Origin of the sequence: Kribbella sp. NPDC023972 (genome assembly GCF_040639075.1) — a bacterium.
Lineage (GTDB): Bacteria > Actinomycetota > Actinomycetes > Propionibacteriales > Kribbellaceae > Kribbella.
The window spans coordinates 537,937-652,333 of sequence record NZ_JBEZZH010000003.1 but is presented as its reverse complement, the minus strand read 5'-3'; the positions used below and the strand labels follow the sequence as shown (position 1 = coordinate 652,333).

The 114,397-nt window shown below is 67.6% G+C and carries 105 protein-coding genes, 2 tRNA genes and 2 pseudogenes (1 of these 109 cut by a window edge); 61 read left to right on the top strand and 48 right to left on the bottom strand.

Features of this window, described 5'->3' with window-relative positions; all coding sequences use genetic code 11:
• Together AB0F43_RS16255 and AB0F43_RS16250 are read right to left on the bottom strand one after the other, a co-directional pair.
• Positions 1-757 carry the 5' portion of an extracellular solute-binding protein gene (locus AB0F43_RS16255; RefSeq protein WP_360476356.1) on the bottom strand. 641 nt of this gene lie to the left of the window's left edge, so the window shows 757 of its 1,398 coding nt (coding positions 1-757); it begins with the start codon at positions 755-757; its stop codon lies beyond the left edge, outside the window.
• A 182-nt stretch (positions 758-939) separates the two neighbouring features.
• Complete coding sequence (locus tag AB0F43_RS16250) at positions 940-1,971, bottom strand: ABC transporter permease (RefSeq protein WP_360476353.1); 1,032 nt, start codon at positions 1,969-1,971, stop codon at positions 940-942.
• Positions 1,972-2,080: 109 nt separating this feature from the next.
• Here AB0F43_RS16250 and AB0F43_RS16245 point away from each other — a divergent pair, with 109 nt between their 5' ends.
• The 3 genes from AB0F43_RS16245 to AB0F43_RS16235 all read left to right on the top strand — a co-directional run bounded on the left by AB0F43_RS16245 (position 2,081) and on the right by AB0F43_RS16235 (position 6,068).
• Entirely contained in the window at positions 2,081-2,677 is a 597-nt protein-coding gene (locus AB0F43_RS16245) for a TetR/AcrR family transcriptional regulator (RefSeq protein ID WP_360476350.1), read from the top strand.
• A 74-nt stretch (positions 2,678-2,751) separates the two neighbouring features.
• Entirely contained in the window at positions 2,752-3,606 is an 855-nt protein-coding gene (locus AB0F43_RS16240; RefSeq protein WP_360476347.1) for an ABC transporter ATP-binding protein, read from the top strand.
• Entirely contained in the window at positions 3,603-6,068 is a 2,466-nt protein-coding gene (locus AB0F43_RS16235; protein WP_360476344.1) for an ABC transporter permease, read from the top strand. Before AB0F43_RS16240 ends, AB0F43_RS16235 begins: the two co-directional genes overlap by 4 nt.
• A gap of 281 nt (positions 6,069-6,349) precedes the next feature.
• Here the strand turns inward: AB0F43_RS16235 and AB0F43_RS16230 are convergent, their stop codons facing one another.
• Both AB0F43_RS16230 and AB0F43_RS16225 read right to left on the bottom strand, forming a co-directional pair.
• Entirely contained in the window at positions 6,350-6,964 is a 615-nt protein-coding gene (locus AB0F43_RS16230; protein ID WP_360476341.1) for an NAD(P)H-dependent oxidoreductase, read from the bottom strand.
• A gap of 57 nt (positions 6,965-7,021) precedes the next feature.
• Entirely contained in the window at positions 7,022-7,699 is a 678-nt protein-coding gene (locus tag AB0F43_RS16225) for a DedA family protein (protein ID WP_360476338.1), read from the bottom strand.
• Positions 7,700-7,832: 133 nt separating this feature from the next.
• On the opposite strand from AB0F43_RS16225, the gene AB0F43_RS16220 reads away from it, so the two are divergent.
• Positions 7,833-9,068 carry a histidine kinase gene (locus tag AB0F43_RS16220; protein WP_360476335.1) on the top strand — a complete coding sequence of 412 codons (1,236 nt, stop codon included), beginning with the start codon at positions 7,833-7,835 and terminating at the stop codon, positions 9,066-9,068.
• A gap of 289 nt (positions 9,069-9,357) precedes the next feature.
• Positions 9,358-10,017, top strand: coding sequence for a response regulator transcription factor (locus AB0F43_RS16215; RefSeq protein ID WP_360476332.1), 660 nt, complete (start codon positions 9,358-9,360; stop codon positions 10,015-10,017).
• 97 nt (positions 10,018-10,114) lie between these two features.
• Here AB0F43_RS16215 and AB0F43_RS16210 read toward each other — a convergent pair whose 3' ends face one another.
• Positions 10,115-10,864, bottom strand: coding sequence for an SDR family oxidoreductase (locus tag AB0F43_RS16210; RefSeq protein ID WP_360476329.1), 750 nt, complete (start codon positions 10,862-10,864; stop codon positions 10,115-10,117).
• A gap of 18 nt (positions 10,865-10,882) precedes the next feature.
• Between AB0F43_RS16210 and AB0F43_RS16205 the strand changes: the two genes are divergently transcribed.
• A complete protein-coding gene (locus AB0F43_RS16205) occupies positions 10,883-11,455 on the top strand; it encodes a TetR family transcriptional regulator (RefSeq protein ID WP_360476326.1) in 573 nt (190 codons plus the stop codon).
• 26 nt (positions 11,456-11,481) lie between these two features.
• Positions 11,482-11,787, top strand: a complete 306-nt coding sequence (locus AB0F43_RS16200; RefSeq protein ID WP_360476323.1) for a metalloregulator ArsR/SmtB family transcription factor — start codon at positions 11,482-11,484, stop codon at positions 11,785-11,787.
• Positions 11,788-12,090: 303 nt separating this feature from the next.
• Here AB0F43_RS16200 and AB0F43_RS16195 read toward each other — a convergent pair whose 3' ends face one another.
• From AB0F43_RS16195 to AB0F43_RS16185, 3 genes are all read right to left on the bottom strand, one after another.
• On the bottom strand, positions 12,091-12,714 hold the full coding sequence (locus tag AB0F43_RS16195) for an antibiotic biosynthesis monooxygenase (protein ID WP_360476320.1): 624 nt from the start codon (positions 12,712-12,714) through the stop codon (positions 12,091-12,093).
• 123 nt (positions 12,715-12,837) lie between these two features.
• Positions 12,838-13,356: a DUF3995 domain-containing protein gene (locus tag AB0F43_RS16190; protein WP_360476317.1), complete on the bottom strand. Its 519-nt coding sequence runs from the start codon at positions 13,354-13,356 to the stop codon at positions 12,838-12,840.
• Positions 13,343-13,753 carry a hypothetical protein gene (locus AB0F43_RS16185; protein WP_360476314.1) on the bottom strand — a complete coding sequence of 137 codons (411 nt, stop codon included), beginning with the start codon at positions 13,751-13,753 and terminating at the stop codon, positions 13,343-13,345. Before AB0F43_RS16185 ends, AB0F43_RS16190 begins: the two co-directional genes overlap by 14 nt.
• A 300-nt stretch (positions 13,754-14,053) precedes the next feature.
• Between AB0F43_RS16185 and AB0F43_RS16180 the strand changes: the two genes are divergently transcribed.
• Positions 14,054-14,803 (top strand): hypothetical protein, encoded by a 750-nt coding sequence (locus tag AB0F43_RS16180; RefSeq protein ID WP_360476311.1) that lies wholly within the window; start codon positions 14,054-14,056, stop codon positions 14,801-14,803.
• A 96-nt stretch (positions 14,804-14,899) separates the two neighbouring features.
• Here the strand turns inward: AB0F43_RS16180 and AB0F43_RS16175 are convergent, their stop codons facing one another.
• The 4 genes from AB0F43_RS16175 to AB0F43_RS16160 all read right to left on the bottom strand — a co-directional run bounded on the left by AB0F43_RS16175 (position 14,900) and on the right by AB0F43_RS16160 (position 19,495).
• Complete coding sequence (locus AB0F43_RS16175) at positions 14,900-15,253, bottom strand: VOC family protein (protein ID WP_360476308.1); 354 nt, start codon at positions 15,251-15,253, stop codon at positions 14,900-14,902.
• Position 15,254: 1 nt separating this feature from the next.
• Complete coding sequence (locus AB0F43_RS16170) at positions 15,255-16,076, bottom strand: MerR family transcriptional regulator (RefSeq protein ID WP_360476305.1); 822 nt, start codon at positions 16,074-16,076, stop codon at positions 15,255-15,257.
• Between the two features lie 162 nt (positions 16,077-16,238).
• Positions 16,239-17,600 carry a ricin-type beta-trefoil lectin domain protein gene (locus tag AB0F43_RS16165; protein WP_360476302.1) on the bottom strand — a complete coding sequence of 454 codons (1,362 nt, stop codon included), beginning with the start codon at positions 17,598-17,600 and terminating at the stop codon, positions 16,239-16,241.
• Positions 17,600-19,495 (bottom strand): ricin-type beta-trefoil lectin domain protein, encoded by a 1,896-nt coding sequence (locus AB0F43_RS16160; protein ID WP_360476299.1) that lies wholly within the window; start codon positions 19,493-19,495, stop codon positions 17,600-17,602. Before AB0F43_RS16160 ends, AB0F43_RS16165 begins: the two co-directional genes overlap by 1 nt.
• A 289-nt stretch (positions 19,496-19,784) precedes the next feature.
• Between AB0F43_RS16160 and AB0F43_RS16155 the strand changes: the two are divergent.
• Positions 19,785-20,093, top strand: a pseudogene (locus AB0F43_RS16155) (ricin-type beta-trefoil lectin domain protein); the annotation flags it as partial.
• Positions 20,094-20,151: 58 nt separating this feature from the next.
• Here the strand turns inward: AB0F43_RS16155 and AB0F43_RS16150 are convergent.
• A complete protein-coding gene (locus AB0F43_RS16150) occupies positions 20,152-21,342 on the bottom strand; it encodes an ROK family transcriptional regulator (protein WP_360476297.1) in 1,191 nt (396 codons plus the stop codon).
• 233 nt (positions 21,343-21,575) lie between these two features.
• Between AB0F43_RS16150 and AB0F43_RS16145 the strand changes: the two genes are divergently transcribed.
• The 7 genes from AB0F43_RS16145 to AB0F43_RS16115 all read left to right on the top strand — a co-directional run bounded on the left by AB0F43_RS16145 (position 21,576) and on the right by AB0F43_RS16115 (position 30,120).
• Positions 21,576-22,622 carry a LacI family DNA-binding transcriptional regulator gene (locus AB0F43_RS16145; protein ID WP_360476294.1) on the top strand — a complete coding sequence of 349 codons (1,047 nt, stop codon included), beginning with the start codon at positions 21,576-21,578 and terminating at the stop codon, positions 22,620-22,622.
• 164 nt (positions 22,623-22,786) lie between these two features.
• Complete coding sequence (locus AB0F43_RS16140; protein ID WP_360476292.1) at positions 22,787-24,469, top strand: ABC transporter substrate-binding protein; 1,683 nt, start codon at positions 22,787-22,789, stop codon at positions 24,467-24,469.
• A 93-nt stretch (positions 24,470-24,562) separates the two neighbouring features.
• On the top strand, positions 24,563-25,597 hold the full coding sequence (locus AB0F43_RS16135) for an ABC transporter ATP-binding protein (protein WP_360476289.1): 1,035 nt from the start codon (positions 24,563-24,565) through the stop codon (positions 25,595-25,597).
• A complete protein-coding gene (locus AB0F43_RS16130; protein WP_360476286.1) occupies positions 25,594-26,574 on the top strand; it encodes an ABC transporter permease in 981 nt (326 codons plus the stop codon). The genes AB0F43_RS16135 and AB0F43_RS16130 overlap by 4 nt, the downstream gene beginning before the upstream one ends.
• 1 nt (position 26,575) lies before the next feature.
• Positions 26,576-27,622 (top strand): ABC transporter permease, encoded by a 1,047-nt coding sequence (locus AB0F43_RS16125; protein WP_360476283.1) that lies wholly within the window; start codon positions 26,576-26,578, stop codon positions 27,620-27,622.
• On the top strand, positions 27,619-28,623 hold the full coding sequence (locus AB0F43_RS16120; protein ID WP_360476280.1) for an ABC transporter ATP-binding protein: 1,005 nt from the start codon (positions 27,619-27,621) through the stop codon (positions 28,621-28,623). The genes AB0F43_RS16125 and AB0F43_RS16120 overlap by 4 nt, the downstream gene beginning before the upstream one ends.
• Before the next feature lie 105 nt (positions 28,624-28,728).
• Positions 28,729-30,120, top strand: a complete 1,392-nt coding sequence (locus tag AB0F43_RS16115) for a GH1 family beta-glucosidase (RefSeq protein WP_360476277.1) — start codon at positions 28,729-28,731, stop codon at positions 30,118-30,120.
• Between the two features lie 104 nt (positions 30,121-30,224).
• On the opposite strand, the gene AB0F43_RS16110 is transcribed toward AB0F43_RS16115, so the two are convergent.
• Together AB0F43_RS16110 and AB0F43_RS16105 are read right to left on the bottom strand one after the other, a co-directional pair.
• Positions 30,225-30,542 carry an AzlD domain-containing protein gene (locus AB0F43_RS16110; RefSeq protein ID WP_360476274.1) on the bottom strand — a complete coding sequence of 106 codons (318 nt, stop codon included), beginning with the start codon at positions 30,540-30,542 and terminating at the stop codon, positions 30,225-30,227.
• Positions 30,539-31,222: an AzlC family ABC transporter permease gene (locus tag AB0F43_RS16105; protein WP_360476271.1), complete on the bottom strand. Its 684-nt coding sequence runs from the start codon at positions 31,220-31,222 to the stop codon at positions 30,539-30,541. Before AB0F43_RS16105 ends, AB0F43_RS16110 begins: the two co-directional genes overlap by 4 nt.
• A gap of 164 nt (positions 31,223-31,386) precedes the next feature.
• On the opposite strand from AB0F43_RS16105, the gene AB0F43_RS16100 reads away from it, so the two are divergent.
• Both AB0F43_RS16100 and AB0F43_RS16095 read left to right on the top strand, forming a co-directional pair.
• The gene (locus AB0F43_RS16100; protein ID WP_360476268.1) at positions 31,387-32,565 is read left to right on the top strand and encodes an NAD(P)/FAD-dependent oxidoreductase; all 1,179 of its coding nucleotides are present in this window, start codon (positions 31,387-31,389) and stop codon (positions 32,563-32,565) included.
• A 26-nt stretch (positions 32,566-32,591) separates the two neighbouring features.
• On the top strand, positions 32,592-33,161 hold the full coding sequence (locus AB0F43_RS16095; protein WP_360476265.1) for an OsmC family protein: 570 nt from the start codon (positions 32,592-32,594) through the stop codon (positions 33,159-33,161).
• Between the two features lie 44 nt (positions 33,162-33,205).
• Here AB0F43_RS16095 and AB0F43_RS16090 read toward each other — a convergent pair whose 3' ends face one another.
• The 7 genes from AB0F43_RS16090 to AB0F43_RS16060 form a co-directional block, all read right to left on the bottom strand.
• Positions 33,206-34,750, bottom strand: coding sequence for an alpha/beta fold hydrolase (locus AB0F43_RS16090; protein WP_360476262.1), 1,545 nt, complete (start codon positions 34,748-34,750; stop codon positions 33,206-33,208).
• A gap of 110 nt (positions 34,751-34,860) precedes the next feature.
• Positions 34,861-36,654, bottom strand: a complete 1,794-nt coding sequence (locus AB0F43_RS16085) for a bifunctional UDP-sugar hydrolase/5'-nucleotidase (RefSeq protein ID WP_360476259.1) — start codon at positions 36,652-36,654, stop codon at positions 34,861-34,863.
• Between the two features lie 278 nt (positions 36,655-36,932).
• On the bottom strand, positions 36,933-38,216 hold the full coding sequence (locus tag AB0F43_RS16080; protein WP_360476256.1) for a cellulase-like family protein: 1,284 nt from the start codon (positions 38,214-38,216) through the stop codon (positions 36,933-36,935).
• 26 nt (positions 38,217-38,242) lie between these two features.
• Entirely contained in the window at positions 38,243-40,681 is a 2,439-nt protein-coding gene (locus tag AB0F43_RS16075; protein ID WP_360476254.1) for a beta-galactosidase, read from the bottom strand.
• Position 40,682: 1 nt separating this feature from the next.
• A complete protein-coding gene (locus tag AB0F43_RS16070; RefSeq protein ID WP_360476251.1) occupies positions 40,683-41,555 on the bottom strand; it encodes a carbohydrate ABC transporter permease in 873 nt (290 codons plus the stop codon).
• Positions 41,555-42,508, bottom strand: coding sequence for a sugar ABC transporter permease (locus AB0F43_RS16065; protein WP_360476248.1), 954 nt, complete (start codon positions 42,506-42,508; stop codon positions 41,555-41,557). The genes AB0F43_RS16070 and AB0F43_RS16065 overlap by 1 nt, the downstream gene beginning before the upstream one ends.
• Positions 42,505-43,833: an ABC transporter substrate-binding protein gene (locus tag AB0F43_RS16060; protein ID WP_360476245.1), complete on the bottom strand. Its 1,329-nt coding sequence runs from the start codon at positions 43,831-43,833 to the stop codon at positions 42,505-42,507. The genes AB0F43_RS16065 and AB0F43_RS16060 overlap by 4 nt, the downstream gene beginning before the upstream one ends.
• Positions 43,834-44,205: 372 nt before the next feature.
• Here AB0F43_RS16060 and AB0F43_RS16055 point away from each other — a divergent pair, with 372 nt between their 5' ends.
• The 4 genes from AB0F43_RS16055 (at position 44,206) to AB0F43_RS16040 (ending at position 47,361) form a co-directional block, all read left to right on the top strand.
• On the top strand, positions 44,206-44,916 hold the full coding sequence (locus AB0F43_RS16055; RefSeq protein ID WP_360476242.1) for an SDR family NAD(P)-dependent oxidoreductase: 711 nt from the start codon (positions 44,206-44,208) through the stop codon (positions 44,914-44,916).
• Positions 44,913-45,662 (top strand): FadR/GntR family transcriptional regulator, encoded by a 750-nt coding sequence (locus AB0F43_RS16050; protein WP_360476239.1) that lies wholly within the window; start codon positions 44,913-44,915, stop codon positions 45,660-45,662. The genes AB0F43_RS16055 and AB0F43_RS16050 overlap by 4 nt, the downstream gene beginning before the upstream one ends.
• Positions 45,659-46,804: a galactonate dehydratase gene (gene dgoD, locus AB0F43_RS16045; protein ID WP_360476236.1), complete on the top strand. Its 1,146-nt coding sequence runs from the start codon at positions 45,659-45,661 to the stop codon at positions 46,802-46,804. The genes AB0F43_RS16050 and dgoD overlap by 4 nt, the downstream gene beginning before the upstream one ends.
• Positions 46,805-46,881: 77 nt before the next feature.
• Complete coding sequence (locus AB0F43_RS16040) at positions 46,882-47,361, top strand: hypothetical protein (RefSeq protein WP_360476233.1); 480 nt, start codon at positions 46,882-46,884, stop codon at positions 47,359-47,361.
• 5 nt (positions 47,362-47,366) lie between these two features.
• Here the strand turns inward: AB0F43_RS16040 and AB0F43_RS16035 are convergent, their stop codons facing one another.
• Positions 47,367-49,190 carry a sialidase family protein gene (locus AB0F43_RS16035; RefSeq protein ID WP_360476230.1) on the bottom strand — a complete coding sequence of 608 codons (1,824 nt, stop codon included), beginning with the start codon at positions 49,188-49,190 and terminating at the stop codon, positions 47,367-47,369.
• Positions 49,191-49,337: 147 nt separating this feature from the next.
• On the opposite strand from AB0F43_RS16035, the gene AB0F43_RS16030 reads away from it, so the two are divergent.
• The 4 genes from AB0F43_RS16030 to AB0F43_RS16015 all read left to right on the top strand — a co-directional run bounded on the left by AB0F43_RS16030 (position 49,338) and on the right by AB0F43_RS16015 (position 52,704).
• A complete protein-coding gene (locus AB0F43_RS16030; protein ID WP_360476227.1) occupies positions 49,338-49,967 on the top strand; it encodes a bifunctional 4-hydroxy-2-oxoglutarate aldolase/2-dehydro-3-deoxy-phosphogluconate aldolase in 630 nt (209 codons plus the stop codon).
• A complete protein-coding gene (locus AB0F43_RS16025) occupies positions 49,964-50,905 on the top strand; it encodes a sugar kinase (RefSeq protein WP_360476224.1) in 942 nt (313 codons plus the stop codon). Before AB0F43_RS16030 ends, AB0F43_RS16025 begins: the two co-directional genes overlap by 4 nt.
• Positions 50,906-51,077: 172 nt before the next feature.
• Positions 51,078-52,439, top strand: coding sequence for a S8 family serine peptidase (locus AB0F43_RS16020; protein ID WP_360476221.1), 1,362 nt, complete (start codon positions 51,078-51,080; stop codon positions 52,437-52,439).
• 58 nt (positions 52,440-52,497) lie between these two features.
• On the top strand, positions 52,498-52,704 hold the full coding sequence (locus AB0F43_RS16015; RefSeq protein WP_360476218.1) for a hypothetical protein: 207 nt from the start codon (positions 52,498-52,500) through the stop codon (positions 52,702-52,704).
• A 306-nt stretch (positions 52,705-53,010) separates the two neighbouring features.
• Here AB0F43_RS16015 and AB0F43_RS16010 read toward each other — a convergent pair whose 3' ends face one another.
• Both AB0F43_RS16010 and AB0F43_RS16005 read right to left on the bottom strand, forming a co-directional pair.
• A complete protein-coding gene (locus AB0F43_RS16010) occupies positions 53,011-54,468 on the bottom strand; it encodes an ATP-binding protein (protein ID WP_360476216.1) in 1,458 nt (485 codons plus the stop codon).
• Complete coding sequence (locus AB0F43_RS16005; RefSeq protein WP_360476213.1) at positions 54,468-56,129, bottom strand: FAD-dependent oxidoreductase; 1,662 nt, start codon at positions 56,127-56,129, stop codon at positions 54,468-54,470. The genes AB0F43_RS16010 and AB0F43_RS16005 overlap by 1 nt, the downstream gene beginning before the upstream one ends.
• 648 nt (positions 56,130-56,777) lie before the next feature.
• Between AB0F43_RS16005 and AB0F43_RS16000 the strand changes: the two genes are divergently transcribed.
• From AB0F43_RS16000 to ligD, 3 genes are read left to right on the top strand one after another with little or no spacing between them, the layout of a single operon-like run.
• On the top strand, positions 56,778-57,998 hold the full coding sequence (locus tag AB0F43_RS16000) for a helix-turn-helix transcriptional regulator (RefSeq protein WP_360476210.1): 1,221 nt from the start codon (positions 56,778-56,780) through the stop codon (positions 57,996-57,998).
• 25 nt (positions 57,999-58,023) lie between these two features.
• Complete coding sequence (locus AB0F43_RS15995) at positions 58,024-59,133, top strand: branched-chain amino acid aminotransferase (protein WP_360476207.1); 1,110 nt, start codon at positions 58,024-58,026, stop codon at positions 59,131-59,133.
• 39 nt (positions 59,134-59,172) lie between these two features.
• The gene (gene ligD, locus AB0F43_RS15990; RefSeq protein WP_360476205.1) at positions 59,173-60,150 is read left to right on the top strand and encodes a non-homologous end-joining DNA ligase; all 978 of its coding nucleotides are present in this window, start codon (positions 59,173-59,175) and stop codon (positions 60,148-60,150) included.
• Between the two features lie 66 nt (positions 60,151-60,216).
• Here the strand turns inward: ligD and AB0F43_RS15985 are convergent, their stop codons facing one another.
• Positions 60,217-60,852, bottom strand: coding sequence for a TetR/AcrR family transcriptional regulator (locus AB0F43_RS15985; RefSeq protein ID WP_360476202.1), 636 nt, complete (start codon positions 60,850-60,852; stop codon positions 60,217-60,219).
• An 84-nt stretch (positions 60,853-60,936) separates the two neighbouring features.
• Here AB0F43_RS15985 and AB0F43_RS15980 point away from each other — a divergent pair, with 84 nt between their 5' ends.
• Both AB0F43_RS15980 and AB0F43_RS15975 read left to right on the top strand, forming a co-directional pair.
• Positions 60,937-62,325 carry an FAD-dependent monooxygenase gene (locus AB0F43_RS15980; RefSeq protein WP_360476199.1) on the top strand — a complete coding sequence of 463 codons (1,389 nt, stop codon included), beginning with the start codon at positions 60,937-60,939 and terminating at the stop codon, positions 62,323-62,325.
• Between the two features lie 72 nt (positions 62,326-62,397).
• The gene (locus AB0F43_RS15975) at positions 62,398-63,030 is read left to right on the top strand and encodes a nucleoside/nucleotide kinase family protein (protein WP_360476196.1); all 633 of its coding nucleotides are present in this window, start codon (positions 62,398-62,400) and stop codon (positions 63,028-63,030) included.
• Here AB0F43_RS15975 and AB0F43_RS15970 read toward each other — a convergent pair.
• The gene (locus tag AB0F43_RS15970; RefSeq protein WP_360476193.1) at positions 63,018-63,758 is read right to left on the bottom strand and encodes a TetR/AcrR family transcriptional regulator; all 741 of its coding nucleotides are present in this window, start codon (positions 63,756-63,758) and stop codon (positions 63,018-63,020) included. The genes AB0F43_RS15975 and AB0F43_RS15970 overlap by 13 nt on opposite strands.
• A gap of 90 nt (positions 63,759-63,848) precedes the next feature.
• On the opposite strand from AB0F43_RS15970, the gene AB0F43_RS15965 reads away from it, so the two are divergent.
• The 5 genes from AB0F43_RS15965 to AB0F43_RS15945 all read left to right on the top strand — a co-directional run bounded on the left by AB0F43_RS15965 (position 63,849) and on the right by AB0F43_RS15945 (position 68,665).
• On the top strand, positions 63,849-64,850 hold the full coding sequence (locus tag AB0F43_RS15965) for an ATP-binding cassette domain-containing protein (protein WP_360476190.1): 1,002 nt from the start codon (positions 63,849-63,851) through the stop codon (positions 64,848-64,850).
• Positions 64,851-64,966: 116 nt separating this feature from the next.
• Complete coding sequence (locus AB0F43_RS15960; protein ID WP_360476187.1) at positions 64,967-65,644, top strand: ABC transporter permease; 678 nt, start codon at positions 64,967-64,969, stop codon at positions 65,642-65,644.
• A 982-nt stretch (positions 65,645-66,626) separates the two neighbouring features.
• Positions 66,627-66,845 carry a hypothetical protein gene (locus tag AB0F43_RS15955; protein ID WP_360476184.1) on the top strand — a complete coding sequence of 73 codons (219 nt, stop codon included), beginning with the start codon at positions 66,627-66,629 and terminating at the stop codon, positions 66,843-66,845.
• Positions 66,846-67,171: 326 nt separating this feature from the next.
• Positions 67,172-68,158: a proline racemase family protein gene (locus AB0F43_RS15950; RefSeq protein WP_360476181.1), complete on the top strand. Its 987-nt coding sequence runs from the start codon at positions 67,172-67,174 to the stop codon at positions 68,156-68,158.
• 183 nt (positions 68,159-68,341) lie between these two features.
• A complete protein-coding gene (locus AB0F43_RS15945) occupies positions 68,342-68,665 on the top strand; it encodes a putative quinol monooxygenase (RefSeq protein ID WP_360476178.1) in 324 nt (107 codons plus the stop codon).
• Here AB0F43_RS15945 and AB0F43_RS15940 read toward each other — a convergent pair whose 3' ends face one another.
• The 4 genes from AB0F43_RS15940 to AB0F43_RS15925 form a co-directional block, all read right to left on the bottom strand.
• The gene (locus AB0F43_RS15940; protein WP_360476175.1) at positions 68,666-69,091 is read right to left on the bottom strand and encodes an SgcJ/EcaC family oxidoreductase; all 426 of its coding nucleotides are present in this window, start codon (positions 69,089-69,091) and stop codon (positions 68,666-68,668) included. It lies immediately after the preceding gene.
• Between the two features lie 17 nt (positions 69,092-69,108).
• Complete coding sequence (locus AB0F43_RS15935) at positions 69,109-70,188, bottom strand: NAD(P)-binding domain-containing protein (protein WP_360476172.1); 1,080 nt, start codon at positions 70,186-70,188, stop codon at positions 69,109-69,111.
• A 92-nt stretch (positions 70,189-70,280) separates the two neighbouring features.
• Positions 70,281-71,846 (bottom strand): response regulator transcription factor, encoded by a 1,566-nt coding sequence (locus AB0F43_RS15930; protein ID WP_360476169.1) that lies wholly within the window; start codon positions 71,844-71,846, stop codon positions 70,281-70,283.
• A 10-nt stretch (positions 71,847-71,856) separates the two neighbouring features.
• Positions 71,857-72,162: a hypothetical protein gene (locus AB0F43_RS15925; RefSeq protein ID WP_360476167.1), complete on the bottom strand. Its 306-nt coding sequence runs from the start codon at positions 72,160-72,162 to the stop codon at positions 71,857-71,859.
• A gap of 84 nt (positions 72,163-72,246) precedes the next feature.
• Here AB0F43_RS15925 and AB0F43_RS15920 point away from each other — a divergent pair, with 84 nt between their 5' ends.
• Positions 72,247-72,975 carry an endonuclease/exonuclease/phosphatase family protein gene (locus AB0F43_RS15920; protein ID WP_360476164.1) on the top strand — a complete coding sequence of 243 codons (729 nt, stop codon included), beginning with the start codon at positions 72,247-72,249 and terminating at the stop codon, positions 72,973-72,975.
• A gap of 192 nt (positions 72,976-73,167) precedes the next feature.
• On the opposite strand, the gene AB0F43_RS15915 is transcribed toward AB0F43_RS15920, so the two are convergent.
• Both AB0F43_RS15915 and AB0F43_RS15910 read right to left on the bottom strand, forming a co-directional pair.
• Positions 73,168-73,241, bottom strand: a tRNA-Met gene (locus tag AB0F43_RS15915).
• Positions 73,242-73,418: 177 nt separating this feature from the next.
• A complete protein-coding gene (locus AB0F43_RS15910) occupies positions 73,419-73,997 on the bottom strand; it encodes a TetR family transcriptional regulator (protein ID WP_360476161.1) in 579 nt (192 codons plus the stop codon).
• A gap of 99 nt (positions 73,998-74,096) precedes the next feature.
• Here AB0F43_RS15910 and AB0F43_RS15905 point away from each other — a divergent pair, with 99 nt between their 5' ends.
• Positions 74,097-74,876 (top strand): hypothetical protein, encoded by a 780-nt coding sequence (locus AB0F43_RS15905; RefSeq protein WP_360476158.1) that lies wholly within the window; start codon positions 74,097-74,099, stop codon positions 74,874-74,876.
• A 472-nt stretch (positions 74,877-75,348) separates the two neighbouring features.
• Positions 75,349-75,558 (top strand): hypothetical protein, encoded by a 210-nt coding sequence (locus AB0F43_RS15900; protein WP_360476155.1) that lies wholly within the window; start codon positions 75,349-75,351, stop codon positions 75,556-75,558.
• A 7-nt stretch (positions 75,559-75,565) separates the two neighbouring features.
• Here AB0F43_RS15900 and AB0F43_RS15895 read toward each other — a convergent pair whose 3' ends face one another.
• Positions 75,566-76,159, bottom strand: coding sequence for a hypothetical protein (locus AB0F43_RS15895; protein WP_360476153.1), 594 nt, complete (start codon positions 76,157-76,159; stop codon positions 75,566-75,568).
• Positions 76,160-76,660: 501 nt separating this feature from the next.
• Positions 76,661-76,876, bottom strand: coding sequence for an MFS transporter (locus AB0F43_RS15890; RefSeq protein WP_360476810.1), 216 nt, complete (start codon positions 76,874-76,876; stop codon positions 76,661-76,663).
• A gap of 160 nt (positions 76,877-77,036) precedes the next feature.
• Here AB0F43_RS15890 and AB0F43_RS15885 point away from each other — a divergent pair, with 160 nt between their 5' ends.
• From AB0F43_RS15885 to AB0F43_RS15870, 4 genes are read left to right on the top strand one after another with little or no spacing between them, the layout of a single operon-like run.
• Positions 77,037-78,296, top strand: coding sequence for a helix-turn-helix transcriptional regulator (locus tag AB0F43_RS15885; RefSeq protein WP_360476150.1), 1,260 nt, complete (start codon positions 77,037-77,039; stop codon positions 78,294-78,296).
• 59 nt (positions 78,297-78,355) lie between these two features.
• Complete coding sequence (locus AB0F43_RS15880; RefSeq protein ID WP_360476807.1) at positions 78,356-79,600, top strand: hypothetical protein; 1,245 nt, start codon at positions 78,356-78,358, stop codon at positions 79,598-79,600.
• Complete coding sequence (locus AB0F43_RS15875) at positions 79,593-82,907, top strand: hypothetical protein (protein ID WP_360476147.1); 3,315 nt, start codon at positions 79,593-79,595, stop codon at positions 82,905-82,907. The genes AB0F43_RS15880 and AB0F43_RS15875 overlap by 8 nt, the downstream gene beginning before the upstream one ends.
• An 11-nt stretch (positions 82,908-82,918) precedes the next feature.
• Entirely contained in the window at positions 82,919-85,741 is a 2,823-nt protein-coding gene (locus AB0F43_RS15870; protein ID WP_360476144.1) for an RNaseH domain-containing protein, read from the top strand.
• A 412-nt stretch (positions 85,742-86,153) separates the two neighbouring features.
• Here the strand turns inward: AB0F43_RS15870 and AB0F43_RS15865 are convergent.
• Positions 86,154-86,230 (bottom strand) — tRNA-Met (locus AB0F43_RS15865).
• A gap of 113 nt (positions 86,231-86,343) precedes the next feature.
• On the opposite strand from AB0F43_RS15865, the gene AB0F43_RS15860 reads away from it, so the two are divergent.
• Both AB0F43_RS15860 and AB0F43_RS15855 read left to right on the top strand, forming a co-directional pair.
• Entirely contained in the window at positions 86,344-87,309 is a 966-nt protein-coding gene (locus tag AB0F43_RS15860) for a GNAT family N-acetyltransferase (RefSeq protein WP_360476141.1), read from the top strand.
• Between the two features lie 115 nt (positions 87,310-87,424).
• Positions 87,425-88,009: a hypothetical protein gene (locus AB0F43_RS15855; RefSeq protein ID WP_360476138.1), complete on the top strand. Its 585-nt coding sequence runs from the start codon at positions 87,425-87,427 to the stop codon at positions 88,007-88,009.
• Between the two features lie 121 nt (positions 88,010-88,130).
• Here the strand turns inward: AB0F43_RS15855 and AB0F43_RS15850 are convergent, their stop codons facing one another.
• Genes AB0F43_RS15850 through AB0F43_RS15830 form a run of 5 tightly spaced genes read right to left on the bottom strand, consistent with a single transcriptional unit; the run spans position 88,131 to position 93,697 of the window.
• Complete coding sequence (locus AB0F43_RS15850) at positions 88,131-91,139, bottom strand: UPF0182 family protein (RefSeq protein WP_360476135.1); 3,009 nt, start codon at positions 91,137-91,139, stop codon at positions 88,131-88,133.
• Positions 91,136-91,750 carry a PPA1309 family protein gene (locus AB0F43_RS15845; protein WP_360476133.1) on the bottom strand — a complete coding sequence of 205 codons (615 nt, stop codon included), beginning with the start codon at positions 91,748-91,750 and terminating at the stop codon, positions 91,136-91,138. Before AB0F43_RS15845 ends, AB0F43_RS15850 begins: the two co-directional genes overlap by 4 nt.
• A 43-nt stretch (positions 91,751-91,793) precedes the next feature.
• Positions 91,794-92,831 carry a PDZ domain-containing protein gene (locus tag AB0F43_RS15840; RefSeq protein WP_360476130.1) on the bottom strand — a complete coding sequence of 346 codons (1,038 nt, stop codon included), beginning with the start codon at positions 92,829-92,831 and terminating at the stop codon, positions 91,794-91,796.
• On the bottom strand, positions 92,828-93,241 hold the full coding sequence (locus AB0F43_RS15835; protein WP_360476127.1) for a hypothetical protein: 414 nt from the start codon (positions 93,239-93,241) through the stop codon (positions 92,828-92,830). The genes AB0F43_RS15840 and AB0F43_RS15835 overlap by 4 nt, the downstream gene beginning before the upstream one ends.
• 30 nt (positions 93,242-93,271) lie before the next feature.
• Positions 93,272-93,697, bottom strand: a complete 426-nt coding sequence (locus tag AB0F43_RS15830) for a molybdenum cofactor biosynthesis protein MoaE (RefSeq protein ID WP_360476124.1) — start codon at positions 93,695-93,697, stop codon at positions 93,272-93,274.
• A gap of 925 nt (positions 93,698-94,622) precedes the next feature.
• Between AB0F43_RS15830 and AB0F43_RS15825 the strand changes: the two genes are divergently transcribed.
• Together AB0F43_RS15825 and AB0F43_RS15820 are read left to right on the top strand one after the other, a co-directional pair.
• Positions 94,623-95,927 carry a zinc-dependent metalloprotease gene (locus AB0F43_RS15825; protein ID WP_360476121.1) on the top strand — a complete coding sequence of 435 codons (1,305 nt, stop codon included), beginning with the start codon at positions 94,623-94,625 and terminating at the stop codon, positions 95,925-95,927.
• A 287-nt stretch (positions 95,928-96,214) separates the two neighbouring features.
• Positions 96,215-96,796, top strand: a complete 582-nt coding sequence (locus AB0F43_RS15820) for an NUDIX domain-containing protein (RefSeq protein WP_360476118.1) — start codon at positions 96,215-96,217, stop codon at positions 96,794-96,796.
• 385 nt (positions 96,797-97,181) lie between these two features.
• Here AB0F43_RS15820 and AB0F43_RS15815 read toward each other — a convergent pair whose 3' ends face one another.
• On the bottom strand, positions 97,182-97,793 hold the full coding sequence (locus AB0F43_RS15815; RefSeq protein ID WP_360476115.1) for a DUF2064 domain-containing protein: 612 nt from the start codon (positions 97,791-97,793) through the stop codon (positions 97,182-97,184).
• Positions 97,790-98,194: a helix-turn-helix domain-containing protein gene (locus tag AB0F43_RS15810; protein ID WP_360476112.1), complete on the bottom strand. Its 405-nt coding sequence runs from the start codon at positions 98,192-98,194 to the stop codon at positions 97,790-97,792. The genes AB0F43_RS15815 and AB0F43_RS15810 overlap by 4 nt, the downstream gene beginning before the upstream one ends.
• Before the next feature lie 103 nt (positions 98,195-98,297).
• Between AB0F43_RS15810 and AB0F43_RS15805 the strand changes: the two genes are divergently transcribed.
• The gene (locus AB0F43_RS15805; RefSeq protein WP_360476110.1) at positions 98,298-99,230 is read left to right on the top strand and encodes an NADP-dependent oxidoreductase; all 933 of its coding nucleotides are present in this window, start codon (positions 98,298-98,300) and stop codon (positions 99,228-99,230) included.
• On the opposite strand, the gene AB0F43_RS15800 is transcribed toward AB0F43_RS15805, so the two are convergent.
• From AB0F43_RS15800 to AB0F43_RS15790, 3 genes are all read right to left on the bottom strand, one after another.
• A complete protein-coding gene (locus AB0F43_RS15800; RefSeq protein WP_360476107.1) occupies positions 99,227-99,904 on the bottom strand; it encodes a response regulator transcription factor in 678 nt (225 codons plus the stop codon). The genes AB0F43_RS15805 and AB0F43_RS15800 overlap by 4 nt on opposite strands.
• 85 nt (positions 99,905-99,989) lie before the next feature.
• Positions 99,990-100,703 carry a response regulator transcription factor gene (locus AB0F43_RS15795; RefSeq protein WP_360476104.1) on the bottom strand — a complete coding sequence of 238 codons (714 nt, stop codon included), beginning with the start codon at positions 100,701-100,703 and terminating at the stop codon, positions 99,990-99,992.
• Between the two features lie 102 nt (positions 100,704-100,805).
• Complete coding sequence (locus tag AB0F43_RS15790) at positions 100,806-101,510, bottom strand: A24 family peptidase (RefSeq protein ID WP_360476101.1); 705 nt, start codon at positions 101,508-101,510, stop codon at positions 100,806-100,808.
• Between the two features lie 270 nt (positions 101,511-101,780).
• Here AB0F43_RS15790 and AB0F43_RS15785 point away from each other — a divergent pair, with 270 nt between their 5' ends.
• The 12 genes and pseudogenes from AB0F43_RS15785 (at position 101,781) to AB0F43_RS15730 (ending at position 111,683) form a co-directional block, all read left to right on the top strand.
• Positions 101,781-101,969, top strand: a complete 189-nt coding sequence (locus AB0F43_RS15785; RefSeq protein ID WP_360476098.1) for a Flp family type IVb pilin — start codon at positions 101,781-101,783, stop codon at positions 101,967-101,969.
• Between the two features lie 100 nt (positions 101,970-102,069).
• A complete protein-coding gene (locus AB0F43_RS15780; RefSeq protein WP_360476096.1) occupies positions 102,070-102,252 on the top strand; it encodes a hypothetical protein in 183 nt (60 codons plus the stop codon).
• A 109-nt stretch (positions 102,253-102,361) separates the two neighbouring features.
• A complete protein-coding gene (locus AB0F43_RS15775) occupies positions 102,362-102,787 on the top strand; it encodes a TadE family protein (protein WP_360476094.1) in 426 nt (141 codons plus the stop codon).
• A complete protein-coding gene (locus tag AB0F43_RS15770) occupies positions 102,775-103,884 on the top strand; it encodes a Tad domain-containing protein (protein WP_360476091.1) in 1,110 nt (369 codons plus the stop codon). Before AB0F43_RS15775 ends, AB0F43_RS15770 begins: the two co-directional genes overlap by 13 nt.
• Before the next feature lie 25 nt (positions 103,885-103,909).
• Positions 103,910-104,728 carry a Flp pilus assembly protein CpaB gene (gene cpaB / locus AB0F43_RS15765; protein WP_360476088.1) on the top strand — a complete coding sequence of 273 codons (819 nt, stop codon included), beginning with the start codon at positions 103,910-103,912 and terminating at the stop codon, positions 104,726-104,728.
• Positions 104,729-104,739: 11 nt separating this feature from the next.
• Positions 104,740-105,885 carry a P-loop NTPase gene (locus tag AB0F43_RS15760; RefSeq protein ID WP_360476085.1) on the top strand — a complete coding sequence of 382 codons (1,146 nt, stop codon included), beginning with the start codon at positions 104,740-104,742 and terminating at the stop codon, positions 105,883-105,885.
• Positions 105,886-106,022: 137 nt separating this feature from the next.
• A complete protein-coding gene (locus tag AB0F43_RS15755) occupies positions 106,023-107,285 on the top strand; it encodes a CpaF family protein (RefSeq protein ID WP_360476082.1) in 1,263 nt (420 codons plus the stop codon).
• The gene (locus tag AB0F43_RS15750) at positions 107,282-109,231 is read left to right on the top strand and encodes a VWA domain-containing protein (protein WP_360476079.1); all 1,950 of its coding nucleotides are present in this window, start codon (positions 107,282-107,284) and stop codon (positions 109,229-109,231) included. Before AB0F43_RS15755 ends, AB0F43_RS15750 begins: the two co-directional genes overlap by 4 nt.
• Before the next feature lies 1 nt (position 109,232).
• On the top strand, positions 109,233-110,147 hold the full coding sequence (locus tag AB0F43_RS15745; protein WP_360476076.1) for a type II secretion system F family protein: 915 nt from the start codon (positions 109,233-109,235) through the stop codon (positions 110,145-110,147).
• 58 nt (positions 110,148-110,205) lie between these two features.
• A complete protein-coding gene (locus tag AB0F43_RS15740; RefSeq protein ID WP_360476073.1) occupies positions 110,206-110,793 on the top strand; it encodes a methyltransferase in 588 nt (195 codons plus the stop codon).
• 213 nt (positions 110,794-111,006) lie between these two features.
• Positions 111,007-111,051, top strand: a pseudogene (locus AB0F43_RS15735) (hypothetical protein); the annotation flags it as partial.
• A gap of 20 nt (positions 111,052-111,071) precedes the next feature.
• Positions 111,072-111,683 (top strand): membrane dipeptidase, encoded by a 612-nt coding sequence (locus tag AB0F43_RS15730; RefSeq protein WP_360476070.1) that lies wholly within the window; start codon positions 111,072-111,074, stop codon positions 111,681-111,683.
• Between the two features lie 535 nt (positions 111,684-112,218).
• Here AB0F43_RS15730 and AB0F43_RS15725 read toward each other — a convergent pair.
• A complete protein-coding gene (locus AB0F43_RS15725; protein WP_360476067.1) occupies positions 112,219-112,980 on the bottom strand; it encodes an AAA family ATPase in 762 nt (253 codons plus the stop codon).
• Between the two features lie 176 nt (positions 112,981-113,156).
• Complete coding sequence (locus AB0F43_RS15720; RefSeq protein ID WP_360476064.1) at positions 113,157-113,573, bottom strand: class F sortase; 417 nt, start codon at positions 113,571-113,573, stop codon at positions 113,157-113,159.
• 518 nt (positions 113,574-114,091) lie between these two features.
• Here AB0F43_RS15720 and AB0F43_RS15715 point away from each other — a divergent pair.
• Positions 114,092-114,397 (top strand): hypothetical protein (locus AB0F43_RS15715; RefSeq protein ID WP_360476061.1); only part of this gene is annotated, 306 nt, incomplete at its 3' end.

Sequence of the window (114,397 nt, the reverse complement as noted above, 5' to 3'; positions counted from 1 at the left end):
CCTTGAATCCCTGGCTGCCGACGACCCACTTCTGCTGGTCGTGGTTGTAGAGCGTGTCCTTGGTGCCGTAGAGCAGCATCTCGAAGCCCTGCATGGCCGAGGCCTCACCCATCGGCTTCCCGGAGTACACGTTCAGCGGGATGACGCCGGGGACCTTCTGCTTGATGGCGCGCGCGGCGGTGAGCACCTCGTCCCAGGCCTTGGGCTGCCAGTCGGCGGGCAACCCGGCCTTGGCGAACAACTGCTTGTTGTACCAGAGCGCCCGGGTGTCGGTCCCGTCCGGGATGCCGTACGTCTTGCCGTCCAGCGCCTTCGCCGCGCCCTTGGCGGTGTCCTCGAACTGGCTCCAGTCCGGCCAGTCCTTGATGTAGTCGTCGAGCGGCCGCAGGTAGCCCGCGGTGATGTCGGAGTTGATCAGGAACGTGTCCTCGTAGACCACGTCCGGCGCGGTGTTCGGCGAGCGCATCATCAGCTGGAGCTTGGTGTAGTAGTCGTTCTCACTGGCCACGATGGGCAGGATCTCGACCTTCGATCCGGGGTTGGCCGATTCGTACTCGGCCTTGACGCCGGTGAGGAAGTTCTTCATCACCGTGCCCGGGCCCCATTGCTGGTACGCGATCTTGATGTTCGCCGGACCGGCGCTCTGCGAGCCGCCCGCCGCCGGCTCCTTGGTCGTCGATCCCTGGCTGCAGGCCGAGACCGCGAGCAGCAGCGCACTCACTGCGGCTACCGCTTTGAAACGTTTCCTTGTCACCATCACGTCCACCTTCGGGCAATCGTTGTCATCCCGTATCCCGACCCAATGCCGCTGGGCTTTCTCGCGACCGTAGGAGGCCAGGACCACCGAAGTCAATGCTTGACAGACAACGTTGTCGCCGTCGGAACGTGCTGACGCGGTGACCGGAAGATAACGATCCGGTCACCGCGTTGTCATGACATTCAGACAGTGACGGGCTTCGCTTCGTGACGAGGCTGTACGACGCGCTGCGACCTGACGGCACCGAGACCACACAGCGTGAGGCCGGCGAGCAGCCAGCAACTCAGTACGACGAGGGGCCCCGCCGCTCCGGCTCCGTCGAAGAAGCTCACCGAACGAAGCGCCGTACCCGCGGCACCCGGCGGAAGCAGCTGCCCCAGCGCGCCCCACCCGCTCGGCAGCATCTCGGGTGCACTCGCCAGGCCCGACAGCGGATTGCCGAGCAGCATCATCACAGCCGAACCGACCGCGAGACCCACCCGCCCGAACAACCACTCCAGACCCAGCAGCGTGAGACTGACCGCCGCGATCGACAGCGCGATGACACCCGAGTTGGCGAGGTAGCTGCCCTCGAACGATCCGAGCCAGAACTGCAGTACGGCGGCCAAGGCGAGACCGCCCGTGATCGCGAATGTCACCGCGCCGGCCATCCGCTTCGCCCCACTCCGTACCAACTGGGTCAGCAACGCGGCCGCGATGATCCCGCCGAGGACCAACGGGAGGGCACCTGCGGCGAGCCCGGCACCCCGCGGATCGTCCGCCGGCAGCGGTACGACGTCCGTCACCTTGGCCGGAGCCTCGGGCGACAGCCGCGTCGACAACTGCGTCAGTATCTGCGCAACCGCCGGACCGCCGGCCGACGCGGTCAGCACCTCGGGCTGCTGCGGATCGATCACGATGGCGCCGTACGCGTCCCGATCCTCGATCTTCTGCACCGCGGCGGCCCGATCCGGTACGGCAGTGAGCTCGAACCCACCGGGCATCGCCCGCTCGAGCCCTTGTTCGACCTGGGCGACGGCCGGCTCGGGGCCGACGACGGCGAGCGGGACGTCGCGCGGTTCGGATCGCGCGGCCGGCCAGGCGAACGCGATCAGCAACACGGTGAGCAGGGCGGTCAGCAGCGTGATGACGGCGACCAGCGGCGGCCCCTGACGGGTGTCTGCGGCATGTTCGGGCGTGTGCTCGGGGTGCTGCCCGGCCGACTGAACGGACATGAGATGGACTCCTTGTTCCAGAAAACCGAATGATCGTTCTTTATGATTCCGAGCGTGACGCGAGAGGCGGCGACTTGTCAAGAACGGACATTCGTTTTATGTTCCGAACATGCCGAAGGTCACTGAGGAACATCGCCTGGCCCGCCGCGAGCAGATCGTCGCGGCCGCTCGCCTGTGCGTGATCGAGCAGGGCTTCCACAAGACGACGATGGCCGACGTGATCCGGGAGTCCGGCCTGTCCGCGGGTGCGGTGTACGGGTACTTCAAGAGCAAGGAGGAGATCGTCGCGGCCATCGCCGAGGAAGCACTGAGCACGATCGACGAACTCTTCGAGAAGATCCTCGCGACCGAGAAGCCGCTCACGCCTCTCGCCGCCCTGGAAGCCGCGCTGAACCACATCGTCGCGATCGCGGAGCGCCCCGGCGGCGACGTCACCCGGGTCGCGATCCAGGCCTGGGCCGAGGCGCTGCGCAATCCAGCGATCATGGCGACCGCGCAGAGCAAGTACAGCCTGGTTCGCGGTCACTTCGAGGCGGTGGCCAGGCGCGCCCAGGCCGACGGCACGGTGGACAGCTCGGTCGACCCTCGCTACATCGCCCAGGTGCTCTTCGGCTTCCTTCCCGGCTTCCTGCTCCAGCGCCTGCTGATCGGCGACGTCTCTCCCGACACGTACACCGCCGGCCTGCGGGCGCTGCTCGGGCCGTAGGTGGACTTTCGTCCACCATCGGCGGCGGTCCAGCACCATGGGAGCCACCGCCTGCGCTCCGTAGCGTCTTGCGCATGAAGAAGAAGACGCGACGGTGGCAGGAATCATTCGGCGGGACCGAGCACTCGGTCGTCCTGCACGACGTACGACGGGTCTACGGCCGTGGCGCGAACGCCGTCACCGCCCTCGACGGCATCTCCATCAACTTCTCCGCCGGAACGTTCACCGCGGTGATGGGTCCGTCCGGCTCGGGCAAGAGCACGTTCCTGCACTGTGCGGCCGGCCTGGATCGCCCCACGTCCGGCAGCGTGCTCATCGACGGTCAGCCGCTGGCCGAGCTGAACGAGCGCAAACTCACCGAACTGCGCCGCGACCGGATCGGTTTCGTCTTCCAGTCGTTCAACCTGCTGCCCACCTTGACCGTCTGGCAGAACGTCTGCCTCCCGCAGGAGCTCGACGGCCGCCGCGTCAATCGCGCCGCGGTCCGCGAGGTGCTCGACCGGGTCGGCCTCGACGGCCGCCACCAGCACCGGCCCGGCGAGCTCTCCGGCGGCCAGCAGCAGCGCGTCGCCATCGCCCGCGCTCTGGTCGCGCGGCCGGCGGTGATCTTCGCCGACGAGCCCACCGGCGCCCTCGACACCCAGACCGCCGCGGACGTCCTCGAACTCCTGCGTGAACCGGTCCGCACCCAGGGCCAGACAGTCGTCATGGTCACCCACGACCCGGTCGCCGCCTCGTACGCCGACCAGGTCGTCTTCCTCGCCGACGGCGTACTCGCGGGCAGCCTGACCGCCCCGACCGCCGAAGAGGTCGCGGACCGCATGACCCACCTGGGCGCTCGCGCCCGCCGGGACGCCGTCACCCGCGCGGCCCGCGTCGCCGACCTGGCCCGCGCCGGCCGCCAGTTCCCATCGGCGGTGGCCCGATGATGCGCCTGGCCGTCCGCACTCTAAGGTTCCGCAAGGGCGGTTTCGTCGCCACCTTCGTCGCGGTCGTCTTCGGCACCGCGATCGTGATGGCCTGCGGCGGGCTGATGGAAACCGGCATCCGCTCCAACGTCGCGCCGCAACGACTGGCCGCCGCCCCGATCGTTGTCACCGGCAATCAGTCGCATCTGCGGCCAGGCGCCGACGAGGCGACTCCGCTGCCCGAGCGCGTCGGCGTCCCGGCTTCGACAGTGGCCAGGATTCGTTCTGTGGAAGGAGTTTCGGCCGTTGTCGGCGACTACACCTTCGCAGCCTCTGGACCGGGCGTTACCGAAGGCCACAACTGGTCCAGTGCAGCGCTCGCGCCGTACCGCCTGACCTCGGGGCGCGCTCCTCGGGTCGGCGAGGTCGTCACCACCGGCGCGCGGGTCGGTGATCAGGTCACCTTCCTGATCAAGGGTGAGCCCGCGACCTTCACCGTCAGCGGTCTGGCGGACGGGCCGGCCGGTCACGCCCTCTTCTCCGATCGCGACGCGGCGCGGATCGTCGACCATCCGACGCGGTTCGCGGACGTCGGCGTACTGGTTGCCCCTGGCACCGATGTGGAGGCGGTGAAGGACCGCATCGCGGCGCTCGACGCGGGTCTCACCGTCCGCACCGGGATCGATCGCGGACTGGCCGAGCACCCAGGCGGTGAGTCGCAGCGCGTGGCGTTGATCTCGATCGCCGGCTCGTTCGGCGGAATCGCGACGATGACGATGATGTTCGTGGTCGCTTCCACGCTGGCCCTGGCGGCACAGCACCGCCAACGTGAGTTCGCTCTCCTCCGCGGCATCGGTACGACGCCGGGTCAGGTACGCCGGATGATCCTCGGCGAGGCCCTGCTCGTGTCACTCCCGGCCGTGCTGCTGGGCGCCGTACCCGCTGTCTTCCTCGGTCGCTTCCTCTTCGACCAGCTCGGCTCGCATGGTGTCGCTTCGCCGGTTGTCGAGTTCTCCCAGGGCTGGATCCCGTTCGCTGCCGGTGCGGGAGCCGCCGTACTAGCGGCCATCGGCGCCGCCCTGCTCGCGGCTCGCAAGTCGGCCAAGATCCGGCCGGTCGAGGCGCTGATGGAGGCGTCGCTGCAGCGGAAGTGGTTCAGCTGGGTGCGGCTGCTGTTCGGCCTGCTGTTCCTCGGCGGCGGTCTGGCTCTGCTGATCGTCACCGCGACGGTGATGACGGGCCCGCTCGCCGGTGCGACCGCCGGCCCGTCGATCCTCTGCTGGGCGATCGGTGTCGCCTTGCTCGGGCCCTTCTGGACGAAGCTTGTGCTGATGCTGTGGCGCTGGCCGATGCAGGCGCTGACCCGGATCAACGGACGGCTCGCGATCCGCAACGTCTCGGCGCGCTCGGTGGCGATGTCGGCCGCCGTGATGCCGGTGATGCTTGCCGTCGGCATCTCGACCGCCAACCTCTACATGCAGACCACGCAGGTGCACGCCGCCTCCGAAGCGTTCACCCGGGATCTGCGCGCGGACGCCGTACTGGTCTCGTCCGCCGGTCTGCCGTCGTCGCTGCTCGACCAGGTGCGAGCCATGCCCGGCGTGGCGAGTGCTTCGGCGTTCGTCCGCAGTGCGGGCGTCATCGACGAGCCGCGCAACGCGCCCTTCGACGAGGACGGCGCTCCTCTGCTCGGCGTGGACGCCCAGGACGCGAACGGTACGGCGCCGGTCCGGTCGACGAGTGGATCACTTCTCGGCCTGACCGGGTCGACGGTGGCGCTGCCGGAGTACGTCGCTCAGAAGCTCGACCGCGGAGTCGGGTCGGAGATCGGCATGACATTGGGTGACGGTACGCCGGCCAAGCTGCGGGTGGTCGCGACATTCGCGGCTGAACGTGGCTATGAATCGATCATCCTGCCCGCTTCGCTGGTCGCCGCTCACACGACTGACGGGCTGACCAAGCAGGTCCTGGTCCGCTCGGCGCCCGGTTCCGACGTACGTCCGGCCCTCGCAGCTCTTGCTGCCAAGCACCCCGGCGTACAGCTCGCCGACCGGGAGGCACTGGTCGCCGCGAACGCGGAAGACCTGCAGACACAGGCCTGGATCAACTACATGCTCGTCGGCATGCTGATCGCCTACACCGCCGTCTCGGTCGTCAACACCCTCGTCTCGACCACACTGCGCCGGCGGCGCGAGTTCGCCCTCCAACGCCTCACCGGCTCCACCCGGGCCCAGGTCCTCCGCATGCTCACCGCCGAAAGCACCCTGATCTGGCTGACCGGCATCACCCTAGGCACTCTGGTAGCCCTAGCCTGCCTGATCCCCTTCTCAGCCGCCGTCTCCACGAGCCCTCTACCCACCGGCCCCCTCTGGATCTTCCTACTGATCATCGGCGCCGCAGGCCTCCTGACCTTCACCTCAACCCTCCTTCCCGCCACCACCACCCTCCGCCGCTCCCCCACCCATCCCACCCCCACCGACTAACCGCTAGGTGGGTGCCCTCCACCAGGGCACCCACCTACCTCTTTCTCCAAGCACCGCAGCAAAGGAACCTCTCGCGGCCCCCCACACGCCCCACCCCTGCGCTACCGATCACCCTCAACTCCCTGACGCCTCGCCACACACGTCCCGCAGCACACGCCTCCCGCAGCGCACGTCTTGCGCAGACCCCCGCAGCACATGTCTCGTAGCAAACTCCCGCAGCTCTCGGCAGACATCCTGCAGCGGTACCGCGACGCACGCCGTGCAGGCAGGCCGGCGGATGGTCAGCGGGCCGGGATTGGTTCTGCGACAGGCTGGAGAGCGATCGTGGTGGCCTGGACGATGCCCGCGTTGGCGCGGATCCACCCGGCCAGGACCAACTGCAGATCCTCGAGATCCCGCTCCTCCAGGACCAGCCCCGGCACCGGCACACTCGCCCCCAACTCCGCCAGCACCGGCCGCAGATGCTGATCCGCCAGCAGCTTGTGGCTGGGCGCCGCGGACACCGTGACCGGCACAACCACCGCCCCCGACAACGCCTGCGGCGGCAACACATCCAGGAAGCTCTTCACCAGCCCGGTATAACTGCCCTTGTAAACAGGCGTTCCCACCACCAGCACAGACGCCGACGAGACCAGATCGATCGCACTCTCCAGCGCCGCCCGCTCAGCCTCCCCCGCGTGCTCCCCCTGAAAGATCGCCGGCGCGAACGTCACCAAGTCAACCAGCTCATCCATCCGGTACGGCGTACCGAGCTCGGACGCGAGCAGTTCGGCAACGGACGCGGCTGCCGCCGCCGTCCGCGAACCCGCCTTGGGGTTGCCCACCACGGTGACGACAGACTGCGGCCACACCGGCGGATCCGGCACAACCTGCGGTTCGAACGCGACTGAGGGCATCTGACCCATCTCCTGAGCTCGGCAGTGATGGATCGAGCGTAGCCAAAGTCGAGCGTCTTACTTGACTTTCTCAGATTCCGAACGGCTGGCCCGAACCTTGACAACGACGAACCACACCACAGCCGCCACCGCACCCGCGATCACGAGCCATTGGAAGACGCCCACCGATGACTCGACCACGTGCCACCGCTCCCCGAACTGGTACCCCGCGATGATCAACGCCGAGTTCCAGATCCCACTGCCGATGGCCGTCAGCATCAAGAACAGTGGCACGGACATGCGTTCCACCCCGGCCGGCACCGAGATCAGACTTCGCACCACCGGCACCAACCTGCCGATGAACACCGCCTTCGGCCCGTGCCGGTAGAACCAGTCCTCGGCCTTGTCGACGTCCTCCACCTTGACCAGCGGCAGCTTCCCCGCCAGCGCCCTGACCCGATCACGGCCCAGCCCAGCGCCCACGCCGTACAGGGCGAGCGCACCGACGATCGACCCGACGGTGGTCCACACAATCGCGCTGACGAGACCGAGATCACCGCGGCTGGCGGCGAATCCGGCCAGCGGCAGGATCACCTCACTGGGCAGAGGCGGGAACAGGTTCTCCAGCGCTACCGCGACCCCGGCGCCCGGTGCACCGAGCTTCTCCATCAGACCGATCGCCCATCCAGCCACCCCTCCAGTCGGTTCGTGCGTCGCCTGCAGCGCGGTCATCATCACCTGATTCGTCGTGAGCATGCCGACGACGGTAGGCCCGCGGAACCGGTCCGCACACTGAGGTCAACCGCCGTCTTTTCTGCGGATTTTCCACAGTACAGAACTGCGGAAAACCACAGTTTCTTCATGCCCTGTGCCCATTACTCTTGCGGGCATGCAGCAACGACACGGCCTCGTACGACGGAGCATCGCGACCCTGGCGGGTCTGATGTCCGGCGCGCTCACGGCTGTGATCGAGCTGCTGTTCGTGCTGTTGTCGGCGCTGATACTGGTTCCGGTCATCGCGACACCGCGGGCCCGGCGTTCGACTGAGGCCTTCGTCCATCGTTGCGCACGGCAACTTGCGGCGATGGAGCAGCGCCGCCTCGCCACCTTCCACACCGTCCAGGACCTCGGTCCCTACTCCGACCGTTCGGCGTACGTCTACATCCTCAGACGCTGGGCGATCGGCGGCCTGGGCGGCCTCGTGGTGCTGTTGCTGATGTTCGGGCTGGTCGTCGCGGGGACGATGGTCAGTGCCTGGGCTCTGAACGGCCCTTGGGGGTTCATCGAGAGCGCCGGCCGGGTCAGCACCGCGACACTGCTGGTGGCGTCGATTCCCGGCGCCCTGCTGCTCTATCTGAATGTGATGGGGCTCCTAGGCGTCGTCGACCTGGACGCCCGGCTGGCCCGTCGCTATCTGGTGCCGTCCGTCGAGGAGACGCTCACCCGTCGGATCTCCGAGCTGACCGTGAGCCGCGCCGAGGTGATCGAGGTGGTGAACGACGAGCGTCGCCGGATCGAGCGTGATCTACACGACGGCGTTCAGCAGCGCCTGGTCGCCCTCGGCCTGCTCCTCAGCCGCGCCCGCCGTACCCGCGACCCGGCGCAGGCCACCGAACTCGTCCGCCAAGCGCACGAGGAGTCCGAGTTGGCGCTCGCGGATCTCCGCGACGTCGCGTGGCGCGTCTACCCCACCGTGCTCGACCAACTCGGCCTCCGCGACGTCATCGCCGTACTCGCCGAACGCTCGAGCATCCCGGTGCGACTGTCCTACGACCTCCCCGACCGCCCGCCACCAGGTATCGAGACAGCGGCGTACTTCGTCATCTCCGAAGCCCTGACCAACGCCACCAAACACTCCAACGCCACCCACATCGACGTCACTCTCACCAGTACGCCGCCCGCCACCGCCCAGCCAGAGCTGACGACAAGCGGCGACGCCACGCAAGACCGCAAGGACGCATTCATCCTGGTCACCGTCACCGACGACGGCCAGGGCGGCGCCGACCCCCACGGCCGCGGCCTCACCGGGCTAGCCGGCCGAGTAGCCGCCAGCGACGGCCACCTAACCATCACCAGCCCACCCGGCGGCCCCACCACCATCCACGCGGAGCTCCCATGCCCCTGACCCCCGCCTTCCCACACCCCAAGGCGCCCCACGCCGCCGGAGCCCCCACGCGCCCGATCCAGGCACAGGACCCGAACCTCCCACCCGGACCATGCCCGCCCCGTCCTCCCCGGCAAACAGCCGCAAGTCCACCCATCAAATGCGATGGGGTCCGGGGGCGCCACTGCAGCGGAGCCCACATGCGCAGGCAGCTGGCCTGGGGCTCGACCTTCCTATCCGGAGTCCTCATGCACCTGAACCCACAGGCCTTCCCGGCCGGCCAACCGAGAAACAACCCTGCGGAGGTGCCATGCGGGTAATCCTGGCTGAGGACTCGACTCTGCTCCGGGAAGGGCTGGTGCGCCTGCTGGTTGAGGAAGGTCACGAGGTGCTGGCCGCGGTTGGGGACGGAGATGCATTGGTTGCGGCCGTGCGGGCGGGGGCCGACGAGGGCGTCCTGCCTGATGTCGTGTGCGTCGACGTACGCATGCCGCCAACTCACACCGACGAAGGACTACGTGCAGCTCTGACGATTCGGGAGACGTGGCCGTCGGTGGGTGTTCTCGTGTTGTCGCAGTACGTCGAGAGGTCGTATGCGAGTGAGCTGATCACCTCCGGGCAAGACCGGATCGGCTATCTGCTGAAGGACCGGGTGATGCGCGTCGAGGAGTTCCTGGAGGCGCTCGAGCGCGTCGGCTCCGGTGGTGTCGCCCTGGACCCGGAGGTGGTTCGCCAGCTCCTGTCCCGCACCACGCACACCGACCCGCTGCTGAAACTCACTGCCCGCGAACGCGAAGTCCTCGCGATCATGGCGGAGGGCCACAACAACACCGGCATCGCCGAACGCCTGTTCATCTCGTCCAGCGCCGTCGAGAAACACGCCAACGCCATCTTCGACAAACTAGGCCTCACCCACACCCCCGGTTACAACCGCAGAATCAAAGCCGTCGTCACCTACCTCACCAACTAAGACCTGCGCGTCGTCGGCTGGTGCCGCGGGACTTCGGGGGGATCAGGTCGGGGGCGCCGAGTGTCCCTGCGTCCGCACGTCGCGCGTGGGCGGAACATCACTGACTGCACGGATGCGATCCAGGCGTCGACGCCGCGAGCCGATCTCCAGCACCGCGGCAGGCCGAGTACGGGATCACCTGAACGGCGATGTCCTCGGCCCGGCCGAGACGGTCCTGGGCTGTTAGGGCTGTGATCGCGTTGGTCAGGCCGGGCGTGTCGAACAGCGGCGCGTTTGCGTCGGTTCTGGTTGCGCCGGGCGCGACTGCGTTGACGGTGATACCGCGGGCGCCCAGGGACTGGGCGAGGGTGAATGTCATCGATTCGAGGGCGGCTTTGGTCATGGCGAAGGACGTCTGGGTCGGGTTCGCCATCCGGGTGGCCACGGAGGAGATCGAGATGATCCGGCCACCGTCCCGCAGCAACGGCAGCACACGCTGGATCAGGAAGTACGGCGCCCGGACATTGACTGCGAACAGCCGATCGAACGCGTCCACGGTGTCGGTCTCGATCGGTCCGGCCGGCGCCGCAGCGGCGTTGTTGACCAGGATGTCCAGCGGCCGGCCGGCCAATCCGGCCTCGAGTTGCGAGACGAGGTTGTCGACGTCACCGGGTACGCCGAGCTCCGCGCCGATCAGGAATCCACGACCGATCCGTGCCAACGTCTCCTCGGCTCCGGCCTTGTCGCTGTTGTAGTGCACAGCCACCTCGACCCCGTCCGCGGCCAGCCCTTCCGCAATCGCACGCCCGATGCCCCGCGAAGCCCCGGTCACCAGTGCAACCCTGTCGTTGATGTTAGATACTCTCATGATGTTAGTATCTATCACATGAATCTGAGGGAGCGTCGTCGCGCCGAGACGCGGCTGACGATCCAGCGACAGGCGGTCCGGCTGTTCACGGAGCGCGGGTACGCCGCAACCACTGTGGACGAGGTGGCCACCGCGGCCGGAGTTGCCGCGATGACGGTGTACCGGCACTTCCCCACCAAGGAAGACCTTGTCCTGTACGACGATTTCGACCACCTGGCCGCCGCAGCCCTCCCAGAGATCCCGGCGGACGAGCCGCTCGTCGTCCGCATCGGCCGGACTCTCGCGGCCACGTACGAACAGGCCATTGCGGACAAGGAGTTCCACCTCGCCCGGCTGCGACTGATGATCTCGACGCCGGCGCTCCGCGCTCGCCACCTGGACAGCCAGTACTCCACCCAAGAGGCACTCGTCACCGCGGTCTGCGCCGGATCCGATGACGCCGCGCTGGAGTTTCAGGCTCGTGCCGCGGCGAGCGCATGCCTCGGGGTGGCCCACATCGCCTTGCTCCGCTGGGCCGCCGAGGACGGCAGCCCAGATCTGCGCAAGCTCTTCGAGGAAGCGTTCACGACAACGTTCGGACACATCCTCTGAGTCGGGCGGCGACGTATATTCCTGATATGGCAAGTGCGTTCGAGGTGCTGGCGGAGGGGCGGCGGCGGGAGATCCTGGATCTGCTGCGGGGCGGCGAGCGGCCGGTCGGCGAGCTGGTCGAGGAGCTGTCGTTGAGTCAGCCCGCGGTGTCGAAGCATCTGAAGGTCCTGCGGGATGCCGGGCTCGTGGAGGTTCGGACCGACGCCCAACGGCGGTGGTACCGGCTCCGCCCGGCGCCACTGGCCGAGATCGACGCCTGGCTGGAGCCGTACCGCGACCTCTGGCGTAGCCGCCTCGACGCGCTCGAAGCCCACCTCGACACGATGGACTAACCGCCGAGGTCGAGGCCTGCTGTGCGGCACTGCCACCACAAGCGCCAGGGCCCGACACCTCGACGCTCCCGACCTCGGCATCCCCACCACCCGAGCCCCCGGACCCGGCACCCCCACCACTCACCCCCCGGTCCCGTCGTCTGGGGCACTTGAGGTGCACAGCCAGCACAGAGCAGCACAAACGGCCCGGACCTTGCGATCCGGGCCGTACTGATCGTGCGGGCCGTACTGAACGTGAGGCCCATGCCTCAGCGACCGGCCCGTGCTGAACCTGCGGTGCCCGTGCTGAGCGAGCGGGAACGGTCAGGTGAGTTCGGGCACGCGGAGGTGGGCGATCGCCAGTTCGAACTCGCAGACGTCAAGCACCTCGGCGCCGGCTTCCTTGGTGGTGGAGGAACGCATCGAGGCGGCGGCGTCGCGGTTGCTGTCCATCGCCTCCTGGCTGTCGTACGTGACGGAGGAGACCGCGCGACCGGAGGCGCGGTCGACCAGCAGACTGGCGCTGCAGAAGCCGGCCAGATCCTCGAGTCTGGGCAGTGACGCCATCTTGTAGACGTCGATCGACCGGTCCAGGTTCGCCGGGTCGACCTTTACCCAGGTGGCGCGAACGCAGGCGCCCTCCCCTGAGCGGTGGTCACGGTGCAGTACTGCGATCTCCCACTCCTCGGTCTTCGGGCTGCCGCTACCCATCCTCTCGGCGATCCGCTCCCGGATCGGGCGGAGCTGTTCGTCGGTGGCCCGCATCGCCTCCTCCGACTGCCAGGCGCTGGTGGCGATGCACCGTCCCGTCTCCCGGTCGGCCAGCATGGACAGCCCGATACAGCCGTCCATCTCCAGGATCATGGGCATGACCTCGTCACGCACCTGCGCGATGCCGGCGTCGATCGACCCCGGCTTGGCATTGATCGTGGTGGAACGCGCGTACACGATCCACCCCCTTTGCCCTCAGGGCAGCGCCCCGGCGGCGCCACCGGTCGCAACCCACATTGCTCCGCAAGCACCGCCCTGGCAATCCCCCGGCGACCACACCCGAGCACCATGTCTCGCCGATCACAACCGCTCACGTTCGGTACTTCGCGCGAGCCGCCACCCGGCCGTCACCCAGGACGCACCCCAGAGCAGGAAGAACGGCGACCACAACAGCAGGTCCCACCACGCGAGGTCTCGAGCCAGTACGGCGTACTCCTCCGGCGGCGGCCGTAGTCCGGTCAGCAGCAACGCATCACCGACGAAGCCGAACCCCACGACTCCGACCGATCGGGCAATCATGACGATCCCCAAGGTCCACGCCAAAGCCACCAGGAGCCGGCGTGGAACCGCCGTACCCCACGAGCGGACCGAGGCCAGCGCGACAACGACGCCTGTTGCTGCGACACAAGCCAATACCCAGTGGCTGGCCACGAAGAGCGGGTCACGTGCGAGCAGTCGCTCGCGAAGCTCGGGAGGTAGCGGGTCCTTGTCGGCCAGTGCGTTGGCGCCCAAGGCCTGGGCGAGCTTCATCGACCCGTAGACCGCTGAAAGGACGGCGGCGCCGTAGCCGCCGACCCGCGCCCGATCAGTCCACGCCACGGCGTGTCGCCAGTACGTACGACCGGAACATCTCCACAGACAAGGCGACGGCGACGACCCCGACCACGCCGTGGTACCACTGCCAGCCCACACCGATCCCGACGAACCCGTCCACGGCCATGACTCCGCCGCCGCCCACGACAGCCAGTGTCATTACAGCGAGCACGACCAGCATCGCCATCCTGGGTACGCCGCGGCCCATCGCGGTGACTGTGGCGACAGCGATCCCTGCACCCAGCACTCCTGATGCGCATGCGAGCCACTGCGCCAGCGCCGGGTCGAGAAAGTAGCTCGCGTTCTCCGCCGCCGACACCGGCGGACCACCGGGGAACCCAAGCCGCGCCTGGACCGCGAACGCAGCCTTCCCGGCGGCGTACCCGAGCATCAGCACCGCCATCCCGTACGCCGGCCACCGGCGCGGACGACCGGGACTACCCAGAGCCCGACCGTCCCGCCCACCGGAATCACTCAGAGCGCGACCCGCCCGGCGACCGGAACCACCCACAGCTCGACCGTCCTCGGAATCACTCAGAGCTCGACCGGCCCGGCGAGCGGAAGCAACTAAGCCTTGACCGGCTTGGCGATCGGTTTGAACCATGGCTCGACGGTAGAACCGGCGGCCCCGAGAGCACTCCCGCCAGCGGGTGAATCACCTCCCCCGTACGGGTGAGAACGGGGCCGATGATTCACTGGCCCGATGACAGAGCTCGGACAGGCTCGCGCCGCCCGGTGGTGGGTTCGGGGGCGACGGATCGGATCGATCGAGCGGGCCGCGGCGTTCGTCGACGATGTCGGGTTCGCGGTGTTGTTCCCGGCACCGCGGGCCGTCGTACCGTCTTTGTGGGAGGCGGTGGCCGGCGAGGACGAGGAGCCGTTCGGTTCCGGCATGGGGACGAATGAGCAGCGGGTCTGGACCTGGAAGGACGAGCTGCCGCGCCGCGGTCTTGCCTGGTACGGCGCCTATCTCGGCGGCCGCGGGTCGTTCCTCGCGCCGGATCTCCTCCAAGCGCTCTACCCGGGCGCCGGCCACCCCAGTGACCACGAGTCGCTCGAGTTGTCGCCCGCAGCCCACGAGATCGCCAAGGCCATCGCGGCGGAGCCGTTGCCGAGTGCAACACTGCGTGCACTCATCGGCGATCGAAGCCGCTACCAGCGCGCGATCACCGAGCTCCAGCGGAACCTGCTGGTCACCACAGCCGGCGTCGAGGAGACCGGCCCCGGCTGGCCCGCCGCCTTGATCGCGCTCACCTGCGACCAGTTCGAGGTAGGCGGCGGGACCGACCACGTGCGCGCAACGCAAAGGTTCCTGGACACGATGCTGGTGACCACACCCGCCGAACTCGCCCGCACCTTCCGCTGGCCAACGGCCCAAGCCCGAGCCCGCCTGAACGAGCTGGTAGACCAGGGCCAAGCAACCCTCGACGGCACCCACTACCGACACACCTAGCCCAGCCGAGCACCTCGCCTTCCGGACTACCGAGCCCAGCTCCGCCGGGTCGAGGACGGCGCCTTCGGCCGGGCGGGATAGTACGTGCGGGTCGGATTAGCGGTGTTCGGCGAGGTCGAACACGTTGCCTTCGGGGTCGGCGAGGGTGACCCAGTGGATGCCGTACTCGTCGTACTCGTCCAGCCGCTTGGCCCCGAGGGAGACCAGCCGGTCGACTTCTGCGGCCCAGTCGGCGGTGGCGAGGTCGAGGTGCACACGGTTCTTGCCGTTGCGGGGCTCCGGCACCTGGAGGAACATCAGCACCGGCGAGGCGCCCTCGGTCTTCCCGACGGTCGCGAAGTACTCGTTGCCGTCAGCATCGACTTGACGGTTGAGGGCGGCCGCCCAGAATCCGGCGATCTCAGCGGCGTTGGTGCAGTCGAAGGAGATTGCTTCAACGGTGATGGACATGTCAGCCTTTCGGTGCAGGGATTCGCTGGATCGGCCAGCAGATTTCGGTACGCCAGGCGGTCGGGTCGTCCACGTCGCCTGGGCTGACGACGTACAGCTCGCGGATCGGTCCCGGCGCGACCTCGCAGTGCTCTGCGACGTGGCTGCCGAGCGCGCCGTAGCTGCGGTCGAAGTCGGTCAGTGGTCCGGTGTGTACTGCGATCGCGAAGAACCCACCGGGCAGGTCGATCAGCTCGACGCCGTCGGCAGGCTCCTGATCCGGCGCGACCGGCAGGAACGCGACCACCTCACCGGTGTCGTCGGTGAAGAACTCATCGCTGTACGTCGCTCCGGAGGTGGCGGCGATGCCATGCTCCGCGGCCACTGCGCCGAGCCGCCTGAAGACGCGTTCGCACCAGGGCCCGATCTGCTCTCGCTCGACCTGATCCCGTACGCCGTACGCCCGGAACGCCGGGATGAAGCGGTAGTCGACGTCCAGGGCCGGTTGCCCTGGGGTCAGCATCTCGCGCAGTGAGGTGACGACCTCGCGGGTGTGCGCGAGCTCCTGTTCCATCCGCTCGAGGTGCGCGCGGAGCGTCTGCTCCCGCTCGGGGCCGTCGGTCGTCTCGACGACCTGCCGGACTTCCGGGAGCGGCATCCGCAGCTCCCGGAGCCGGCGGATGAGCAGGGCCGTCTCGACCTGAGCGGTGCCGTACCGCCGGTAGCCCGACGCCGGGTCGACCGAGGCCGGAGCCAACAGGCCGATGTCGTGGTAGTGATGCAGGGTCTTCACGCTGAGATGCGTCAGGCGGGAGAACTCCCCCACCGTCACCAGTGCCGCCATGCCCCCAACCTTCCACCCTCCGGTAGCCGGAGGGTCAAATCCACGCCGTGGGGGAGAAAAGGAAGAGACAGAGCGACCCGATGAGCGCGCCTGGATGGGGAGAAGGAACGTCCGGCGGGGTAGATCGGTGGGGGTGGGCGGGTTGCCCACCCCCACGAGCGGTCAGCCGCGGTAGCGGGCTATCACCTTGGTGAAGTCCCAGGGTTGCTGCGGGACTCCTGAGCAGCTGTCGGCCGGGCCGCCGGTGCAGGGGCGGTCGCGGTTGACCGACCAGAAAGTGAAGCGGGCCAGGTGGTGCTGGGAGGCGTACGCCAGCATCGACTCGAAGTCGGACAGGTTGACGCGTTCGCCGGCGACATCGGTGATCCCGTTCATCGACGAGATGCCGATCTTCCGGTACGCCGCGTCGTCGCTCAGCCCGTAGGCGTCGCGCACCCGGTTCTTCAGCCCGTCGGCCGCCTGCCGGGTCAGTGTGCCCATGTTGTTCGTGCCACCGCCGAAGTTGAACGGCATGATCACCCAGCCGTCCAGGTTGAGCCCGGAGGCGGCCCCACGCCGGATCAGGTCCTGCCCGCTCCCGTCCGGCCCGGTCGTCGACGTACCGAAGGTCAGGTACGTCGCGATCCCCGGGTTGTTCTGCTCGACGATCTTCAGCGCGTCGATCACCCGCTGGCGTACCGTCGCGTTGCTGAACTCGGTCGCCTCGATGTCCACGTCGAACGCCTTCAGCGACAGCGCGTTGATCACCTTCTGGTACGCCGCCGCCAGCTCGCCGGCACTGCCACAGCTCTCACCGAGTTTGTTCCCGGACCAGCCGCCGACCGAGACGACGACGTCACCGCCGTTCGCCCGGATCGTGTTGATCGCCTGCTGGTCGACACCGCCGGTGAGCGGGCGCTGGCCGTCCCACATCGGGTTGCAGTACCCGTTGGACAGGATGAACGCCATCGTGAACCACTTCACCCCGGTCGCGTTCATCACGGTCGCCGGGTTCGGCGGGCTTCCCCAGCCCTGGTACAGGTACGGCGCCGCCGCCACCGGCGCACCGCCCGTCGGCGGCGGACCGTCCTGGGCCGGGACGTTCCACTTCTGGTTCGCCGCGCCGGTGCACGTCCACAACTGCAACGGGGTGGCGTTCGCCGAATTGTTGCCGGTGACATCCAGGCACTTGTTCGCCTGCGGGTTCACCAGGTCCCGCCCCGACGTATACGTCCATTGCTGCGCGCCGCTGCCATTGCACGTCCACAGCTGAACACGCGCACCATCAGCGGTCGAACCACCGCTCACGTCGAGACACTTACCCAGGGCACGGATCGTCCCATCGGTGGAACGAGTCCATGACTGAGCGGCCGTCCCATTGCAGTCATAGAGCTGTACGGCGGTGCCGTCCGCACTGTTGGCGCCGGCAACATCAGCGCACTTCCCGGCCAGGCCGGTGATGGTTCCCGTGGCTGCCTGAGCCGTCGACGTCATCATGTTCGCACCCAGTACGAGCGCCGCACCCGCGGCCAAGAGCCGGCGCATCAGACGGTCCACTTCTGATTCGCCGCGCCCGTGCAGGTCCAGATCTGCAGCGGTGTCGCGTTCGCGGAATTGTTGCCGGTCACATCAAGACACTTGTTCGCCTGGGGATTCACCAGATCTCTCTCGCTCGTATAGGTCCATTGCTGGGCCGCACTCCCGTTGCACGAATACAGCTGCACGCGCGCACCATCGGCCACCGATCCGCCGGCCACGTCGAGGCACTTGCCCAGGGCCCGGATCGTCCCGTCACCGGGCCGGCTCCACTGCTGCGCCGTCGTACCGTTGCAGTCATACAGTTGTACGGCGGTCCCGTCCGCACTGTTGGCCCCGGCAACATCGATGCACTTGCCGGCCAATCCGCTGATCGGCGTCCCCGTACCACCGCCACTCTGCGAACCCGTCCACGTGAACGTCGCCGACGTCTTGGTCGGCAGCGTGTAGACGAACGACTGCGAGCCCCAGTTCACCCGCACCGACTGCGAGCTGCCCGTCATGTTGAACGCGATCAGCGCCTTCGAGCCGTCCGGGTTCTTCCAGGCCACGTTCTTCACCGAGTTGTTCGCGGACGAATCGATCCGGACCGCGCCCGGCTTCACGAACTTGGTCAGGTGACCCATCGTGTAGTACTCGACCGTCTTGTCCACCTGACCGGCCCGGCTGCCACCACGCTGCACGGTCACCAGACCCGTGCACACGTTGCAGCCGGCACCGACGTACGGGAGGTGGTTCTGGTCGAGCGCGAGGCTCCACTTCACCCAGGACTTGCTCCAGTTGCGGGTGTAGTCGATCAGGTTGTTCATGTCCTCGACCTGCTGGTTCGCGATCCACGTGCCGCCGGAGTGCTCGGTCATGTAGTGGTTCACGGCCGGGTACTGGTTGTGCACCTGCGTCTGCAGGTTCACGTCACCGCCGTACCCGTGCCAGGCGATCCCACCGAACAGCGGGTCGTTGCGCAACGCGGCATCGGCCAGCGGCACCGAGCCGAGGTCGTTGTAGTTACCCCAGTTGTAGTCCAGGATCATCACCTTCGTGGTGATGCCGGCCGCACGGAACGCCGGGATCAGGTGGTTCTTGGTGAACTCGAGCAGGCCGGAGCCGTTCCAGTTCATCGACGCGTAGCCGGTGTTGTCGGTGCCGCAACAAGTCGGCTCGTTCTGCACCGAGACGTAGTCGATGTGATTGCCCTGGGCCTCGTTCTGCTGGACGTACTTGACGAAGTACTGGGCGTACATCGGGTAGTACTCCCACTTCAGCCACCCGCGGTTGGTGAACTTGTTGTTGTCCTTCATCCAGGCCGGCGAGCTCCACGGCGAGCCTTTCACCTTCAGCGTCGGATTGAGCTGGCGCGCCTTCTTGGTCAGTGGTACGACGTCGGTCAGGTCATGGCCGATGCTGAAGTCGTTGAGATCGCAGCACGTGTCGTCGTACGAGTAGTTGAACCGGGCCAGGTCCGACGCGCCCATCGGGTTGCGGACGAAGGCGAGGCCGATCCCGTCCACCGGGTCGAACAGGTCGCGCATCACCTGGTCGCGGGTGGCGGCCGTGATCGTGTTGCTGCTGTTCAGCAGCCAGGCGGCGCTGTCGGTGAACGATGCGCCGCCGCCTTCGAACGACTGGTACGTCGTGTTCTCGTTGACCGTGATGGTCTGGTTCGCGGTCCCTCCGGCCGGGCCGAAGGTGACCGGCGTCTGCGGCTGCAGACCGCGGGTCACGTTGCGGCCGGCGGCGTCGTTGGTGGTGGTCAGCCAGATGTTGACCTGCTCACCAGCAGCCTGGGCAGCTGGTGCGGTGCCGAATCCGAGTCCGGCAGCGGCCACACAGCTGGCGGCCAGGACTACCGGCAGGATGCGTCGTCGCCAGGTGAGGGCGCGACGAAGTGTCCCGTTCGCGGGCATGGGGCGGTTCTCCCTTGTTCTAAAGGGTTCTGGGTCATCGGGAGTTGACGGCGTCTGCCCGCGCCGCAACAGGTGGTCAACAAGAGGTAACCATCCGTGTCCAAACGGTGTCAACGCCGCACGCGCACTTTTTTCATGTCTTTTATTTAGTCCCGACCTTGACGGGGGAGCGTCGTTCTCACACAAGGATCCGGCCGAGCCGAGCGTGGAGACGCGGACGTAGTCGATCGTCATCGTCTGCGGCCGGACCGTCGTACCGTCCGGGTAAGCCGCCAACGCCGCGGACGGCACCCCCGTCCAGCTCTACGACTGCAACGGAACCAACGCCCAGCAGTGGACCCGTCCCGGTGACGGCACGATCCGGGCCTTGGGCAAGTGCCTCGACGTGAACGCGGGATCGGTTGCCGACGGCGCCAAAGTCCAGCTCTGGACCTGCAACGGAAGCGGCGCCCAGCAATGGGTTCACACGTCCGGCCGGGACCTGGTGAACCCACAGGCCAACAAGTGCGTCGATGTCACCGGCAACAACTCCGCCAACGCGACACCCTTGCAGACCTGGACCTGCACCGGCGCCGCCAACCAGAAGTGGACCGTCTGAACCACCTCTTTCCGGGAGATTACTGTCACCTGGTGGCAGTAATCTTCCGAAAACCGGCCTAGCGAGCGGGTACGACGCCCCCGTCGCGAAGCAAGCGCAGCACGGGAAGCGTCGCCGCACCAAGGGCGACCGCATCCCGCCCGAGCTCGCACAACACGATCGACACCTGCGCGTACGGCTGCCGCAACGCATGCTCACCGACCGCCACCCGCAGGTCATCCAGATACCGCTCCCCCAGCAACAGTCCGGCCCATCCACCGAGCACGATCCGCTCCGGGTTGACCAGGTTGACCAGATTCGCGACCCCCGCGGCGAGATACCCCAACGTCTCGGCCACGATCGCCGCCGCGACGTCCGACGTACCGACGGCGTCGAGCAACTCGACGAAGGCCGCTTCCTCGTCGGCGGCTGACACCACGCCGCCGGCCTCCCGATACCGCTCGAGCACAGACTCGGCGCCGACATACGCCTCGAGACAGCCAACAGCTCCGCACCGGCATCGACGGCCGCCGTACGCGATCGTCATGTGGCCCCACTCGCCCGCGCTGCTGCGCGTGCCGCGATAGGTGGATCCGTCGGCGACCAAGGCCGCGCCGACGCCGGATCCGATCAGCGCCACCACCGCATCGGTCGCCCCGCGGCCGGCGCCGAACCAGATCTCCGCCTGGCCCAGCATGTTCGCGCCGTTGTCCACCTCGATCGGGATATCGGTGCCCTCGGCAATCAACTGCCGCAGCGGTACGGCGTCCCACCCGAGCGTCTGTGCGTCGACAACAGCGTTGCCCTCGACAACACCGGCGACCCCCACACCGAGGCCGAGGACCAGCTCGGACCGCACGCCGGACGAGGCGACAACCGTCGCAAGCCCTTCCAGGACGTGCTTCACCACTGTCGACGGCTGCGGCCTGTCGATCGGATAGTCGGCAGACGCGAGCACCTTCATCGAGAGGTCGAACAACTCGACCCGCACCCGGGTCTCGCCGACCTCCGCGCCCACGACGTACCGGAAGGTCGGCGACACCCGCAGCAGGATGCGCGGCCGTCCGCCTTCGGAGTCGACCGAACCGGCCTCCTCGACGACACCCTCGGCGATCAGTTCGCTGACCAGGTTGCTCACGCTCGCGGCACTCAGCGACGTCCGGTGACCCAGCTCGTACCGGCTGAGCGGACCCTCGCGGTAGATCGTGGTCAGCAGCGCCGACCGGTTGGACCGCCGCATGTCGCGCACAGTGGTCCGCCGAACGTCCATGCCGTCTACCCCTACCTGGTCCGGCCTCAGGCAGGCCGCTCCCGACAGAGTTCATCACGCCGTCCCGACAGGCCGGAAGAGACACCTTCTTCCAGGTCGTGAACTAAGGGGTGATTCGTTACCGTTCCGTGATTGACGGCTGTCGGCACCCTCGGCTTCACTCTACGGAACCGCTTCCGAAACCGGTTCCGGACCGCAAGCCGGAGCCTCACCCGCCTGAGGGAGTCAGCGCAGTGTCGATCACCATCGCCGATGTCGCGGCGCGTGCCGGCGTCAGCAAGACGACCGTCTCGCGCGTCCTGAACGGCAAGGGCGAGCTCGACCTGCGTACCGCCGAGCGGGTCCGTCAGGTGATCGCCGAGCTCGGGTACGTGCCGAGCGCCCGCGCGGTCGGCCTGGCCCGCGGCCGGACCCGGATCGTCGGCATGCTCGTCCCGTCGCTGACCTGGCCGTGGATGGGCGAGGTGCTGCAAGGCGCCGTCGACGTGGTCGAGAGCGAGGGGTACGGCCTGCTGCTCTTCACCTTCAACCGGGGTGAGGAGTCGATGCAGCAGTTCGCCTCCCAGGTCTCGGCCCAGTCCTTCGACGGCCTGCTGGTGATCGAGCCCGAGGGCACCCTCACCTACATCGAGCAACTGCACGCGCGCGGCCTGCCCGTCGTACTGATCGACGACCGGGCCAAGCGCCCGCAGTTCCCGTCCGTCGCCACCACCAACCGGGCCGGCGGTGAGTCCGCCGCCCGGCACCTGCTCGAGCTCGGCCGGCACAAGCCGCTGGTGATCACCGGCGTCGAGCGGTTCGGCTGTACCCACGAACGCCTGGACGGCTTCCGCGACACCTACGCCGAAGCCGGGATCGAGCTCGACCAGAGGCTTGTGTTCGAAGGCGATTTCACCCACGAGAGCGGCCGTCGCGGCGTGCAGCACGCGCTCGACCAGCGGCTCGAGTTCGACGCGATCTTCGCCCACAACGACCTGTCCGCCGGCGGCGCCATGCAGGCCGTCCGGGAGGCCGGACGGAACGTGCCGACCGACGTCTCGGTGGTCGGGTTCGACGACATCCCGTACGCCGAGCACACCGAGCCGCCGCTGACCACGGTGCATCAGCCGATGCGCCAGATGGGCCAGACGGCGGCCCGGATGCTGATGGGGTACTTCGGCGGCACGCCGCTGCCCGTGGACCCCCAAGTGCTGCCGACGACGCTGGTCGTCCGCAACTCAACCGCCCCGAAGACACCATCGAGATCGCCGAAACCCGCCCCGAGACACCGGCGCTCCTGAGACTCCGGCGGCGGGGCAGCTGCCCCTGTCCCGCCGCCGGTGAACACCCCCGATTTCCATCGATCAGGCGTCCGCTCTTCCCATGAGAGCGCTTTCACGCCACGATGCACTCGCTCACGCGGCTCAGGCGTGAGCATCCGCCAACAGATTCACAGGAGGAACCGATGCGAGCACGACGCACTGTCGCGCTGGCCCTTTCGGGCTTGCTCGCGGCAGCCACGCTGGCTGCCTGTAGTAGCGGGGACGGGAACACCACGACCAGCGGATCCGGCAGCGCCGCGACGGTGCTGAACGTCGGCATGCCGAACGGCCCGCAGACCGAGAACCACAACCCGTTCCTCGGCTCCTCCTCGGGTGCCTCGCTGGGGTACCGGTGGATGATCTTCGAGCCGCTGGTGATGATCAACGGCATCAAGCCGACCGAGCCGGGCAAGCCGTGGCTGGCCACCGAGTGGAAATGGGCGGACAACTTCACCAAGCTGTCGCTGACCATCCGCGACGGCGTCAAGTTCTCCGACGGCAAGCCGATGACGGCCGAGGACGTCGCCTACTCGTTCCAGCTGCGCAAGGACAACGAGGGCCTGAACCAGGACGCCATCCCCTACGGCACGATCGCGGTGGCCGGCAACAAGGTGGACCTGACCTTCACCCGGTCCCAGTTCGTCAACCAGAACAAGATCCTGACCGTCTTCGTCGTACCGAAGCACCAGTGGTCGACGCTGAAGGACCCGAGCCAGGACACGCTGAAGAACCCGATCGGCACCGGGCCGTACACGGTGAAGTCGTTCACCCCGCAGACGACCACGCTGGTACTGCGTGACTCGTACTGGCAGGACCTGCCGAAGGTGAAGGAGCTGCGCTACACGTCGTACAACGACAACAACGCGCAGACCACCGCGCTGGCCAACGGCTCGTCGGAGTGGAGTTTCGTCTTCGTCCCGAACGTGAAGGCCGTCTACCAGGACAAGGACCCCGAGCACCACAAGCTGTGGTTCCCGGCGAACCTCGGCATCCACGGCCTGTGGATCAACACCACCCGCAAGCCGTTCGACAACCCGGCGCTGCGGCGGGCGATGGACAAGGTGATCAACCGCGACGACATCTTCATGCAGGGTGAGGCCGGCTACTTCTACCCGAAGGTCGAGTCGATCACCGGGATCCCGACCCCGGCGGGTGAGTCGTTCATCGCGCCGGAGTTCAAGGACAAGTTGCACGTCGTGGACGTGGAGGGCGCCAAGAAGGAGCTCGCCGACGCCGGCTTCAAGCTCGAGGGCGACGTGCTGAAGGACCCGACCGGCAAGCCGGTCACGATCACGCTGACCGACCCGGCCGGCTGGTCGGACTACATCACCGACCTGGAGATCATCAAGGACAACCTGTCCACGATCGGGATCAAGGCGACCGTCGACAAGGCCAACCAGGACGCGTGGTTCAAGGCCTTCGACGAGGGCAACTTCGACGCCGGGATGCACTGGACCAACGGCGGCGCGACGCCGTACGACATCTACCAGAACATCATGGACGGCAAGATCCTGAAGCCGGTCGGCAAGGGCGGGGTGAGCGGCAACTACGGCCGGTTCAACAGCCCGGAGGCGACCGAGGCCCTGGACCAGTACGCGAACGCGACCGACGACGCGACCCGGACCGCCGCGCTGAACACGCTGCAGAAGATCATGGTCGAGCAGATGCCGGTGATCCCCACCTCGGCGTCCAACGTCGGTGGCCTCTACAGCACGAAGAACTGGGAGGGCTGGCCGGACGAGCAGAACCAGTACGCGCCGGCTCAGCCGACGCAGCAGAACGCGCTGCAGATCGTCCTGAACCTGAAGCCCGCCGGCGCGCAGTAACTGCCGAGCCGCGGCGCCGGGGGTCGATCCCCGGCGCCGCGCAGCGGGTGCTACCCCGACCCCACCGACAGAACCTGAAAGGGTTGGAGTCACATGACGGTGACCGACACCGAGGTGGTCCTCGAGGCCGAGGGCCTCACCAAGCACTTCCCGGTACGCCGGGGAGTCCGCGACCTGCTCACCAGGGAACACAAGGTCGTGCACGCGGTCGACGACATCCGGCTCACGCTGCGCCGAGGCCGCGTCACCGCGCTCGTCGGTGAGTCCGGCTCGGGCAAGTCGACCGTGGCCCGGCTGCTCGCCCAGTTGTACGGCCGGACGTCGGGTGACATCCGGCTGCACGGCGAGTCCGTCACGGTGAAGGGCGGCCGCAGGTTCCGGGCGTACTGCCGCCGGGTGCAGATGATCTTCCAGGACCCGTTCGCCTCGCTGAACCCGACGCACACCGTCCGGTACCACCTGACCCGCTCGTTGAAGATCCACGGCCGGGCAGGCACCTCGGCCGCCGAGTTGGAAGACAACCTGCGCGACCTGCTGCTCCGGGTCCAGCTCACTCCCCCGGAGCGCTACCTGGACAAGTTCCCGCACGAGCTCTCCGGCGGTCAGCGTCAGCGGGTCTCGATCGCGCGTGCGCTCGGCGCCGACCCGGAAGCGCTGCTCGCGGACGAGCCGGTATCGATGCTCGACGTCTCGATCCGGCTCGGCGTACTCAACCTGCTGCGTGACCTGAAGGAACGGCTCGACCTCGCCATCCTCTACATCACCCACGACATCGCGTCGGCCCGCTACTTCGCCGACGAGACGCTGGTGATGTACGCCGGCCGGATGGTCGAAGGCGGCGACTCCGAGACGGTCACGCAGAACCCGGCCCACCCGTACACCCGGCTGCTGATCGAGAGCGCGCCGGATCCGGACCGGTTGGACCGGGTCGGCGATCTCCAGCCTGAGGACCGCGGCAGCGGCGAGCCACCGAGCCTGATCGCGCCGCCGACCGGCTGCCGGTTCCACCCGCGCTGTGTGCACGCGATGCCGAAGTGCTCGACCGACCTCCCGCCCCGCTTCGAGCTGCCGGCCAATCACGGTCACTGGGCGGCCTGCTGGCTCTACGAGGAAGGAGCGGCCAGGTGAAGTTCCTGCTGCAGCGGATCGCGTTCTACCTGTTCACCGCCTGGGCCGCGCTCACCATCAACTTCTTCATCCCGCGGCTGATCCCCGGCGACCCGGTCACCTCGCTGATCAACAAGTTCCAGGGACAGCTGAGCACCGAGGCGATCAACTCGCTGTACGTGCTGTTCGGCCTGGACCAGAACGCCTCGGTCTGGAGCCAGTACGTCGACTACTGGGGCCAGGTGTTCCGCGGCGATCTCGGGTTGTCGTTCACGTTCTTTCCCACGCCGGTTTCGGACATCCTGAGCCAGAGCCTGCCGTGGACGATCGCGCTGGTCGGCATCACCACCTTCGCGAGTTTCATGATCGGTACGTCGCTCGGCGTCCTGGCCGGCTGGCGACGCGGCTCCTGGCTGGACGGACTGTTGCCGGTGACAACCTTCTTGTCGTCGATCCCGTACTTCTGGCTCGGCCTGCTGGCGATCACCCTGCTGGCCGGCCCGGACAGCATCTTCCCGTCGTCCGGCGGCTACGAGCCGGGCCTGGTGCCGTCCTGGAACGGTGAGTTCATCGGCAGCGCGATCCAGCACAGCCTGCTGCCCGCGGTCACCATCCTGATCTCGTCGGTCAGCGGCTGGATCCTGAGCATGCGGAACATGATGGTGACGGTCGCCTCCGAGGACTACATCACTGTCGCGCACGCCAAGGGCCTGCCCGAGCGGCGGGTGATGGTCAGCTACGCCGCCCGCAACGCTTTGCTGCCGAACGTCTCCGGTTTCGCGTTGTCGCTCGGCTTCATCGTCGGCGGCACGCTGCTGGTCGAGATCGTCTTCTCCTACCCGGGGATCGGCTACAACCTCTTCCAGGCGGTCGGCGCCAAGGACTACCCGCTGATGCAGGGCATCTTCCTGGTCATCACGCTCTCGGTCCTGGTCGCCAACCTGATGGCCGACATCGCCTACCTGCTGCTCGACCCGCGCACCCGGAAGGAGGGCTGACATGTCCGCACCAGCCACCACGATCACCGCGGTCACGCCCGAAGGCCCCGAGGTCGCGGCCGTCCCGGCGAAGCGCCGCCGGTTGCGGTTCGTCGCCAACCCGAAGGCCGCGACGGGTCTGATCGTGCTCGGGTTCTTCTGCCTGATCGCGATCATCGGACCGTGGATCGCGCCGTACGACCCGTCGGCCCGCAGCAGCGACCTGATCCAGCTGCCGTCCGGCAAGCACTGGTTCGGTACGACGCACCTCGGGCAGGACATCTTCAGCCAGGTCCTCGTCGGCACGCGGGGCGTGATGTTCGTCGGCCTGCTGGCCGGGATCGTCGCGACCGCGTTGTCCGTGCTGATCGGGGTGAGCGCCGGCTTCCTCGGCGGCGCCGCGGACGAGAGCCTGTCGGCGTTGTCCAACGTCTTCCTGGTGATCCCGGCGCTGCCGCTGATCATCATCGTCGCCTCCACCATCCCGAGCGCCGGTGACCTGATGGTTGCCCTCGTCATCGGATTGACGTCGTGGGCCTGGGGCGCGCGAGTACTGCGAGCACAGACGCTGTCGTTGCGCCGCCGTGACTACGTCGAGGCCGCGCGGGCGACCGGTGAGAGCACCTGGCGGATCATCACCGCCGAGATCATGCCGAACCTCACCGCGATCATCGCGTCCGGTTTCGTCGGCACGGTGATCTTCGCGGTGATGTCCGAGATCACGTTGGCCTTCATCGGCATCTCCACCATCTCCGAGTGGAACTGGGGCACGATCCTGTTCTGGGCGCAGAGCCAGCAGGCGTTGGCCCAGGGCGCCTGGTGGTGGTTCGTCCCGGCCGGCCTGGCGATCGCGATCCTCGGTACGGCGCTCTCGCTGATCAACTTCGGGATCGACGAGTTCGTCAGCCCGCGCTTGCGCAGCAGCGGTCACACCCGGGTGCTGAACCGTCGGACCCGGGCGAAGGACGGTCACACGGTCCGGATGCGGGTCGGCTTCACGCCGGTGCTCGGGTCCACGGCCGGTGCTGCGACTCCCGTCGTACGGCGTAAGAAGGAGGAGGCGGCGTGAACGAGCCGGTGCTGGAGATCAAGGACTTCTGCGTCGACTACGGTCTCGGCGACCAGGCCGTGCAGGCGGTTCGCGACGTGACGCTGACCCTGCACCGCGGTGAGGTGCTGGGGCTCGCGGGCGAGAGCGGCAGCGGCAAGTCGACGCTGGCCTACGGGGTGACGCGACTGCTGCCACCGCCCGGCGTGATCAGCGGCGGCTCGGTCGTCTACCACCCGCCGAGCGGTGACGCGTACGACGTGATGGCGCTGACGGATCCCGAGTTGCGGGCGTTCCGCTGGGCCGAGACGTCGATCGTGTTCCAGGGCGCGATGAACTCGCTGAACCCGGTGCACAAGGTCTCGACGCAGATGCTCGACGTGATCAAGGCGCACGAGCCGCAACTGTCGCCGCAGGCCCGGACCGCGCGGGCGAAGGAGATGCTCAAGCTGGTCGGCATCTCGGCGGACCGGATGGACGCCTACCCGCACCAGCTGTCCGGCGGTATGCGGCAGCGGGTGATGATCGGGATGGCGCTCGTCCTCGAACCGCAGCTCGTCATCATGGACGAGCCGACCACCGCGCTCGACGTGGTGATGCAGCGGCAGATCCTCGCCCAACTGGTCGACCTGCGCGAGCGGCTCGGGTTCTCGGTCCTGTTCATCACCCACGACCTGTCACTGCTGGTCGAGTTCTCCGACCGGATCGCGATCATGTACGGCGGCCGGATCGTGGAGGAAGCGCGATCGGCCGATCTCTACAAGGACTCGTTGCATCCGTACAGCGAAGGGCTGCTGAAGTCCTTCCCGGCGCTGCGTGGTCCGCGCCGGGAGCTGGCCGGGATCCCCGGGTCGCCGCCCGATCTGCGCGGGATGCCGTCGGGGTGCTCTTTCCATCCGCGGTGCCCGCACGCGTTCGACCGTTGCTCGGCCGAGATCCCGATCCTCGGGGTCCCGTCGGCGCGCAACGATCCCAGTCGTTCCGTCGCCTGCTGGCTGCCGGGCCGCGTCCCGGTCGGCTGACCTCACTTCTGTCTGAAAGGCGAACATGAACGAGCGAACCGAGTTCATCATCGAACACAGCGCATCTCGTGTCTCATCCGCGCCCGGAGCGAAGCGAGGACGCGGATGAGCAGCACAACGTCTGTCCCGGCGCCCCAACTGGATCTGCCGGCCGGATTCCGGTGGGGTGTCGCGACGTCGGCGTACCAGATCGAGGGCGCGGTCACCACGGACGGCCGGACACCGTCGATCTGGGACACCTACTGCCGGGTGCCCGGTGCGATCGACAACGGCGATACCGGCGACATCGCCTGCGACCACTACCACCGGATGCCCGCCGATGTTGCCCTGATCAAGGAGCTCGGGCTGGACACCTACCGCTTCTCGGTGGCGTGGCCGCGGGTGCAGCCGCACGGGAAGGGCCCGGTCAACCTGGCCGGGATCGCGTTCTACGACCGGCTCGTCGACGAACTGCTTGCTCAAGGCATCGACCCGTGGGTGACGCTGTACCACTGGGATCTGCCGCAGGACCTCGAGGACGCGGGTGGCTGGCCGGTCCGCGACACGGCGTATCGGTTCGCGGACTACGCGATGCTCGTCTTCGACGCCTTGAGCGATCGCGTCGACACCTGGACCACGCTGAACGAGCCGTGGTGCTCGGCCATGCTCGGCTACGCGTACGGCGCTCATGCTCCGGGCAGGCGTGAGTACCCGGCTGCTATCGCGGCGGTCCACCACCTGTTGCTCGGGCACGGCCTCGCCACGGTCCGGATGCGTGAGGCGTCACCGCGCAAGGTGGACATCGGTATCACGCTGAACGTGGCGACGGCGTACCCGGCGAGTCCTCTGGAGCCGGACGTCCAGGCGGCCCGTCGTGCGGACGGGATGGGCCGGCGGATCTACCTCGACCCGCTCGTCCACGGGCGCTACCCAGCCGACGTGGTCGCCGACCTCGCGGCGGAAGGCGTCGAGCTGCCGGTCGCCGACGGCGATCTCGAGCTGATCTCCGCGCCGATCGACGTACTCGGGGTGAACTACTACTTCAGCCAGAAGTTCACCGGCTTCACCGAGGACGGCCGCACGGTCGACGACGACGGCCGGCCAGTCAGCCGCACCGTCCCACTGGACAAGCCGCGCACTGCGATGGACTGGGAGATCGTCCCCGAAGGTTTCACCGACCTCCTGGTCGGCATCAGCCGTGACTACCCGGGCCTGCCCATGGTCATCACCGAGAACGGCTCGGCCTTCGAAGACCACCCCGACGCCACCGGCTTCGTCAACGACACCGACCGGGTCGCCTACTTCACCACCCACCTGGCGGCCGTCGCCGAGGCCATCCGCCAAGGCGCCGACATCCGCGGCTACCTGGCCTGGTCCCTGCTGGACAACTTCGAATGGGCCTACGGCTACGCCAAACGCTTCGGCATCGTCCGCGTCGACTACGAATCCCAGACCCGCACCCCCAAGGCAAGCGCCCTCTACCTGAAAGAGCTCGCCCAGCGACACCGCGGCCGGTGAGGCGCGGACCTCCAGGCCATCACATCTGTCCCGCCCACCGCGCCCGCAGCGGGAGCGCCGCCGCCCGGCGCACATTGTGATGGCCTGGCGGTCCGGCACCCTGCTCACCACGGCAGGTAGTCCACGATGAGCACGACTCCGACGCCCAGCGCGCAGGCGAGGGACAGATTGCGGGTGTGAAAGGCGACCAGTCCGATCACGGAACCCGCCGCCAGCAGAACCATCGCGTCCAGGGGCTCGGCATCACGAACCAACGAGCTGAGCTCCACGGCCACGATTGCCGCGAGCACCGCCGGGGCGAGGTACTCGAGGCCGGTCTGGAGTCGCGCCGGCAGACGCTCCGCCGGCAGCAGAGTGACGAATGCGATGCGGAACACCCAACTGACTGCCCCTAGCAGGAGCATCGACAGCATGGCGGTCATCGCCGTACCGCCGATCCGGCCATGACACCGGCGATCGCTCCGCAGACGATGCCGAGTTCCGGGCGAATCAGACCCACCACGGCGGCCACGAGTCCCCCCGCCACCGCGGCCGCGACGGCTGGACGGTTCGTCAGCCGCGGCGCCAGCATGCCCAGGAACATGGCGGTGCCGACGAAGACAAGGTGGGGCAGTTCAGGCAACACCGGGCCGGCGACCATGCCGATCGCGACCGACGACGACCAGACCACCAGAACGAAGAACCCGAGCCAGCCCCAGTAACACCGGAACGTCCGCGGGTCGAGATCGGGCCGGGCACTCGACAGCAGATACGTCTGGTCGATGACGAAGTGCGGCGCCAGCCATCGGAACCAGGTCGGCTGACCGCTGAACCGCCGCGACAGCGACGCGCTGTAGAGCAGCAGGCGCGAGTTCACGATGGCCGCCGACGCGACAACGACAGCCAGCCCGGTCCCCTGATGAACCAGCGTCACCGCGGTGAGCTGGGCACTCCCGCCGTACACCACGGGCGCACCGACCAGTCCGGGCAGCGTGCCGAAGCCAAGCACCGAGATCGTGACGCCCAGTGTCACGCCGAACGCGACCATGCCGAGTGCGACCGAGGCGGTGTCACGCAGCGCGAGTGCAGCCGGTGGTGCTGTCCTGTCGAGAAGAGTCGTCATGACACAACGGTCGACCTGGTCCCGCCTGCCGGCTTGACGGCCGGGCGGTGGAAATGTGGAGAAATCGTGGAGACCGGTCCTCCATCCGGTCTCCACCTCGCCGCCAAGCTTCGGACGGCGTCCCGCCGCAGAGTCCTCTCATCGATCGGAGATGGGGGCGGGAGATGTACGACGTTGTGGTGGTCGGGACGCGGTGTGCCGGGGCGGCGACCGCGATGTTGCTGGCCGGGATGGGTCACGACGTCGTCGCGGTTGACAAGGCGCCACTGCCGAGCGACACGCTGTCGACGCACGGAATCGCTCGGGGCGGTGTGGTCCAGTTGTCCCGCTGGGGACTGCTCGATCGCGTCCTCGCGAGCCGCGCGCCGGCAGTCACGTACGTGATGTTCGACCTTCAAGGACAGGCGAAGGTACGGCGGATCAAGCCGCGCGCCGGCGTGGATGTGCTGGTCGCGCCACGTCGCCGGCTGCTCGACAGCCTGCTCGCCGACGCCGCGGTGGAGTCGGGCGCCGAGCTCCGGACCGGCCTGACCGCGACCGGCGTACTTCGATCGGACGACGGGCGGGTCACCGGCGTCGTCGGCCTTTCCGCGAATGGCGACCGCGTCGAACTGCCGGCCCGCATCGTCGTCGGCGCGGACGGCCGGCGGTCACGGATGGCCGGGTACTTCGGCGCGCGGACGCTGGAAGAGTTCACCTCACCGTGTGCGGTCTTCTACACGTACGTGACCGGTCTCGGCTCGGACACCTACGAGTTCCACATCGCGCCAGATACTTTCGCCGGTGTCTTCCCGACACATGACGGCGCCGCGTGTGTCTGGCTGATCCGGCCGACGCCCCTCCTGGACCCGGTGCGTACGGCGGGCTCCGGACGCATCGCGGCATTCGTCGACGAGCTCGAACGGCTCGTGCCCGACCTCGGCCGTCGAGTCCGCGCCGGCCGCATCACCGAACGGGTCCGCGGGACCGCTGATCTGCCGAACTACCTTCGCCAGTCCCACGGCCCGGGATGGGCGCTGGTCGGCGATGCCGGTTACCACCGGGATCCGATCACCGGGCACGGCATCACCGATGCGTTCCGTGATGCGGAGCTGCTGGCCACCGCGATCGACCGCAGTCTCCACGAACCATCGGTTGAGCTTGCCGCGATGACGTCGTACCAGGAGACGCGGAACGCGATGGCGCGCGAAATCTTCGACGTGACCCGGGCGCTGACCGCCTTCCCGCCGCCGGACCGCTTCGTCGAGCTGCAACTCCAGCTCAGCGAGGCGCTCGAACGCGAGGCCGACCAGCTGGCCTCGTTTCCGGCTCTCAGTACACAGCCGGCCAGCTCGGCCGCCTGATCACCTCCGTTGAAGGGAACAGCACCATGACCGACACCAAGACCGACAGCCGGCGCAACGGCGTCAACACCGAGGCTCTGTTCGCCACGCTCGACGCGGTCAAGGCCCAGCCCGAGATCGCCCGTTTCCAGTTCCGCGCCACCAATCGGTGGATCAGTGGCACGCACAACCGCGGCACGATCAACGGGTTCTTCGGGGCCGGGCAGGAGAACGCCCGCCCGGCGGACTTCACGTTCGACGCCGACCACCCACCGGTGCTGGTGGGAGGCGACAACGGTCCCACACCGGCCGAGCACCTGCTGCACGCCCTGGCCGCCTGCCTCACCAGCGGTCTGGCGAACATCGCCGCCGCCCGGGGCATCGACCTCGAGGAGGTCACCTCGACGGTCGAGGGCGACATCAACCTGCTGGGCATCCTCGGACTCGACCCGGAGGTACGCAATGGGTACGAGGCGATTCGCGTCGTCTTCCACGTCAAGGGCGACGCCGACGCAGAGAAGCTGGCGGCACTGGTCGAGCAGTCGCGTCGGCGCTCAGCGGTGTACGACGTGATCACGCACGGCGTGCCGGTGACGATCGACGTCGCGACCGCCTGAGCACTCCCCACCGGCCGGTCTGTCCTGTCCGGGCAGGCCGGCCGTCATTGCGTTGCGACCGCCCGGAAGACCGGTTCGGCTGAACCGGCCGGCTCGGTCACGACGCCGGAACCGGCGAGCAGGTCACACACTGCCGGAGTCAGCCACAACTCACCCGGCGCGGCCTGATCGGCGAGTGCGATCGCGGTCCTTACGCCGTACGCGTCGAGCTCGGTTTCGTCCCGCCGAACCTCCGCGATCGCGACACCCAGCTTGTCGGCGCCATGCAGGTGAGCAAGTCCGGCGCGCACCGCGGTGGCGGGACCGTCGAACAGCACCACCGTCCGGCCGGCGGGGCCGGAGCAGCGGCGTCCGCCCGCCTCGACCAGACTCGATGCCAGGTCAGCGGCTCCCGGTCCGGCCGGCGCGGCAACGGCCGCCAGCGCAAGTGGGTGGCCTGTCCTGTCCGGCAGATCTCGCACGAACCGCTCGATCGAGTCGAGGATCTGATCGGGGTTCCCGGAGACGAAGTGGTCGGCACCGTCGAGCAACTCCAGTCGCGCGCCGGGAATGTGCTCGGCCAGGAAGTGCGCTCCCCCGACGTCCACGAGCGGGTCGCCGACCCGGTGCAGGACCAGCGTCGGCACCCGCACCGCCGGCAACGCGTCCCGGACGTCCACGAGCGAGTTCATGTCCATCAGCGCCCGCACAGTGGACGGTGTCGCGGATGCTCGCATCCGCTGTGCCCACCACCGCTGCATCGGTACGTCGGCCGACGGGCAGCGCAACCGCATGTCCGCCTCCCAGTTCCATCGGTTGACGAGTACGTCGGTGTAGGCCGCCCGATCCTCCTGGGTCTGCGCCCACGGATAGTCCTCCGACCAGACCCGCTTGGCGTAGCTGCCGTACAGAACCAGCCCCGCGACGCGCTCGGGGTGCGCCGCGGCGCACAGGATCGCCATCGGCCCGCCCTCGGAGTAGCCGACCAGGACCGCCCGACGCGAGCCGACCGCATCCATGACCGCAAGGACGTCGTGCATCCGCGTCTCGACATCCGGCAGACCGGACGGCCGGTCCGACATCCCGGTGCCCCGCTTGTCGAACCGGATCAACCGGCCGTACGACCCCAGCCGGTGCAGGAAATGCGCGTGGCGCGGATCGGCCCAGTCCAACTCGAGGTGCGACACGAACCCGGAAATCAACACGATGTCGAGCTCGCCACCACCGGTGACCTGGTACGCGATGTGGAGACCGTCGCTGACGGTGTACCGGATCGGTTCGATCGACGGCCGCTCGGCCCGCGCCTCGACCGGTGCGACGAAACGGTACCCCCGGCCGTGCAGGGTCCGGATCATCCGCTGACTGTGGCCGTCGTCGCCGAGGGCTCGCCGTACCTGCTTGATCCGGCTGGTGACGGCCGTCTCGCTGACGAACCGGCCGCCCCAGACTCCGTCCATCAGTTCCTCTTTCGGGACCACCCGATCACGATGCGAGACGAGATAGGCGAGCACATCGAACGCCTGCGGCTCCAACGGCACCGCAACGCCGCCCCGCCGCACCTCGAACAAGGCCGGGTCGAACTCCAGGTCCCCCTCGAATGCAAGCACCACACCACGACTATGCGCCATCCGGACTCAGGAGGCGAGATATCGGCTGACCGCTTCGACCATGCTCGGGACTCGTGCGTCGTGCACCCGGTGGGCTCTGCCGTCGACGCGCGCTACGACCCCTTCTGAGTCACCCGCGTGAGAGGTGCCGGCGTCAGGGTCTTGTGCGTCCTGAGGTACGCCGCGAAGGTCTCGTGATCGGTGTTGTTGCGGACGGGGTTTGTGGAGCTCTTGAAGGCTGAGTATCCGTCTGCACCGATCACGGTGTAGGCCAGCGCGGCGACGCGATAGGTCTCGGCCGGGTCGAGCGCGGCGCCGTCGATCTTCACGTCGGCCGGGTCGACCCTCTGACCCACCGGGCTGCCGGCGTCGAAGGCGTAGGCCACGTTGCCGGACACGGCCAACGGTGCGAACTTCACCGTGCCGTCCGCCTGCGTCTGCCACTGCTGCTCGAGTACGGCGTCCAGCTGCGCACCAGTGAGGCTGACTGTCAGGACCGGGTTGCCGTAGCCGTACGCGTCCCACGACTCCCCCAGCAGCACCCGGCCGTCCGCATCTCCCGGCTTGTTGCTCTTGGCAACCAGGAGATCGCCACGTAGAGCCGTCGACCCGGTCGCGGGCTTGGCGGCGATGAGGCCGAGGTCGGCGTGACCGTTCTGGCGAGCCGTCCACAGGTGTACGTCGGCCGCGAGATCGGCGAAGGTGCTCTCCCCGACGGCGTTCGCCGTACGGGTGAAGTCGCCGGTGATGGTCGCGACGGGCTCGGCGTACTTGCGGTCCCCGGCCGCGGTCCAGTAGTCGACGATGCGCTGGATCTTCGGGTCGGGCGTGACGTCACGGGTGACCGCGTGGTTGGTCGACGTGGTCCGGTCGCGCAGTACCTCACCGGTCCGGCTGTCGAGCTGCACATTGATCTCGTTGATCAGGCGGCCGTGGTTCGCGGCCTCGACCACCGGGCGCGGGTTGCCGGCCGGATCCGGGATGCTGCAGTTGAACGCCGCGTGCCAGTGACCGGTGACGATCGCGTCGATCTCAGGCGTCACCTTGCGGGCCAGGTCGATCGCCGGACCGCTCGGGTTGACGCAGTTGTCGTACGTCGCCGAGCCGTCGGTACCGCCGTCGTGCATGTTGAGCACGATCGCTTTCACGCCTCTCCTCGTCAGCTCCGCCGCTGCCGCGTTGGCGGATTCGACCGGGTCGAGCGCCTTCAGCTCGGGCTGGTACGACGTCGAGCCGACCGGAGTGTCGGGCACGGTCAGACCGATGAAGCCGATCGGATACGCGCGGCCGTGGTCACGAACCCAGCGGATCGTGTACGGCGCCACGATCGGCCGGCCCTTGGCATCGACGATGTTGGCCGACTGGAAGGTGAAGTCGGCCCCGTGGAAGCGGCGGCCGGTGGAGTCGGTGAAACAGCTGTCCACGCCGACCGTGCCGAAGCACTTCCCGCGAGCCATGTGGTCGACCAGGAAACTCCGCGACACGTCCAGCTCGTGGTTGCCGACGCTGGAGAACTCGACGCCGAGCGCGTTCAGCACCTCGATCGTCGGCTCGTCCGCGTGCGCGTCGACCTCGAACGGCCAGCCGGAGAAGCTGTCACCGTCGGCGAAGAAGATCGAGTTCGGCTTCCCGGCCCGGAGGTTCTTCAGATGCGTGGCCAGGTACGCCGCTCCGCCGACGACCTGAGGCTTGCCGTCGGGGCCGGCGATGGTTCCGCCGTCCGCGGGTGACGGCGGCCGCAGGTAGCCGTGGAAATCGGTGATCGAGACCAGCTGCACCGGTACCGATGGGGTCACAGCCTCGGCGGCGGGAGCGGACGCGGTGCTCACGACTGCCGGGGCCAGGCCGGCGGTCAGAACCGTGGCGAGCCCGGCGGCGATGGCGCGGGGGCGGCGAAGTCTGCGCACAAATGTCTCCTCAACTGTCCAAGCAAGCATTTTCCGACAGAATGAGACTGGCGCAGAATGAACGACATGTCACGAGCACACGGCGAGTCGCCGAAGTCCGAAGGAATCTGACACCCGCCGGCCGGGCGTTCAGCCGAAGCCTGCCCAACAAGGCAAAGATCTGATCAAATAACCAGGTGGCGGCCGGGGGTCCCGCGAAGCCTCCGGCCGTCGCTCCCGCGCCTGGCCTCGCCGCGGTAACGCTCCGTCGCGGGCCCGCCCACGGAGGCGAGCGCCGATCAGCTCGCGCCCGACCGGAAGATCGCGTTCACCTCCTGTTGCAAAGTGACGTCGCTCCACATCGGGTGGTGCGGCGCGGCGTTCGAGCAGACGACCGTTCCCCAGGCACCCGCCGCGGCCGACAGACGTGCTGCCCGGCGGCAGATCTCGGCGCCGACCGGGCCTTCCTCGAACCGACCGTACAGCGGTGTGTACCCGACCCAGCCCTCGCCGAAGACGAGGGGAATGCCGTGGGTTGCGGCAGTGTCCATGGCGGCGTCGATCCAGAGTTCGAGAACCGACCGCATCTCGGCAGCGTGGAGTGCGTAGCGCTCGTACAGCCAGCGGTCCCACTTCTCCGGATCGCACCAGTCGTGCACGTAAACCTCTCGCGATCCCACGATGGTCGCCTCGAGCCGCCAACTGTCCTCGCTCGGCGGCGCCCACTGATGAAGATCGGGAGCGTCGTCACGGAGGAGTTCACGGCGTGCGAGTTCCTGCGGGAACGGGCGGCGCCCGTCACGGAGGGCGAAGGTGTCCAGGAGCTCATCGAGAACACCGTAGACATAGGGGTGGAAGACGGCCACGTCGGCGTTGCGCGGGAAGCCGCGCAGTTCCCCCACTGGCACGCGGGCGTAGTTGACTGTGACGAGGTGCTCGGGTTGACGGGCCTTGAACACATCGATTCCGCGTTCGAGCGAATCCTGCAAGCCGATGACGCGAGGTGTGGACTCGTCGGTCAGTACGTCGGCAAGGTAGCCGTACTGCACTTCGTTGTGGAGTTCCACGAAGGCGATCCGGTCCGAGAGGTTGCGTTCAGCAAGGAAATCGACCATGTCCGCGAGGCTTTCCGCCAGTACGGTGGTGCGGTCCTCGGCCGGAACGGCGCGCAGCGCGTCCCACCAGCGGCGATCGGCCGACATCGACGAGCTCTGCTGGAACTCCCAGCTCGAGAGGATCACGTAGCAGTTGTGCCGTCGCGCGGCCTCGAACAGCACGACGAGATGGTCGCGGCCGTTCAAGCCCTCGGTCGCCGTGACGTCGTACCAGCGGGTGCGCTGGGCGTAGTCGCCACCGAGCCCCTGGAAGGCCAGGTCGTCGGTCGGCAGGCGGGATCCGAAGAGGAGGAATGGCATCGCGCAGATCCGCACGGTGTTGTAACCGCGCTCGACGGCCTCGCCGAAGGCACGATCCAGATCCTCGAAGGCTTGCCCTGGACCGGTCCGGGTGTACCAGCTGAAGTCCCACAACGTGATGGTCAACTGGTCGGGCAGACGTGGGTGGACGGATCTCACGGAGTTCACTGCGGTTGCTCCTCGGTCGAAACGGTCTACGGGTGTAACTCGAGCCGTGTCACTGGCCTCGGGATGAGCCGTACCGATCGAAGCGCCAGGAGTTGCAAGCCGGGATCGGCAACGTGTTCGGGGCGGCACGCCGCCAGCAGGGCACGGGCCGCCTCGGAGACGAACACCGGCGCCTCACGGTGCCACGGCATGAGTTCGAGCCGGACGTCGAGGGTGTCGCCGACCAAGCGGTCGGCCAGCCGACGCAGACCGATCTCCCAGCGTGGCCCGTACCAGAACTGGTCGGCGACCAGTTCCGTTCCGATGAAGAGCCGGCCGACGTCACCGATCCAGTCGATCTCGAGCAGCATGTCGTGGTCGGCGGAGAACGCCTCACGTGGGATCGACAAGCTGTATACCGCAGCGGCCGCGAACGCCTCGTCGTCGGGAGCCGACGCCCTCCCAGTTCTCACGTCGTTCGACGGCGCCCATGCTGCGGCCGGACGGACGAGACTCGGACTGAGTTCCATCGGCTCGCCGACACGCAGATCGACCTGGACGAGCCCGGCCAATCCGTCCGGTACGGCTTCCAGCCGGCCGGTGTCGCCTGTCGCACCCTTCACCGGCGGAACGATTCTGACCGTGGCCGTCGAGACGTCCGCCGACGACGGCTGAAGCTCGAGACCGACGCCGTCGCTGATCGCCGGCACCGGGCTGATGACGAGTCGCGACCGCCCGGCCAACTGTTCCACTGATGCCTGGCGGGACGACTCGTCGTCAAGCAAGAGCATCCGGACCGTCGACACCGGACCGGCCAGCTCCACCACGCACCGCGGACGAGGTACGAGGCCGCACACCCGAATCACGTCCGCCTCACGGGTGACGCGTCCATCCGTTTTTACCGTGTCGACGGTAGCGGCGTCGACCCCGAACTCGATGGGGATCCCGGCTGTCTGGAAGCAGATCAGCAACGGCCCGTCGTCGAGATCGACCATTCCCTGCACCTGCGCGGTCAGCCCCAGCAGCCTGACGCCGTCGACAGTCAGCGCCAGCGGCCACGCGAAGTGGTCACCGGACCGGATCGTGACCGGTCGCTCCGGTACGACGATCTGCCGGCCCGCCACCTCTACGTGGAACTGCACAGCCTCATGGTCGGGCAATGTATCCACCGGCTGGTGGTTGTTGACGAACAGGTAGGCCTCGGTGCCATCCGTACGCAGACACGAGCGGAGTTCCCGCGTGTTGGCCATATCGACGGGCGCGTCGGCCGGCAGCTGCAACTCGAGTGGAGCCAGCTCGTGGCCCATTGTGGTGAGCCAGTTGGCCTGTCTCCGCAACATCGCCCAGTGTGGCCGGAGCTGGCCGTACTCGCCGATGGGCGCCTGGAAGTCGTAGGTGCGGACCGGGCAATCGTTCGGATAGCCGGTGGCATGGGACTCCTGAAACGTCGAGTCGCGCCCGATCCGCTGCGTCCCGCCGTGGTACATGTAAAAGCCCTGCCAGACCGATCCACTGCCGATCTTCACCAGCGACAGCGCGGCGATGTCCTCCGGATGCATCCAGGGCCTGCGGTGGTACGACGTATACATCCCGCCACCGAGCTCACAGGTCGCGAACGGATACCCGGAGGGGTCCATGATGCCGTGCTGTCTCACCTTGACGACGTCATCCGGTGCGCGAAGGTCCGCTCCGATGGAGTCATCGTCGCGGCCGGAACTGAAGAAGTAATGTGAGCGGGATTGCTGAGGCCACGGAGTCGATGCGGTGTCCCACGCCGCCTCGCCGTAGCCGCCGAACAGCGGGAGAACCTCGCCGTCCGGCAACTGGGCATAGCCCCACCCTGTGGCTGTCCACAGCGGCGCGTCGATCCCCACGTCGCGCGCCAACTGCTTGAGCGTCACGATATGGGCCGGGTTGTCATACAGCTCGTTCTCGATCTGTACGGCAATGATCGGACCGCCCTGGTCCCAGCGCAGACCGTCGATCTGCGCCGCGATCTCCCGGTAGAACGTCTCGACGAACGCCAAGTAGGCGGGATCGTCGGTCCTCGGCGTGCAGTCGGCCGACATCAGCCAATCGGGAAACCCACCGTACCGGGCTTCAGCGTGCCCCCACGGGCCTATCCGCACACAGCAGGCGAGCCCTGCCTGGTGGGATTGTTCGACGAACTGCCTCAGGTCCAGGTCACCGGACCAGTCGAATTCGCCGCGGCGTTCCTCGTGCAGGTGCCACAACACGTACGTCGAGACGACGGTGATCCCGCCGCTGCGCAACTTGCGCAGCTCACCGGCCCATTCGGCTGCCGGATACCGGGCAAAGTGGAACTCCCCCATCACCGGAATCCACGGCCGCCCCGAACGCACCAGGTACTGCTTGTTCGCGGCCACATCGCGCGGCGCGGAGCCAGGGCTGCCCATGATCGCCGGCAGTGTCCGCCGCGGGGGCGATGTCACCCGGATCGACCGTGTCGTGATGGCATCGGTCATGTCAGCTCTTCACCGATCCTGCTGTCAATCCGTCGAGGAGTTGTTTGCGGAGCACGATGAACACCATCAGTGCTGGGATGGCGGCCAGCACGGACCCGGCCAGCACGAGGTCGACCTGGTGGCTTTCGGCGCCGTACACGGTCGCCAGTCCGAGCGCCAGGGTGTATCGATTGGGGTCGGAGACCACGATCAGCGGCCACAGAAAATTGTTGTAACTGTTCAGGAAGTTCCACACCGCAAGGGCTCCCAGCGCAGGACGCATCAGCGGAAGGACCAGGCGAAGGAAGATGCCGAATTCCGTGCAACCGTCGATTCGGCCGGCCTCGAGTATCTCATCGGGCACGGTCTGCTCGATGTACTGGCGCATCATGAAGATGCCGAACGCCGGCGCCACCCACGGCACGATCATCGCGAAGAACGGCTCGGTCAGCCCTGTTTGGGTGAGGACGACGAACAACGGCAGCACGATCACGGCGTACGGAATGGCCAGCGAGGAGAACATGATGTCGAAGAGCGTCTTCTTGCCCCGGAAGCGGTACTTCGCGAAGGCGAAGCCCGCGAGTGAACACACCAGTACGGCGACCACAGTCGATACCACCGCGACGATCAGCGTGGTGACGAACCAACTGACGAACGGCTGCTCCTCGATCAGGCGTACGTAGTTCACGAGTGTGGCCGGTGACGGAAGCAACTTCGGCGGGTACTGGAAAATGTCGGCGCGGTTCTTGAACGACGCCGACAGCGCCCACAGCATGGGCAGGATGAACACCGCGGCGAGCACAACCAGGAACGCGTAGAGTGCGATCCGGCCGCCGCCGGGCCGGCGCGACCAGGTGGTCCGGCCGGCGGGGACTGCCCGAGTTGCCAAGGCCATCACGTGCTCCTTCCGACGCCAAGCGCCCAGTTCGCCAGCCGGCCGAGCACGAAGACGATGACGAACAACGTGAACCCGGAGGCGGCGGCGTACCCGATCTCCTGGCGTTCGAACGCGGCCCGGTAGACGAACTGCGCGACCGACATCGTCGCTCCGTCCGGCCCGCCCGCGGTCAGCAGGTAGGGCTCCTCGAAGATCTGCGCGGCGCCGACCAGCACGACGACAACGACGAAGGCCGTCACCGGCCGCAGTGACGGCAGCGTGACATGCCAGAACCTGGACAGCGCGTTGGCGCCGTCGACCTCGGCCGCCTCGTACAGCTCACGGGGCACGGCCTGCAGCCCGGCCAGGAAGAAGATCGTCAGATAGCCAGTCCAGCGCCACACCACCAGGATCGATACGCTGACCTTCGCCCAGGTGGGATCGCCTAGCCAGTCGATCCCACCGAATCCGAAGACTGCATCGAGCACCGCGTTGAGCAGCCCGAAGTTCCCGTCGTAGAGCAGCTGGAAGACCAGTGCGATGATGATCGGCGACAGCACGACCGGCGTGAAGTAGATCAGCCGGAACATGTCCCGGCCACGCAGGCCGCGAGCGTTCAGTGCCTGTGCGATCAGCAACGCTGCAGGCACGATCACACCCACGCTGAGCGCCACGTAGATCCCGGTGTTGCGCAGCGACTGGTAGAAATCTCCATCGGAGAACAGCCGGTCGAAGTTCGCTGTCCCGACCCACTGCGGTGATCCGAAGCCGCCCCACTCGGTGAACGACAGGTACGCGCCGGCACCGATCGGCACGACCAAGAACAAGGCATACAGCACATAGAAGGGCGAGATGAACAGGTACGGCGCGATCCGCGGCCCGAAGCGCACCGGACGCCGCGCCGGCGGTTGGTGATCCGCGGGCCGCCCGGCAGCCTGGGCCGACTGCGACACCGACAACGTGTCGCTCATTTGGTCTGGCTCTCGTAGGCCGCCATCGCGTCCTTGACCGCTTGGGCAGCGCTGATCGCACCGGTCTGTGCCTTCTGGATCGCGCCGCCGAGCGTGTCGATCAGCTTGGGAGCCTCGGCGCTCTGGTGGTAGGCCGGCGCCTCGGCGGCGATCTGCTTGTAGATCGGGAACACCTTCTGCCCGCCGAGGTAGGGGTCGGCGTAGGTGTTGAACTCCGGCGCGTCGTACAACGACTTCATCGTCGGCAGGTAGCCCGCGGTCTTGAACCGCAGCAGCTGCCCCTCCTTGGTGAGATAGGTGTGCTTCACCAAGTCGATCGAGGCCTTCGTGTTCGGCTTGTCCTTCACCACCGCGAAGCCGGTGCCGCCGAGCGCGGCGCCGATCCCGCCGCCGGCGCTGAACTTCGGCAGCACGCGCGCCCGCCACAGGCCCTTCTGCTTCGGAACGTTCGCCTGCAGGCCGTACACGTTGTACCAGTTCGGCATGAAGGTCGCGATCAGCTTCTCCGACTTGAGCGCGGCCCCGTTCGGCGCACCGTAGGGATCCGGGACCATCGTGAACAGACCGCTCTTGAGTGCGTCGGCCATGAACTGAATGACCTCGACCGCTTCGGGCGTGTCGATGGAGGGCTTGCCGCTCTCGTCGAACAGGTTCAGCCCTCGCTGCTGGTAGAGCTGTCGGAACGTGCCCAGCGCAGCCCCGGGCTGACCGTTACAACAGATACCCAGCGCCTTGCCGGCCCGCAGGGCCGCCTTCGCCGCCGTCTGCAGCTCCTCCCAGGTCTCCACATCCTCAGGGATCCCGTACTTCTTGAAGAGGTCGTGGCGGTAGTACAGGACCGTCGGGCAAGTGTCGGACTCCAGCGCGTACGCCTTGCCGTCAACGGTGTAGTCAGCCAGTCGAAGCAGGTCGCCCTTCTGCTCGTCGCTGAGTTCCGCCGACCAGTCGACCAGGACCGACGGCGCGATGTTCTGCTTCATCATCCGAGGGAACTGACTGACCTCCAGGCCCGCGATGTCCGGAGTCCCCTTCTTCGCCTGCGCTTGTGCGATGAGCTTGGTGACCACAGCGTCGGCCGCGAGCGACGTGACAGCGAGCGAGAACGTGAACGGGAAGGCCTTCGCGGCGTTCGCGTTGTTCGCCGAGGTGGTGTAGGTCTTCACATAGCCCGGATCGTGCGTCCAGAAGTCCAGCTTCACGGCGCCGGACTGCACGGCATCGCTCGTGTCGCTGTCGCCGCAAGATGCGAGGAGAGTCGCGACGGCCGCGCCGCCGCCCAGGATTCCGGCGGACCGCAGGAAATTGCGGCGGGACATGTCAGCCATGGTGCTCTCCCTCGCTGTTCGTTCTGTTGTAGTGGCTGCGAATGATGTTGCTATCAGCAACTGATCTCGGTCCGGCGAACGGCTCGCACCGGACGTTCGGCTTCTGCGGCGACACTTCAGCGGGCCCAGTTCCTCATGTTCGCGGCCACGGCGCCGAGCCATCGACCACCTGTCATCTGTTCCTCCTGGACAGCTCCCAGCTCGATCGGCGGCTCCGGCTGCGGATGACGGGCTCTATTGCGAGGATCTTGCAACCAGCAAACCGAGCTGTCAATATTAATTCGTAAATTACGAGCAATTCGCTTGACCGTGACAGCAGCACCACGGTCAACTGGAGCCTCGTTCATCGATGCAGGGTTGAGGGAGGCGCGGGTGCGGGTGGACGGGCGAGTGATCGCGGTGACCGGGGCCGCGTCCGGGATCGGCGCTGCCTGTGTCGAGCGGTTGCTGGCCGAAGGCGCTTCGGTGGTGCAGGTCGACGTACAGCCGTGCAAGGAGATGCCGGGCCGGGCGATCGCCGTACTGGGTGATGTCGCGTCGCCCGAAACCTGGGCCGAGGTGCGGTCGCGTGGCCGCGATGACCTCGGGCCGATCGACGGGCTCGTCAGCAACGCCTTCGTCGTCGACGTCCACCCGGCCCACGAGCTCGCACCCGAGTCCTGGCAACGGCAGCTCGACGTGAACCTCACCGCCGCGTTCCTCGGCTTCCAGACCTTGTACGACGACCTCGCGTCCGTCGTACTGGTGTCGTCCGTGCACGCGCTGGCCGGGATTCCCGGGCATCCTGCGTACGCGGCCAGCAAGGGGGCACTGGTGGCACTAGGACGACAACTGGCCGTCGAGTACGGCGGTTCCATCCGGGTGAACACTGTGCTTCCAGGCCCCATCGACACCGCCGCGTGGGATCGTGTCAGCGCCGAAGGCAGGGAGCGCAGTGCGCAGGCGACGGCGATGGGACGGCTCGGCCGGGCGGACGAAGTAGCGCAGGTGGTGGCATTCCTCCTGTCGGACGAAGCGTCGTACGTGACCGCCGCCAGTCTGGTCGTCGACGGTGGTTGGTCCGCGGTGAAGGACTCGGCATGAGGGAGAGCGGTGTGACGGGGATGCAGCGCGGCGTGTCGCGGGGACTGCACGGGCAGATCGTGGAGGTGATGGCGCAGCGCATCCTGTCCGGGCAGATCCCGGAGGGCGCGACCATCAACGTGACCGAGCTGCAGGCCGACCTCGGCGTCAGCCTGACCGCGGTGCGCGAGGCGTTGAAGGTGCTGACGGCCAAGGGGCTGGTCGACGCGCGGCAGAAGCGCGGCACTTTCGTCCGGCCGCGGTCGGACTGGAACCTGCTCGACGCGGACATGATCCGCTGGCATTTCGACGACGACGTACGGCCGGAGCTGCTCGAGGAACTGCACGAGGTGCGCGGGATCGTCGAACCGGCCGCGGCCCGGCTGGCCGCCCTGCGCGCGGAGGAATCGCACCTGAACGCCTTGGACACGGCACTGGAGGAGATGGCGTCGGCGACCGATGATCTCGCCGCGGTCGCCGCCGACCTCGCGTTCCACCGGGCGTTGCTGGCGGCAACGGGGAACGAGCTGCTGACCAAGATGGAAGTGATCATGGAGACCGGGCTGGCCGGCCGTGACCGGCTCGTGCACAAGCTGAAGCCGTCGGATGACCCGGTGCCGAGTCACCGGCGGGTGGTGGACGCCGTACGGTCCGGCGACCCGGCCGCGGCGGAGTCGGCCATGCGTGAGCTGCTGGCGAAGGCGGCCGAGGACCTGACCGAGGTGCGTTCGACGACTTCCAAGCGTCGCGGGCGGCGGCGGTCGTGAAGATCGAGAGGATCGAGACGTTCCTCGTTCCGCCGCGCTGGCTGTTCTGCCGGATCGAGACGAGCGACGGTGTCGTCGGCTGGGGCGAACCCGTGGTCGAAGGACGGGCCGAGGTCGTCCGGACCGCGATCGAGATCCTGTCGGAGTACCTGATCGGCCAGGACCCGTTGCAGATCGAGCGGCACTGGCAGGTGCTGTCGAAAGGCGGGTTCTACCGCGGCGGACCGGTGCTGAGCAGCGCGGTCGCCGGGCTCGACCACGCGTTGTGGGACATCGCCGGCAAGGTGTACGGCGCTCCGGTCGCAGCGCTGCTCGGTGGACGGGTGCGTGATCGTGTCCGGGTCTACGCCTGGGTCGGTGGTGACGAGCCGGCCGCAGTGGCCGACCAGGTCACCGAGCAGGTCGAGGCCGGGATGACCGCGGTCAAGATGAACGGCAGCGGACGGATCCAGCCGTCGCCGTCTGTTGCCGAGATCAACGACATCGTCGCGCGGCTGAGCGCCGCGCGAAGTGCGCTTGGTGACACTCGTGATGTTGCCATCGACCTGCACGGCCGGGTCGGCGTGGCCGGCGCGCGGCGGATCCTGCGTGCGGTCGAGGAGCTGCAGCCGTTCTTCGTCGAGGAGCCGGTGCTGCCCGAGCACATCGCGCATCTGCCCGAGGTGGTCGGCGCATCGACTGTGCCTCTCGCGCTCGGCGAGCGCCTGTATCACCGTGCTGACTTCGTGGCGCCGCTGAACGCGGGGCTCGCGGTCGTCCAGCCCGACATATCGCATGCCGGTGGGATCTCGGAGCTTCGGCGGATCGCCGTACTGGCCGACACGCATGGGGCAATGCTGGCGCCGCATTGCCCGCTCGGCCCGATCTCGCTCGCCGCGAGTTTACACGTCGCCTTCGCTACGCCGAACTTCCTGATCCAGGAGCAAAGCCGGGGCATCCACTACAACCTGGCGAGCGACCTCACGTCCTACGTGACGGACCCGGCACCGTTCACCTGGGTCAACGGTCACGCCGAGTGGAATCCCCTGCCGGGCTTGGGTATCACGGTCGACGAGGCCGCCGTCCGCACCGCCGACAAGACCGGTCACACCTGGCGCAACCCGGTCTGGACCCACCCAGACGGCTCCTTCGCCGAATGGTGACCATCGATGCCGCCGACGGTGGTCGGTGGACATCCTTGGTGCTGGCGGGCCGTGAGTGGCTTTGGCAGGGACCAGGTTTGCTGAACGGACCCCGCACCGGTCACACCGCCTTCATCGACGCCGGGGGTCTCGACGAATGCTTCCCGACCGTCCGCGGTACACCTGACCACGGCGGCCTCTGGAACCAGCCTTGGGACGGGCCCACCGATGCGCCGTGGATCACCGACACCTGGCCGACCTCCCTCGAACTCAACGTCTACGGACCGTCCGACGGGACCGCGATCGGCGCCGTCCTGGTCGACTGCCCGACCGTCTCCGTGGAAGACCGTGGCGCCGTCCTGACGCTGCAATTGAGTTGCCCAGGGCAACCAGTCTCCACTGCGTTGTGGCGTAATCAGGCCGGCTTCCCGATCGGAGCGCCGTACCGGAGTCTCGGGGTGGAGCCGATGCTCGGCCGGGTCGTCGATCTCGCGGAAGCCGGCCCGGGCGACGCGGCCGTCGTACCGGCGAGTGGTGAGCTGACCTGGCGGTTGACCGTGTCCGCCCGGCCGGTGTGATGGTGCTATCCGAGCGGCAGATCGAGTACGGCGTTCGCCACCGTGGTGCTGTTCGTCGTCCGGATGCTGTTGAGCTCCGTCGCGGTCAGGGCCCGCTTGTAGAGGCGGACCTCGTCCATCGACCCGTCGAAGTGATGCGCGCCGTCGAGCCGCTGGCCGACGTACATCTTGAACGGCCGCGCCGGGCTGACCGACCCGGTCGGGGCCGCGACACTGGCGGCCTGGACGCCGTCGACCCAGATCGACAACGTGCCGGCCTTTCGCTGCAGAGCAACGTGATGCCAGGCGTTGTCGTTGTAGGCCTTGCTCGTGGCGACGGAGGCGGTGCTGCCGTTGGTTGTGATCAGACCGCGGATCCTGCTGTCCGCCGGTTCGGCCCGAAGCCAGAACTGCGAGAACTCGTTCATGCCGTAGCCCCAGAAGATCGCCTGGTACGCCGTACTCGCGTCGTACTTGATCCACGCCATCGCGGTGAAGTCGCCGGCGCCGACGGCGAGCGACTCCGCGTACGGCAACTGGATCGCGTCGTCGACTCCGTCGAGATCTCGGGCCTGCCCGAACTTCCCGGTGACCGCGGTCGTCCCGCCGCGCAGGTAGCTGTGGTTGCCGAACCCGGAGACGTCGGGCGTCGTCGTACCGAGTGGCGCGTCCGGGTGTCCGATGTCTGTCTCGGTGAAGCGCGCGAACCGGATCTGGTCACGCGCGTCCACCGTGCCGCCCTCGTACAGCAGCCCGATCTCACCGGTGTCCAGGATGGCCATGTCGGAGTACCCGGACCAATCGCTGGTGATCCTGGTGCCTTCAGCAACGGACTGCCAGGTCCTGCCCTCGTCGAAGCTGGACCGGATGGTCATGTACCGGCGCCGCTCCGGATCGGCCGGCCCGGCGAACAGGATGCGGTTGTACTTGTCGCCCCGATCGACCGCCCGCAGCCGCTGCAGCGAGGTCTGCACGACGGGCGTTGTCAGCCCGGCGATCGTTGCGTACGGCGCGACGTACGTCTGACCACCGTCGTTGCTCACCGCAAACATCCGGCTGGCGCCGGCCGCGCCCGCGTTGTTCCGGGCAACGGCATAGATGCCGCCGTCAACCTTCTCGACGACACTGATCTCCTGCGGTACGGCGCCGTCGGAGCGCAGGTCGGTCGCACCCTTGTGCCAGGTCTCGCCGTGATCGTCGCTGTAGACCAACTGCCCCGCGGCACGGCCGCTGCCGTTGTCGTAGTTGGTGCCGGCGACCAACCGTCCGGCGTACGCACCACGGGTCAACTGGATGCCATGCACCGGTCCGGTCGCGTACCAGCCCCAGGCAGGGTCGTCGATCTCGCCAGCGATGTTCCTGGCCTTACTCCACGTCCGGCCGTCATCATCACTGACCTGCACGTACGGCGTACGCGGACGGCTTGTCGTACCGGGATCCATAGTGGTGAGCAGCACGATCCGGCCGGTCTCGTAGTCGACAATCGGCGCCGGGTTGCCGCGGGTCGCGACAGCGTTCGGGTCGGAGTCGGTCCCGGAGAGCACGATCTGCGTCGGCGACCAGGTCCGGCCGTCGTCGTCGGATCGGCGCATCACCAGGTCGATCTCCTGAGAGTCCGCACACCAGGCCCGTCGGGCTTCGGCGAACGCGAGCAGGGTCCCGGCCTTGGTCTTCACGATGGCGGGAATCCGGTAGCAGCCGTATCCCGCGTCACCTCTGTTGAAGAGCACAGTCTGGGTGATGGCGGTTGGCTCGACCGTTTGCTGCGGCTCGGTGGCTGGTCGCGCTGCGGCCGGCGGGACAGGGATCAGGAGAACGAGCGCGGGGAGGAAGCTGAGGCGTTTGGGCATGGGCGGATGCCTCCAAAGCAACGGAAAGTAAACAACGGGCGGTGTTGCTTACTCCGAAACTTCTCCACTTCCCCCGTGTCCAAAACCAAGGACATGGGACGTCCTATGTGTTGATCGATCCAATAGCGTGAGCCCTGAGGAGGAATCATGGATCTGCTTGCCGAACTCCAGCGCCGCAAGGTGCTCGCCATCATCCGCACCGACGACCCCGACCGCGCTCTGGAGTGCGTTCACACCCTCGTCGACGCGGGTATCACCGCCCTCGAGATCTCGCTCACCACTCCGGGCGGGGTCGACGCGATCGCGAAGGCGCGCGCCGAGTACGACGCGTCCATCTTGATCGGCGCGGGCACCGTCGTCACCCCCGCCCAGGCCGACGCGGTCGCGGCCGCCGGCGCGGGTTTCGCGGTCACGCCGGCGATCACCCGCGGCGCCCACCGCAGCGTCGAGCTGGGCCTGCCGGTCCTCTGCGGCGCCCTCACCCCGACCGAGGTGGTCGCCGCTCTGGACCTCGGCGCCACTGCGGTCAAGATCTTCCCGGCCAAGGTCTATGGCCCCGGCTACCTCCGCGAGCTCCGCGGCCCACTCCCTGATGCGCCGCTCATCGCCGTCGGCGGGGTCGACGCCCAGAGCGCCCCCGAGTACCTCGCCGCCGGTGCCCTGGCAGTAGGCGTAGCCTCCCCGCTCCTGGGCGATGCCGCCACCGGCGGCTCCCAATCCGCCCTGGCCGAGAGAGCCAAGAACTTCCTCGCCGCCGTCGACGCCCCTCGCCCATGATGACCGACCTCCTCACCATCGGCGAGACGATGGTCTCGCTGCGGACCGCCCGCCCGATGCGGCTCGGCGGCGACGCCCACCTGTCGATCGCGGGTTCGGAGAGCAACGTCGCTATCGGCCTGTCCCGGCTCGGCCATCAGGCCGCGTGGCTAGGTGCCGTAGGCAACGACGAGCCCGGCCGGCTGATCCAGCGCACCCTGCGAGCCGAGGGCGTCGACACCAGCCGGCTGCGGTTCTCGGACGAGTCGTTCACCGGCTTCATCGCGTTCGACCAGCCGTCGCACGACATCACCCGGGTCAGCTACCACCGTCGCGGCTCGGCCGGCTCGACCATCACGCCCGACGAAACCATCGCCGCGATCGAGGCCACCCGACCACGCCTGCTTCACGTCACCGGCATCACCCCGGCCCTCTCCGAGAGCACCCGCGCCGCGACGCTGGCCGCCGTACGCACAGCCTTCGAGGCAGGCGTCCAGGTCTCGCTCGACGTCAACTACCGCGCCCGCCTCTGGTCCCGCGCCGAGGCCGCGACCGCGCTGCGCGAACTCCTTCCCCATGTCCAGACCGTCTTCGCCTCGGACGACGAACTCGACCTCCTCACCGACGCCGCCGACCCGGTACGCGAACTCGTCGCCGCCGGCACCATCAACCAGGTGATCGTCACCGCCGGCGGCAAGGGCGCCTGGGCCCACACCGCGGACGGAACCATCCACCGCCCCGCCCTCCCCGTCACCGTCGTCGACAGCATCGGCGCCGGCGACGCCTTCGTGTCCGGCTACCTCTCCGCCACGCTCGACGGACTCTCCCCCGAACACCGCCTCGACCGCGCGACCACCTCCGGCGCCTTCTGTGTCACCGCCACTGGCGACTGGGAATCGCTTCCCACGCGCAGCGACCTCACCCTCCTGACCCACACCCAAGGCACCGCCCTGCGCTGACCGCGTCAGGCGGCGGCCGCCCGCCGCATCAGCACGGAGAGGAACCGAGGATGCGCGCACCGTGTCCATGCCGAACGGGTGCGGGCAGTGTGCGGTCACTTCCACTTCCGGCAGAAGCCTCCTCGGCGTACCGTCCCCACTTATAGCAATCGGCTGAGGGGGAAGGTTGCCCATGAATATTCGTCGCGCAGTAGTTGCGCTGATCTCGACCGCCACACTCTGTCTGGCGGGTCAGGCTTCCGCAGCGGCTGCCCCCACCGGGGTCACCGCTGCCACACCAGGAGAACTGCTGGCCATCTGCGAGGACCTGTTCGGAGATGTCTACGACACTCCGAGCACCGAACCACTCGCGGCCTGCCAATGGAACATGGCGATCATCGACGCCGACGCCTCGGCCCGGGCCAACGCCACCGGCGACGGCGTACGGGTAGGTGTCATCGACAGCGGCATCGACGCAACGCACCCGGACATCGCGCCCAACCTCGACCTGGCCGCGTCCTGCTCGTTCATCCGCCCGGGTACGCCGACCGCGCTGCCGGCAGAGGTCGCCACGAGCTGCACGAACAAGGCCGCGCTGCGGGACTTCTACGGTCACGGGACTCACGTGGCGTCGATCATCGCGTCGCCGATCAACGGCATCGGTGTCGCGGGTGTCGCTCCGGAAGCGACACTGGTGGCGTTGAAGGCCTGCACGGCGGAGGGTTACTGCTTCGGCGACTCCGTCGCGGCCGCGCTCCGATACGCCGGCGACCAACGCCTCGACGTCGTGAACATGAGCCTGTTCGCCGACCCGTACCTGTACTACTGCCAGAACGAGGCCGGACAACGGGCCATGCTGCAGGAGCTGAAGGCCGCTGCGCGGTACGCCCAACAGCGCGGTGTTCTGCTGGTGGCGTCGGCCGGTAACGAGGCCGACGACCTGCAGCACCCGACGATCGACGAGATCAGCCCTGACTACCCGCCGGACTCTGCCGAGACTCGCCGGGTACGGAACAACTGCCGCGTCGCACCGGCCGAGTTGCCCGGTGTGGTGACCGTATCCGCCACCGGACCGGTCGGATACCCCGGCTACGACACAGTGATCGCGGAGTACTCCTCGGTCGGTATGGGCGTCGTGGAGGTCACGGCACCCGGGGGCGACTACTTCTCGGCCACCGGCACCGTGCAGGACGCCGTACTGGCTGCCCTGCCGAACACGCCATCGGTGATCTGGGACGCGTTCGACCCGCTCGAGCCTGCACTTCCCGGCATCACCGTTGTCGACCATGGCGCCCGCTACGGCTACCTGAACGGCACGTCGATGTCTGCTCCGCACGCGGCGGGCGTCGCGGCTCTGATCGTGGAGAGGCATCCCGGCTGGTCGCCGGGGGCGGTCGCATCAGCTTTGCAGCGTACGGCGACTCCGCTGGCCTGTCCGGCGAACTGGCAACCGATCGACGAGGACGACGACCGGCAACGCTGCTACGGCAGCGCCAACCACAACTCGTTCTTCGGCGCCGGCCTGGTCAACGCCGCTCGGGCCGCGGCTGGATAGAACCTGCTCGTAGTGGGGCACTGGGGATGTGTACAGCGCCGACGAACGGAGGACGGCCATGACCAGCCCCAGTGGCCCCTACGAGGGATTGACTCCCTCGACCCACGAGGACCCAGCAGAAGTCACCGACACCGAGGTCAACGAAGCCCTCGAACGCGGCGAGGTCAACCTCACCGGCCAGGAAGTCCGGCACGACGAGGGCGCGCAACCGGACTCCGACCGCAACGACACCCCCCAACCCCCGACCAAGGAGAGCCAGGACTAACACCACCCACCTCAGCGTTCCCCAACTGACAGGCCGCCCAGCCCAGCGCCGTCACTACGGCGCCCAGCCCAGCAGAGCCGGCCGACAACAGGACGCCCAGCCCAGCGTCGCCAGCGCGCCCAACCGAGCGTTGCCGACCGGCACAGGACGCCCAGCTCAGCGTCGTCAGCTCGCCCAGCCCAGCGTTGCCGACCGACAACACCGCGCCCAGCTCAGCGTTCGCCGATGAGTTCGCCGTTGCGGATCGAGCTGCTGAACAGGTAGCGAGCGCGGGTGTGCCGGCTGGAGGGCGCGAGTGCCTGCCTGCTAGGTGAGGAGGTCGGGGTCCTCGCTTTCGGGGTCGAGCGGGAGGACGATCTTGAAGCGGGTGTCGCCGGGTTGGGATTCGACGCGGAGGTCGCCGTGGTGTTTCTTCACCACGATGCGCCAGGAGATGTCGAGGCCGAGGCCAGTGCCTTCGCCGATGGGTTTGGTGGTGAAGAACGGCTCGAAGATGCGGCGCCGGATCTCGGGTGGGATGCCCGGCCCGGTGTCGCCGATCTCGACGACGGCGTAGGCGCCGTCCTTCTTGGTCCGGATCGTCAGCGTTCCCGATCCGCCCATCGCGCTGACCGCGTTGTCGATGATGTTGGTCCACACCTGGTTGAGCTCGGCCGCGTACGCCGGGATCGGTGGCAGTTCCGGATCGAAGTCCTTCACCACCTCCAGCCCCTGCAGCTTGCCCGACATCATCACCAGGGTGGACTTCAGCAGCTCGCGCAGATCGACGACCTGGTACGGCGCTCTGTCGATCTGCGAGTACTGCTTCGCGGCACCGACCAGCGTCGAGATCCGGGTCACGGAGTCGTCGATCTCATTCATCAGCGACTCGGTGTCGATCGTGTACATCAACCAGCGGACGGCACCCTCGAGGTACTTCGGCCCGACCGCGGTGAGCACGTCCTCCATCCACGCCACGTCCAGCCCCGCCGCGGCCAGGACCGGTGCGACATCCCAGCTCGCCTGGACGTCGTGATCGTCGAGCCAGTCGGTCAACGAGTCCTCGGCGTCGGACAGCTCCATCGGCGAGATGTCCTTGTCCTTCGTCTTGTCCAGCCGCTCGACCGCCGCCTCCTGCAGCTCGACGATCTGGTGCAGCTTGGTGGCGTCCAAGGTGCCGTCGGCAAGCATCGCCAGCTTGGAACGCATCCCCGCGACCCGCTGCCGCAGTGTCGCCGCGGCCCGGACTGCCGCAGCGGCCGGGTTGTTGAGCTCGTGGGTGAGACCCGCCGACAAGGAGCCGAGGGCAAGCAACCGCTCGCGCTCCCCCAGCGTCTCGTTGGTCCGGCGCATGCCCATGATGAAGCCCTCGATGAGGTGCACCGCCATCGGGAACCAGGTGTTCATCATCGTCGCCATGGTGGCGGCGCTGATCACGAAGAACTCCGACGGCTCGGTCACCCGCATCGTTGCGGTGTAGGCCTTCCGGTCGTCGGCGCCGAAGAAGGCGTTGAAGGCACCGGCGTAGACACCGCGCTGACGGGTCCGGTTGATCTCCACCTCTTCGCCGTGCGACAGCTTGCAGAGCCGGAGCTCACCGGACAGCAGGATGTAGCAGCACGTGGCCGGATCTCCCTCGGTGAACACGATCCCGTCGTGCACCGACTCGACGTACCCGACCTCGGACAGCCACTGCAGCTGCTCGTCGGTCAGAGACTCGAAGAGGAAGAGCGTGCGCAACTCGTCAGGAGTCAGCCTTCGCGGCTCCTGGATCTCTACAGTCATCAGAGCATCTCCAGGTATCGGTGCACCAGTGTCACGGCCATCGCTCCGTCGCCGACCGCGGAGGCGACCCGCTTCACCGACTCGGCCCGTACGTCCCCGGCGGCGAACACGCCCGGCATGCTCGTCTCCAGGTGGTACGGCTCCCGCTCCAGCGTCCAGCCCGGCGGCTTGCCGTGCAGGTCCGGACCGGTGAGCACGAACCCGCGCTCATCACGGAGCAGGTCACCCGGCAGCCAGTCCGTCCGCGGCGCCGCACCGATGAACACGAACATCCACTCCGTGTCCACCTCGCGCGTCTCACCGGTCGCACTGTTCCGCAGGGTTGCCCGTTCGAGGTGGTCCGCGCCCTTGCAGGAGACCACCTGCGTACAGGTATGGACCTCGATGTTGTCGATCTCGTCGATCTGATTGATCAGGTACGTCGACATCGTCGCCGTCAGCGATGGTCCTCTGACCAGCATATGCACGCGTTTGGCGTGTTTCGAGAAATACACCGCGGCCTGGCCGGCGGAGTTCGCCCCGCCGATGATGTAGACCTCCTGGCCCGTGCAGCTCGGTCCCTCGGTGGTCGCGGAGCCGTAGTAGATGCCCCGGCCGCACAGGTCGTCGACACCGGGGGCTTCGAGCGTCCGGTACGAGACACCGGTCGCCAGAATCACCGAGTGCGACGAGATCTCACTGCCGTCGGAGAACCGCAGCCGGCGAGCGGACCCGAGCGTCTCCAGGCCGACCACCTGACGCGCCGTCAGCAACTCGGCACCGAATCGCACCGCCTGCCGCCGGGCCCGGTCGGTCAACTGCGCACCTGAGACGCCATCCGGGAAGCCAAGGTAGTTCTCGATCCGGCTCGACTGGCCTGCTTGACCACCGGTCGCCAATTGCTCGACCAACACGGTCCGCAGCCCTTCACTGGCGCCGTACACAGCGGCACCGAGACCGGCCGGACCACCGCCGACCACGACGAGGTCGTAGAACTCCGACGCGGGCGCCGTGGACAGACCCACCTTGCTCGCCAGCTCGGCCTCGCTCGGCGCCACCATCACGGTGCCGTCCGGCGTGATCACCACCGGAAGGGTCGAGCCGTCCACACCGGCCGCTTCGAGCAACCGTTTGCTTTCCTCGTCGTCGACGCCGTACCAGCGATATGGCACGGCGTTGCGGGCGAGGAAGTCACGGGCGGCGAACGACGGCGCCGACCAGCGGTGTCCGATCACCCGGGTCTCGTCGGTGGTCGGCTCCGGGGTCGACCTCCACAGGTCGAGCATCGCGTCGACCACCGGGTAGAGCTTCTCCTCCGGCGGGTTCCACGGTTTGAGCAGGTAGTGGTCGAGGTCGACCACGTTGATCGCCTGGATCGCCGCGTCGGTGTCGGCGTAGGCGGTGAGCAGGACGCGGCGAGCGAGCGGGAACAGGTCCATCGCGGCCTCGAGGAACTCGATGCCGGACATCTGGGGCATCCGGTAGTCGGCCAGCAGCAGGGCCACCGGCTCGCCACGCAGCTTGAGTTCCCGGACGGCATCCAACGCCTGTCCCGGGTTCTCGGCCCGGACGATGCGGTTCTCCTCGCCGTACCGGCGGCGGAGGTCGCGGGCGATCGACCGGGACACGCCGGGGTCGTCGTCCACGGTGAGGATCACCGGGCGGGTCGTTGACGCTGTCATGCCTCATTCATACCAGCGCGGACCCACTCTTCAGGAAGGGTAATTCCCGCACACTTGCGCTGCGGTTTCCCGCAGTAGGCACCTGCGGGATCCCTGGCTGGCCGCGGCCAGTCGCTGACACCTGTTCTCAACTGTCGAGGCAGAGGCCTGGGCACGGCCAGGGCCGGCCGCAGCGGGAGCAGCAGCCGTCGGGGGCCGGCGCCGGCAGCCACACCGGTTCGGTCGGTACGACGGCGGGCGCCGGACGGCTGCGGACGGACTGTGGGCTGCTCGAGTACCAATGGACTTGGGTGCGGCCGCCGTTGCCGTGGGCGGCCAAGAGGGCTTCGATGCCGCCGTCCCAGGTGGACGTGCTGGGCCAGCGGCCGCGCCAGCGCACGGCTACCGTGCCGTCGGACCACTCCACGCCTTCAGCGAGCGTGCCTGTGCCGCGCACGCCAGATGCATCGGTGTGGCGCACCAACCGGAAGAGTCGAGGCTGCCGCTGCATCGTGTTCACTTCTGCAGCTTCGCTCGGCACCCGTTGTCTGCAACAGGTGTGGTCTGTGGGCTGTGTGAACAGCCCACAGACCACAGGGCGGTCTTTGTCGGCGAGCGCTTGTACTGTCGTCCGCACGCACCGCAGTACTTGCGAACGGGGGTGATCCTGTGGCTGAGGCAGCGTTTGGCGCGCAGTTGAGGGAGTGCAGGCAAGCGGTCGGCTTGAGTCTGCGGCAGCTTGCTACGCGGGTCGGCTACGACCACAGCTACTTGTCGCAGGTGGAGCGCGGCCAGCGACCGGGCTCTGCCGAGCTGGCCCGGCTCTGCGACCGTGAGCTCGGCACCGGCACCGAGCTGACCAGCACCTTTGAGCGGCGGCGCCGGTCCATGCCGGCTGACCCGTTGGAGGGTACGCAGCCGGCCGATTCGGCGGAGGCCTTCCGGCCGGGGGATGCGTTGGAGGCGGCGTGGCACGGGCTCGTCACGGCGTTCGGCCAACTGGAGACGATTGCGGCGCTCAGAGACTTCCGGAGCGTTCCGCCGGTTGGCCTCCTGCCGGAGCTGATCACCGATCTCCGGGTCCTGCAGACGCGGGCGCCGGCCCAGTCTGCCGTCGAGGCGGCGCAGCTGAGCGTGCTTACCGCACAGACGTTGACCGCCCTCGGGCAAGCGAGTGCGGCGAAGCGCTGGTGGCAGGCCGCTCGGACGGCGGCGGACCGCTCGGCTGACTCGTCGGTCCGGAGTGCGGTGTGTGCTCAACAGGTGATCAGCGGACTGGCCGAGCGACGACCGCTGACGCAACTGCTGGAGGCAGCTGAGGAGGGGCTGGCGCTTGTGGATGCAGCTCGCGGTGGGTGTCTTGCGCAGGCACACGCTGCCCAGGCGCTGGTGCTGGCGGAGCTGGGGCTGCAGGAGCAAGCACATAGAGCGCTGCAGGAGTTGATCGGTGTCGCAGCTGAGTTGCCGTCGGCAAGTACGTCGTACGGGCCGCTGAGCGACTGGGCGCCGTACGAGGTGCACGGCGCTGAGGGACGGGTATGCGCGCGGCTGGGGTATGGCGCGGCAGCGTGTGTGCTGTTGGCTCGGGCGCTCGAGCTGTGTCCGGAGGAGTGGCTCGGTGAGCGGGCCAGGCTGCAGATGGCGTTGGCTGAGTGCCTGGTTGTGGACGGAGAGGTCGCAGCAGGTATCGCGTTGGCTCTGCGAGTGTTGGTCGAGTTGCCGGACGAGTGGCACACCTATTACTTGTACGACGATGGCGCGCGAGTGCTGAGCGCCGTACGCGACAGACAGCCGGGGCTCGCGGCGATACGGGACCTGCAGGAGCTCCTCGGACGTAAGGCGTACCTGGATCGCCGCAGTGTGGGCACTGGGTCGAGCGCACGGCGGTGACGGGGGTAACGTGCCCGGAGTGACGATGACAGACACGTGGGACTTCGCGGTCGAGCTGCGCAGTGATCCGGTCAGCGCGGAGACGCGGGAGGCCGTGCTGGCCAAGCCGGCGTTCGGGCAGGCGTTCACCGACCACATGGTGGTGGCGAACTGGACGGCCGACCGAGGCTGGCACGACCAGAAGGTGACGGCGTACGCACCACTCACGGTCAGCCCGGCTGCCGCGGTACTGCACTACGCGCAAGAGATCTTCGAAGGGCTGAAGGCGTACCGGCACGCGAACGGATCGGTGTGGGCGTTCCGGCCCGACCGCAACGCTGCACGGTTCACTGCGAGCGCGGAGCGGCTTGCGCTGCCGCAGGTGCCCGAGGACGCATTCGTGGCGGCGCTCCGGGCGCTGGTGACAGTTGACGAGCCCTGGGTGCCGGCATCGGACGGTGGCGAGACCAGTCTGTACTTGCGGCCGTACATGATCGCCACGGAGGCGGCGCTGAGCGTGCGGCCGGCTCGTGAGGTGCTGTTCGGCGTCATCGCCTCTCCCGCGGGTCCGTACTTCGACACCGGCCCCAAGCCGGTGTCGATCTGGCTGACCACCTCGACCATTCGCGCCACGCCCGGTGGCACCGGTGCGGCCAAGTGCGGTGGGAACTACGCGGCCAGCCTGGCCGGACTGGCCGAAGCGGTCGCCAACCAGTGCGAGCAGGTGGCCTTCGTCGATGCGGCCGAGCACAAGTGGCTCGAGGAGATCGGCAGCATGAACATGTTCTTCGTGTACGCCGACGGACGCATCGTCACCCCGGAGCTGTCAGGCTCGATCCTGGCCGGCGTCACCCGTGCCTCGGTGATCGAGCTCGCCGCCGACCTCGGCCACACGGTCGAGGAGCGACGGGTCTCGGCCGACGAGTGGAAGGACGGCGTACGCACCGGTGAGATCACCGAGGTGTTCGCCTCCGGGACTGCCGCCGTCATCACCCCGATCGGCCGACTGGCCTGGGCCGATGGAGACCTGACGATTGGCGACCACTCCGTGGATTACGGCGTCGGCCCGGTCACCAAATCCATCCGCTCTACCCTTCTGGACCTCCAGTACGGTCGCATCCCCGACGAGCGTGGCTGGCTGACCCGTCTGGCGTAGTTGCTGCCGGTTGTCCCCGACGGCCGTTAAGTTGGCAGCATGGCTGAGTCCAAGGCGGGGAAGGCGAAGACTCCGGCGATCGAGCTGGAGGTGGGTGAGCGCACGGTCCGGATCTCCAATCCGGACCGGGTGTACTTCCCCGCGCGCGGGGAAACCAAGCTGGATCTGGTCAACTACTACCTGTCCGTCGGCGACGGGATCGTCCGGGCGCTCCGGGAGCGGCCGTGCATGCTGCACCGGTTCCCGGAGGGCGTTTCCGGGGAGAAGGTGCACCAGAAGCGGCTGCCGCACGGGGCACCGCCGTGGATGGAGACCGTGCGGGTGAAGTTCCCGCGGTACAACCGGACGGCGGACGAGCTGTGCGTCACCGAGGTCGCACACGTGGCGTGGGCGGTGCAGATGTCGACGGTCGAGTTCCACCCCTGGAACTCCCGTCGCGCCGACACCGAGAAGCCCGACGAGTGGCGGATCGACCTCGACCCGATGCCGGAGTGCCCGTTCGATCGGGTCCGCCGGGTCGCGCACGTCGCCCACGAGGTGCTGGACGAGCTCGGCGCCGTGGGCTATCCGAAGACATCTGGTGGTTCGGGCATCCACATCTACGTCCGGGTCAAGCCGGAGTACGGGTTCTCCGACGTACGACGGGCCGCCCTGGCGTTCGCGCGGGAGGTCGAGCGGCGCGCCCCGGATGACGTGACCACGACGTGGTGGCGCAAGGACCGCGATCCGAAGAAGCTGTTCGTCGACTACAACCAGAACGCCCGGGATCACACGATCGCGAGTGCGTACTCGGTCCGCGGGAATCCCGAAGGCACCGTCTCGACGCCGATCCGGTGGGACGAGATCGACGACGTGGACCCGAAGGCGTTCACGATCCAGACCGTGCCGGCGCGCTTCGCCGAGCTGGGCGATCTGCACGAGACCATCGACGACAACGTCTACTCCCTGGACACCCTGCTCGAGTGGGCCGAGCGCGACGAACGCGAAGGCGCCGAGCCGCCTCCCCCAGAGGAGTAGGCGGCGGATCTCCAGGCCATCACAATCGCGGTGCTTGGCTGCGTACTCGCGTACGGCCCCCAGCCATCACGCGGTTGTGATGGCCTGCCCGTCCGCTCCTCGCCCAGCCAGCCCGTGGTGGAGGAGGTTGGTGAGGGTGTCGATCGCGTCTTCGTCGGAGATGGTGCGGCCGTCGGCCGGGTTGACGACCAGCCAGGTGTAGGCGAAGCCCTCCATCAGCGCATTCATCGCCGAGATCTGCACCAGCGGATCGGTCGGCGGATTCGGCAGGCGCGAGAAATGGTCGATCATGTGTGCGTCGTCCTCGGCCATGATCCGCCGCAGCCGTCGGCCTAGCTCCGGATCGACCATCGACGCCTGCTTCACCGCGACCATCTCCGGCAGGTGCTCGCGGTAGAACCGCCAGAACGCCGCGACGTGCCAGCGGATCGACGAGATCCTGCTGAGGTCCGGGTCGTGACCGGCATCGTCGAGTGCGACGTCGTCCGCCGCCGTGAGCATGTCGGTGAGCAGCGCCTCGAGCAGCTCTTCCTTGCTCGCGAAGTGGTTGTAGAACGATCCCGTCGCCCGGCCCGCGGCCGCGGTGATGTCGGTGATCTTCGTGTTCAGGTATCCGCGCTCGGCGAACACCTCCCGGGCAGCCTGCTTCAACGCCGCCTCGGTCCCGGCCGCCCGTTCCCGGCGGCTCACCGCGTCCGTCACCAGAACCTCCTTGACACCGAACCCTAGCGACCCTCATAGTGAATCAAGATTCAGTGAATCATGATTCACCAAAAGGAGACAAGGATGACAGTTCTCATTGCCGGTGCCGGTCCGACGGGCCTGACCCTGGCGATTGACCTGGCCCGGCGCGGTATCGCCGTACGTCTGGCCGACAAGGCGACGGAGTACTTCGAGGGATCCCGGGGCGACGGGTTGCAGCCGCGGACGTTGGAGGTGTTCGACGACCTCGGCGTGGTGGCGGAAGTCCTGCGCCAAGGCCGGCCGCAACCGCTGATGCACGTCTATCTCGATGGCACGCTCGTCGACGAGCGCCGGATGGCTCCGCTCCTCGACCCGACTCCGGACGTCCCGTACCCGAATGCGTGGATGCTCGGCCAGTCGCGCACCGAGCAGATCCTCCGCGACAAGCTGGCCGAGTACGGCGTACGCGTCGAGCTAGGCACCGCGATCGTCGGTTTCACCCAGTACGACGACCTCGTGAAGGCCGAGTTGTCGACCGGTGAGACGGTCGAAGCGGAGTACCTGGTCGGTGCGGATGGCGGGCGGAGCTTCGTCCGCAAGCACCTTGGGATCGCATTCGAGGGTACGACGGACGAGTCGATCCGGATGCTGCTCGGCGATGTTGCCGCGGACGGGCTCGACCACGAGTACGGCTACTGGTTCGCGAGGCGGGACAATCCGATGGCAGGGATCGCGCTGACACCGCTGTCCGGCGGAGACCAGTTCCAGTTCGGCGCGCCGCTGGACGACGATCAGGTGGATCCGTCGCTCGAGACTCTGCAGGAACGCTTCGACCAGTACGCCGGCCCGGGTGTGGCCAAGCTCCGCGAGCTGACCTGGGCGACTGTGTGGCGGCCGAACGTCCGGCTGGCCGCCCGGTTCCAGGTTGGGCGCGTGTTCATCGCCGGTGATGCCGCGCACGTTCACCCGCCGACCGGTGGTCAAGGCCTCAACACGGGTGTCCAGGACGCGTACAACCTCGGCTGGAAGCTGGCCGACGGGCGTCCGGAGGTGCTGGCGACGTACGAGAGTGAGCGTCGTACCAACGCGATGCGGGTGCTGGGGATCAGCGAGGAACTGCTGCAGCAGTACGTCGATGGCGACCAGAGCGCGATGGAGCGCGGCGAGAACACTCGCCAGCTCGACGTCTCCTACCGCGACCCGGCCGACCCCCGCCCGATCGCGCCCGGAGACCGCGCACCCGACGCACCCCTGGTGGATGCTCAGGGCAACAAACTGCGGCTCTTCGACCTGTTCCGCGGCCCGCACGAGACGCTGCTCCGCTTCAGCCGCGACACGGTGGAGGTCGTACGCCGGGATGCGCCGGACGCGACATACACGTCACCCGAAGCCTTCAAGCACTACCACGCCGCAGAGGGCGACGAGTTCCTCATCCGCCCGGACGGCTACCTGGCGCTGTCTCGCCACGATCCCGCTTCGATCGCCGGCTGAAGGACTGGGTGTTGTCGATGGCGTCGGCCGTCCGCAGCGGGGAGCTCATCAGGCACGGCCTAGGATCGTGGGGTGGAAATACTGGACCCGGCCGCCGCCTACGACCGTGCCGTCGACCTCGCCACGCGGGGCCGGCGATCGATCCTCGGGATCACCGGGGCACCGGCGGCCGGGAAGTCGACGTACGCCGAGCAGTTGACCGCGAAGCTGATCGCCGACGGTCATCGGGTCGCGTTGTTGCCGATGGACGGGTATCACCTCGCGCAGTCCGTGCTGGAGGAGCTCGGACTCGCGGAGGTGAAGGGAGCACCGCACACGTTCGACGGGTACGGATTCGTTGCCTTGCTCGAGAGGCTGAAGGAGGCACCGGATGAGCTGATCTGGGCGCCACGATTCGACCGCGGGCTTGAGGATTCGATTGCCGCCAGCATCGGAGTCGGACCGGACGTCACGTTGATCGTGACCGAAGGCAACTACCTGCTCTTCGATCAGATGCCGTGGGCAACCGTTCGGACCCTGCTCGACCAGTGCTGGTACGTCGAGGTGCCCGAACAACTGCGTCACGATCGCCTCGAGGCCCGCCACCGCCGATACGGCCGCTCCCCCGAAGAAGCCCATGCCCGCACCTACGGCACCGACGAACACAACGCCCGCCTGATCGCGGCGACGGCTCCCGCCGCGGACGCGGTGATTCAGCTGTCCTGACAGACCCGTTCGATGAATCGTTCGACACCGTCGAGGTAGAGCTGCAGGCCGAAGTCGAAATCTTGGCCGGACTCTTCTTCGAAGGCCTCGACTGTGTCGAACACGCCGGCGTCCAGCACTCGGGCCAGGGCAGGGAGTTGGCGGGGGTCGACCACGCGGGCCAGGATGGCGCCGTACCGGCTGAAGGCGGCCGGGTTGTCGGCGAACCCGGCGGCCAGGTCGAGGGACAGCCGGATCTCGCCGTGCACGTACGTCATCAGGCCCATCACCACGCCGACTTTGGCCTCCTCGGGCAGGCCGGTGTCTTTCAGCGCGCCGAGGGCGGAATCGAACCAGGCGAGGTTGTTGGGCCCGGCCGGCGGGCCGGTGATCGGGAGCTTCGAGTACCAGCGATGCCTGCGGACGGCGACCATGACACCGCTGGCCCAGAACGTCAACCCGGTCCGCCAGTCGATGCCTTCGGGTAGCGGTTCGGGGCGTTCGAGAGCGGCGTCCGACATCAGCACGAGCAGCTCGTCCTTGCTCTTCACGTGCCGGTAGAGCGCCATCGTCGAGTTGCCCAGCCGCTCGGCCACCCGCGCCATCGAGACCGCGGCCAACCCCTCGGCGTCGGCGATCTCGATCGCCGCCCGGGTGATGTCGTCGATGGTCAGTGACGGCTTCGGACCGCGCCGGCTGCCGTCCCGCAACCGCCACATCAACGCCACATCGGCCGGCAGCTCACTCATCTCCACCCACCTCAGTCTAGGGGTTGCGGGCAGATATAGCGTACCTGCTACGCTATTTAGCGTATCGAGTACGCAGTAAGGAGGGGAACGATGATCGTCGAGGCAGCCGGGTTGCGGAAGTCGTTCGGTGCGACCGAGGTGCTCGCCGGGGTCGACCTACAGGTCCGGGAGGGATCTGTGCTCGCCCTGCTCGGTCCGAACGGCGCCGGCAAGACCACCACGGTGCGGATCCTGACCACGCTGACCAGGCCGAATGCCGGCCAGGCCACCATCGCCGGGTACGACGTACTGCGCGAGCCGGCCCAGGTCCGCGGCGTCATCAGTCTGACCGGGCAGTACGCCGCGGTCGACGAGAACCAGACCGGCCGGGAGAACCTGGTCATGATCGGCCGCCTGATGCATCTCGGCCGGCCCACCGCGCAACGCCGTACCGCTGAACTGCTCGAGCGGTTCGGGCTCACCGATTCGATGGACCGGCGGGTGAAGACGTACTCGGGCGGGATGCGGCGGCGGCTCGACCTGGCGATGAGCCTGATCGCACAGCCGCGGGTGATCTTCCTGGACGAGCCGACCACCGGGCTCGACCCGGCCAGCCGGTCGACGATGTGGGACGCGATCGGCGAGCTCGTCCGCGACGGGACCACGATCCTGCTGACCACTCAGTACCTCGAGGAGGCGGACCGGCTCGCCGACCGGATCGTGCTGCTCGACCGTGGCCGGGTCGTTGCGACCGGCACCGCCGACGCACTGAAGGCGCAGATCGGCGGCGAGCGCATCGACCTCCGCTTCGCCGACGAACCGCAAGTGCTGAAGGCAACCGGCGCACTCCGTGGCGAGGCGCCGGGAGCAGGCGGGGTGAACCCCGTCGGGGCGGGTCGAGTGGATCTGGCTCGGGCGGGTGGGGCGGCTGAGTGGAAAGGGGCGGGGGATGGAGTGGTGGTTGAGCAGTTGACGGTGAGTTTGCCGTCGGATGGGACGGCGGCGCATCTGCACCACGTGCTCGACGTACTGCGGGACAACGGGGTGCAGCCGGAACGAGTGTCGTCGCATCGGCCGACGCTCGACGACGTCTTCCTCGCGCTGACCGCGTAGGCCGATAGGAGCTGATCAAATGTCACATCAAGGAGCCGGCGCCGCGGTGTCCGACGTGGTCACCATGATCGACCGGTGCGTGCGGCTGATGCGCCGGAACGTGGACACGCTGTTTCGTGTCGATCCTGTTGCCGATGCTGATGATGGCGCTGTTCGTCTACGTCTTCGGCGGCGCGATCAACACCGGCACGGAGTACATCAACTACGTCGTCCCGGGCATCCTGCTTCTCACCAGCGGGTACGGCGCCTCGAACACGGCGATGGCGGTCGCGGACGACATGACCACCGGGATGATCGACCGGCTGCGGTCGCTGCCGATCCATAGCTTCGCCGTACTGACCGGGCATGTTACTGCGAGTATCGCGCGTAACGCGGTGTCAACGACGATCGTCATCCTCGCCTCACTGGCGATGGGTTTCCGGCCGGTCGGCGGACCGGGTGACTGGCTGGCCGCGATCGGCCTGCTACTTCTCTACGTCCTCGCGCTCTCCTGGCTCGCGGCCGGCCTGGGCGTGCTCGCGAAGTCGGTCGAGTCGGCCAGCACGCTGAGCTTCTTCATGTTGTTCCTGCCGTACCTCAGCAGCGCGTTCGTCCAGCCCGAGACGATGCCGTCGTGGCTGCGGCCGATCAGCGAGCACCAGCCGATCACGCCGGTGATCGAGGCCGTGCGCGGTTTGCTGATCGGGACACCGATGGGGAACAACGGCTGGATCGCACTCGCCTGGTGTACTGGTCTGCTCCTGTTCTCGGTGACGCTGGCGACCTCGCTGTACCGGCGCCGAGTCAGCCGCTGAGCGCAGGTTTCGTGCCGTTCGTCGAACGAGGTCGGCGATTTGGTTCGAACATGACCCCGCGACCGGGTTACGGTTCAAGTCCCCCCAACGTGTGGTGGTCCCACTCCCCCCGGGACCCACACGGACAAGCGCCCCGATCTCTGATCGGGGCGCTCTGTTTTCCTGGCCTACAAGGGGATTCCGGACTGGACCTCAACTGGTCATCACGGAGGCAGGGTCGAAAGGCCCAGCCCATCACTGGTGGGTCCGCGCCCCCGCCTCCTCCAGCCCGGCGGCATGAGCACGGCGTCCGTGTCCGCGCCTCGGCCGGTACGCGAAGCAGCTCGCGGATCACCGTGGTCGGCAGCCGAGCGGCGTGCTCCGGGACAGGGCGGCCCGTTCTCGTCGTACACACCGAGGCAGCCTCACCGCCCGGGCGTGCTCGGAACCGGAGAACCCCTTGACCCCGCCGGCCGGGCCCGGATCAGCAACGCGGCCGCACACCGATCACCGTGTCAACCGGGTCCAGCAGGGCGCGCCGTACGGCGGGTCCAGAGAGGCGTCAGCTGTACGGCCGACTGGCTCGGCGAGCGCTCTGGCACGGCGCCGGGTGAAGGGCTTGGTGACCCGGGCGTTGACGCGGGTGTGGTTTGCGGATCCGGGTTGAAGAGGTGGCGGCGGGCCGCGGTCATTGCCCGGGGAGCGCGTGGGGCCGGTCCACGTGACAGCCTCGCCTTGGCTCGGGGACGTGCGTGTGACCGGTCGACAGACACCGCGGATTGGCGCGTGGACGGCGTTGTACCGGGTGGTGAGCCAGGCTGCCGGCCGGGCTGGCGATGTGGTGGACGGGTGCAGCTGAGCGGAGGGCGAAGCGGACGAGTGGGGTCGCGGGATGTGATCGGCGATGGTCGAAAAGTAGCCGAGAAAAAGTTGTCGAGGTGATGTCGAATCCGGCCGCCCTGGTCCGACGTATCAGTGAGAGCGACCAAAGGAGAGGGTCAGAATGAACACCACCACCGCCACCACCGACACCGCCACCACGAACATGATCATCGCGATGCTGGCCGAGGGAAACCCCGTCTGGTACGTCGCCGGCATGGTCAAGATGCGCAGCCACGACGTCTACATGATCGGCCGAGCCGCCGGCTATCCGGACAGGGCGAAACTGCGCCGGGCCGTCTGGGCGCAGAAGAACCGCAACCGCGTCCTGCAAGCCGCCTGACCTGGGCACCACCCTCCTCAGGCGCTCAAAGGCAACGTCAGCCGCTGCTGCCCACTCGGGCGACAGCGGCTGACGTCTGTTCAGCGCACTCGCCTCACGCCAGGGAGCCGGCCCCGGGACCGTCCATCAGGAAGCACCCCGGCGCCACCACCGAAGCCGCGATCAGCGCGTCGCCGGGCTGAGAGCGTGACCCCGCAGCCGTCAACATCAACGCGTGGATCATGGTCGGTGAAGAAGCGTCCTACCGTCGGCGTTCAACTGTGACTTGGGCTTACGATGCAGTCGGCGTACGCGCTCGAGTCGGTTCGGCAGGACTTGGGGTTCTGATGCTTTCGGTGGAGACCGTTGATTACCACACGGCCGGGGAGCCGTTCCGGATTGTCACTTCGGTGGAGGTTCCTGGTGCGTCGGTGCCGGATCGGCGGGTGTTTGCCCAGTCGTCCGCCGAAGTCGACGCGGTCCGGCAGTTGCTGGTGAACGAGCCGCGCGGGCATGCGGACATGTACGGCGGTTTCGTTGTGCCAGGCAACGACTCCGGTGCGCACTTCGGCGTACTGTTCTGGCACAAGGACGGGTACTCGACGGCCTGCGGGCACGGGACGATTGCCCTCGGTACCTGGGCGGTGGAGAGCGGTCTGGTGCCTGCTTCCCCTGACGGGGCGACGGATGTGGTGATCGACGTACCGTCCGGACGGGTGGTCGCGCGGGTCACCTGCGTCGGTGGTGTGGTGTCGAGCGTTGCCTTTCGCAACGTTCCGTCGTACGTCGTCGGACGTGGTCTGACGGTGTCGACGTCGCGTGGAGCTGTCGTGGCCGATGTGAGTTTCGGCGGCGCGTTCTACGCCTCCGTCGCGGTGTCGTCTGTCGGCCTGTCGGTGATTCCCGCTTGCTACGCGGACCTGATCGCGGTGGGGCGTGAGATCAAGTGGGCGTTGGACTCGCAGGCCGTCCACCCGGTCGACCCGCGACTCAACGGTATCTACGGGACGATCTTCTACGACGACCTCGGTTCCTGGGAGGGCGGGCCGCACCAGCGGAACGTCGCGATCTTCGCCGATGGTGAGGTGGACCGGTCGCCGTGTGGCTCGGGTACGTCGGCGCGCCTGGCGCTGCTGTACGACGAGGGCCTGCTGGCGGACGATCAAGTGCTGCGGCACGAGTCGATCGTCGGGACAACCTTCCTGGGTCGCGTGGTGGAGGTTGCCGAGGATGGCGTGATCACGGAGGTCGAGGGCGCGGCGTACCGAACTGGTACCTCCACCTTCACCCTCGACCCCCGCGACCCGCTCGGCACCGGCTTCACGCTGCGCTGACGACTAGGTCGTGTCTGGTAATTCAGCGCCGTCGCGAGCAGGTGCTCGGTGCGGTAGCTCGGCGTGCTGGAGCGAAGGTCTCGATGCGGATCCATCGTGGCCTTTGCTCCAGTGCGGCGAGATGCCGTGCCGAGTGCCGCGCAGTAGGCGGGGAATTGCCAGACACGGCCTAGCATCGAGCTCATGATCTTCATCACCGCGAAGTTCCGCGTCCAGTCCGAGCACGCCTCGAACTGGCCGTCGATCACCGCCGAGTTCACCAAGGCCACCCGGGCCGAGCCCGGGTGCCTGTGGTTCGACTGGTCCCGCTCGATCGACGACACCGACGAGTACGTGCTGGTCGAGGCCTTCGCCGACGAAGACGCCGCGTCGGCCCACGTCATGTCCGCGCACTTCAAGGCTGCCCAGCAGCAGCTCCCGCCGTACCTGGTGGAAACGCCGCGCATCGTCAACTTCAAGGTTCCCCAGGACGACTGGTCCGAGCTCGGCGAACTCGCGGTGAAGTAGTCAGCCTTCGGCTACGACGACGGTGTTCTGCGCCGCGGCGATCTGCCAGGTGTCGTCGTCCTTGGCGAGGAAGTAGACCGGGCTGCCGTGCTCGACCGGCAGCTCGGCGGTGGAGCCGTCGCGGCGCACGTAGGTCTGGTTGACGTTGACGACGGCGATGTCAGGCCGGACGAACAGCAGGTGGTCCGGGACGTAGGTGGCGTACGCGTCCTTCGTCGCCCCGGGCAGCACCCGGCTGGTGAACTCCGCGATGGTGTCCCGCCCGTACAGCCGCTTGCCGTGCCCGGTCACCCACAGCGCGTCCTTGCGGAACAACGCGATGAACGCGTCCACGTCTTCCTTGCTCTGGGCATCCTGTACGGCGTCTACCAGCGCCAGGATCGCGTCGACATCGGCCTGACTCGGGATCTGTCCTTCGATCTTCATGACACCAATCATGCTAGTTAAACCGCACTTGAAGCCAACAGGTTGCGGGCAGCAATCTGCCTGACGACGTGCGCGGCGTCCTTGCCGACACCACCGACGGTGTGCGAGTTGAACATGTACTGGAACTCCTGGCCCAGCACGTAGAGTCCTGGTTGCCCGGTGACACACCCGCGCTCGGTGGCGATCCGGCCGGACGAGTCCAGGCCGGGCAGATCGATCCAGCTGAAGTCCGGCGTGAAGCCGGTGCACCAGATGACGTTGGCGACGTCGAGCAGTACGCCGTCCTCGGTCTGCGGCCGGCCGTCGACGACGTCGGTGATGCGCGGGACGCGTTCGATGCCGACAGCAAGCAGATCCTTCTCCTTCTGCCGGATCAGGAACTCGCCGTGACCTTCGAGCGCCTCGGCCTGCACCTTGCGCCCCGGCAACTTGTCCTCGGTGAGGATGTGCTCCCAGACCCACCAGATGAGCGGGAACAGCAGCTTGCCCTGCCAGCCGCGCATCTCGATCGGCAGGTAGCCGACGTTGCGGCCGGCAAGCAGGACCTTGTGCGTCTTGCCGACCTCGACCCCGATCTCGGCTCCGGAGTTCCCGGCGCCCACGATGAGGACCGTTCCCGGCTGAAGCTGTCCTGGGTTGCGGTAGTCCGCGGTGTGCAGCTGGACGAGGTCAGGCGAGAGCCGGCCGGCGAACGAGGGGATCTTCGGCACTCGGTGGATGCCGGTCGCCAGGATGACGTTGTCCGCCTCGAACGACTCGGTGCCGGCGGTGACTCGGTAGGTGTCCCCCTCGCGGAACAGACCGTCCACCCTGGTTCCGAGGCGAATCGGCAGCCCGAACCGTTCGGCGTACCCCTCCAGGTAGGCCACCATCTCGTCCTTGGACGGGAAGGTGTAGCCGCCGCCGAACCTGGCCCCGGGCAGACTGTCCCGACTGGCCGGCGTGAACAGCGACAGCGAGTCCCAGCGGTTGAGCCACGACCCTCCGACCCGGTCGGCCGCATCCAGGATGACGAACGGCTTGCCGCGCCGGGCGAGGTGGTACCCGGCCGACAGACCGGCTTGCCCTGCCCCGATCACAACTGTTTCGTACCTCATGGTCCCCTCCTTCGGTCACGTGTCTCGAAGGTAGGAGTGCGCCGCGGTCTGTGGCGTCGGTGAAATCACCCAACGGCGGCAATGGGTACCGCTCAGACCAGCTTGTGCTCGAAGCCGTACGCCGTCGCCGCGGACCGGGACGAGACGCCCAGCTTGGTGAAGATGTTGCTCACGTGCCGATCGACAGTCCGCTCACTCAGCACCAGTTGGGCCGCGATCGCGCGGTTGGTGGCTCCGGTGGCGACAAGACGTAGTACTTCGATCTCGCGCGGCGAAAGCAAGCCGTCCGGCCTCTGTGCCTCGGTGACCGCGCCGAGGTCGTGGAGCGTTTGCCGGGCGGTGACCGTTTCGCGGTCTGCGGACTCTGCGTCGCCGAGCGCCCTGCAGGCATCCGCTATCAGCAGCCGCGTGCGAGCTTCCTGGTACGGCGCTCGTAGCTCGATCCACCGGCGCAGAGCAGCCCGGGCCGGCGTCAGTGCCGCATCGGGACTTTGCGTGAGACGGACCATGGCCTGAGCTTGTTCTTGAAGGGCTTGCACGATGGTGCTGTGACACTTGCTGGCGAGCGTGGTGAGGCCGTCGGCTGCGGCGGTGGCCGCTTCGAGCTCGCCTGACGCCACCAGGATCTCTGTCGCGGCGAACAGGACCTCCACCCGCTTCCCGTCGTCCTGCGACTCGGACAGACACCGACGGATCATTGCCGCGGCTGCTTGCACACTGCCCTGCTGCAGTCGGAGCAGTGCCAGTCCCGGCTGCGGGTCGTAGCCGAGCCGGCTCGCCTCGGTGAAGCACTCCTCTGCATCCGCGAAGTGTCCCTGGAGCCGGTCCAGATCCCCTCGGACGTACGCCGCGCATCCGGCGGCCCACCTGTCCACGTCGGCGCTGCTGACGCGAGCCAAGTCCGCACGGGCGTCGGTCCAGGCACCACGCAGTTGCTTGAGCTCAGCCCGCCGTACCTTGCACTCACCGGTGAAGTTGCCGAGATCGGGCTGGCTGTCGCACCACCGGGTCATCGCCGCGGTCCACTCCTCAGCCCGGCGCAACTCGTACACCGTCCAGCAGCCGGCGATCGCACCGCAGTAGACGATGCCGGTCACCATCGGCGAAAGCGAGCCGGAGGTGAGCTCGACCATGGCCTCGTCCAGCTTTGCCAGGCCGTCCGCTGTATGACCGCCCTCCAGCAGGAGCAACCCTTGCTGGTGCAGCGCCAGCCCGACCAGGTCCTTACTGCCGAGGCGTCGTCCGGCCACGACCGCATCGTTGCTGATTGCAACCGCCTGCTCGAGGTCGTCCGCTGCGAACGCCTGACTCAGTCTGAGGAAGCCAGCAGGTACGGAGTCGGTGCCGTCCTCCTCGATCAGCCGGGCAGCACGGGCCAGCCAGCCGCCACCGACGACCACGTCACCGGAGACCATCCGCTGCATCCCGTTCCAGAGCGCTGCACCGGCCGCACCGAGTAGGTCCCGTTGTGCGAGCAATTGCTCATACGCGCGCTCGCGGATGGCGTAGTACTCGTCCATGCGCCCCAGCAGCATGGCGGCAACGGCGTACCGGTCCAGGTCGTCGGCGTCCAGGGTGTCCGCGGCTGCGAACAGCTCGTACGCGCGTGACCAGGCGCGTGCGTCGTACGCGCTCCTGGCCTCGGCGACAGCGTTCACTAGCCCAGTATCAGCCGCCGTGCTCGATCCGGTGCTGCATTTCGAGTTCCTCGAACCGTCCCGCAGCGGCCTGCGCGAGCACAACCTGGTGCCCGGCGACGACTTGGCGCACCCGCTCCGCTACCTCAGCCGCCATCTCCGGCGACGCATAGATCCCCAACACCAGCTCGCCGTCGTCCCCCACCGAGAAACCCCACGGAACCTCACACGGCCCGTCATGCTCCTCGACCGGGCACAACACCCGCGCCACCTCCTCCTTGGTCGCTACCTCCTCGATAGCGTCGACCCCCCGAACCAGAACCTCATAAGTCATCACCCACCCGAACCTACCGACGACGCACCGCAGTCACATCGGGTCTGCCTGGGGCTCTACCCTGACTCCGAGTCCGACTGGAGGAGTATGAACCAGCTGACCATCGCGTCTTTGAACACCCGCGGGATGCCGGTGCTGGGGTCGCGGTTGCGCGAGCGGTACGGGGTAATCGCTCGGGAGTTCGAGGACTCCGATGTTGATGTGGTCAACTTCCAGGAGGTGCTGACGTACTACCACCTGAGGCAGTTGGTGAGGTGGATGCCGTCGTACCTGCATGTCAGCTACCGCCGCTCGGCTGTTGGCCCAGCCGGCGGGCTGGTGACGTTCACGCGGCGGCCGGTCCAGGACACGCGGTACTTTCGGCTTCCGGCGGCCGGCCTCACCAGGCTGAAGGGCGTCCTAGTCACCCGGCTGCCTTCGGCGTACGTCGTGAACACGCATCCGCAGGCCAACGTCGACGGGGACTGGTCGGAGTCGAACCGCTTCTATCGCACGCATCGCGAGCAACTCACCGCACTCGCCGACGTCGTCGACGCACTACCAGGACCGGCGATCGTCTGCGGTGACTTCAACGTGCCCCGCGAGAGCGACCTCTTCCGCGACTTCATCGCCAAGGCCTACCTGATCGACGCCTACGCCGGCGCCTGTCCCCCGACCTTCCACGCCGCCTACCTTCCGCCGGGCCGCACCTCACACTGCATCGACTTCGTCCTGGTCACGGGCGCGATCAACGTCCAATCCGCCGACCTGATGTTCACCACCCCGCCGTACGCCTCCGACCACCTGGGCCTACGCGTCAGCCTGCTCATTACCTAGGATCTACCGCGAGCGTCCCCCTGCAGTTGAGCTCGCATTCCGAACATCGCCCGGTGCTTCTCCACCGTCAGGCCCGGCACGTCAGGTTCGATGATCAGTGTGAGCAGCTACACATTTCAGTGGCGGTGGTGTCTGACAACCCACCCCGACGCAAAACGAAGGCCCGGACCTGATGGTCCGGGCCTTCTTTCGTAGCGGGGGCAGGATTTGAACCTGCGACCTCTGGGTTATGAGCCCAGCGAGCTACCGAGCTGCTCCACCCCGCGCCGCTTTCTTACGAGATCGAGTCTAGATCATGGCCGCTGAGCGTCCAAATCGGGCCCCAGTAAGGCGAAGGCCCGGACCTGATGGTCCGGGCCGATCACCACTCCAGGTCACTGATCCTGACTCTAGCTTCCTGTCCTAGACCGTAGCTAAGCCGCCAGAAGCGGTAACCAAACAGCTCAGGGCGTAGCCAGGTGGGTGGCTGCTCGGGTTACGGCGGTTTTGGCGGAGTTGGCGGCGGTGTCGGCGTGCATCATGCGGGCCATTTGCGGTACGGCGTACCACCAGCCGGCCAGGGAGAGGATGAGGAAGGCCAAGTCGGGGGCGGGGAGTCGGTCGCTGATCAGCCCGGCCTGTTGGGCCTGGGCGAACGCGGCGACCTTGGCGCGGTAGTAATCCGTGCGGGTCTCCTCGTCGGGCACTTCGGGGAGGTTCATGAGGCCTTCCCAGAGCAGTAGACGAGTCAGTTCGGGGTGCTCGGAGTGGTAGTCGTACACGGCGGCCGCATACCTTCCAACCGCCTCCGGCCCGTCCAGCTCACGCAGCGGTACTGCGGCCGCGACCTTGTTGAGCTCGTCGGCCAGCACGGTGGCAAACAACTGGGGCTTGTCGCCGAAGTAGCTGTACAGCCGCTCCTTGTTGACCCCGGCCCGCCGGGCGATGCGCTCCATCGTGGTGCCGCCCAAGCCGTGGGCGGCGAACTCGGCGACCGCAGCGTCCTTCAGTTTGCGCTTGGTCTCGGCGGTGTTCCAGGCCATGGCCGCCAGCATATCCAACGCTTGCGTTGAAAGATGCCGGGGACCTGCCTACGCTATTTCCAACGGTCCCGTTGGAGATAGATCAGTAAGGAGCAGACCGTGAATCGTTCGACCGCACTCGTCGTCGCCGGTGTCGCCGCCGTCCTGGCCACCACCGGAACGGCCGTCGCCCTGCAAGACGAAGGGCCGACCGACACCCGGACCACCGACATCCAGACCGCTGGCCAACCAGCAAAGCCCACCACCAAGCCGAGCCCCATCGAATCGCCGAAAGCCGATCAGGACGCAGTACGACGCCAGGAGGCACAAGCCCTCAACGGCACCGGCCTGCAGCTTCCGCCGAGCTGGGGAATCGTCAACGTACGCCGTGAACACCACGACGACCGCGCCGTCACCGTCGTCCGGCATCAACCCGGCGGCTACCGCCTCGGTGGCCCTCACGCGAGCGTGGTTCTCGACCAGGCCGGCACCATCCTCGGATTCACCCGCCTCGATCAGCAGACCGGCGGCCGTCTCCCCAGCGAAGACAGAAGCGAACAGCTCGCCCTCGACTTCCTGCGCCGGGTGGCGCCCGACCATGTCGACGGCCTCACCGTCGAATGGGTGAACCAGCACGACGAAACCATCACCCAGCCCGACGGCACCACCGCCAAGGTCTCCGGGATGAAGGTCAAGATGCACCACGACAGCGGTCTCTACACCTGGGTCGTCATCGGACCCGACGAGTCGGTCCTGACCTACGAACGTGACATCGCCTGGGACTCCGGCCAGGGCCGCCGCGGTACCCAGATGTGGCTCCACGACCCCTGGATCGCCGCCCACGACGGCACCGGCCCGCAACCCGCAGCGCCGTACGCACCTGCCGGCACGCGGAGCTGACCGGGGACTAACCCTCTCGCGAGTTTTTGCTGCTGGGCGTCGCGGCGACGCTTGGCTACTGAAGCGGTGCGGGTTGCGGTCCAGACCCCGTTCGAGCCGGGCGGTTTCGCGTTGGCACGCCGAATCCGACGTGCCGAAGTGCGCTGGTGAACTGACCGCTGCGGAGCAGTTGCGCGGCGCCGGGGTCGATGAGTGCCGCTTCGAGCGTCTCGGTGAGCCGGTCCACGACCGTCGGCGAGGGCGCCCGGCCGAGCCGCTGGGCTTCGGTCCGAGCAGTGGCTACCGACGGTCTTGGCCAGGTGGTTCCGGGCAGCGGTGAACTCGTCGGGGGTCAACCCGTACAGCTCGACCGCCACCACATCCCGGTCCATCTGTCTACAAGTGCCCCGTCGGCGGCGCGCTCGCCACGCGTACGGCGGGCCGCGAGGGATACCGGTGCCTGAGGCAACCTTCCGGGTGAAGGAGGAGTCCGATGAGCGAGGCGAAGCCGACCCGCGGCGGCGGTATCGAGTGGACCGATGACGAGGTGCGAGAGCTGAGGGAGCCGGCCGAGGGCCACGCCCCCATCGGACTGATCAGCGTGCGGCTGAGGCGCAGCGAGGGCGCCGTCCGGGTGAAGGCCGAGGCGGAGGGCATGTCGCTCGCGCCGGCCAAGCGAGCGCAGTACGGCGACATGTCGTAGCGATCGGTCAGTCGGCGCGTTCCGCTTGGACGAGGCCGTCCGCGAGGGCGAGCGCGTGGAGGCGGCCGGGGCAGGCATGTGCGCCCGTGCCGAACGGTTGATCGGTCAGGTCGATCTCCACGATTGCGCCGTCCGGGGCTACCCGTCGGGTCTTGGGCACCGGCGGGTCGGTGCGGCCTGCGAGGGTGTGGGCGACCAGGGCGGCGGTCGCGTCACACGCCTGGACGAGCAGGGCGATTCGGTTGGCCGTCCGCTCGTCGTAGTCACCGAGGGTGTGCACAACGCGGTCGACGGCCTGGTCCGCGGCCGCGGTGACCGCGGTGTGCGGCTGGTAGCACCTCGCGATCACGGCGATGTCCTCGGCGACAGTGCTGGGCATTCCGAGGGCTTCTGCCAGTACTTCGACCGGACCGGTGCCACGCTGCAATGCGAGCGCTCGCAGAGCATCCGGGTCGATGGCGGCCAGTTCGGCCACGGCGAGCGCACGCCGGCGTTGATGAGTCGAACCGTTGCTGAACCGGGCGACGGACGCCCGGAGCCAGGCGATGCCGCTAGCGGCGTACGGCGTGGTGGGAACTCGGTAGTTCGGATCGGTGAGCACGACAACGACCGTACGGCGGGATCGCTTCGGTGCCGGCCGAACCGATCACCGGCTGCTCTCGCTGGGTAGCGCCGTCGCGCCGGGAGGTCGCTGACCGATCGCGACACGAGGGGGACCAGCGCGATGACGACGTACGCGATGCCCGCCACGATCATCACCGGCTGGATGCCGAAGGCGAGACCCAGTGGGGCCGAAGGCGAGTTGGCCAAGGGGGATCCCACGAACGAGCCGAGCATGTCGTAGGAGTAGGCGCGCGACAGCATCTCGTCGGGCACGTGTTCCTGCATGGCGAGATCCCAGCCCGGGACGAAGACCTGGCTGCCGAGACCGGCCAGGAACGCCGCCACTATCCCCGCCGCGAGGATCGGCTCGAAGCCCAGCACCAGCATCGGGATGCCTCGAGGGCGATGGCGACCATGCCCCAGCGGAGCGGGTGGTGGAACGAGATGCGGATCAGGATCAGCGAGCACACCAGGAAGCCGACCGCCTGGGCCGAGCAGATCAGGCCTCGGCCGGCCTCGCCCAGCCCGGTCCGATGACGACCACGAGTACGCCGCTCACAGCCGGGCCGAGCACCATCAGGGCGTTCTCGGGTACGGCGCTCACCAGGTTCGCGGCCTTGAACTGCTCGCGGGGAACCAACTGGGGCAGGATGCCTGCCAGCGCCGGTATGCGGGCCGCGGTGGCCGTGCCGTTGAGCGCCGCGAGGGCAGCGATGTGCCAGATCTCCCCGGTACCTCGACATCGGAAAAGCTGCTGGACTGCCGGTGTGGCCTGCGCGCATTGCAGGCGTTGCGAGATCCCGAACAGGCGAACGCCACGCCCTCTAATAGCGGCGTCCTTGCCCTTCGCTCCTTGTTCGACTTCGATGGAACCTGTGGCAGGTCTCCCCCGCGCAATCGAGCCCTCGCGTCTGGTCGCGCGGCGGACGGCGGCGGGGCTGTCTCGGGCTGAACTGGCCGCGCGGACCGGGATCTCGCCACGGATGATCTACTTTTACGAGCAAGGTCGGCATACGACCACACCATCGCGTCTGGAGAGGTTGGCCTCAGCTTTGGGGTGCGAGGCAGAAGCGCTCGCCGGCGTCCCGCAGGGACAGGAGACGCTGAGCGATCTGCGACACGCTACGGGGCTGACGCTCGAGGGGATCGTCAAGCTCCTCCGAGCCTCGGCGGTCGGCCGTGAACTGTGCGTCTCCGAGTCTCAGATCGCCGCTCTCGAAAGCGGACTGCCAGTCGAGGGACAGCACTGGCAGGATCCCGAGGTGACCGGCCGGCTGCTCGCTACGTTGGCGAAGGCCTACGCGGTGCCGATGCGGATGGTGCTCGACGCCTGGATGCGTACCCGGCCACGCGACCCCGTCCCGGTCCTGCATAGCGCTCCGATGCCTGCAGTCTCACAGGCGCCATTGGAAGTCTGGGAGTCGCTGAACGAGCGTCAGCAGATCTACTTGGAGGAGATCATGCGAGACGATCGCATGACCGAGACTGAGATGTGGATGCGCAGGGTGCAAAGACTACCTGGACCGCCGGCGACTCAGTGGCGAAAGCTTCCGTTGGCGCTCAGGGCCGCCCCATCGGTCGTCGGATACACCCGGCTGCAGGAACGCCTACGGCGACGCGGCCTACATGACCCGGGCACCGGCCAGACGGTACACGCCCTGGAACGCCGTGGCCTGTTAGTGATCGTCGAGGACTCTGTCGAGCACCCCGGCGCCGGAGAGGTCCAACGGGTCCTCGTCCAGCTCACCCGGCGCGGCCGTGCTGCCGCTCGGGCGGGTCTCGGGGAGCCGCGTCCGCAGGCACCTGGCACTCATCTACTGTCCGAGTGGCTTTGGGGGGTGCTGGCGCGCGTCGCGGCGGCCGAACCAGTGGGACTGGAAAGCGACGCGTTGGCGGGCCGTGCTCTGTTCTTCATCGGCGTCGGCTACCGGAACAAGCGCGGAGGCCGACCCAGCCGTGGACTGGTGGACGCGATGCCCGTCCAGGCACCCGGCGGCACTCATGTCGCCGAGTACCGCTGGCGGCTGACCCCGCTCGGTCGACGGCACCTGGCGGAATACCTTGACATCTACCGGGAGCTCTACCCGCGCGTAGACACCGCGGGACTTAGCTCCTCCTCGAGCGAGTCGTCCTAGCCTCGCCTGACGTCGTCCAACGAAAACTGTCGGCGCCCTCGTTTACGCTCCGTGCCGTGATGACTCCGCTGGACGAACGCGTACCGGCCTTCGACGAGGACCGCGTCCGCTACCTCGTGACCCGAGCTGCATTGCGCGCAGCGAAGGCGATGACCGCACCTGGGCTCGAGCCGCAGCAGCGGCTCGTGACCTTGATGGAGTGCCATGGCACGCTGCTAGCAGCGCGGGGCCCGCTCAGCCCCCTGCCCTTCGGCGAGTTCCGACGCGCTCTGAAGGGCGACTTGGTGTCACTGCTGCCTGAAGGGATCAGTCCGCTGGACCTGAGCGGACTGACTGTCATCGACCAGGACGGCCGGCTGACCGAAACCGCCTTCGATCTCGAGTTCGAGCAGCAGATGCTTCTGCACACGCTGCGGAAGCTCGACGGCCGCGCAGGTGCTGTGAGCGATCGCGACTTGCAGTCGGAGATCGATCAGGAGACAGCTTTTGCGTTGCTGAGCAAGCAGGGCGATCAGGACCTGTACGAGGCGGGCCGCACAGACCTGATCCGCCGCCCGTCCGGTCACGTGGACGAGCTGTGCGAGCTGCGCCTGCCGCCGCTGCTCATGGACCTCTATCAGGAGATCTCGCTTGACTCCCGGTATGACGGCTGGTGGTTTCCCTGCCCGATCTGCGACTGGCCGATGCGGATCGCTGTACGGCGCAATGCCGGCACCAAGGTGGGAGAAGCGCGCTGCTGGCACGGGCCGCACGCGGAAATGGGTGCCTCGTATCACTTCCGGCTGCCGGCCGCCGGGACTGCGCCAGTGCTGCTGCCAGAACCCGCCCCGCCTCGTCCCCTGGGTCGCGAGGCGGCCCTGCATCCAGACGTCGGCACGGTCCCCGAGGCGCTGCCGGTTGAGGGGCACAAAGCTCTCGCTCGCGGGATCTGGCGGTACACCACGGTTCCTGGTCTGCCCGAGCTCGCGCTCTACGACCAATTGACCCGACGGGGATTGCGCGCCTTTCTCTGGCCTGCTCTCGATTCGTATGACCTGCTCGTCGAAGGCAAATCCAAGACAGGTAGGAAGTGGTCGTTCAAGGTCGACGTCAAGGACTACACCTCGGCAAGGACCCTCGGGAAGCTCATCGATGCCCAGGAAGGTGACCGTGGCGGCGCCGACTGGCTCGTGGTCCCCGATCATCGAGCCAGCCAGCTACCACTGCTGTCGGGCGTGGCCGCGAAGTACAGGCTGAAGGTTGCGACGGCTTCCGAATTCGGTGAACTGGTCTGCAAGGAGGCAGGGGTGAGCTGGCATGAGTGAGGTGCCGATCAAGGACACCGCAATCTGGTCGTCTCTGGCTCTTGCGGCCCACTATTTTCCGCTGGCGGTCGATGGGGAAATCCGTCAGGCTGCCCCGTTCGCTCAGGCAGCGTTCCTGCTCTCCGGGAAATACCAGGCGTGGGATGGCTGGAGAGGGCTGCCTCACCAGGAGAAGCAGCGGATCGCCACGCTGTGCGCGATCGCGCCGCCCGAACTCGCAGACGTCCGGAGGTTTTCGGTGGCTGCACGGTCATTGCTCGCACAACTCAACGCACAAGAGACAGATGGCGGATCGGCGATGGCGCCGTTCGAGGTCGTCGGCGACAACCCGTTCACGGCACAGGCCGCGCTGCCCCGGCTCGGGGGTGACCTGCTCGGCTACGTCGATCGGGCGACTGCGCGTTTCCGACGCCCGAGTGCCCGGCCCAAGCCGCCCGAGTTCGCAGGACCTGGAACATGGCTGACCGGCGAGATCTACGTCCAGGGAGAAGGCCAGGTCCACGGCCGGCTGACGATCCCCAGCTACCCGCAGTTCACCGAGGCGCTCGGTCACGACCGTCTTCCACAGTTCACAAGCGTTCCCTACCACGCAGACCTGCGTATTCCCACGCCCGATCTGCTCGACCTCGCCGACAGGATCGACCAGCGCTACCCGGAGAACGCGCGCTACCTGCAACGCACCCTCGCAGGCCTGTTCGACGCGCTGAAGACCGCAGATACGGTCTCCCCCGCTGACGCGCTTCGGCTGACAGCCGGCGGCATGGAGATCTTCAACGCACCGACCGGCACCGGGAAAAGTGTTTTGGTCCGCGTCATGGCCGCATGGTTCGCCACCCGTGATCTGCGTGTCGCCATCGTTCTACCGGACATCAAATCCTGCCTCGCGATGACCTCGAAAGTCCGAGGGGATCTGCGCCACCTCCATCGAACCGAGTTCCTCGAACACGAACCGACGTGTGCCCACCTGATGTCGACGTCCGGCATGCATGACCGCGCAATCGATCTCGCCGGCCTGATCGACGAGGACCCAGAGGCGCCAGGCGAATGGGGCGTGCAAGGAGAACGAGATATTGATCAGCTGGCGTACGGATGTGCCCTGCGAACCTTCATCGAAGCGACCGGGGACTACCCGCCCGGCCGTGAACCGTGCCAGTCACTGCACCAGCAGGGTGTGGGGTCCACGGCCTGTCCTTGGATTCCGACCTGCGGCAAGTACGCCCCCGTGTACGAGGCCGCCGGCGCCAACGTCGTGATCATGAACCACTACGCCTTCATGCTCAGCAACCTCAAGATTGGCGTGAACCTCGACGGGCGTCCGGTGCGCGGCATGACTGTCGCCGAGTTCGCGCTGCGGACCTGCCACGCCGTCGTCGTCGACGAGGTCGACCAGTTCCAGTCCCGGGCCATCGACAAGTGCGCCACCGAGATCAAACTGCACTCCCGCCGGCATTGGTCAGCAGCACCTCAGGAGCTGGACACCGACACCAAACGGCTACGCATCAACGACGAACATGACCTCCTGCCCGCGGTCAGCCACGTCCGGCTGATGGCCGAGTTCCTCCTGCTCAGCATTTGCCAAGGCGCCCTCAGCCTCCATGTCATCGAGGACGAACGCGCGAAAGGCCGCGTCCCGGATCAGACCAGCACTCGCTGGCACCTGGCTCGAGCTCGCGACCGTACGCTGCTCCGGATCCTGTGGCCCCAGACGGAGAACGCCGACCTGTCCGAGATCCCCGCTGACTTCAACCAACGACTGAGCGCACTGATGCCACCGCGCTACCAGCGTCACGATCCACTCGCCGGGCCGACATCCGTACTAGCACCGGAGTGGCCCGAGGTCAGGGAAGCGCTCACTGCACTCGTCGCACCACGAGGCGAGCATCTCCTGGACGCCGTCAAGGTCGAACTGCACGAGGTCCTCACCGATGTCGTCAAGGACCCGCATCAACGTGCACAGGCCATCAACCTGCTGGTCATCCGGGCGGCGATGCTCGAACTGGACGAGGCCCTGTCCGAGCTTCAGGACAAGGCGCACGGCCATCGCTCGTCCGGCCTGCGCTCCGCCCAGAAAATCGTCGAGAAACTCCAGTCCAGTGCGATGTCGGCGGTGCAACCCGTCGGCATGCTGGGCCGCGCGCTCACCGGATACCGGGTCACGGGCCTCGACGACCGCGAGAAGAACGCTGCCCTCGTCGCCCAGACCATCGGCGGCGACCCGCACACGTTCACGGCCGAGCTCGGCGGGATCGTCTCGCTCGTCCTGGCAGGCGTCGAACGTCCGGTCATGGGCCTGTCTGCCACCTCCTACTTCCCCCAAGCCGTCCGCGAGCACATCCACGCTCCAGTTCGCTGGTGGATGACCGATGCCCAGGCAAAGTCCATCCGGGCCCGCAAGCATCGCATCGACTACGGCGAGGACCACCCCCTGTTCGGCGAGCCGATCAAAATCTCCGGCACCCATCCCAGCCGGAAGAAAGACGCCCTAATCGAACTCGGCAGCAATCTGTACGACCGCTACGTTCACCGTGAGCTCGAACGCACCGCCGTCGACGATCCGGACCGTGCGCACGTCCTGATTGTCGCCAACTCCTACCAACACTGCGGCTGGCTCGCACACGGAATCTCCCGATCCGGACGGTTCGACGGCGGGCTGTGCGTCGCAGTACGGAAGGAGGATCGCCACAGCGCCGATCCGGACCTGCCCAAACAGAGCGTGGCCACGCGGCTGACTGCCGAGGAGTTCGAGGAATTCCCACAGCACGGCAAGATCCTCGTCGTTCCGCTGTCTCTCATTGCCCGCGGGCTCAACATCGTCAAGGGCACCCGGTCTGCGGTCCGATCGGTCTATCTGTGTGTGCGCCCGCTCGCCCTGCTCGACGACTCTGCCGAGATGTACGGCAGCATCAACGCCGCCGGTGTAGGTGCGCTGCCGGTCGACGGCGTCCCAGATCCGTCGATGGCCCTGGCGAGGGCCTGCGAAGCGGCTTGGGATCGCTTGTCGCTGATCCTGCGGACCGCCCCGCAGTTCACCGCGATGCACAAGTCGCTGCAAGAAGAGATCGTCGCAGGCATGATCGTAGACCTCATCCAGCTCGCCGGCCGCGCCCGCCGCGGCGGCACCGAAGCGGTACTGCATCTGGTCGACTACGCGTTCCACGAGGACACCTGGAGCGCCGACCTGGAAACCGTCCTCCGACGCATGCACTCCCAGTGGCCACCCGAAGTACGCCGACGTATGAACGACCTATATGGCGAGGCGCTCAACGCCTTCCTGTCCTACGCCGGAATCGAAACCAGCACCCGATGAGACGAGACGAAGTGACGAACAACGACCGCGCCTCCGGCAAATACCTGAACACCCTCGCCTTCCGCTGTACGCCCGAACTCGTCGGCGGCTCCGTCGTCTACGTACGACAGTTCGACGACGAGACGTGGAAGCTCTGGGACGACTTCAACACCCAGTGCAAGCGGAAGTACGGCAACGACGACGCCCAGGCGCCGTACTCGATCGCGACCACGGTACTCAGCATGACGGGAAGTGGGTACGTCTACCTCGGCCCGGGCCGGACTGAGCGATTTCTCGCCTCGCTCCATCCGATCGACGATAGACTGCTGCGCCGCGTCTTCACACTGACCTACCACCTTGCCCTCGGCGAGGACGTCACCACGATCGATCTCGGCGCCCCACCAGAGCTGTCCAAACGGATCGCAGACACCCCAGAAGTGGCCTACCAGCTAGCCGAATATCTCGAGCCGGCCGACAACGCCCAGCCGACGGCGCCCGGCTGGCTGTATCGCACCATCGCCTGGGAGCTGTCCCGGCACCTCGCCGCCGAACCCTGGGCGATCTCCGACAGTAGGAGCATTCGGCTTCGCCCCGATACCACTGGTGGTCTGGTCGCGCTTGACGATCCTTGGGAGAACGATCAAGGCGGCCGCTTCGCCCTGTCCCGGACGGCTCTGAAGCTGAAGACGATGCCCAATATCAGCAATCCAGTGCTCCTGCTCAGCTCACGGGTGACGCGCATCTCCTCGTCGCTCGTCTTCTCCAAGACCGCTCTCGCCGAACAGTCCGGGCCCGGACGGCCTCTGCTGGAGTTCACGCTCAACGGCCGCGGCGGCGCCCGCACCATCAACCGTCTGGCCCTCCAGGCTCTCGGACGGTTGCAGATGGATTATTCGATCCTACGTACCATCCACGAGCGGTCACAGCGGGAGCAGCGACTGTTCAACGCCGCAAGAGAGCGCAAGGAACCGCCTCACTTTCCTGCCGAACACCCCGGCCAGGTATGGCCTGTCCTGCCCAAGAACTACCCCTTCCCCATCGGTACGGGAACGGGCATGCAGCACCTGCGGCTGCTGTACCAGCACTTCACAAAAGTATTCGCCGCCGAGGCGAGGCCGCTGGAGATGGGCGAAGTCAAGATGGCCATGCCGCACCGCCCGACCGACCCGGAGAACATCTCGAAGCGCGAGTACGAGCGCCGCAGGGCCGAACGCGAACAACACCCGAATCCGAAGTCGCTCGGCCCGATCAAGCAGCGAGGCACTCTGTTCCCAGCACCCGAGGCCATCCTTGCCTCTGTCCAGGCTGTCGGCCGCGCGCACCTCCGGATCGTGTGTCTGTGGTATCGGGACGAAACACGGCTGCGGATGCTCGATACCTTCTGCAAGTCGTTCGGGCTTTCTCCGGACGGACTCGATCCGCGCAACGGCGACCCGCTGCCCCTGTACGGCGACAAGGTCGTTGCCGTGTTCCACAACGCCGCAAGCTTCCTCGCACCCGGACGACTTCCCGACGGCCGCCGGGAGGCGCTGGCCGAGCTCGGGGCAGCTCTACAGCCACAGGCTGGTGTCCTGGTCGGCGCCTGGTGCGAGACCGAGATCCCACTAGTGGACGACACCGGCGTGAACCCCGACGACATCGACGGCAAGCCACAGTCCAAAAAGCTTCTTGCAGCGCTCGGGGTGTCAACGCAGTACCTCAAAGGCCGCGACGACCAAGGCACGGTTATCCAACCCACGGCCAAGGATGACCACCCCGCGGAGAAGGCGCTCCTGGATCTCTACCGTTCGCTCGGCATCCTCGACGACCGCATCGCAAACGCTCTCCGGCCGGAGAAGGCGGGCTATGCCGTCGATCAGATCGCGCACGTCGGCATCCATGTAAGGCAGCAGAACCGGCGCAAAGGCGAGTTCGGTCACCCCAAGGTGGTGATCACGGCGACGGCGCTCGTTCCCCCCAAGGAGGCCGACGGCACCTGGACGATGCTCGGCTGGAGCTCGACCAGCCCGAACTGGCAGCATTACCACCTGGCGCAACCGGCCTTCCACGCCAGTGCGTACCCGGAAATTGGTGGCGACAAAGCTACCTATCGGCAACGATGGGACGGCGCAGCAGAGTCCATCGAACATGCCCTCGCCGACCTGGTCGACGAGCTACATGGCACGCCGTACGTCGTCACGGTGGACGAGTCGACATCCAGGCGTATGTGGGACGGCCTGCAGAACGGGCGTCTGGGCGGCTCTCCCGAGGCGCGCAACAGCCGCTACTGGCTGCCAGGCAACACGCTTCACCAGGACGAACGGCCGCGGGCGATCATCCGCATCAATATCGACGCCGATGAGGTACCCCAGCCTGTCGGGAGTACCCACCTTGCGAAGGGCGAAGACAGCGCCCCGAAGGATCAGGCCACCGCAACGACGCTGTACGAGGTCACGACAGATTTTGGCAGTCCGGTGTGGATCCTTCCGACCGTGCCACGCTCCTATGACGGCGCCAAGGCAGGGCGGCTAGGAGCGGAGTACACCCGATGGGACGCCAAACGCTCTGTTGCCTCAGACAACAAAGAGGACCGACGCAAAGGAGAGATGCCGCAAAACTGGTACTCCATGAAAGGAACTGAGATCTACCCGCTTACCTGCGCCGACGACGTCTCGGCCAAGGCCCTCGCCATCACGACCGCCAAACTGTGCCACCAGGCCCAGTTCTGGGACTCGCGCACGCGTTACCCCGTTCCTCTCCACGCCGCCAAGCAGATGGACGAGGATCATCCCCAGTACCGGCGGACGGTCGCCTACGAGGAACAGGTGGCACCCGAGCCGGGTACCGCGGAACATGAGTACGACCGTGTCAGGTAGCAGCCCGGCATGTGGAGAATCCGGTGGTCTCCCGCCTCAGCCCTGGCCTGCTCGGCCGTGGGGAGATTGCCCAGACCCCGCCGCTGCTCATTGCAGCGGAACGGCGTGGTCTGCAAATTCAAGCTGCCCGAAACAGGTCGAACGCTAGGCTACCCTTTCCGGCTGGCGCTGTTGTGGTCCTTCGCGGATCGGAACTACGAGAGGTGCCCCGGAACGTAAGTCGTGACCATGCGCCAGCCGGATCGGACACGAGCCGAACGATCACGCCGGGCAAACCCGGCGACCCACGCAGTCACCTCAGATCAACCCTATTGAGGCCCAGTAACGCGGTGGCTAGACCGTAGCCGACCCGAAGCAGCGCGAATGACGAAGGCCCCCCGACCGAGGTTTTGCCTGGTCAGAGGGCCTTCTTTGGTAGCGGGGATAGGATTTGAACCTATGACCTCTGGGTTATGAGCCCAGCGAGCTACCGAGCTGCTCCACCCCGCGTCGTTGTGGTTTTAGGTTAGTGGATCGGGGCTGAGCAACCAAATCGGCTCTCGGTGTGGCTTCGGGTGAGTGAACCCGTGGCAGCAGTGGCCGGGACGGCGTACCTTCCGGGTATGTCCCGACACGTCATCCGCCCGTTCGAGGAGGCGGACCTACCTGCAGCCGCGCGACTGCTCGTGGAGCGGCACAAGGAGCACCGGAAAAGGCATCCGCTGTTGCCGGCCGAGTATGAGGACTGGCAGTTCGCCGTGGTCGAGGTCACAGCCTTGTGGGAGAGCGAGAGCGCGTCCGGTGCCGTGGTGGCGGACGGCGACGAGCTGACCGGCTACCTGCTGGGTGCACCCAAGCTGTCGCCAGTCTGGGGTCCGAACGTCTGGGTCGAGTCCGCTGGTCACGCCGTACGCGAGCCTGAACACATCCGCGACCTGTACGCCGCTGCGGCCGCCAAGTGGGTCGACGACGGCCGGATCGCGCACTACGTACTGGTGCCAGACGACGCAGAACTGGTGGATGCGTGGTTCCGACTGGGCTTCGGCTCGCAGCACGCCCACGCCGTGCGTCCTGCGCCTGCTAAGCCTTTGACTGCGCCATCAGGTCTGACAGTACGACGTGCCTCGCGCGATGACATCGCTGTGCTTGCGGAGCTGGACCTGGTCCTGCCGCGACACCAGGGCCTATCCCCGGTGTTCTCCGCCGGGGAACTCCCCACGCTGGATGAGGCACTCGCCGACTGGGAGGAGTCGATCGACGACCAGGACTACGCGACGTTCGTTGCCGAGTACGACGGTCGCGTGATCGGCTCGTCCGTCGGGTGCTCGCTGGAGAAGTCCAGTGCCCACAGCGGTCTGGCTAGACCGGACAACGCCGGGTTCCTCGGGTTTGCCGCCGTACTGCCGGACGCGCGGGGGCACGGTGCCGGACGAGCGCTGGGTGAGGCTGTGCTGCAGTGGTCTGCCGACACCGGCTACACGTCGGTAGTCACCGACTGGCGGGTGACGAACCTGTTGTCGTCGCGGACGTGGCCTCGGCTCGGTTTTCAGCAGACGTTCCATCGGCTGCATCGGCTGATCGGGTACTGAGAAGCTTTTCCACAGGTTCGGAATCGCCGGCCGGGAAGCGCGGCGATCGGTGCACCTTCTAGGGCAAGAAGACGTCTTGCAGCGGGCAGGGCGTCGACGTCCTCAGGAGGCAGCCATGTCGCGTTCTTCCCTTGGTTCCCGAGTCGTGCCGGCGACCCGTCGTATCGTGATCGGGAGTGCGGTCGTCCTCGCCTCACTTGGCGTCTGGACGACCACCTCTGCCGCGGCGAGCGTCGCCGAGCCGCGACCCGGGTACCTCGTGGCTCCCCCATCGACCGAGCAAAGGGCATGCACCTTGGACGGCTTCGTGATCGAGCACCTTCCCGACGGCATCGGTACGCCGACCGACTTCGAGTACGAGTGGGAGGACATCAGCTTCCACAGCCGGGTCTGGGAGACCGGGCCGGATCCCGAGGGTGCGTACAAGGTGGACCTGACGGTGAAGACTCTGCGCGGCGAGAAGCTGACAGATCTCGAGGCGCTGAAAGCCTTCCTGGCCGAGTACGAGGAGAAGGACCCGGAGACCTGGGACCTGCACGCGGTCAAGGTCGGGGAGTACGACGGCCTGCTCGCGGACCACGAGGTTTTCTACTTCATCGCGCCGGGCCTCGCGGCGGAGGTGTCACTCGATCGCGAACGCTTCGCCGAACAGGATCTCCTGGCCACCGCGGCCGGCTTCCACCCGGAGCCCACCAGCTGACGCGGTGTGCCCTGCCCTGATAGGCCATCCGGTGCCTTAGGCAACTGGTGCCGCGGGCAATGCAACGGGGCGGCGACGCCGACTGTGGTCGGTGTCGCCGCCCCGGGTGAGCAGCCGCTGATCAGCCTGTCGGCGATGACGGTGGGCTCGACGGTGCCGCCGTCGACGGCGCCGGCGTCGACGGCGTCGACGGTGTGTTGGTCGGCGCACCACTCGGAGACGGTGTGCTCGGCGTCGGCGCGTTTCCTGCCGCGACGGCGCGGTCGATCGCCGTCTTCATCCGGGCGACTTGCTTCTGGTACTCGCCGAGGTTCCCCGCCTGCAGGGCTGCCTGGGCCGCCGCGTACGCCGCCTGCGCCTCGGCCAGCGCCTGCTTGACCGTCTGGTTGGGGGTCGGCTGGTTGGGCGTCGTCGGCTGGTTCGGCGTCGGCTCACCGGTGCTGACGTTGGTGTTGAAGACCTTGGTGAGCGCCTCCGACAGCGTGCTTCCGAAGGCGACACGCTCTCCGAAGGAGACCAGCACGTAGCGCAACACCGGATAGCTACCCGGTCCGCTCGTCCGGACCGAGTACACCGGCTGGACGTAGAGCAGACCACCACCGAGCGGCAGTGTCAGCAGGTTGCCGAACTGTGCTCTGGCGCCACTGGTCGGCTGGTTGATCGGGAGCAGCGCGGTTCTGATCCCCTCGTCGGTCTGGAACTTGTTGAAGACCTGTCCCGGACCGGGGATCTGCACGTTGCCGGGCAATCGGAGAATCCGGAACTTGCCGTAGTCCGGCGATGTCGCCTCGGCATCGACGGCCATGAACGCGGTCAGGTTCTCCCGTTCCGCGTTCGGCACGTAGACCGAGGTGAGCGAGAACCTGGGCACGTCCTCACCGGGCATCCGCAACGAGAGGTAGAAGGGAGGCTGCTTGATTTGAGCCGACGAGTCGGCGCCGGCGGAGACTGCGGTCGGGTCCGCCGGAACGCGCCACAGGTCGCTGTTCTGGTACCAGGTGGTCGAGTCCTGAACGTGGTACTTGGCCAGCAGGTCACGCTGGACCTTGAACATGTCCTCTGGGTAGCGCAGGTGCGCCATCAGCGCGGGCGAGATGTCCGAGCGCGGCTTGACCGTGTCCGGGAACGCCTTCATCCACGTCTTGAGGACCGGGTCGCTCTCGTCCCACGCGTACAGCTCGACCGAACCGTCGTACGCGTTGACGACGGCCTTGACCGAGTTGCGGATGTAGTTGATCTCCTCGCTCGGCTGCTGCGCGATCGTGCCGCGGCCGGTGGTGGTGTCCCGGGTGCTGTCGTCCAGAGCGACCTTCTCGGAGTACGGGTAGTTCGCCGAGGTGGTGTAGCCATCGACGATCCAGACGACCTGGCCGTCGACGATGGCCGGGTACGGGTCGCCGTCCGGAGTCAGCCAGGGCGCGGCCTTCTCGACCCGCTCGCGCGGGCTGCGGTCGTAGAGGATCTTGGACTCGGGGTTCACCCGGCTGGACAGCAGGATGTTCGCGTCCCGGAACTTGGTGGCGTAGAGCAGCCGGTTGAAGAACGAGCCGACCGGGACGCCGCCCTTGCCGGTGTAGGTGTTCAGCGTCGGGTCGCCGCCGTTCGTGCCCTCGGGTGTGTCGAGCTCGACCGGCTGGCCACCCTTGGGCCCACCGACGATCGAGTAGTCCGGGGACTGCTCGCCGAAGTAGATCCGCGGTTCGTACTTGCCGAGCTGGCCGGTCGGCGGCAGGTCCTTCTCCGACCACACCGGGGTACCGTCGGCGGCGCGCTGGTTACCGTTCGCGGCGACGACACCGTAGCCGTGGGTGTAGACGGTGTGGTCGTTGTTCCAGTTGCGCTGACCAGCAGGCAGTCGGTCGACCTGCACCTCGCGGACCGCGATCACGGTGTCGTTGACCTTGTCGCCGATCTTGTACCGGTCGACGTCGAGGTCGGTCGGGAACGAGTAGAAGCCACGGACCTGCTGCAACTGCTCGAAGGTCGGGCCGACCACACTCGGGTCGATCAGCCGGATACCCGGCAAGACCTCGGCATCTCCCGCCAGATCGCTCGGGGTCGCCGTCGACTTCGCCGGGTAGTTGATGACCTGGGTGCCCTCCAGGTCGTACGCCTGGCGCGTCGCCTCGATGTTCTTGGAGATGTACGGCGCCTCACGCACCGGCTCGCTCGGCCGGACGCGCAACTGCTGCAGCGCCGCCGGCCACAACGCGCCGAGCAGGATCGCCGACAAGATCAGTACGACGGTGCCGACGCCCGGAAGCAGCCAGGTCCGGCGTACCACGTTGGCGAAGAACAACCCGGCGCACAGCACAGCGATGACCGCCAGGATTTCCTTGCTGGGCAGGACCGCGTTGTCACCTGTGTAGGAGATACCGGTGAACAACCGGCTGTCCGAGGTCGTCAGTCCGTAGCGGTCCAGCCAGTAGCTGAACGCCTTGAGCAGAACCAGCAGACCCAGCAGGACGGAGAACTGCACCTGCGCCGCGCCGGAAGCCTTTTGCCCCTTCGCGGAAGGGCGGAAGCCGCCGTACAGGTAGTGGGTGATGATCGCAGCGACCAGCGACAGCAGCACGATCGAGTAGCCGAAGCCGAGCAGGACGCGCAGCCACGGGTAGTCGAAGACGAAGAACGCGATGTCCTTGTTGAAGTGCTTGTCGGTCACACCGAACGGAGTCCGGTTCCGCCAGGCCAGGAAGACCTTCCACTCCCCCGACGCCGCCGATCCGCCGAACACCAGCATCAGTGTCGCGATCACCCCGATGGCGATCTTCCCGCGCTGCTGCAGCAGGTCGCCGTACCGTTCGAAGCCGGGGCTCGGCGACGGCGCGAGGGCGACCCGCGGCCGGGTGCGGTAGGCGATGATGATGTTCGCGACCACGGCCGCCGCCATCAACAGGCCGATCACCACGAACAGCAGCACCCGGGTCCCGAGCACCGTGCTGAACACGGAGCCGAGATCCACCGAGCGGTACCACAGCCGCTGGGTCCAGACGTCGGTGAAGACGCTGAACAGGATCAAAAGGACGATCAGCGTCGCGATCGTCGGCAGCAATGCCCGGGGGCGTCCTCCAGACGTTCGCGACGTCCGCCGCGGCTCCTCCGGCATGTCGTAGACGCCGTCACTCATGATCGGTTCTCCTCGTCACTCATGCCGTCGACCCCAGGACCTTCGCCCGGCCGGCTGTCGACCGAAGGTTCGAATGTCAAAGACAGTACTTCGCACAGCGTGGGGACCAAGTCGGTGCCGGTCAGTACGGCGCTGTCCTCGTCATGTGAGCGCAGCCGGACGGCTCCGAACCGGTCGCCTTCCCGAAGGACCGCGGCGACCATCCGGACCTCGTGCCGGCGTGGATCACTGCCGGCCATTCGCGCGAGCTCAGCGTCGGTCTCGGCGTCGGAGAGGCCGGCTTCGGCCGCAGCCGGCAGCACGACCCGCTCGATCGCGAGTGCACAGCCGCTGACGCCGTCCGGCCACTCGATCCGGCCGAGCGCGTCGGCCAGGTGCTCGTCCTCGAGACCGCCGGGCAGTTCGCCCTGGGCGACCGGGGTCAGCGGCTGGGACGCATCCTCGGCGCCGAGCTCGACGGCCAGCTGCGGCTCGGCGCGCAGCAGCTCCGCCGTGGGGACCAGCGCGAACAGTTGCGCGGGCTGGTCCCAGCCCGCGCTGCTCACGTGCTTCTCGATCTCGATCACCGCGCGACTGAGCGCGTCGGGAGGCAGAGTGTCTACGGAGTCCATGCCGCCAGATCTCCCCTTCGGCTGGCCGGTACGTTCAGGTGGCTCACGGCGTACATGTCGGGACCGTTCCGCTTCCGCTGCCGATCGCCTTGAGGGCGCTGATCGCTTCGCTCAGCGTGCTGACCTTCACCAGCTGGATGTCCTTCACGTCCGCGTGCAGCGCGGCCTCGCAGTTCGGCGCCGGGACCAGGAAGACGGTCGCACCGTCCTCCTTGGCGCCGGCGATCTTCTGCTGGATCCCGCCGATCGCCCCGACCTGGCCGAGTGCGTCGATAGTCCCGGTCCCGGCGACGTGTTTGCCCTCCAGCAACGCGCCCGGTGTCAATTTGTCGTAGATCGCCAGCGCGAACGCCGTACCGGCACTCGGGCCGCCGATGTCCTGGCCGAGGTTGACCGTCACCTTCACCTGCGAGTCGATGCCGATGGTGATGCCGACCATCGGGCGGGTGGCCTCACCCGGCGTGGCCGCGGTCTTCAGCTGCACGGTCTGCTCAGCGGTACCGCGGCGGATCAGGAAGACGACGTTCTCGCCCACCTTGTGCTTGCGGACGAGCTCGCCCACCTGCGAGACCTGCGAGACCGTCACACCATCGACCGCCAGCACGACGTCGCCGGCCTTCAGCTTGCCGTCCGCCGGGCTGTCCTTCGCCACCGTCGAAACCTTCGGGTGGAACGGCACCTTCGCTGCCTGCAAAGCGGCCGCGATCGCGCTGTCCTGCGATCCGGTCATCTCCGCGGTGTTCTGCTCCTCGACCTCGTCCGCGGTCTGATCCGGCGGATAGATGATGTCGCGCGGGAACAGGTCGTGGTGCGGGTCGAGCCAGTTGCGCATCGCCTGCGGCAGGGTGAGCTCACGCCCCGGGGAGGTGACCGACACAGTGGTCAGGTCAAGCTGGCCGGACGTCGGGAACGTCTCGTGCCCGGTGATCTCGATGACCGGCTTGCCTTTGCTCTCGCCGAGGGTGTTCTTCACCGGCCCCGGGCTGAACGAGACGAACGGCACCGGGAAGGCGGTGAGCAGCCCGAGCGAGATGACGAGCACGACGATCGAAGCAACCAGCGTGGCGGTACGACGTGTCACGAACCCTGCCCTGCGATCTTGGTGGAACCGAACGTCTCGGCCGAACCGAGCTTCCGGGTAGCGGAAAGCGTCCCTGCTGACTCCAACGCTCCAGCGGCCCCAGGCGTCCCGGCGCCGGCGCCACCGAAATCGGTCGCGGTGGCCGACGCGGACCTGTCGACTGTCTCACCGGCCTCAGGGGTGTCGGCGGCCAGATTCTTGCGGGTACGGCGGAGAAGGCCGCGACGTCGGTCCGGGGTAGCCCGCGGGCCCGGTGCGGCAAGTGCCTCGTTGAAGCGGCGGAAGTCCTCGACCGATGCGAAGGCACCGCCGGACCGGCGCGGACCACGGCTCCGCCCGCGCCACGCCGCCCAGCACATCGCCAGCCCCGTGGCGACCAGCGGGAACGCCAGCCACGCCAAAACCTTCATCCGGCCACCTTCATGCGCCCAGCGTACGTGTCAGTGAGCGCCGACCCACTCGCTGGCACCGTCGCTGAAGTGCTGGTGTTTCCAAATCGGGACCTCGGCCTTGAGATCGTCGATCAGCCTCCGGCAGGCCGCGAACGCCACATCGCGATGCGACGCGGCCACGGCCACGATCACCGCGGCGTCACCGATCTTCAGGTCCCCGGTCCGGTGTACGGCGGCCAGCGCAGTCACAGCCGGGTCGTCGCAGACACGCTGCGCAACCGTCCGCAGGTGCTCGAGCGCATCCGGGTGCGCCTCATAACTCAGACGATCCACCGGCTTCTCGTCATCGTGGTTGCGCACCGTACCGATAAACAGAGCAGTCCCACCGGCAGTCGGGTCAGCGACAGCAGCCAGCACCTCATCGCTGGACAACACACCCTCCCGAATGTCCAGCAACCTGATCGCGTCACTCATCCGACCCTCACTCCCACGAAAACCCTCCACCCCCACACCTAACCACGATCCCCCCACCACCTCCGCAATTCTCCTCCATCGCACCCCAACCCCCACACTCCCCACCACCACACACCCCGCACGCCGCCCGCCCCATCGACTTCCCCACCCCGATCTCCACGCGCCCCGCGCCCCCTCACCCAAACCCCGCACGTCGCCCGCCGCATCGACTCCCCCACCCCGATCTCCACGCGCGCCCCGCGCCCCCTCACCCAAACCCCGCAAGCTGCCCGCCCCATCGACTCCCCCACCCCGATCTCCACGCGCCCCGCGCCCCCTCACCCAAACCCCGCACGCCTCCCCACCTCGCCCACCCCACGCAGCACCAGAATCTGCCATCCCGCCGGCACCCAGCCCTCACCCACCTCCCTTCCCACCGGGCCCCGATCCGCCGAACCGCACCCTCCGTCCTTCCGCTCCGCCGGCTGGCTCGCCCGCCCCTACCAGCACTCGCCCGGGGTTTCTCCTGGTCAGCCGCCGCACCCGAAGTCCCGGAGTACCCCGACCCGCGGCACGGCACCGCCGGTCCACACCACGACGTCCCACCGCGGCGACAGGGCGAGGAGGACGGCATGGCCGAGGAGTGTGCCTGGTTCGGTCGAACTGACGAGCGAGGGTTCCCCGGAACCTCGGGTGCGACGAACATCCAGTGCCTCACGATCCCCGGCACTCCGCTCAGCTCGCGTCTCGGCCCCACCAAGACACCCGGTCGCTCCCTCCCCCATGCCCACGCGCGTTTCATGTGGTCGGGTTGTGGGTCAGGGGGAAGTCAGGGGTCTGCCAGGGGCTAAGTGGAGGCGCAAATGCGTTCGCCGGGGGAGGAACCGGCGGGTGGAACCAGTACGTTGGAGTAGTACGCCCCACCCGCAGAGGAAGGCCCACTCCGATGAGCGACGAACCGGACAACCCGTTCAAGGGAACTCCGTTCGAGGCCATGTTCCAGCAGTTCTCCGGTGCGGCCGGCGCGGGCGGCGCTCCGGACCTGAACGCGATCTTCGCCCAGGTCCAGCAGCTGCTCAGCGGTTCCGGCGACGGCAAGCCGGTGAACTGGGACCTGGCCAAGGACATCGCCCGCAAGACCGTGGCCGCCGGCGGCGACCGCTCGATCACGCCGACCGACTCGGACCGGGTGGCTGACGCGGTCCGGCTGGCCGAGCACTGGCTGGACGAGGCGACGACGCTGCCGGAGGCCTCCACGACGTCGGCGGCGTGGAGCCGCGCGGAGTGGGTCGAGAACACGCTGCCGGTCTGGCAGACGATCGTCGACCCGGTCGCCGAGCACGTCTCGGGTGCGATGGGCAACGCGTTGCCGGCCGAGGCTCAGCAGTTGGCCGGCCCGATGGCAGGCATGCTGCGGCAGTTGGGCGGTTCGATCTTCGGTGCCCAGGTTGGTCAGGGGCTCGGCGAGTTGGCCGGCGAGGTGGTGGGCTCGTCCGACATCGGACTGCCGCTCGGGCCGACCGGGCAGGCTGTGTTGCTCCCGGACAACGTCGCGAAGTTCGCGGACGGGCTGGGGCTGGCTGACGAGGACGTCCGGTTGTACCTGGCGCTGCGCGAGGTCGCCCACCAGCGGCTGTACGCGGGCGTGCCGTGGCTCCGGCAGCACGTGCTCGCCGCCGTGGCGGACTACGCCGCGGGTATCGAGGTGGACACCGGCAAGATCGAGCGGGCGATGGCCGACATCGACCCGCAGAACCCGGAGGCCATGCAGGAGGCCCTCGCGGGCGGACTGTTCGAGCCGGAGGATTCCGAGCAGCAGAAGGCAGCGTTGGTTCGGCTGGAGACCGCGCTCGCGTTGGTCGAGGGCTGGGTGGACGACGTCGTACGGCAAGCGACGAAGGACCGGATGCCGGCGGCAGTGCAGTTGGCGGAGACAGTACGACGCCGTCGGGCCGCGGGTGGTCCGGCGGAGCAGACGTTCGCGACCCTGGTCGGCCTTCAGCTCCGTCCGCGCCGCCTGCGCGACGCGGCGAACCTGTGGGCCGCCGTACGTGACGCACGCGGAGTCGAGGGCCGCGACGAGCTGTGGTCGCACCCCGACCTGCTGCCCAGCGCCGCCGACCTGGACGACCCCATCGGCTTCGCCCAGCACGCCGGCGAACTCGCCGACATCGACATCACCGATTTCCTCCCCGACGACGACGCTTCCTCAGAAGGTGACCAGGGCAACAACCCCGACACCCCCAAGTAGCCAGACTCCGGCTCCACGGCGCTCGGTCCACCCTCGCGGCTGAGCGCCGTACGCCGTATCAGCCGAAGTCAACGCCGTACGACGCACGCACCCCGCAGCACCGGCGTAGTTCGCGAGCCGACAACTACTGGCTTATGACGCGGGACTGGAGCCGCCGGCGTTCGACGCCACGGACTGCAACTGTCGGCGTGCGCCTGTGGAGGACGCGGGCGAACTCGCGTACGGGTGGCGAACTGGACTGCAGCCGTCGGCGTAGGGCGGTAGGTGGGATGGGGGAGACTGGCGGGGTGTTGCTTCGGGATGCTGTGGGGACGTTGGAGGGGTGGGGTGCGCCTGATGAGGGGCAGGGGGAACTGCGGGAGCACTATCTGCGGCATCTGGCTGAGCGGCCGGATGGGATGTGGCGGAGTTGCCGGCCGGAGCATGTGACGTCCAGTGCGTTGGTGGTGGATGCGTCCGGGAGCCAGGTGCTGCTGACGTTGCACAAGACGGTTGGGCGCTGGCTGCAGTTGGGCGGGCACTGTGAGGCCGGTGATACGACACTGGCGGGTGCTGCGCTGCGGGAGGCTGCGGAGGAGTCCGGGCTGACGGGGTTGACGATGGATCGGAGTCCAGTGCAGCTCTCGAGGCATCAGCTGCTGGCGGGTGGATGTGCGGGGGCGTTCCACCTGGATGTTCAGTTCCTGGTGACGGCCACGGGTGAGACTGATTTCGTGGTGAGCGAGGAGTCGCACGACCTCGCCTGGTTCGCGATGGACGCATTGCCCGACGGCATCGACCACACCGTCGCGACCCTCGTCGACAAAGCACGCCACCGGCTCGCGCTCATCAGTCGAGCGGCGGCGCCGGATGCCAACACGCCCGCTTGACCAGACCGACAACTGTTCACCCGGCCGGGCACTTGCTTGCCCTGATCAACTGCGCGTGATTCCACCCGCCACCAGAGCGAAGCGGTGCGTGCGTCCTGATGGCTGCGGGTCGGCTGGTCAGAGCCAACCCGCATACCACCAGACAGGCCCCCTCAGGCCCGTCGTTCTTCGGTCCCCCGTCGTACTTCCCCGCTGCACTTTCCCCCGTGCCCAGATCTCCGCATGCCCCACGCCGTCGGTGTATCCCCGACGTGCGTCTCCCCGTGGGCCGGCGGTGGTGGCGGGTACCGCCCCTGAGCGGCATCGACACCTGGGTCATGGCGGTGGACTTCCTTCAGAAGTTTCCGCTGCCTGGTGAACGAGCGGGAAGCCGGAAGGTGACGGGTCAGGGGTGACGAAGTATGGATCTGGTCGCGTCCCAGCCTTCGAGGCCGGGATCCAATCGCGCTATGTCAGCAGGCGATCGCAGACGGTGCCAACCAGGGCCGACGGCAACGGCGTGGCGGCGGGGCTTGCCGGACTCGAGGTCGGACAGGCGAGTGTCAAAAGCAGGCGCGGCAGCGATCACCCAGTCGGCGGTGGGGACATTGACGCCGATGGCTGCGAGCGTGCCGTCCTCCGAAGGGGTCACCGCGATGTCGGCAGAGCTGAGTGCGCGGAAGAGCTTGCCGATGAGGAGACCGGGCAGATCGGGTACGTCGTGGCTGACTGCCACCACCGCTGCCGCCGGGCCGGCGAGGGCTACTGCGTCGAGGACCGGTCGGTCAGCATCGACCGCATACACGGGGGTGCCCGGCCACGTCAGCGCACCGACCTCAGCCACAGCCGCGTCGTCACCACCTGCAACGGCTACCGCTACATCGACGCGGTCCAGAGCAGCCAGTACCTCGTACGTGTCCTCGGCGAGCGCGAGACGCCACGCCTCTGGGTCCCGGCCCGGTGGTGCCCAGGTGCCTGCGGCTGGCACCACCAGCACGACCACCCGTCGATCGGTCACGCTGTTGCGCTCCCGTCGTACTGGCTGCGGGCGGCGGCGACCTCCGGCATGTGGGACTCGGCCCAGCCCTTGATGGAGGCGATGAGGGGTAACAGGCTCTGGCCGAGCGGGGTCAGCTCATAGTCGACGCGGACCGGTACGGATGGGGTCACCGAGCGGCTGAGCAAGCCATCGCGTTCGAGGGAGCGCAGGGTCTGGGTGAGCATCTTCTGGCTGACGCCGGCGATGCGGCGGGACAGGTCCGAGTAGCGCTGCGGGCCGTCAGCCAGCGCGGTGATGATCAGCGTGACCCATTTGTCGCTGATGCGGTCCAGTAGTTGCCGCGCCGGGCAACTGGCGAGGAACGCGTCGTACTCGCGGGCGGCTTCCTCCCGGCGCTGGGCGGCGGTACGCGTGGGCATGGCTCTCCTCACCGTGCGGTACGCACTTCGAAGTGTGTACTTCCCGGCAGAGAGTAACTCTCCGAGAGTTGGGTCACCAACGACATCCAAGGAGAGAAACGATATGCGCGCACTCGTGGCCCGGCGGCTCGACGGGCCGGACGCACTCGAGCTGATCGAGACCGCGGTACCCGAGCCGGCCGCCGGACAGGTCCGGATCAAGGTGGCCGCAACCGCCGTCAACCCGGTGGACCTGGCAGTCAGCGCCGGAAAGGTAGTGCAGTTCGGTCTCACCGGCGGCCGCGACCAGTTCGGACTCGGCTGGGACGTCGCCGGGACCATCGACTCGATCGGTCCAGGCAGTGACCTCGAGCCCGGTACGCCGGTGATCGGACTGGCGGATCTGCTCGGCAGGCCGCTCAAGACCCATGCGGAGTACGTCGTACTGGACGCAGACGCGGTCGCACCGGCGCCGCACAACGTCGACCTGACTCACGCATCCACGATCGCGCTGAACGCGTTGACCGCTCTGCAGGCGCTCGAGGCGCTTCAGCTGAGCCAGCAACAGACTGTGTTGATCACTGGAGCTGCCGGCGGTGTCGGCGGGTATGCGGTCGAGCTGGCCAAGCACTTCGGCCTGACCGTGATCGCCAGCGCTGCGGCGGAGGACGAGGATCTGGTACAACGTCTCGGCGCGGATCGCTTCGTGTCACGGGCGGACGACCTGTCAGCCGCCGTACGCAAGATCGTCCCGGCGGGCGTGGACGGGCTAGTGGATGCGGCTGTCCTCGGCGTCGCAGCGCAGGAAGCAGTCAGAAACCAAGGAGGGCACGCTCATGTCCAGGGAGGACCGACACCGCCGCACCTGCGCGGTATCCGCGTCGTGCAGATCTTCGTGCACGCCAACCGCGCGGAGCTGACGGAGCTCGTCCAACTGACCGAGGCGGGAGCGATCTCCACCCGAGTAGCCGACACCTACGCGCTGGAGGACGCGGTGGCGGCGTACAAGCGGCTGGCGAAGGGCGGTGTCCGCGGCAGGCTTGTACTGGTCCCCTAGGCGGGAATGCTGAGCTCGGGCTTGATCAGACCGAGCCGGAGCGCGGTCATGATCGCGTTGGCGCGGTTGGTGGCGCCCAGCTTGTCGTACACGCGGGACACGTAGGTCTTCGCCGTCGAGACGCTGACGAACATGGTCGCCGCGATCGCGGGGACGGATCGGCCGGTCGCCAGCAGGGCCAGGACCTCGTGCTCACGGGGACTCAGTGTGAGCCCCTCAGCGGCGGCAGCATGTCCCAGCCCGATCGGACGAACACGGCGGGCCAAGGCGTGGGCAAGGCCGGTGGCGGTGAAGGAGGCCGCAGCCACGGCAGCGTGGCGGATCGCCCCGAGCACTTCGGTGTTCGGGGCGGTCTTGCCGACGAAGGCGGAGACCCCGGTCTCCAGAGCGCGGAACAGTACGTCGTCCTCCGCCTGGGCCGTCAGTACGACGATGCCAAGCTCGGCGTGGCGGTCACGGAGCTCACGGGCCAACTGCAGTCCATCGGCGTCGGGGAGCGCGACGTCCAGGACGACGACGTCAGGACGGGTCGACTCGACCAGAGCCGCGGCTTCGGCCGCGAGGCCGCACTCTCCGACGATGACGATCTCGGCATCGGCGCTGACCAGCCGGATCAATCCGTACCTGGTCAGCGTGTGGCCGTCGACGACGACAACTGTGATCGAGTTCTGCATGGCGTGTCCCCCCGTGGCCTCTCCTACGATCCCCCAGTTCGGAGAGTGACTGATATCACCTGCTGTAACTGTAATCGCTGCGAGCCTACAGTCCGTTACGGAAATCTCCCGGGTGCTTTCCACCGACATGGTTGAACGCCTGGTGACCAACTTCCGGGCCCAGCTGCTGACGAATCAGCCCCAGCTGCAGGGCAGCCATCAACGCCTGCGTGCGGTTGGACGCGCCGAGCTTCTCGTACAGGCGGGCGACGTAGGTCTTGGCCGTCGAATGACTGACGTACATCGCCGCACCGATTGCGGCCACGGGCAACCCCTGCCCGAGCAGCGTGAGTACTTCGGCCTCCCTCGGGCTCAGCAAAGTCCTGGCAGTGGGCTGATGCCGGCGCGCGACAGCCGAGCCGAGACCGCTGGCGATGAACGAGTCGGCGGCGACAGCCGCATGCCGGATCGCGGCGAGCACCTCAGCGGCGGGAGCGGCCTTGGTGACGAAGGCCGAAACCCCTATCTCCAGGGAGCGGAACAGGACGTCGTCCTCGCCGTTGGACGTCAGCAGCACGATGCCGAGCCCGCCGTTCCGGTCGCGCAACTCGCGGGCGATCCCCAACCCGTCGGCGTCCGGTAGCGCGGTGTCGAGGACGACGACATCGGCTCCGGCGGCAACAACTGTGCCGATGGCCTCGGATCCCAGGCCCGTCTCGCCGACGACCGCCATGTCGGGCTGCGCGCCCACGAGCTCCAGGAGACCGAACCGCGTAAGCGTGTGACCGTCGACCACAACGATTTTGATGCGGTGACTCATCGTGAACCTCCCCGTGTGATCGTCACAGTACGTAACGATCACACGGTGTGACTAGGGACTTTAGGCCCTAGTGCGACGGGACAACCCCATGCCGGCCAGGTGTCAGGCGCTGGCAAGGATGGCGACCAGGGCTCCGGTGAGCATGAACGGGCCAAAGCTGAGATCGTGCTTGAGCGTGATCCGGCCCGCGGCGAGCAGGGCGAGGCTGACGACGCCCATCAGTACGAACCCCAAGATCGCTCCGTTGAGCAGTGTCGGCCACCCCAGCCAGCCGAGCGCGATGCCGAGTCCGCCGGCGAGCTTGATGTCGCCGCCGCCGAGCTGCCCCCGGCTCAGGAGCCCAAGCACCAGATAGCCGCCGCCGAGCACCAGTCCGCCCAGCACTGCGCGGAGCAAGTTCGCCGGGAGTCCGTTGAAGACCGCCGCGAGCCCGAACAGCACGATCAGGCCTGGGTACAACAGCAGTGTCAGTCGATCCGGCAACCGCTGTACGGCGATGTCGATTGCCGCCAATGCCACGCCCAAAACCCCGAGAAAGGCGAACGCGGCCGCATCGGGTAGGCCCGCGAACTTGCCCAGTAGCAGGGCAAGCACTGTCGCGGTGACCAGCTCCAAGACGAGCGGAACGCCGTACCACCTGTGACAGCCCGAGCATCGGACCCGTCCGCGGATGGGCGTCCCACACCGCTGGCACGTCGTGCGGTCAGGCTCGCCGGACGCCACGGACAGTCGAAAGACCGTGATGCGCAGGCCCATGCCTGCGGCGAAGCCGATCACACCTCCGGCGAGTGTCCATGCGATGTCCATGCGGTGAAGCTAACCGCGCGCGCGTCCGTCAGGGAACCGCGCCGGCGCAGAACTGGCCGACTGGAGCCGGAGGCCGACCGTTCGGCCGACGTGTCGGCCAATCGCCTGACAGGTGTGTCGTCCGGTGTCGTCCCATCGTCCACCGCGTTCTGGCCGATCGGCCGATGCCGCGACAAGGCAACGATCCCGCACAGTTCCGGTAGAGCGGTACAGAGCCGTTCGACCAGATCGGTGGGACTCAAAACCCGCCACTTGAAGGAGGAGTTCCACATGCACCAGAACTTGCTCGTCTACGTTCTGACCTACACCAAGCAGCTGCGTCGCGACGACCGTGGCGCGTCCATGGTCGAGTACGGCCTGCTGGTCGCCCTGATCGCAGTCATCGTGGCTGCCGCGGCGGGGCCCCTGGGCACGGCGATCGCCGGCCTGTTCACCGACGTCACCAACCAGCTTCCCTGATCGGTCGGGCGGTCGGCCAAACACTCAGCTCGATCGCGTAGGTGGTGCGGCCCGGTCAGATCGGTCGGGCCGCGACCACCCTATTCCGCTAGGAGTTCCGATGCTCCATCTCGTGGGGTTCGGCATGGCACTTGCTCGGTCGCTGCGTCCCGACGACCGTGGCGCGGCCATGGTCGAGTACGGCCTGCTGCTGATGCTGATCGCGATCGTCGTCGTTCCCGCTCTCATCGTCTTCGGCCCGCTCGTCGCCGATTTGTACATAGACGTCATCAACAGTTTCTGAACGATCTTCATGACTGGGAGAACTCATGTATCCGAGACGAGGGGAACGCGGCGGGGAAACCCACCACGGCCGCGCATCTCGCACCCGGCCCGCGGCACGGGTACGCCGCATGCTGCCCTCGTCGTCGGTACAGAGGGGCAGCAGCGCGGACCGCGGCGCCACCGCTGTCGAGTTCGCGCTTCTGCTTCCCCTGCTGTTGGTTCTCGTGCTGGGCGTCATCGACTTCGGCCGGCTGCTCAACGCACAGATCACTCTGACTCAGGCCGCGCGGGAAGGTGCTCGGCTCGTCGCCCTCGGGCAGCCGAACGTGCAGAGTCGCACGCAGGATGCCGCTGTCGGGCTGAGCCCAGTAGGAGTGTCGATCCAGTCGGCCTGCCCTACCGGCGCCGGCCCGGGCAGCGACGGCGCTGTTGAGACCAGCTACAGCTTCGCGTTCACGCCCGGGCTCGGAAACCTCGTCACCCTTCTCGGTGGCAGCGGCATGAGCGGCCAGATCACGTTATCCGCGAACGGAGTCATGCCATGCGAGACCTAGTACCGCGGTTCGTCCGGCCGATGTTGCGGCTGCTCCGCACCAATGACCGAGGGGCCGTCGGCATCCTGGTCGGCGTGCTGTTCGGGGGCGGCGTCATGCTCGGCATGGCAGCTCTGGTTGTCGACGTCGGCATGCTGTACCAGGAGCGCGCCGGGCTCCAGAACAGCGCTGACGCCGGCTCGCTCGCTGTCGCCAAGAGCTGCGTCGTCAAGGACTGCACGCCCAGTGAGGCCGCCACCTACGCCAACCGTAATGCCAAGGACGGCGCATCGGCGGTGCCGTTGGTGTGCGGCCACGCCCCCTCCGGGGCACTGCCAGGTTGCCCGGCATCCTCGGGCGCGCCGGGCGACTGCACGAGCGGGCCGCCGGCGGGCACGAGCTACGTCGACGTGCACACCGCCACCCAGACCACAGGCGGCTCGTCGCTGTTGCCGCCAGTGTTCGCTCGCGCGCTGGCAGGGAATGCCGGCTACCAAGGCACTACGGTTCACGCCTGCGCCCGGGCGATGTGGGGACCTGCGGTCCAAAGCTCCAAGTCCCTCGCAATGACGCTTTCGCTCTGTGCGTGGACGCAAGCCACCGGTGGTGGCACTCCGCCGACCTTCGGCGCCGATGTCAGGATCTTCGTGCGGGATGCTCCCAGTGCGCCTACCTGCGCCGGGATGAGCAGGCCAGGTGAGTTCGGATGGCTGAACGACGTCGGCGGCTGTAGTGCCGTGGTCGACCTCACTCAGAACGGGTACGTCACCGGAAGCGACCCAGGCAAGAACATCTCCCAGGAGTGCCAGGACGCGCTGACGTCGTACGTCGCGAACCAGACCCCGATCTTCATTCCGATCTACGACACGACGACCGGGTCGGGCAGCGGTGCCACATATCACCTGGTCGGACTGGCCGCGTTCATCCTCACCGGGTACGCGAACATGAATCCGCTCAAGGACGACATTCCTTCACCGTTCACCAAGGCGGACTGCCCGAACGGGAAGACGACTCCGTCCTGTATCTACGGGCACTTCACCCAGGCACTGGTGCCCACGTCCACGACCATCGGGGGCGGCACCTACTTCGGTGCGACCGCCATCAAGCTCGCCGGCTAGTACCGCCAGCAGAAGAGAGAAAGCAATGAAACGTCGGGTTTTGACCATTGTGATGGCGGTGGCGCTGGCCGTGCTCGGAACGCTTGCCGTCCTGGTCTACGTCAATCGCGCGGACGCCCGCGCTGTGGCCGGGCAGAAGCCGGTGACCGTTCTTGTTGTCAGCAAGGCGATCCCGTCCGGAACCAAGGCCGGCGAAGCGAAGTCGTCACTGCGCAAGGAAACGCTGCCGGCCTCCTCGGTCTCCACCGATGCCGTCGCGGAGATCACGGCGAGCCAGGAGGCCTTGGTCACCTCGACTGATCTCAGCCCCGGCGAGGTGGTCCTGAGCTCGATGCTGGTGCCGGCCGCACAGGCTCCGGGTGGACTGGTGATTCCGGACGGCAAGGTGGCGGTCACCATCACCCTCTGCAGTCCGGAGATTGTCGCCGGCCACGTCCGGGTCGGGTCCGACGTCGCGGTGTTCGGCACCGTCGTCACCGGCGGCCCCGGCGAGGTCAGTGGACAGCCGAACTGCACCGGCCAGCACAAGCAGCAGATCGGCAAGGGCGGCATCGGCAACACCCGGGTCGTGGTGCCCAAGGTGCGGGTGATCGCGATCGGGTCGGCGTCGTCGACGCAGCAGGACGATTCCAAGAACGGCAACAGCTCGGCCTCGCAGCGATCTGCCTCCGTCCAGAACGATCTGACGCTGGTGACCGTCGCGGTCAATCAGGACGACGCCGAGCGCCTGATCATGGTGACGCAGATCGGTCTGCCGTACCTGGCCCTGCTCGGTCCCTCGGCTCAGATCAAGCCGGACGACCACGTCGTTCCGCAGTTCCCGCCGCCGGCGAAGAAGAAGTGAGGACGATCGCCATGACGATTCTCTGCCAGCTGGCCACCTGGCCAGGCGAAACGACCGCGAGCCCCGTCGACGACCTCGTCGCCGCACTCCGGGCGCTGGATGACGACCTCACCGAGGACTTGGTCGTGGTGGGCCCGGATGCCGCAACGGACGACGCGCTCAGGTTCACCGCGCACCTGCGGATCGATCGTCCGACCGTGGGCGTGATCCTGGTACGGCGGCACGTCGACGTCGAACTGCTCACCGAAGCGCTGCGGGCCGGCGTCCGGGAAGTGGTCACCGCCGGCGATGACGCGGCGCTGCTCGCGGCCTGCGACCGCTCGCGGGCGCTGTCGGGGCATGCCCGCGCCATCGACGAGCCGGCGGCGACGCATCACGGCAAGGTGGTCACCGTGTTCGCCGCGAAGGGCGGTTGCGGCAAGACCACGTTCGCGATCAACCTCGCCGCTGCCTTGGCCGCCGGTGGCGATCAGCGGGTGTGTGTACTCGACCTCGACCTCGCCTTCGGCGATGTGGCGATCAACGTCCAGCTCGAGCCGGTGCGCACGATCAGCGATGCGTTGCCGATGGCCGGCCACCTCGACATGACCGGCGCTGCCTCGCTGCTGACGCCGTACCGGCCAGGCCTGGACATGCTGCTGGCACCGGTCGCGCCGGGGGATGCCGAGAAGATCCCCGCCGCGCTGGTCGGCGAGCTGCTCGCAGTACTGCGCGGGATGTTCGACTTCATCGTGGTCGACACACCGGCCCAGTTCAGCGAGCACGTGCTCACTGCGATGGACGTCTCCGACCACCACGTGCTGCTGACCACGCCGGACACGCCGGCGCTGAAGAACATGCGGATCGCGCTCGACATGCTCGACCTCCTCTCCTACTCACGCGACATCCGCTCAGTGGTGCTCAACCGCTCCGACTCGAAGGTCGGGCTCTCCTCGAGCGACGTCGAGCGGGTTGTGCGCAGTCCGATCAGCGCCCAGGTGCCGTCCAGCCGCAACGTCCCCATCTCGATCAACAAGGGGACCCCGATCGTGATCGCGACGCCGACGCATCCGGTCAGCCAGGCGATCTCCCGGTTCGCCCGGGAACGTCTCCTGAGCCAGCCCGCCCCGGCGCGGCACAAGCCGTTCGCCGTACGTCGTGGTGCGGGGAGGCGATGATGAACCTGTCCGAACGACTGGCCCAGCGGGGGCAGCAGATTCCGGCGATCCGGCCTGCGCCCGCGAACTCACCAGGCCCGCGACCGACCACTGACGTGCCTCGCCGCGCAGCGCGGAACGCCGACCCTTTCGCCGGCGTGAAACGCAGCGTGCACCAGGGTCTGCTGGAGGCGCTGGGTCCCAAGCTCTACGACGCCCACCTTGACCAGCGCGAGCTCGAACAGCGCGTCACACAGACCCTGCAGGCAGTGCTGCAGCGCGACGACACCCCGATGACCGCGGCCGACCGTTCGCGCGTCGCGCAGGAGGTCGCCGACGAGATCCTCGGCCACGGCCCGCTCGAACCTTATCTGCGTGACGCCGGTGTCTCCGAGATCATGGTGAACGGCCATGACCAGATCTACGTCGAACGCGACGGGCGGCTGGTCGGGGTCGATGCGGCGTTCACGGACGAGAGTCACCTTCGCCGTACCATCGACAAGATCGTTGCCCGGATCGGCCGCCGTGTCGACGAGGCCAGCCCGATGGTGGACGCCCGCCTGCCGGACGGCAGCCGCGTGAACGCCGTCGTACCGCCGATCGCGCTGGACGGGTCATTGCTGACGATCCGGAAGTTCGCCGCCGACCCGTTCACGGTCAATGACCTGATCTCGTTCGGCACGTTGACCGGACCGGTCGCCGAACTGCTCCACGCCTGCGTTCGCGGCCGGCTGAACATTCTGATCGGCGGCGGCACCGGCTCCGGGAAGACGACGACACTGAACGTGGTGTCCTCGTTCCTGCCCGACGACGAGCGCATCGTCACAATCGAGGACGCCGCCGAGCTGCAACTGCGGCAGGACCACGTACTGCGCCTGGAGTCGCGACCGTCCAACGTGGAGGCGCGCGGCGAGATCGCGATCCGGGACCTGGTCCGCAACGCGCTGCGGATGCGCCCGGACCGCATCATCATCGGCGAGGTCCGCGACGGCGCCGCGCTGGACATGCTGCAAGCCATGAACACCGGCCACGACGGCTCCATCACCACCGTGCACTCCAACGCGCCACGTGAGTCGCTGTCCCGCCTGGAGACGATGGTGCTGATGGCCGGCGTCGACCTGCCGCAGCGGGCGATCCGCGAGCAGATGGCCTCCGCGATCGACCTCATCGTGCACCAGGCCCGGCTCAAGGACGGGACGCGCCGGATCACCCACATCACCGAGGTGAACGGCATGGAGGGCGAGGTCATCACCCTGCAAGACCTGTTCCTGTTCGACTTCCATGCCGGCGTCGACGAGCACGGCCGGTTCCGGGGCGCGCTGCGCAGCACCGGTCTGTGCCCTGGTTTCCTCGAGCGGCTCGCCGACCGAGGCATCCACCTGCCGCCGCGGATGTTCGGCCAGGATGAGGTCGTCCGATGACGATCTCGCGACGCAACCTACTGCGCTCCCTCACGGGTGCGCTGGTGGTGGGCCTGGCGGTGGTTCTGCCGAGTGCCGCCATCGCAGACACCGGCCCTTCGGCTCGGATCGACTCCGTCCAGGTCAGGCCGGGTCAGGCCAGCTTCGTGCTCACCACCGCCAACGTCGGGGGAACGCTGGACTCGAAGACCGTGCGGGTCACCGCCGGCCAGACCGTGTTGCCCGCGCGCGTGACACCAGTCAGCAGTACGACGGCAGCAGCCCCGCCGCGAGCGGTGATCATCGTCCTGGACACCAGCGGCTCGATGACCGGCTCGGGGATCACGGCCGCCCGTCAGGCCGCGCTGAGCTACCTCGCCAGCCTGCCGACCGACGTACAAGCGGGCTTGCTCACCTTCTCCGACCAACCTCGGCTGGTCGTCGCGCCTACGGCGAACCGCACCAGGGTCCGCAACGCACTGGCTCGAGTACAAGCCGTTGGGGCCACAGCCCTGTACGACGCTGTCCGCGCGGCCGTTTCGGCACTCGATGCCGCCCGGCTCGGCCCGGCGGCGCAGCGCAGACTGGTCGTGCTGTCCGACGGCGTGGACACGTCCAGCAAAGCCGCCCTGAAGTCGGTCACCAGCCAACTTGCGGCCGAGCGCATCCCAGCTGACGTGGTCGCCTTCCGGTACGGCAGCGGTGACGCGTCAGCAGCACAGCAAATCGCGTCGGCCTCGGGTGGGCGGATTCTGACCGCTCAGAACGCCGGTGAGTTGACCGCGGCGTTCGCTGCCGTGGCGCGCAGCTTCACGGCGCGCGCGAAGATCGACGTCGACGTACCCGGCAATCTGGCCGGCCGTCAGGTCACGCTGCGCGTCACTGTCGGTTCGCTCAACGCGAAGACTTCGGTGACCTTTGCGGCACTCACGCCGGCAACACCCGCGCCCACGTCGGCACCGCCTGCAGAGGCGGACAGCACGCACCGGACGGTCTGGTCCTGGCACCTCCTCGTCCTGCTCAGCGGGGTCTTCGTGGTTGTGTTGCTCGCCGTGGTCCTCCTGCGTTGGCAGAGTGTCCGCCAAGACACGGCACGCCGCCTCGTCGAGCAGGTCAGTCACTACGGACCTCGCCACGAAGCGCCCCACCCGGGCGCCGCAGAGGGCGCAGCCGCTCAGACCGCGATCGGATTCGTCGGCCAGGCCTTGCGCTCCAGCGGCGCGGAACAGGGGCTTGCCAAGCGACTCGATCTCGCGGACGTGAAGCGTACGCCGGCAGAGTGGTCGTTGATGGCCCTGTGCGGCGGCGCCGCACTGGCGGCCGCGGCGATGCTCCTCGGCCTCAGCCCGCTGCTGAGCGTGCCGATCGGACTCGTCGTGGGTTGGATCGTTCAGCACGTGTACCTCGGCTTCCGTATCGGCCGCCGCCGCGCCGCCTTCGGTGAGCAGCTCCCCGACGTACTGCAGCTGATCGTCGGATCGCTTCGCTCCGGGTTCTCGCTGGCACAAGCCATCGACACCGTGGTGCGGGACGGCACCCAACCCGCCGCGGGCGAGTTCCATCGCGCGCTCGCGGAGACGAGGATCGGGCTCCAGCTCGAGGACGGACTCAACCGCGCCGCGGACCGGATGGCGTGCGAGGACCTGCGCTGGGTCGTGATGGCCACCCGGATCCAGCGCGAGGTCGGCGGCAACCTGGCCGAGGTATTGAAGAACACGGTCGAGACCATGCGGGAACGCGCGCAAACTCGCCGCCACGTCCGTGCCCTGAGTGCTGAGGGCCGGTTGTCCGGCTACATCGTCGTCTGCCTGCCGATTGTGCTCGGCGTCTGGATGACCCTCACGAGACCCGAGTACATGAGTCCACTGTTCAACACACCCATCGGCCTGATGATGGTGGCCGGCGGTGCCGGGTTGATCGTTGTGGGCGCTTTCTGGATCCGCGCACTGGTCAAGGTGGAGGCTTGAGATGACCGCAACTGTGCTCCTGATCGGCGGGCTCGCCGCTCTCGGCCTGGCCATCGTGCTGGCAGTGATCAGCATTTCCGCGCGACCCGCCGAGGGCGGCGTCGCGACCGCGCTCGCCACGATCGACAGTCACTACACGCGGGGTGCGCCGGTCGACATCGCGTCGAAGCGCGATCCTTTCGCGGCACTGCCTGGGTGGCTGCAGGGCTTGGCGGTCCGCCTGTCGCCGACGGGTATCGCCACGAAGCTGCAACGCCGACTGGACCTCGCGGGCAACCCGTCGGGTTGGACGCCCGACCGGGTCCTGGCCGCGAAGGGTCTCGGCCTGCTCATCCTCGGCGGTCTCGGCGGCCTCTACGGGATGCGCGGTTTCGGCCTGCTCGTCGTGGCCACCACCGTGGGCGCGGCCGCAGGGTTCTTCCTGCCTGACGTCCTGCTCTACAACGTGGGCACCAAGCGCCAGCAGAAGATCCAAAAGGCATTGCCCGATGCCCTCGACCTGCTCACGGTCTGCGTCGAGGCCGGTCTCGGATTCGATGCGGCGATCGCGCAGGTTGCCCGCAACACCCACGGCCCGTTGGCCGCAGAGTTCTCCCGGGCGCTGCAAGAGATGCAGATCGGCACAAGCCGCCCGCAGGCCCTGCGCGCGATGACCGATCGCACCACCGTGCCCGAGTTGCGATCCTTCGTGTCGGCGCTCGTGCAGGCAGGTGAGCTGGGCATCAGCATCGCCGACGTACTGCGCGAACAGGCGCGGGAAATGCGTCTGCGACGCAAGACCCGTTCCGAGGAGAAGGCGCAGAAGGTCCCCGTCAAGATCCTCTTCCCGCTCGTCTTCTGCCTGTTCCCGTCGATGTTCGTCGTCATCATCGGCCCGGGCATGATCACCATCGCCCAAGTCTTGTTCGGAAAGTAGGCAGCCATGACCACTACCACGCTTACGCGCCGCCCGGCTGGACCTCGGCCGGCTGATCATGGTGCCTGCCGCAACAATGATGTTGTGCGTCGATGTCATCGTGCTGGCGCAATCGCACGCCAACGGGCTGCGCTGGATCGGCACAGCTCTGGTCGCGGCCTTCTACGCCGTGATCATCTGGGCATATCTGCGACGCGGCCCGGCCAAAGCCACGAGCCCATCGATCACAGCTCACGTCGCAGCGATCACCGCGACGCTGACCCCCTTCGTCTTTCCCTTACTGGGCGGCTCTCCGGTCACCACTGGACGGATGCTGGTGGCCGACATCCTGCTTCTCACCGGAACGGCCTGGGCCGTCTGGTCGCTGTGCAGCCTGGGCAGGAACCTGTCCGTTCTCGCCCAGGCCCGTGACGTCGTCGAACACGGCCCCTACAGATGGGTGCGACACCCCCACACCGGCGAAATCGTGTCCTCCCTCGGCCTGGCGGTAGTGGTGGGTACCACGGCCGCCGCGGCTCTGTGGATCACCCTCGTGGCCCTCCAGGTCTACCGCGCGCGCCGCGAGGAGCAGGTGCTGATCGGCGCCTTGCCGGCCTACGCGGCGTACCGCACACGCACCGCCGCCCTGCTCCCCGGCATCTTCTGAGCGTGCCAGGCCGAGCTGCATTTCCTCGGGGACTGAGTCAGGTGCTGGCCAGCAACGAGGGCTTGGCGGAAAGGATCGGCCGTGACAGGCATGCGCCATGGGGGCAGCGCTGCGGTCGCTCACGGGCCTCGAGTTGATGACCTGAGGTCATAGGGCGGGTGCCGCCGTAAGAGCGGCAAACGGCCTACCTTCAGCCACTCGTCCGCGCGCGCGGTGTGCGACGTACCGCGGAACGCTCCCGACGACGTCCTGGAAACGCTCGCCGCGAACGAGGGCGTGTGCATGGTGACGTTCGTCCCGTACTTCGTCTCCCAGGCGTACGTCGACTGGGTCGCCGGGGCCCGGGAGGCCGCGCCGGAGCTGAACCCGGTCCGCCCCGAGACCAGGCCAAGCTGGCCGACTCGTACGACGTACCGAAGCCGGCGGTCACGCTCGATGACGTGGTGGCACACATCGAGCACGTCCGCGGGATCGCCGGCGTCGACCACATCGGGATCGGCGGCGACTACGACGGGTGCCCGCAGTTCCCGGACGGGCTGGCCGACGTGGCGTCGTACCCGGCCCTGTTCGAGGCGCTGGCACCGATCGCGGCTGGAACGCAACGGAGTTGGCGAAGCTTGCCGGCGGCAACATCCTGCGCGTGCTCCGCGCCGCCGACGAGGCCGCCGCCTAGGCGTTCGGTAGACCGCCCGGATCTCGGGCAGCGGCTCGAAGCCGGCCGCCTTGCAGGCGGCGACCGCACGCGACTTTCCGCCCACCTTGAGAATCCACCGTTCACTTTCGGGTCCAATTTGTGGTCGGTGGGTTCTCAAGGTCGGATGAGTCGCGGGTTTGGAGGTGTGTGCCTCGTGTCGACGTCGTACTGCTCCGGAGACGCAGCCACCCGGTGATCGAGGGTTGCTGAGACGGCGCTTCGCGCACTCGAGCACCCGCTGTCTGGGGTGCGTTGTCGAACTTCCTCGGAGACCCTGGACACATCAATGCCGACCACCCCGTGTTTCCGTACTTGTTCGCGGCGACGTCAAGGCTCTTCGCCGTGGAGATATCGTCCGCAGCTGGGCTGTTGAGAAGCGCTCGACGCCGGCGGAGGCCAAGCCAGCGACCAGCGCGGCGGCGACCGGCTACCCCGCCAGGACGTGAACACGCCGACGGTCCGCCGATCACCGGCGAAGTTCCGCGACGAGCTCGATGAGCCCCCGCATTCGAGCGGGTGTGCGCGCACGGTCACGCGCCGCCAATGACCAGCAGCGCAATCGACGCACCGCTGTGAGCGATGGCGGCGAGCGCAAGCATCACGATGCCACCTCCGACCGTGACGGCCGTTGCAACCCTTTGGTAGAGGCGCCACTGGTGACTTTCTCCTGCAGATATCACGCGACACCCTCATGGATTTCGATGACTGAACTGGTGCTTGGGCTTGGATTGCTATCCGGACGGAGTGCCGCGGCTGTATCTGCCGTCGCTCGACGCGAGCACTTCGGCCAGTTGTCGGATCGCCTGGCTGACCGGGTGGTTGGGGTAGGCGAAGGCCAGGGGTTCGGCGCGGTTGATGGAGGCTGGTACGTCGTTGCAGTTCGGCAGGCACATCGCAATCGGAGTTCTGAGTAGTCGGTCGACGTCGGCCCGGGCCAGGCCCGCTTGGGGGTCTGATTTGTTCAGTACGACGGAGCGGGTGCTGGCGTCGTACAGGAGGTCGAGAGCGTCGAGGGTGCGGCGCAGGTTCCTCAGCGCCGGCCGTTCGGGTGTCGTCACCAGCACCTGATCGTCCGCCGCGTCCAGCGCCGCCAGCACCACCCGGCTGAAGTGCGCCGGCGTGTCGACGACGATGAAGTCGTAGAGCGCGGGCAGCAGGCTGAGCAACTCCTCGACCAGCGTGTGCGGGATGTGTGCCGCGTCGCCGGGGCCAGAGGGTGCGGGCAGGCAGTCCAGGTTCGGCCGGAATGGCGTCATGAGGGAAGCCACTCGGTCGGGGGTCAGTTCGCCCGCCCACTCCACGGCGTCACGCAGGCTGCGTTCCGCACCAAGGCCGAGCACGCAAGCGTCGTCGCCGTGCTCCAGATCGAGGTCGACGAGGCAGACGCGCCGGGTACCGCGGGCGCACAACGTGACGACCAGGTTGGACGCGACAGTCGTTTTGCCGCAGCCACCCTTGGTCGCGAAGACCGTGATGATCCGCCCGTCCGCCATGCGACACCCCCTTCTACAAGCACTTTTGTCACTGTCCGCGCAGCGCTTTACGCCTAGATGGTGCCGCAGTGCCGGAGTTCGTCACCTTGCCGGAGGTGAACCTTGAAGTTGCTTTTGGCAACCTTAACCATCCGCGCGGTGAGGACGCCCGACGTCCGTCGACTTTGGTCGCGGGTTCAGTCGACGGGGTTGGCGATGACGACGGCGTTGCTGAGGTACGCCGTACCGTCCCAATCCTCGCAGGTGACCAGGATCAGCCGGCCCGGGACGCTCTGGTCGAAGACTCGCGCGGCTTGCTCGGCCAGCGCGTTCTTGCGATAAGTGATCACCGCCGAGACCACGTACTCGACCGTCCCCCGCTCCGTCGTGACCGTGACGGCATCGCCTGCGGTCAACTGATCGAGATCGTCGAACGCGCCGCCGCCGTCATGCACGGTATGTCCGGTGATCACGGCCGAGCCCTTGGCCGCACCCGGCCGAGCGCCGTCCGACCACCAGCCGACCAGGCGCGGATTGGACGGCGGGGTGAGAACACCACCGCGGGCGCGAATGCCGAGCACACGGGCCGAAACTCCGAGACTGGGCACCGACACTCGGACCGGGTCTCCTGGATCGACCAGTGCCGAGCTCGTGGCCTTCGTGGATCTCGGGGCTGTGGCCTTCGTGGATCTTGGGACTGTGGCCTTCGTGGATCTTGGGGCTGTGGCCTTCGACGACAACCTGGTCGGTACGGCGGTCGTCGTACCTGCGCGTGCACTCGAGCGACTGGACGCCGACGGGCCGGCACTTTGCTGCCTGCCCTCATCACCGGCCGAAGGGTTGCTCCTGAACTGTAGGTAGCCGCCGGCCAGGAGCAGTACGACGCCGGCCGCCAGAGCCGAACTTGTCCACCACGATGGACGAGTGCGACCCGGGCGGCGACGCGTACCGGCCATGTCAGGCCGTGTGCTGACCGCGGCGTTGCCGCGCCTTCAGAACACCGGCGAACACGAGGACACCACCGAGGCAGAGCATCGCGATACCCCAGACGCTGCTGCTGCTGGTGCTCGCGGATGCGTTCCGGTGTGCACCGGACAGACCGGCGTCGACCCCGGTCGGTACCGCAACCTGGATGCTCGTCGTGCTGGTCGGGCTAGCGGACGGCGAGTGCGACGGAGAGCTGGACCGGGTCTCGCTCAGGCTCTCCGACGGGGTCTCGCTCGGGGTTTCCGAAGGGGTCTCGCTCGGAGTCTCCGACGGCGTCTCGGACGGTGTCTCGCTCGGCGTCTCCGACGGCGTCTCGGACGGCGTCTCGGACGGTGTCTCGCTCGGCGTCTCCGACGGCGTCTCGGACGGCGTCTCGGACGGTGTCTCGCTCGGCGTCTCGGACGGCGTCTCGGACAGCGTCTCGCTCGGCGTCTCCGACGGCGTCTCGGAC

Excerpts from the sequence above, each read along its gene's own strand:
- AB0F43_RS16250 (WP_360476353.1), bottom strand. The coding sequence starts at position 1,971 with ATGTCCGTTCAGTCGGCCGGGCAGCACCCCGAGCACACGCCCGAACAT.
- AB0F43_RS16245 (WP_360476350.1), top strand. The coding sequence starts at position 2,081 with ATGCCGAAGGTCACTGAGGAACATCGCCTGGCCCGCCGCGAGCAGATC.
- AB0F43_RS16240 (WP_360476347.1), top strand. The coding sequence starts at position 2,752 with ATGAAGAAGAAGACGCGACGGTGGCAGGAATCATTCGGCGGGACCGAG.
- AB0F43_RS16235 (WP_360476344.1), top strand. The coding sequence starts at position 3,603 with ATGATGCGCCTGGCCGTCCGCACTCTAAGGTTCCGCAAGGGCGGTTTC.
- AB0F43_RS16230 (WP_360476341.1), bottom strand. The coding sequence starts at position 6,964 with ATGCCCTCAGTCGCGTTCGAACCGCAGGTTGTGCCGGATCCGCCGGTG.
- AB0F43_RS16225 (WP_360476338.1), bottom strand. The coding sequence starts at position 7,699 with ATGCTCACGACGAATCAGGTGATGATGACCGCGCTGCAGGCGACGCAC.
- AB0F43_RS16220 (WP_360476335.1), top strand. The coding sequence starts at position 7,833 with ATGCAGCAACGACACGGCCTCGTACGACGGAGCATCGCGACCCTGGCG.
- AB0F43_RS16215 (WP_360476332.1), top strand. The coding sequence starts at position 9,358 with ATGCGGGTAATCCTGGCTGAGGACTCGACTCTGCTCCGGGAAGGGCTG.
- AB0F43_RS16210 (WP_360476329.1), bottom strand. The coding sequence starts at position 10,864 with ATGAGAGTATCTAACATCAACGACAGGGTTGCACTGGTGACCGGGGCT.
- AB0F43_RS16205 (WP_360476326.1), top strand. The coding sequence starts at position 10,883 with ATGAATCTGAGGGAGCGTCGTCGCGCCGAGACGCGGCTGACGATCCAG.
- AB0F43_RS16200 (WP_360476323.1), top strand. The coding sequence starts at position 11,482 with ATGGCAAGTGCGTTCGAGGTGCTGGCGGAGGGGCGGCGGCGGGAGATC.
- AB0F43_RS16185 (WP_360476314.1), bottom strand. The coding sequence starts at position 13,753 with ATGGCGGTGCTGATGCTCGGGTACGCCGCCGGGAAGGCTGCGTTCGCG.
- AB0F43_RS16180 (WP_360476311.1), top strand. The coding sequence starts at position 14,054 with ATGACAGAGCTCGGACAGGCTCGCGCCGCCCGGTGGTGGGTTCGGGGG.
- AB0F43_RS16175 (WP_360476308.1), bottom strand. The coding sequence starts at position 15,253 with ATGTCCATCACCGTTGAAGCAATCTCCTTCGACTGCACCAACGCCGCT.
- AB0F43_RS16170 (WP_360476305.1), bottom strand. The coding sequence starts at position 16,076 with ATGGCGGCACTGGTGACGGTGGGGGAGTTCTCCCGCCTGACGCATCTC.
- AB0F43_RS16165 (WP_360476302.1), bottom strand. The coding sequence starts at position 17,600 with ATGCGCCGGCTCTTGGCCGCGGGTGCGGCGCTCGTACTGGGTGCGAAC.
- AB0F43_RS16160 (WP_360476299.1), bottom strand. The coding sequence starts at position 19,495 with ATGCCCGCGAACGGGACACTTCGTCGCGCCCTCACCTGGCGACGACGC.
- AB0F43_RS16150 (WP_360476297.1), bottom strand. The coding sequence starts at position 21,342 with ATGGACGTTCGGCGGACCACTGTGCGCGACATGCGGCGGTCCAACCGG.
- AB0F43_RS16140 (WP_360476292.1), top strand. The coding sequence starts at position 22,787 with ATGCGAGCACGACGCACTGTCGCGCTGGCCCTTTCGGGCTTGCTCGCG.
- AB0F43_RS16135 (WP_360476289.1), top strand. The coding sequence starts at position 24,563 with ATGACGGTGACCGACACCGAGGTGGTCCTCGAGGCCGAGGGCCTCACC.
- AB0F43_RS16125 (WP_360476283.1), top strand. The coding sequence starts at position 26,576 with ATGTCCGCACCAGCCACCACGATCACCGCGGTCACGCCCGAAGGCCCC.
- AB0F43_RS16115 (WP_360476277.1), top strand. The coding sequence starts at position 28,729 with ATGAGCAGCACAACGTCTGTCCCGGCGCCCCAACTGGATCTGCCGGCC.
- AB0F43_RS16110 (WP_360476274.1), bottom strand. The coding sequence starts at position 30,542 with ATGACCGCCATGCTGTCGATGCTCCTGCTAGGGGCAGTCAGTTGGGTG.
- AB0F43_RS16105 (WP_360476271.1), bottom strand. The coding sequence starts at position 31,222 with ATGACGACTCTTCTCGACAGGACAGCACCACCGGCTGCACTCGCGCTG.
- AB0F43_RS16100 (WP_360476268.1), top strand. The coding sequence starts at position 31,387 with ATGTACGACGTTGTGGTGGTCGGGACGCGGTGTGCCGGGGCGGCGACC.
- AB0F43_RS16095 (WP_360476265.1), top strand. The coding sequence starts at position 32,592 with ATGACCGACACCAAGACCGACAGCCGGCGCAACGGCGTCAACACCGAG.
- AB0F43_RS16075 (WP_360476254.1), bottom strand. The coding sequence starts at position 40,681 with ATGACCGATGCCATCACGACACGGTCGATCCGGGTGACATCGCCCCCG.
- AB0F43_RS16070 (WP_360476251.1), bottom strand. The coding sequence starts at position 41,555 with ATGGCCTTGGCAACTCGGGCAGTCCCCGCCGGCCGGACCACCTGGTCG.
- AB0F43_RS16065 (WP_360476248.1), bottom strand. The coding sequence starts at position 42,508 with ATGAGCGACACGTTGTCGGTGTCGCAGTCGGCCCAGGCTGCCGGGCGG.
- AB0F43_RS16060 (WP_360476245.1), bottom strand. The coding sequence starts at position 43,833 with ATGGCTGACATGTCCCGCCGCAATTTCCTGCGGTCCGCCGGAATCCTG.
- AB0F43_RS16050 (WP_360476239.1), top strand. The coding sequence starts at position 44,913 with ATGAGGGAGAGCGGTGTGACGGGGATGCAGCGCGGCGTGTCGCGGGGA.
- AB0F43_RS16035 (WP_360476230.1), bottom strand. The coding sequence starts at position 49,190 with ATGCCCAAACGCCTCAGCTTCCTCCCCGCGCTCGTTCTCCTGATCCCT.
- AB0F43_RS16030 (WP_360476227.1), top strand. The coding sequence starts at position 49,338 with ATGGATCTGCTTGCCGAACTCCAGCGCCGCAAGGTGCTCGCCATCATC.
- AB0F43_RS16025 (WP_360476224.1), top strand. The coding sequence starts at position 49,964 with ATGATGACCGACCTCCTCACCATCGGCGAGACGATGGTCTCGCTGCGG.
- AB0F43_RS16020 (WP_360476221.1), top strand. The coding sequence starts at position 51,078 with ATGAATATTCGTCGCGCAGTAGTTGCGCTGATCTCGACCGCCACACTC.
- AB0F43_RS16015 (WP_360476218.1), top strand. The coding sequence starts at position 52,498 with ATGACCAGCCCCAGTGGCCCCTACGAGGGATTGACTCCCTCGACCCAC.
- AB0F43_RS16010 (WP_360476216.1), bottom strand. The coding sequence starts at position 54,468 with ATGACTGTAGAGATCCAGGAGCCGCGAAGGCTGACTCCTGACGAGTTG.
- AB0F43_RS16005 (WP_360476213.1), bottom strand. The coding sequence starts at position 56,129 with ATGACAGCGTCAACGACCCGCCCGGTGATCCTCACCGTGGACGACGAC.
- AB0F43_RS15995 (WP_360476207.1), top strand. The coding sequence starts at position 58,024 with ATGACAGACACGTGGGACTTCGCGGTCGAGCTGCGCAGTGATCCGGTC.
- ligD (WP_360476205.1), top strand. The coding sequence starts at position 59,173 with ATGGCTGAGTCCAAGGCGGGGAAGGCGAAGACTCCGGCGATCGAGCTG.
- AB0F43_RS15980 (WP_360476199.1), top strand. The coding sequence starts at position 60,937 with ATGACAGTTCTCATTGCCGGTGCCGGTCCGACGGGCCTGACCCTGGCG.
- AB0F43_RS15970 (WP_360476193.1), bottom strand. The coding sequence starts at position 63,758 with ATGAGTGAGCTGCCGGCCGATGTGGCGTTGATGTGGCGGTTGCGGGAC.
- AB0F43_RS15965 (WP_360476190.1), top strand. The coding sequence starts at position 63,849 with ATGATCGTCGAGGCAGCCGGGTTGCGGAAGTCGTTCGGTGCGACCGAG.
- AB0F43_RS15955 (WP_360476184.1), top strand. The coding sequence starts at position 66,627 with ATGAACACCACCACCGCCACCACCGACACCGCCACCACGAACATGATC.
- AB0F43_RS15950 (WP_360476181.1), top strand. The coding sequence starts at position 67,172 with ATGCTTTCGGTGGAGACCGTTGATTACCACACGGCCGGGGAGCCGTTC.
- AB0F43_RS15945 (WP_360476178.1), top strand. The coding sequence starts at position 68,342 with ATGATCTTCATCACCGCGAAGTTCCGCGTCCAGTCCGAGCACGCCTCG.
- AB0F43_RS15940 (WP_360476175.1), bottom strand. The coding sequence starts at position 69,091 with ATGAAGATCGAAGGACAGATCCCGAGTCAGGCCGATGTCGACGCGATC.
- AB0F43_RS15935 (WP_360476172.1), bottom strand. The coding sequence starts at position 70,188 with ATGAGGTACGAAACAGTTGTGATCGGGGCAGGGCAAGCCGGTCTGTCG.
- AB0F43_RS15920 (WP_360476164.1), top strand. The coding sequence starts at position 72,247 with ATGAACCAGCTGACCATCGCGTCTTTGAACACCCGCGGGATGCCGGTG.
- AB0F43_RS15910 (WP_360476161.1), bottom strand. The coding sequence starts at position 73,997 with ATGGCCTGGAACACCGCCGAGACCAAGCGCAAACTGAAGGACGCTGCG.
- AB0F43_RS15900 (WP_360476155.1), top strand. The coding sequence starts at position 75,349 with ATGAGCGAGGCGAAGCCGACCCGCGGCGGCGGTATCGAGTGGACCGAT.
- AB0F43_RS15880 (WP_360476807.1), top strand. The coding sequence starts at position 78,356 with ATGACTCCGCTGGACGAACGCGTACCGGCCTTCGACGAGGACCGCGTC.
- AB0F43_RS15875 (WP_360476147.1), top strand. The coding sequence starts at position 79,593 with ATGAGTGAGGTGCCGATCAAGGACACCGCAATCTGGTCGTCTCTGGCT.
- AB0F43_RS15860 (WP_360476141.1), top strand. The coding sequence starts at position 86,344 with ATGTCCCGACACGTCATCCGCCCGTTCGAGGAGGCGGACCTACCTGCA.
- AB0F43_RS15855 (WP_360476138.1), top strand. The coding sequence starts at position 87,425 with ATGTCGCGTTCTTCCCTTGGTTCCCGAGTCGTGCCGGCGACCCGTCGT.
- AB0F43_RS15850 (WP_360476135.1), bottom strand. The coding sequence starts at position 91,139 with ATGAGTGACGGCGTCTACGACATGCCGGAGGAGCCGCGGCGGACGTCG.
- AB0F43_RS15845 (WP_360476133.1), bottom strand. The coding sequence starts at position 91,750 with ATGGACTCCGTAGACACTCTGCCTCCCGACGCGCTCAGTCGCGCGGTG.
- AB0F43_RS15835 (WP_360476127.1), bottom strand. The coding sequence starts at position 93,241 with ATGAAGGTTTTGGCGTGGCTGGCGTTCCCGCTGGTCGCCACGGGGCTG.
- AB0F43_RS15830 (WP_360476124.1), bottom strand. The coding sequence starts at position 93,697 with ATGAGTGACGCGATCAGGTTGCTGGACATTCGGGAGGGTGTGTTGTCC.
- AB0F43_RS15825 (WP_360476121.1), top strand. The coding sequence starts at position 94,623 with ATGAGCGACGAACCGGACAACCCGTTCAAGGGAACTCCGTTCGAGGCC.
- AB0F43_RS15810 (WP_360476112.1), bottom strand. The coding sequence starts at position 98,194 with ATGCCCACGCGTACCGCCGCCCAGCGCCGGGAGGAAGCCGCCCGCGAG.
- AB0F43_RS15805 (WP_360476110.1), top strand. The coding sequence starts at position 98,298 with ATGCGCGCACTCGTGGCCCGGCGGCTCGACGGGCCGGACGCACTCGAG.
- AB0F43_RS15800 (WP_360476107.1), bottom strand. The coding sequence starts at position 99,904 with ATGCAGAACTCGATCACAGTTGTCGTCGTCGACGGCCACACGCTGACC.
- AB0F43_RS15795 (WP_360476104.1), bottom strand. The coding sequence starts at position 100,703 with ATGAGTCACCGCATCAAAATCGTTGTGGTCGACGGTCACACGCTTACG.
- AB0F43_RS15790 (WP_360476101.1), bottom strand. The coding sequence starts at position 101,510 with ATGGACATCGCATGGACACTCGCCGGAGGTGTGATCGGCTTCGCCGCA.
- AB0F43_RS15785 (WP_360476098.1), top strand. The coding sequence starts at position 101,781 with ATGCACCAGAACTTGCTCGTCTACGTTCTGACCTACACCAAGCAGCTG.
- AB0F43_RS15780 (WP_360476096.1), top strand. The coding sequence starts at position 102,070 with ATGCTCCATCTCGTGGGGTTCGGCATGGCACTTGCTCGGTCGCTGCGT.
- AB0F43_RS15775 (WP_360476094.1), top strand. The coding sequence starts at position 102,362 with ATGCTGCCCTCGTCGTCGGTACAGAGGGGCAGCAGCGCGGACCGCGGC.
- AB0F43_RS15770 (WP_360476091.1), top strand. The coding sequence starts at position 102,775 with ATGCGAGACCTAGTACCGCGGTTCGTCCGGCCGATGTTGCGGCTGCTC.
- cpaB (WP_360476088.1), top strand. The coding sequence starts at position 103,910 with ATGAAACGTCGGGTTTTGACCATTGTGATGGCGGTGGCGCTGGCCGTG.
- AB0F43_RS15760 (WP_360476085.1), top strand. The coding sequence starts at position 104,740 with ATGACGATTCTCTGCCAGCTGGCCACCTGGCCAGGCGAAACGACCGCG.
- AB0F43_RS15750 (WP_360476079.1), top strand. The coding sequence starts at position 107,282 with ATGACGATCTCGCGACGCAACCTACTGCGCTCCCTCACGGGTGCGCTG.
- AB0F43_RS15745 (WP_360476076.1), top strand. The coding sequence starts at position 109,233 with ATGACCGCAACTGTGCTCCTGATCGGCGGGCTCGCCGCTCTCGGCCTG.
- AB0F43_RS15740 (WP_360476073.1), top strand. The coding sequence starts at position 110,206 with ATGGTGCCTGCCGCAACAATGATGTTGTGCGTCGATGTCATCGTGCTG.
- AB0F43_RS15725 (WP_360476067.1), bottom strand. The coding sequence starts at position 112,980 with ATGGCGGACGGGCGGATCATCACGGTCTTCGCGACCAAGGGTGGCTGC.